The organism is Candidatus Roseilinea sp. NK_OTU-006 (genome assembly GCF_012931985.1).
Taxonomy (GTDB): Bacteria; Chloroflexota; Anaerolineae; order J036; family Brachytrichaceae; genus JAAFGM01.
This window is the reverse complement of the sequence record NZ_JAAFGM010000009.1, coordinates 1-107,500: the sequence shown is the minus strand read 5'-3', so window position 1 is coordinate 107,500 and position 107,500 is coordinate 1. Positions and strand designations below refer to the sequence as shown.

Sequence of the window (107,500 nt, the reverse complement as noted above, 5' to 3'; positions counted from 1 at the left end):
GTGTGGATTGGGCTGCACGGTGTGCAAGTGGAATTCGTTGCCGGCGTGATCCCAGATATCCAGGCCGAGTTCAATGTCGCCATCGGGCACACCGGCGGCGCACAGGTCCCAGTCATATTCGTAAGGCGCGCTGGTATCGCCATAGATCAACCGCCACTGGCCGCTCCATTTGGCGGTAAAGCGCACTTCTCGGACGCCGCTGCCACTGTCGCTGGCCCAGGCTGCCAGCCGCACCGTGCGCCCCACCGTCGCCCCGTTGCCCGGGCTGGTGTAATTGCCGCTGGGTGGGCTGGTGTCCGGCGCGTTGGCGGCGCAATTGGGCGTGCTGAAAATCTCGAACGACGAGACGCGATCGTTGACGCCTATCCCGTTGTCAAAGCTGTCGTTGGAGAAATCGTTGTCGCCGGGCGCGTTGTAGCACCTACGTCCCCCGCCACCCCCGCTGTGCTCGAACACGCGCACCGACCATCCGTTAGGGATGCGGATGGATGATGCCTGATCATTCATGCCGGCGGGCATGGTGTGCATGCCTGTGCTGCTGCGCAGCACATAGCCCTCGTTCTCGCCGCGCCCGCCGCAGTCGTAGTTGGCGTGGTAGTACAAGATGACGCCACCGCTTTGTGGGCACGATGGCGGCGGGCTGCTCTGCCGATGTGCATCCACCCAAGCCGAGGGATGAGTGTAGCCGAACCAGTCGGGATGAGCGCCGGTGTCGGCGTAGGCGGGTCCGGGGATACTGTCGTTTTTAAAACGATAACCGTTCACGTTGCCCGGCGCCTGGCGCATGTCCCAGTAGCGGCGCATCTCCCAGTGCAGGTGGTCGTCTTCCCAGTCGTACAGCACGCCGATTGGTTGGCCCTTTTGCACGTCTGCATTGACCTGAATGAGTCCATGAGCAGCCAGATGTCCGTACATCGAATAGATGAAGCGGTTGCCCCACGGCGTGCTCACGCCGGCCGGCAATTCGTGTTCGATGATGACGACGTAGCCGGGGTAGTAGGCGTTGCCCGACCAGACCACCCTGCCGTTGGCGACGGCATACACCGGGCTGCCGGCCGGGCGAAACCAGTCTTCGCCGGTGTGTTGCAACTGTGAAAGCGTCTTGCCATACCACCTAGACCAGCACCGGTCGTTGTTGTCGTTGTAGTCCACGCCATCGTTGTCGCAGTCGTGGAGGTAGGGATTTCGGACGTTATAGCCGGCATGGCTCGGCGCCCGATTGGCGCTGCCGTCGCGCGGTTCGACAGGAAAGTCGAACGCGGTAGCCGGGCTGGCGGCTATGGCTTGGGGCGTGAACGCAGGGGCTGTGTAAGCCGGCGCGTCGAGCAGGGTGAAGGCGCGCGCGATCTGCTCGAAGCGATCCAACGCGCCGGTGTCGGCCATGTCGGCGCTAAACTGCAAGCGGTAGTCGGCCTGGGGGGTGTGGACGAAATATTCCACGCTGCGCACTTGCCCTTGATCATCCGGCGGGGTGAAGGCAGTTTCATACCGCCATGCCGTCTGTCCGTCGCTCAGGGTAACTGGCGTCCAGCCTTTGGTCCAGCGGGTGAACGTCTCGTCGTCAAGCGGTGGGATGCGCGTCACGATCTGGATGTGCTCGCCCAGCCCCAAGGCGCTGACGATCTTACTCTGCGCTGCTTGCGCTGGATCGGCGCGCTCTGCGGGCGTCACGTCTGGAGGATGAAAGAGGACGTAGCCGGCTTGCGCGTTGCGGTAGGCCGGCCAGTCATCCGGCGGCAGCGTCGGGTCAACGTGCGCTTCGACTTGTGGCCTGGGCAGGTTGACCGGGATGCGGCCTGTGACCGGATGATCTGGCCCGGCTTGTTCCAATGCCGCGCGCAGGGCAGCCTCGGCAGCCTGGCGAAAAGCCTCATCTGTCGCCGCGGGCTGCGCACCGGATTCGATGAACGCCGACGCGGGGGCCCCCACGTCGGTCTTTGTGGGCGGCTGCTCTTGGGCCAGGGCAACTGGCCGGAGCGAAGCAAATGCCAGGCTGGCGATCAACACGCCGCCGCAGACGGCTCGTCCTGTGTTCAGGCGTTGCATGGCGCCCCCTCTTGTTCAATGCGCGCAGATGACAATCGCGTCGCTCACCGCGCGGCCGCTGCCGGGTGGGATGACGCGCCTCCACGCATCGCCGGTGCGATAGACCAGTTGCGTGCTCGATCCGCCGTCCAGCTTGATGGCTGTCCACACGCCGGCGCCGGCCGGCCCCAGCCATTGGGCGACGGTTTGCAGATTCTGCTTGGGCGCGACCAGCAGATACACCGTGCGCCCATCGCGGCTGACTGCTGCGACCGACTGGTTGTAGGTCTCCGTGCAATACCGCTCCGGCAACATTTGTTGCTTGCACACGTTCATCGGCAGCACCTGGCCGGCCTCGATAAAAATGGGGCCGGCGGTCACCGCTGCCCAGGCGTATGTGTCGCGCCACAAGTAGCGCCCGATCCGCGCAATGCCCCGATCGTCAATGACGAACGCAGGCCAATGTTGTGGGGTATAGCTTGGGTCAATCTGCACTTTGGCGCGCATGTCGCGCCGGGCCTGGCCGTTGACCACAGTCCATCCTTCGGAATTGTGATGCCCCGGCCCGAAGTAGCCGCCATTGATGCCGGCCACAATTGAACAGCCAAGCGTCTCCTGCCATGCCGGGATCATGTCTTGCACAGTCTGCGCACTGAAACGCTCAGGGTCAGTCCAGTTGTTCGCCGTGATGGCGTGTAGGCCTACCCACGGCCTGGACAGGTCGGCGACGATGGCAACGTATTCGTCAGCGTCGCAGCTCTGAACGCCATCGGCCAGCGCTGTGCACCTCGCGCCGGGAAGCGCTGGGCTGTGATTGCCCAGGCGCGGCATACTTGTCTGGACCTGGGCGATGGCTGTGCCGGCTGCCTGGCTGCCGCCCGCAGCCAGTGTAGCAACCAGATTTTCGCCGCCGGCGACGGCCGTTTCACTCAGGTGCGCCACTTCGGTGGCTGCTTGGTGTTTGGTGTCCTCTACCGCAGTTTCAACTGCGCTGGCCATGGCCGTGCCCAGCAGCGCTTCATCCTCTGGGGTACACCCTGACAGCACCGCACACGCCAGGCTCAGCGCCAGCCCGCAGCGCATCTTGTGAAAGCCCGACTGCATGGCGACCTGATCCAGATACGTTGCGCCGGCTGCTTGCCTGCCGCCGCGCCGGCGCCGGCCTTGCTGCTAGCTACCAGCCAGCGACCAGCCGGCGACTGCGTGACCGCCAGCAGCAAGGCTCCCCCCAACGGCATGACCGGCGCGGCCTTTGTTGCAAAGGGTATGCCTTGCCTGTGACCGGCGCAAGAGGGAAAACCCTCAACTTCCCCTGTTATCCCGCGCGCGCGTGTCACGCCGGCGCAGCGCACATTTCTGGCCAGACACACAGCGGGGGCCGTGGCCGGATCAGCGGAGCGACCGCGAGGACGAGGTGCGAGGAGTTAATCGTCAAGCCAGAGCAGGCCCGCTGCGTCAGCGATACTGTTTCTAGATTTAGGGACACAACCGCAAGACAGGTGAAGAACGCGGATTCGGCAGCGCCTGGTGAGGATGCGCGGGGGAACGCGCGTGGCAGGACCGGAGCGGGCGATGGGGTTGTCGTTCGTGCAACCGGCCTGGATACCGCCTCGCGCCCCTCAGGGAGGCGTTTGTTCAAACTCGCCTACATTGAAAGAGACGGTACGCTCAGGCGCACGAACGTTGACAGCTTCATTCGTTGACAGCTCATCGCAAACCCGTATAATTCCGGCCGGTTTTATAAACCGGAAGCAAATCAATTCGAGCGATAAAAGAAGGTGATTAAGTGGCTCGCGTAGTGGTCGAAGACGATGAGACGTTCGAGTCGGCACTCCGGCGCTTCAACAAGATCGTGCAATTCAACCGCATCCTGGTCGAGGTGCGCAACCGCCGCTATTTCGAGAAGCCGAGCGTGATCAACAAGCGCAAGCGCGCAGCAAAGTTGCGCAAGAGCCGACGGCAGAGCATGAAGTTTGCACAGCCGGAATAGGCTATTTCAAACCTAGCCAGCGATGACACGGGCGGGCGTGATGCCCGCCTTATCGTTTTAAATTGCGCGCCGCGGCCTCCTGTACAATTGCAGTGCGGATCGAGAAGCGAGCGCGGCATCGAACGGACATGCGGTTCTCGCCCGAGGCGCGAGCGAAAGACGTGACGTATGGAAGCGGTGCTCAAACAGCGAATTCAGGATGAGCTGAAAGCAGCGTTGCGCAGCGGCGATGAAGCTCGCAAAAACGTGCTGCGCCTGCTCGTCGCCCAAATCAAGAACGCTGAGGTCGAAGCGCGCACGGACGGCCGCGGCGGCGTGCTGAGCGATAGCGACATCCTGATGCTCGTGCGGCGCGAGATCAAGCAACACGAAGAATCGCTACTCGAGGCGCAAAGCGCCGGCCGCGCAGATCTGGTTGCTCAACAACGCGCCGAATTGGATGTGCTCAAAGAATTCCTTCCCAAACAACTGTCCCGGGAAGAAATCGTTGCACTGGCCAAACAGGTCATCCAAGAACTCCATGCCACTTCGCCCAAGCAACACGGCCAGGTCATGAAAGCACTGCAGCCCAAAGTCAAAGACATCGCCGACGGCAAACTGGTAAACGAAGTCGTGCGCGAACTGTTGGGGTGAACCACCGACGCGCGACGCCCCTTGCAATGCACGCCGATTTGGGAGCGCATCGCGCGTGATTCGGACGCGACCGAGGTGTGCCATCGGACGCGGCCGCAGGATGCTCATGAACCCAGACGCGACTTCCGGCGTTCGTCAGCAGCTTCAACAAACGCATCGGCGAAAGATCGCCCTCCTGGGCGCAATCGCCGTTGCGACGTTCGTCGGCGTCACTGCGGCGCAGCTATCCCGCTATGTGATCGGCGCCGGCGTGATCTACAACCTCGGCGAAGTCGTCACCTTTGACATCCGCGCGCCCTACCGGATGGTTTACGTGAGCGATGTCGAGACCAACCGACAGCGCGATCTGGCCGAAGCCAGCGTTGCGCCGATCTTCACCCCGCCCGACGTGCAAACCTCGCGCCGGCAGATGTCGCGGGCCTACGAAGCGCTCGATTACATCCAGCAAATCCGCAACGATCAGAACCTGAGCCCTGAGGAGCGCATCCGCAAGTTGACCGGCCTGGATGAGTTGGTCATCCGCGAATCCACCGCGCGCAGCATTCTGGCGCTCGAGGATAGCCAATGGAGCCGCATCTCGGCGCAAATCCTGGCCGTGTTGGACGTCGTGCTGCGTCGCCCGATCCATCCGGGCAATCTGGATGAAATCCGAGCGCTCCTGCCTCAGCTCATCAGCTTCAGCCTGCGCGCGGAAGAAGCCGACATTGTCAATCAACTGGCGAGCGCCCTGATCGTGCCGAACACCAACTACGACTCGGCCGCCACCGAAGCCGCGCGCCGTGCAGCGCGCGAGAACGTGAAACCGGTCGAGCGCAAATACGAAGCCAATCAGATCATCATTCGCAGCGGCCAGGTGATTGGCCCAAGCGAGATCGAGGCGCTGGAAAAGTTCAACCTGCGTCGCCCGACGCTGTCGTGGATGCGCGTCGTCAGCGCGTGCGTCTGGAGCGCGCTGGCGGTGACGGCACTGGGCATGGGCATGTTGCGCGCCCGCGAGAACGCCTTGAAGCGCCCGATCCGGCAGACGGCGCTGAGCGCTGCGCTGTTCGCGACAGTGTTGATGCTGGCGCGCTGGGTGCTGCCCGGACACGGCGTGCTGCCCTACTTAGCGCCTTTGGCAGCCGTCTCCATTGCGATCACGAGCTGGTCGGGCCTGTTGATCGGCGTCATCAGCGCCTTACTGATGGGCGTGCTGGTCGGCCAGGGGATGGAGAAGCAACTGGAGTTTGCCGCATGCATTGCGGCCGGCGGCATTGCGGCGTGCCTGACGCTCGGCCGCGCCGAGCGATTGAGCAGTTTCCTGCGCGCCGGCGCGCTGGCCGGCATCGCGCAGTCGTTGGTCGTGCTCGCTTTCAACCTGCCCGCCGCCCAACCCAACGACGCGCCGCTGCTCGCGGTTTACCTGATCGCCAGCCTGGGCGGCGGCGCATTATCGGCCGGGCTGGCATTGGCCATCCTCTACGTCAGCGGCGCCCTCTTCGACGTGACCACGGTGGTGCAACTCATCGAGCTGTCCCGCCTTTCACATCCGCTGTTGCAGCAGATGGTGACACAAGCGCCGGGCACCTACCACCATACGTTGATAGTCACTCATCTGGCGGAAAACGCCGCCGAACGTATCGGCGCCGATTCGCTCCTCACACGGGTCGGGGCGTACTTTCACGACGTTGGCAAGCTGGCCAACCCGCAATTCTTCATCGAGAACCAGCTTGAGGGTGTCAACCCACACGAGCAACTCGATCCGTTGACCAGCTCGACCATCCTGCGGAACCATGTCACGGACGGGCTGAAGCTGGCCGCGAAGCATCGGTTGCCGTCGCGCGTGCGGGCGTTCATCGCCGAACATCACGGCACAACGAAGACGGATTACCAATACGCGCGCGCCTGCGAGGAGCACGGCCGCAAAGTGGATGCCCAACTCTTCCGTTACCCTGGGCCGCGTCCGCAGAGCAAAGAAACGGCGTTGCTGATGCTGGCCGACGGCAGCGAAGCCGCAGTGCGCGCTAACCGCTGCACATCGGTAGAGGAGATGGACGAAGTGCTGCGCCGGCTGTTCGCCGACCGCCTCGCCGATCACCAGCTCGACGACAGCGGACTGACGCTGCGCGAGATGGAAGTGGCGCGGCAATCTTTCCTGGAGACGTTACGCGGCATGTACCACCCTCGCGTGAAGTATCCGGAGCGGATGTCACGGACCACCACCGCTCAGTCGCTCCCCCCTCATCCCAACCAGGAACTGGCCACACCATGACGCCGCGCGTGGACGTTCGTTCGACGAGGTCCAAACCGGCGCACGATGCCGACATCTACCTTTACACACGCGCCGCATATCGCGCGCGCGGTCAAACCGCGCTTGTGCGACGCGCCGCCCATGCCGCGCTGGCTCAGGGTCGCCATCTCCCGACACCTGTCGCACTGACCATTCGCCTCACCGATGATGCCGAGCTGCGCGCCCTCAACCGGCAATACCGCGTCACCGACGCGCCCACCGACGTGCTCTCGTTTGGTGGCGAGGGCTATCGGGACGGCCAACCAAGCGACGCGGATCATGCGCCGGCCTATCTGGGCGACATCGCCATCTCGATGGAACGCTGCGCAGCGCAGGCCAAGCGCTACGGCCATCCCGTCGAGGACGAATTGGCGTTGCTGGTGATCCACGGCGTGCTGCACCTGCTCGGCTACGACCATCACACACCGGCGCGCCGGCGACGGATGTGGCAGGCGCAAGACCGCGCCTTTGCCCTACTCGGCCGGCCCAACCCGCTCCAGCCCGATCAGTTTCACGACTAGGCGTCCTTCGCCCCAAACGCTCACTGCAATCCAGCGCCGAGGGGGAATTCGATCAACGAGCCGTCGCGCAGGTTGGTCACGAACAAAGTGTTGTTGTGCACTTTGATGCCGGTAGGCAAGTCGTCAACGTTGAAGGTGACGCCCGGAAGCTGAACCGGCGCGCCGGTCAGCGTATAGGCCAGCACTTGCGCCGTGCGCGGGCTGCTGACGAAGAGCGTGTCGCCGCTGATCGCCAGATAAGGCTTGTGATCAACAGCCTGCAATTCGGCCTCATCCATCTGCGATTCATCCCAGGCGGCCACGCGCCAGGCGCGCAGGAAGCGATAGTTCGGGTCGAACACTTGGATGCGGCGGTTCCACGTGTCGGCCACATAGATGTTGCCGCTCCCGTCCACGGCGATGCCGACCGGCTCGTTGAACTGTCCCTCGCCACTGCCCGGGCCGCCGAACTGCGTGATGAAGTTGCCGTCGCGATCGAACACCTGCACCCGCTTGTTGCCGGTGTCGGTGACCAACAAGCGACCATCGCGGTCGAAGGCGATGTCGCGCGGGCCAAAGAACTGCGTATCTGTGCCGAAGCCAGGTTGGTCCGTGGCGCCGGGCCGCCCCCAAGCCATCAGGAAGTTGCCGGCAGCGTCGAACTTTTGAATGCGATGGTTGAATGTGTCGGCCACGTAGATGTTCTGCGCGTCATCTACGGCGATGCCCCAGGCGTCGTTGAACTTGCCAGGCTGGTTGCCCGGGCCGCCAAAGCTGCGGATGAGCCGTCCGGCAGCATCTTGATGGAACACGCGGTTGGCCTTGCGATCCACGATGAAGCGTGTGCCGTCCGGGGCGAAGGCGATGCCGGCCGGATTCTGCAGGCTGGGGCCGAGCGCGCGCTGGCTTTGCCCGCCGGCCACGGCCCCCACGCGGTAATCCCACAGCCGGTCGGCGATGTCGTTGCGGATGAACAGCGAGAAGCGATGGCCGGGCGACCACGCCTCCGGCGTGAGCGACGTCTTGTTGAACAGCTTCGCGTATGGCTCAAAGTTGCGGTTGAAGGCGATCTCCCAGAGCGCCGCGCGCGCCTGGGGGTTGAAAAGTGAATAGCGGATGCGCTCCCAATTCAGGTCGTAGTAATCCTGCATTGGCCACCACACCAGCATGTAATCAAAGCGGACATAGCCTCCCGAAAGCGCGTCCACAAATTGCGCAAACTGCGCGTCCTGCTCGCTGGCGATGATGACGTCAAAGTCTTCGTAGTTGGAGGGCAATTGACTGCCGAGGAACTGCGCGCCTGGCCGGCGTTGCATGTACCACGACATCGGCCAGCTCGTCTCTTGCGTGTAGCCCACCTTCAACGGCGCGCGTCCCCCCACGCGCTTTTGCAGGTCGTCAATCTGGTTCAGCGCGATCTTCACGCCCGGCGCGCCGTGGGCATAGAACAGGAACTCCCGCGTGTAGTCGTAATTGATGTAAGTCACCATCACGGCGGTGCGTATGGTCAGCACGCTCAGCAGCGCAAAGCCGGCCAGCGCCACAGCCGGCAGCGCCGCGCTGTTCGCCACACGACCGAGCAGATAGCCGGCAATCGCCAGGGCGCTCGCGCCGATCATGAAACTCAGCGCCCACTGCAGCACATCGGCGGCTGGCTTCCCGGCCAAGTCCAGGCCGCCGATTAGTGAGAGCAAGCGCACGAACAGCAGCACGGCCAGGGCCGCCAAACCGGCCACCGCGAAGCCCTGAGCAGCGCGGCCGTAAGTCGGCGCCGGTTGCGCCCGAAGCTCGCTACTCAGTCTGACGACCACCTGCTGGATGAACCAGCCGGTCAGGAAAGCCATCGGCAGCGCGAAGTGCACCGTCAGCCAAGGCATTTTCTCGCCGGCGATGGTGTAGATGATCCACGTCGCAACCGTCCACCATGCCAGGAAGAGCGGGAAGCGATACCGGCGCAGGGTAGCGAAGAAGCGCACACGCGCGCGCAGCGCCGACAGCGTCCGCGCGGCGAGGGCCGCCATGGCGCCGAGCGCGCCGGCCAGCACGGCATACTCATACATCGGCACGAGCAAGAAGTAGTAATACCAGGGCTGATTGCCGCGCTGGACATCCTGCTGCGCCATCCAGTAGCCCAGTTGGCCGACGAAGCCTGTGCCGATGCCGGCCAGGTTGGTGAACACCGTGGTGAACAGCGTCACCGTGATGGCGAGAAAGACGATGACGATGGCCGGCCACAGTTGCCCGTGCCAGGCCATGCCGATGGCGATGGCGATGGCGATCAGCGCCAGCGACATGGCGAACATGGTGGTGATCACCTGCGGGTTCATCTGCAGGTTGCTCATGTTGCCCAGCGTGCTGATCGGCACCAACTCCTCGCCGCGGAAGGCCTGCCAGATGCGATTCTTGATTAACAGCATGGCCGGCGAACCCATGAACATGGTTGTGGTCACCAACACGATGATGACGTCGAAAGCCGGCGCATGGCGCGAGGCGACGCGCAACCACTGGCCGAACGTCATGCGATACAAGTAGGCCAGCCCGATGCACACCAGCGCCGCCAGCAATACCATGATGGTGCCATAGATCAACGTGTTCGTCTCCCCGCCGGGCGCGTTCGGCTGCGGCGCGACCACGCCTAACGCGCGCGTCAGAGCGCTGCTCCCAAGCTCGAAGAGGATGCTCAGGCCGACCATGAAGATGGCCGTGACCGCGCCAAAGCCCAGCAGCATGGCGGCATCCTGCCAACGTCGGCCTGGTGGGAACATGCGCCGCCCGCGATACAACTGCCACAGCGCCAACGCCGAGAGAAACACCATCAGCAACGCCACGGCCAGGAAAGACGTGGCCTTATCCGTCGCATGGAAGGCCAGCGCCGCCGCCAACCCGATCAGCCATCCCGGTCGCCGATCCTCTAAGTAGCGCCATATACACAGCACCGTCAGCGTCATCCACACCAGGATGAACGCTTCCTGGCGAATGTAGCGCGCGTGATACAAAATCGAGGGCGAGATGAGCAACATGAACGACGTCGCCAGCGCGCCGACGCGCCCCAGCCAACGTCGAAAGAAATAGGGCAAGACGACCAAGACGACGCCGAACGCCGCCGTAGGAATGCGCGAAGTGAAATCGTCCGCGCCGAACAAAAAGTAGCTCAGCGCGGTGACGTGAAACAGAAATGGCCCATGCATGAGCGGCGTATGTTGGAACCCCTTGCCGGTCGCCAGCAAATACGAGAAATAGGTATGCAGCGACTCGTCATGGCTCATCACGCGCGCGCCCATGTCATAGAATCGTGAGACAAGGGCAATGAGGAAGGACACGACATAGAGCGCCCTTTCCCACGTCACAGCGGCCAACAACGGCCGATCAAGCCAGGCATCGCGCAGCGCAGCCGGCTGCGCCATCGCTTCAAATTCGGTCAAGCGCTGTTCACCGATCATCCCCACATCCTCCCTCATCTCATCCCGCTCGCCCGCCTTGCCACATCATCGCGCAGCCATAACACCCAGAGGTTGGCATGCGTCGTCTCGGCGTCGCGAAAGGCCAGCCAGCGCGCCAGCGACCAACAATCGCCTCCCCCCCACGGCAACCCAACGCAACGCACCTCGTTCAACGGCGCTTGCGCCGTCACCGCGTATGCCGTCCCAATAAAGTTGCCGGCCACGCGCGGCTTCTCGGCTGCCGGCGTCAATACGACATCGGGCGCGCCCGCATCCTCCAGCGCATCGAATCTGCGCCGATCGCGCAACACCCACTGCAACGCCGCCGGTGCATCTTCGGCCAGATGCACGTCAAGCGCGTTCGGCTCGCCCGTTGCGCGGACGCTGATCAGGCGAATGTCCTCCTGGAGCGTCATCAAGTCCAAATCCGCGGCCTGGACGCGATATGGTTCGGCGGGGTTGTGTGGACGCGCATGATTCATCTGGATGCCGACGCCGAACGTGTATAACGATAGCGCAGCGACGCCGGCCAGCGCCACGCCGCGCAGGGGAGCGCCGTAGTCCATGGTCAAGCTGCCCGCCGCGACGAGCGCCGCGATCAACAGGGCGGCGACGACTGCAGAGGCCAGCCACGCGCTGCGCGCCTGTCCGGCATACTGCCACACCCCCAAGCTGGCGTAGATCAGCAGCACGAAGGCGATGGCCACGACAACACCTTCACGCCGCCAACTCCCCCAACGCTGCGCAGAGGCCAACAGCGCATCATAAGCTGCCGAGGCCAGACCCGCCATGCCGATCGTCAACGGCGCAAGCAGTGCAGCGCTGCGGCCGGCGCTGACGATGAGCACCCCCAAACCCGCCGCAATCCAGATCCACCAAGCCGATTCGGCGCGAAGCTGCGCGCGCATGCGGGCAAACGCCGCAAGCGCAAAGGCCGCGCCGAGCCATATCACCGGCTCGCTGATGACCAGGCCGAGCATCAACCGCCCAACGGAGATGGACGCATCCCCCCCTCGCGTCTGCGCCCACAACGCATAGCCGTTGAAGGCATCGCCCAGGCCGGTCGGACGCATGAGCAGCGCTGTGGCCGACAACACGAACGCCAGCAGCACAATCGCCACCGTGCGAGCCGACGGGCGGACGGCGTCGAGCGGCAGCGCAGCCGATGAGGCGAGGACGGTCACGATGAGCGGCGGAATCGCGTCCTGGCCGGTCGCCAGCAATGCGCCAAACGCTGCTGCGGCCAAAGCCGGACGGCGAGCGCGCCAGGCGCAATGCGCGGCGAAGGCCAACATCCATGCCAGGATGGCGCCGCCCATCTCGCGCGAGACGAACCACAGCGTCGGCGAAAAGGCAAGCAGCGCCGCAAAAATCAACGCGCGCGTTCGTCCAAGTTGAAGGCGCAACGCGACGGGCAACAGACACAACACAACACCGCTCAGCGCTGCAACCAGCCGCGCCGATACTTCGCTCGCCCCGAAGACGGTGAAGAGCAACGCCTGTAGCCAGCCGAACAACGGATTCGGAAAGAGGGCCGGCTCACCCCGCAGCACTGTGAGCGAGACCAGGGCTGTCGCCGCTTCGGGGTTCGTCAGCAGGAAGTCCAGTCGCGCTAGACGCGGCACACCTGCCAAGAAAGCGATGGCGCACCACAGCGCAACCTCGCGCGTCACTCGGTGCATCTTTGCTGGTGCAACTCAGTCCTCGGCTACCGGGTGAGCGATCACAATCACGCGGTGTGTGTTGCTCCACTCCGGCCAGCACGAGACCAGCGTCAGCCGGTCGTCGTTCATGGGCTGGATGTACTGCGCATTGGCAATGCGCACCGCGAGGGGCTGGTCGCGCTCGCGTAAGATCTTAACTTCTCGAACGCGATAGATCACTTGCCGGTCGCCTGCGCCGAGGCGAATCTCATCGCCGGGTTGCAACGTGTAGAGCTTGCGAAAGACTGAGCCATAGATGTTGTTGTGGCCGTTGAGGACGATGTTCTTGCCTTCTCCCAAGCGCCCGGAGTAGTCATGCCAGCCTACGTTCTGATTGTTTGGCGCTGTCCACTCGACGACGCCCACGCCGACGCGCTTGCCAGGGCCGACCGGCTGAATCCGTGCGTTGACTTTCAACTTGTCAATCCAGATGCGCTCCGGAACCGGATAGATCGCAGCCGCAGACGACAGCCCGGCGAACTCCTGCGAAACCTGGCTGCCTTGCGCCGGCAGGACGCGGCGGGATGCCGCTGCGGGCATGTCCGCTACGCCGGCAAAGATCGCAGCGCCGAGCGCGATGAGCGCTACGCTCGCGGACCAGGCAATCCCGCGTCGGACGTTCGGGCGAAGCATACTCGCATCCTAATCCGCAATGTTGAGCCGCGTCTTAACAATATCCTGGACTTGGGCGGCCACCCGGTCGGTCGTCGCCGACGCATCAATCACCCGCCAACGCTCCGGCTCCTGGGCGATCAATCGGTGATAACCCTCGCGCACCCGGTGATGGAATTCGATGGTCTCAACATCCATCCGATTGACCTCGGCGCCGCTGGCCATCCTGCGCTCAAGCGCGCGTTCCGGATCCACGTCGAAGTACAGCGTCAGGTCTGGTTTAATGCCCTGCGTCACGAAATCGAGCAGGCTGCGCAGAAAGTCCAGATCGAGGCCACGGCCATAGCCCTGATAGGCCAGTGTGCTGTCGGCGAAGCGGTCGCTCAGCACGATGCCGCCGCTGCGCAGATAGGGGCGAACCTGTTCGGCGACGAGCTGGGCGCGCGATGCGCAATACAACAGCAATTCGGCCCGGGAATCCATGTTCGAGTTGCTCCGGTCGTGCAGGATGGCGCGAATGGCGTCGCCGATTTTGGTGCCGCCGGGCTCGCGCAGCGTGAGCACATGCCGATGATGCGTGCGCAACCACACTGCCAGACGTTGGACCTGCGTCGTCTTGCCACTGCCGTCCAGGCCTTCAAACGAGATGAACATGGATAGAGCGAATAGAGAGAGAAGATTGCGCGGCGCGTGACGCAGATTGCTTATTCCCTAAAGATGCGCACGCGGCGCATGGGTTCTTTGCCATAAGAGTGCGAGACGAGGTTAGAAGCGCGCGCGAGCTGATGCTGCTGCCGGCGTACGAACGCATTTTGCGGAGAGAGGTCCACAACGCGCTCTCCGGCCAACACGCGCCGGATCGCCTCTTCAGCCTCCTCGATCGCGCTTTCATACGGGATGCGCTCGCCGTCGGTCAGGCCGAACAGGTCGGCCAGACAGCTTTCCATCTGCGACACCGAGTTCGAACGCAACACGTAGATGGGCACATTATCCTGCTCGGCCTCGACGATCGTGCGCGGACGCTGGCGATAATACGACTTGGCGGTGATGAGCACATCGGCATCGTCTAGGCTGTCCACGAACACCGCCGGGACGCCTAGCTGTCGGGCCGCCTGCTTCAGGCGATGCTTCGACACGCCAAAAGCGTATAGGCGCATCGCCTTGGCTTCGCTGGGCTGGGTTTCGAGCTTTTCTGTCGGCGCGGTTTGGTCCTCGCGCTCCTCCGGCTCGCCGGGCCGAACAATGACCGACTCGCCGGTTCTGTCGGTGCGCAGCACAGGCAGATCCTCACCGGCGTCGTACGCGCCATAGCCGTTGCGGCGGGGGCGCCGATCGCGGCGGTCGGACATCTCCGTTTCGCGCACGCGCCCGTCCTCCTGCGACAAGCGGACGCGCTCGCTGCGCATACGGCCTTCCTCGTCCCAGTACCGCAGTTCGGCCACCGGCATGCGGTTACGCAATAACGCATCGACCGCCTCGCTCACGTCGTGGTGCACCAACAGACGATGTCGGTCACGAATCTCGATCAACACGTCGAACGTGGGCGGCGCGCGGCGCTCCAGGACGGTCTTCTGCGTGCCGCGCCGGCGCGCCTCCTCATCTGAAAGTGTGACGCTCTCGATGCCGCCGATCAGATCGTTCAACGTGGGATTGACCATCAGGTTCTCAATGGTCTGACCGTGAGCCGTGCCGATCAGTTGCACGCCGCGCTCGGCGATCGTGCGCGCCGCTTCGGCCTCTTGTTGGCGGCCGATCTCATCTATCACGATGACCTGCGGGTTGTGGTTTTCGACGGCCTCAATCATCACCTCGTGTTGCATGCTGGGCGTGGAGACTTGCATGCGGCGCGCGCGGCCGACCGCCGGATGGGGGATGTCGCCATCGCCGCCGATCTCGTTCGACGTGTCTACGATCACCACGCGCTTGGTTTCGGCCAACACCCGCGCCGCTTCGCGCAGCATCGTCGTCTTGCCGACGCCGGGCTTGCCCAACAGCAAAATGCTCTTGCCGCTTTCGATGATGTCCTCGATGATCTTGAGCGTGCCATACACGGCGCGACCCACCCGGCACGTCAGGCCCACCACCGCGCCACGCCGATTGCGGATGCCCGAGATGCGATGGAGGGTGCGGGCAATGCCGGCGCGGTTGTCGTCATCGAATTCGCCAATGCGCTCGAGCACGTAGTTCAGGTCTTCCTGGGTGACCTCTGTCTCGCGCAGCACCCGCGTCTCCTCCCGCGCGGTGGAGCTGCCGGCGTCGCCGTTCGCTTCGGCACTCACGTAGCGCGACTCGGGCAACCGCCCCAAATCCATCACCACTTCGATGAGGTCGTTGAAGCGTCCGATTCGTCGGATCGCCTCCGCGATAGTGGGAGGCAGCACATTCAAGAGTGTGTCTAGGTCGTCAGTGATTCGCAGTTCTTGCATAGTCATGCGCGCTCGGGAGCGTGTCTTCGCCATGCGCGCCTTCGCCATCGCAGGACGAAGCGCGAGATTCAAGATGGATGGAGGCCGAGTGCGTGTTCTTGATCGCAGCGCTTTCGGCTGCCACCGGCGACCACACCGGCTGATGGACGCGCGCCGCCGTGTGACGCACCATCAACATCGTCGAGGTCATGTGCACGAAGCCAAGCTCGTCCAGGATCGGGAGCATCCAGCTCTGGTAATGCCGCACGGTGAGATAAACCGGACGCCAAGCGCGCCTCATCAGATGCGCCAGCGCCAAGCGGAGGGTGGGCAATGCGTCCTGCTCGGCGTCGGGCCGGAAGAGCGCTTGCATGCCATAGCCACGCTTGCCCTGACGCACCGAAACGTGCGCGACCAGCTCGTTGCCGCGCATTAACACAAAGCCGCGATCCATGCGATGCATCGAGCGCAGCAGATCGAACGACACTTCGGCCTGGTACGTCATCTTGGGCGCAGCGCGCAAGTGCAACGCTTTGATCAGCGGCTCGTCGTCTTTGGTCTGCTCGCGCAGCCCGTAGACTTCTGGCAACGACGCGAGGTCCGGCTGGTTGGCTAGCTTGAGGACATCCTGTTGGATGAGCGGGACGAAGCCGGCGGCTTGCAACGCTTCAGCCTCGCTGCCCATTTCAGGGGCTTCGGCAACGATATGATGCGCCCCGCGCTGAGCCGCTTCGACGGCAAATTCCTGCGCGAGATACATCCACGCCTCCATCAATTCATCCGATTGTGCGTGAGGTGCCATCAGCACAAGCGCAGCGCGCCGACCGCTCGCCGCGCTATCTTCGGCGCTGTTGCCGTTCGCACCCGGCAACACATACATTACGCCAAAGGCTTCAATATCATGGTCGGCGTCGCGTTCGACCAGCACCACGGCGTGATCGCGCCCGCCCCCCAAATACGAGCGAATCGCATCGCGCAGCGGATTTACCCCTTCAACCGCTACCAGTTCGCAGGCCAGCGGCCGAGCCAGCGCGGTCAGCCGCTGAACGACGCTTACATCACGGATGTCGAACGGACGAATCATCCTCGGATTACAACTCGCCAACGCCGAGCGCGGATGTGCGGCCGGTCGCCGGCCGCGCGCCCCGCCCGACGGAGTGAGATTCTACCCCAGCGCCTGCCATCAGGCGCGAGATTCGGGCCACCCTTTACAATCGCGCCGGTATGAACTATTTCCGAGAACAAATCCTGACCTTGCCTCAACTCATCACAGAGATATCGGAAGCCTTCCTCAACGAAGCTGCGCGCGCCCTCGACGACAATTTCTGTCACGCCTTGGAGCGGCTTTACGTCATCGGCTGTGGCGATAGCCACTTTGCTGCGCTGGCCACCGAGTTCGCATTCGAGTCCATCGCCGGCGTGGCCACCGAAGCACAGAATGCCATGACATTCTCACGCTACGGCGTGATCCAATTCGATGCGCCAGGGTTCGCGCCGCGCGCAAGCGCCAGCGCGGTGATCGGCGTCTCAGTCTCCGGCGGCGTCTCGCGCACCATCGAGGGCGTACTGCGCGCTCAAGCGCGCGGCCTGCGCACTTTTGCCGTGACCAACAGCGAACAGACGCCCATCGCCCAGGCCGCCGGCGCCGTGCTGACCACTCGCGCGCCCGACGTGCCCAACGCGGCCGGCGTACAAGTTCCCGGTGCGCGCTCGTACTTCGCATCAATGATTATGCTGTACTCCTGCGCGCTGCGCATAGCGGAAGCCCGCGAGCGTGACGTGCGCGTCTGGCGCGCCCACCTATCGGACATGGGCCGCCGGGCGCAACACACGATCGAGATGAGCGACGTGCCGGCGCGCGCGTTGGCCGCGCGCACCCTCGACGCAGGAGAGTTCGTGTTCTGCGGCAGCGGGCCGAACTTCGGCACGGCGCAGTTCTGCGCGGCGAAGGTGCTGGAAGCGAGCGGCGACTCGGCCATTGGCCAGGACGTGGAGGAGTGGGCGCATTTGCAGTATTTCGCCAAGGCGGTGGACACGCCGACGTTTCTCATCTCGGCAAACGAGCGCGACGCCAGCCGCGCCGCCGAGGTGAAGACGGCGATGCAGACCATCGGACGGCAGGTGATCGAGGTCTCTCCACAAGGCGCAGCGATTTCAGCCGACGGCTTTCATCTGCCCTATGCGCCATGCCCGGAAGTCTTCTCGCCACTGCTGGCATGTATCCCGGCAATGCTGTTTGCGGCCTACCGCGCAGAGTTGCTGGGCGAGCCATATTTCCGTGCTTTCGGCGGCGGACGCAGCATCGAAGGCGGCGGGGGCATCAGCCGGATTCGGACGAGCGCGCTGGTTGTTTGACGGTCACAGCCTGGGGATCACGCCGACAGCGGCGCACAGCTCACGATAGCCCTCCAGCCCAAGCGCCAGCGCGACTTCCTCGGCATAAATTTGAAAGACGTACTCCGGCTCACATGCGCACTCTTCGTAGCACCCCCCGCCGCGGTTGAAGAGATCGTTCTCATCGTCCAGCGTCAGGCGCCTCACCGGCAAGGGGCGGCCATCTGCATCCGCATACTCGTCCACCAGCGGAAAGAGGCAGCAGTAGTAGGGCTTCAGCTCCCACGAGGGGCGACCCTGGGCGACGCAGGCAGCTTGAATCGCGCAGTAGCGATCTTCGGGACGCAAAAACACGCACGTGGTGCCGCTGGGGTGAGTTGGATCTTCTACTGTAGTTGTGCCGGTGTACTGCCCCGATGGAAAGGCGGGATCATCGTCGTGCAGTTCGGCAAACCAGGCGCTTGGATCGCGTCGCGCCACCGGCATGAACGGTTGGATCCGCTCGGCCTGGGCGATGATGCGCTGGGCATGCGCGTAGTCCACCCACACCCCATCGGCGCAACAGCCGGCTTTACACCGGGCGACCTGGCAACGCCGGATCGCTTTCTTTTGCAGCAACTTGTCGTCTATCGCGTAGCCGTTGATGACGATGTCGGTCATGATCCGCTCGCTCACAGGCCGCGCAGCCGGTTGAGTCGCTCCTCCAGCTCGCGCTGACTTTGCTCAGCAGCGCGACGCCCTTCTTCCAGAATTTCATCCACCTCACGCTTGATGTCGTCGCGCAAGTCCTCACCGGATTGGGGCGCAAGTAACAAAGCCATGATCCCACCGCCAATCGCGCCGATGATCAAGCCGTTCAAAAAGCTGCCCCATTTACCCATAATGCGAGTTCCTCCTTGTTGGATTAACACTATACGCCAGGCCAAGTTATGCGGCGCCTGCGTTTTCGGGCTAATCGAACGGCGTGTGGATTTTGTGGGGTCGCTAAAATAGCCCACACCATGACCACCCAACGACTGAGTAGACTGAAGCAGGCGCAGCAGTTGGCTGATGTAGATTATGTCGCACTCGTGCCTGGCCCTAACTTGGTTTACTTCACCGGCCTGAACATGCACTTGAGCGAGCGGCCGATCGTAGCGTTGTTCCCCGCCGACGACACGCCGCCCGTTCTCATCGCGCCGTTCTTCGAGGTTGGCAAGGCGACCGGTGGGCCTGTCGCGCTGGATTGGCAGATATACAGCTACAAGGACGGCACACCCTACCAAGATGCCTTCCGCCAAGCAGCGCAAGCGCGCGACCTGCGCGGCAAGACCATCGCCATCGAGCCGTTGCAGATGCGCATGTTGGAGTGGACGCTCCTCAGCGAGGCTGCGCCCGGCATCCGGCCGGCGTCGGCCGCCGACCTGATTGCACCGCTGCGCATGGTGAAGGACGCCGATGAAGTCAACGCGATGCGTCGCGCGGTTGAGCTTGCCGAGGCGGCTTTGACGCAAGCGTTAGAGGAGATTCGCGAAGGCATGACCGAGCGCCAGGTGGCCAATCTGATGCTGCGCCACTTGCTGGCCGCCGGCGCGCAAGAGATGCTGTTCGAGCCGCTCGTGCAATCTGGGCCGAACGGGGCCAACCCACACGGCGTGTCCGGCGACCGGCCCTTGCGCCGGGGCGATATGGTGGTCATTGATTTTGGGCTGAAGGTAGACCACTACGGCAGCGACATCACGCGCACGCTTGCCATCGGCGAACCGGACGCGCAGATGCGCGATGCCTACGAGGTGGTGAAAGCCGCCAACGCGGCCGGGCGCGCCGCAGCCCGGCCAGGGGCGACAGGCGAGAGGGTGGACCGCGCCGCGCGCAGCGTGATCGAAGTAGCCGGCTACGGCGCATATTTCACCCATCGCACCGGCCACGGCTTGGGCCTGGAAGGGCACGAGCCGCCCTACATCGTCACGGGCGACACGACCGCACTGCAACCGGGCATGACCTTCACGGTCGAGCCGGGCATCTACATCCCCGGCAAAGGGGGGATACGCATCGAAGACGACGTGCTCATCACCGAAGATGGCAGCCAGAGCCTGACCTCGTTCACCCGCGACCTGATTCGTATCCCCCGTCCGTGATGGCCGGCACACCCAACCCGCGCTGCGTTTCTGATCTGCTGATTCTATGGGGCTGGGAATATGACGCCGATTTCGTCGCCATGCTGGCCCGCGCGTGCGCAATGCGCAATGTCAGCACGTGCGTCTGCGGCATAGACGAGCTGGCGCAACTGCCTGCATGGTTGGATTCGGGTGAGATCCGCGCGCGCGTCGGCCTGGACCGCGTGTGGGACTGGGGCGGGGAATATGAGCGACACATTGAGGCGATGCAACGCAACGTCCCATGGATGGTCAACGACTATGCCCGTGTGCGGCGCGCCTGGAACAAGCTGACGATGCACATGACGCTGATTGCGCATGGCATCTATGCGCCGCACCTGATCCTCCTGCCGTCATACGAAGAACAGCCCAACCTGCCGCGCGTGAACCTCTCGCCGCTCGGCGGCCGGTTTTCGGTGAAGAGCGTGCACAGCGGCGGCAGCGGCGTGTTAGCGCCGGTGACGCGCTGGGAGGATGTGCTCGCGCAGCGCCTTGAGTGGCCTGGCGAACAGACGATCTTGCAAGCCTGGGTCGAACCGAAGTTGCTCGGAAAGCGCCGGGCTTGGTTTCGCGTGTTCTACGCCTGCGGCAGCACCTTCCTGTGCTGGGCCGATGACCGCACCCATGTTCAGGAGCCGGTCTCGCCGGAGGACGAAAGTCGCTATCAACTGAGCATCCTGCGCGGCCTCGCCCAGCAAATCGCCGGATTGTGTGAGCTAAACCTGTTCTCAACTGAAATTGCGCTCGATCAACACAACCTGTGGCAGGTGTGCGACTATGTCAATGAACCCTGCGATTTTCGACTGAAGTCCACCGCCGTCAACGGCGTGCCCGATGAAGTCGTGGCGACAATCTGCGACCGCATCGCCGGCTGGGTCAAACGTCGGGCGCAAGCAGCCCATTGAACGACGCGACGGGAACCAACGGCTTGCCTGCAACGTCTCAACCGGCAATGACGATATACACAGCACAGGAGGAATCACGATGATAAGACAGTTGTTGACCCCTTTGGCTGCCGGCATGTTGAGCCTGGCCGTCCTGGCCGGATGGCCCGCCTACACAAACGCAACGCTTCAGCAAAACACTCAACCTTTTCGACGCACCGTGACCGTGGTGGGCGTCGGTCGGGCAACGGCCACGCCGAACATCGCCTATGTGACGCTGGGCGTAGACATCATCAACCCTCGGCTGAGCGCCGCGCTAACCGAAGCCAACCGCAAGGCAGCGGCGATCATGGCTGCGCTGGAGAAAGCGGGCGTGGCCAAGAAGGATATCCAAACGGCCGAGTTCAGCGTCTTCCCGCAGCAATCGTATGATCCCAACGGCCCCGGAGCGATCACCGGCTATCGCGTGATCAACGCGATGCGGCTGACGGTGCGCAACCTGGACAACGCGGGCGCATTGCTCGATGTTGCTACCAACGCCGGCGCAAACACGATTCATGGGCTGGTCTTCACGATCGAGGATCCCAGAGGCATAGAAGAAAAGGCGCGCAAAGAGGCGATGGCCGACGCCAAGGCGAAAGCCGCCGTCCTGGCCGGAGAGGCCGGTGCAAAGGTGAGGCAGGTGCTGACCATCTCGGAGGCCATATTGAGCGGCGGCCCGGTGCCGGTATTCGCCGCCGCTCAATCCGCCGAGGGGTTGGGCAAGGGCGCACCCATTTCACCCGGCGCGCAGGATGTCGTCATCCAAGTCCAGGTGACCTACGAGATCGAGTGAGCGCCTCAGGGGCGAGGCAGCTTCAAAGCGACCTCGCCCCTAAATCACCTCTAACCCGTCGCGAGCCGGCAACGCCGGGAAGGGCGCATGGGGTTCGGTCTGATACCAAAACGCCGTTGACGCGATGTCGTCTTGCAGCGGCAGATACCGTCCGTCACTGCGCCAGCCCAGCGCTTGGATCGTCACGCGCAGGTCGCGCTCGAAGCGAATTGGATCGGCGATGTGCCAGCGATACATGCCGAAACGCTGCTGGCTCTGATACAGCCCATCGGGTTTGATGACTTGCGGCAGGCCGCTGTAGGGCGTGCAGAACACGCCATACTCCCCTTTGGGGTGCTCGAAGTTCCACGCCCCGCCGAAGTAATCCTCCGTGCCGGTGCCACAGATGGTGGGCCATTCGTCGCCGTCCAGATAAAACTTGATCTCGCCCTCGCCCCACCAGCCGTTGTTGTTCACGCCCCAGGCCAGATAGGTGCCGACGTAGTGCCCTTTGCCTTGCACATTGTCCAGCAGCGTATGCACTGACTTATAGGGCAGCGGATTGCTGCGCCGCCATTGAGCGTGGAAGTAGGCTGCGTCTTCGGGAACGTGAGTCAGCGCGTAGGTGATCTGGTAGTAACAGACCAACGGGTCGTCGGCCAGGTTCTCCAAAGTGATGCGCGCGGACTTGCGGAAGGGCATCTCCCAGTAGGCATTGAAGCCACCGGCGGGGTTGACGCACACGGCCAACGAGGCGACGTTGCAACGCACACCCCAGCCACAGCAAAAGAAATCACCCACCGGCGTCTCGACCGAAGGCGTTGCCTCGCCGTCCCAATACATGCGCAGCACGGCGCGACGCCACTTATCAGGGAACATCGTCATCCAGATGTGCTGGATTGCGCCGCTGCCTTCGATCTGGGCCAGCGTGAACGTCGTGCGCGGCGCGATCGAGACCGAGGGTGAGACCTTCCAGCCCTGGCCAAGCTCGCGCGCAGCGTTCGCGCCTGTGCCTGCGATCGCCATACCGCCCTTGCCCTTCTCACCGGTGAAGTTCTCGGCGCTGATGGAGCGTGTCTGAGCGTTTGAGAGTCGCGACAGATTGCCCAGGTGCATGCCCAGGCCGTTGAAAGGATGCGCTTGTTGGCTCATCGTGCGACGGATTGTGCGATCACAGCGCCACTTGTGCAACTACTGCGAACAACGCCGGCGACCCTCGCTGAGCCGCCGGCCTTGTCACTCGCCACTGATCGCCCCGCGTCAAGGACACACCGTCTCAGGTTCGTACCGGCGCGCGGCTTTGGCGCGCCGACAACTGCGCGCCCGTCAAGACGCCCAAGTCGTGCGATAGCCCGTGCGCTTCGGCAACCGCCGGAGCGGTGAAGCAACGCTCGAGGTGGCGACGTCCTTCCGCAGGGCGCCGGGTGGCGCACAACAATATCTGGGCGCGACGCCAGACCTGGCCGTGCTGGGCAAAGCGTTCGGCCGGGGCAAGCCGATCAGTGCGCTGGTGGGGCGGCGGGAAGTGATGATGCACTTGAAGCCGGCCGGGCGCGCCGAGATGAGCGGCACCTACCTGGCGCATCTGACCGCCGTGCTGGCGGCCGGCGCTGCGCTGGACGAGTACGGCCGGCCGGGGTTCTATGAGCGCCTCGATGCGCTGGGCAGGTACTCCTACGGCGCCTTTCAGGAACTGATCGCGCGCAGCGGCGTGAAGGTGCGCTTGCAATACATCGGGCCGCGTTTCGGGCTGTATTTCGGCCTCGGCCCTGATCGGCCGGTGGTGAACTATCCGGTAGGCCGCCGCAACAGGACCACGAAGCGTTTTTAACCTTCGTGCGCGGAATGTATTCGGCGCGGCGCGCGTGTGCACGTCTCGGCGCACCACGGCTTCTCGGCAGCCCACACTGAAGCCGTGGTGTGCTGGAAGCCATCGCGGGCGCACTGGAGAATGTAAAGCACAATCGCAGGTGAAGCAGCGGCGTGCTTCCGTCTCCCTGGACGCGTCGCCGTCCGCACAGTAGTTTGTTCCGCTGGCGCAGCGCTCGGGCTTAGCCGAAGGCCGCATACTCAGGCCAGCGCCTCGAATTCCGCCCAGGCTTCCGCCAGCTCGCGTTCGGCTTGGCGGTAGGCCTCGCCCAGCGCTTGGGCGCGCGCGAAGTCGCTGCCGGCTTGCTGCATCGCGCCGGCGAGCGCGTCGAGGCGCGCTTCGAGCGCCTGGATGCGCTGCTCGATAGACGCGAGCTTCGCCTGGCGTTGCTGTTGAGCATTCTTCGACATCGCCGGAGGTGTCGCTGCGCGCGGGGCATGTCCCACACCATTCGTCTTCTCTTTAGGCGGCGGAGTCGAAGCTTGCGCGTCGCGCGCCTCGCGCCATTCATCATAAGGCCCGTTGAAAACGCTCATGCGCACCTTGCCATCGGCGCTTCGCTCGAGAATCCACAACTGCGTCGCCAAGGCGGTGATGAGGTAACGGTCATGCGAGACGAAGAGCAACGTGCCGTCGAAGTGTTGCAGGGCCTCGGTGAGCGCCTCTTGCGATGGAATGTCGAGGTGATTGGTCGGCTCATCGAGCAGCAGGAGGTTCGCGCCCTGCAAGGCGAGCTTGGCCAGCGCCACGCGCCCGCGTTCGCCGCCGCTAAGCGCGGCAATCGGCTTGTAGTGATCATCGCCGCTGAACAGAAACCGCCCGAGGATGTCGCGCGCCTCGCTCAGTTTCAAGTCGGGGCGCGCCGACATCAGCTCCTGCAGCACGGTGTGGTCAGGATTCAGCCCCTCGCCGGACTGCGCGAAATAGCCGATGCGCACACCGGCGCCGAGCTGCACAGCGCCGGCTAACGGCGTCAGCTCGCCGGTGATCGTCTTGAGAAAAGAGGTCTTGCCGGCGCCATTTGGGCCGATCAAGGCAGCTCGCTCGCCGCGCATCAACAGCAAGTCGGGCGCAGTGAACAGCGCGCAAGATGAGGTGCGATAGCCCACGGTCAATGCGCGCGTCTCCAGCACGCGGTCGCCGCTGCGTCCGCTGCTCTGCAAGCGCAACGCAAGCGCGCGCTGGTGTGCGGGTTTCTCCAGCCGTTCGAGGCGATTCAGCCGGCGCAGGCGGCCCTTGGCTTGCGCCGTGTTTTGGCCGGCGATGGTGCGCCGGATGTATTCCTCTTGCCGCTCGATGAACGCGCGCTGGGCTTCATATTCGGCGAGGGCGCGTTCGCGCCGTTCGGCGCGCTGCTGCACATATTCGGTGTAGCCGCCGCGATAGAACTCCAGATAAGCCTGCCCGTCGGCGCGCTTGCCCATCTCCCACACCCGGTCGCATACTTCGTCGAGAAAGTAGCGGTCGTGGGAGACGACGATCAACGTGCCTGCCCATTCTTGCAAATAGCCCTCGAGCCACTCCACGCCCTGCTGATCGAGGTGGTTGGTCGGCTCATCGAGCAGCAGCACGTCGGGCGCCTGTAGGAGCAGGCGCGCCAGATGAGCGCGCACACGCTGCCCGCCGCTCAACGCTGCGATTGGCTGGTGCCAGTCCGCTTCGACAAAGCCAAGGCCCAGCAGCACGCGTTTGATCTTCGACTCGACTGCATAGCCCCCCTTCAGCTCGAACGCTTGCTGCAACAAGCCGTAGGTCTCCAGCAATCGCTCCGACTGCGCGCCCGTCCCATCCGCTTGGGCCAGCGCGCGCTCGATCTGAGCTAGGCGCGTGTGCAGGGCGCTCAACTCGGCAAAGGCGGATTGCGCTAATTGCCACACGGTGCGCGGGTCGGACTCCTCGGCCGACTGCGCGAGGTAGCCGCGTGTGACGCCGCGCGCGACATGCACCTGACCGCCGGCATCGGATTCATCCTCGCCGGCAATGATGCGCAGCAGCGTGGTTTTGCCGCAACCGTTCGGGCCGACCAGCGCAATCTTGTCGCCGCGCGCGACGCTAAAGCTCAAGCCGCTGAACACGTCGAACGCGCCGAACGACTTGCTCACGTTCATGCCGCTGAGGATGGACATCGCTGCGGATTGTAGCGAAAGCGAGCAGGCGCTGAGAGCGTGCCAATAGCAAAGAGATGAAAAGTGAGTGGGAAGCGGCCTAACTCTGTAGGATGTCGGACAGGGCGCAGGCGAATCCCGGCAGCACTGCCTCGCCGCTCAGCACGCCGCCGGCCCGCACGACGCTCACCGAACCGTCGGCGCGGTAGATCGTGGCGCGGCGCGACTTCGGGCTGATCACCCAAACCAATTGCGCGCCATGCTTGAGATACAGTTCGACCTTGTCCTCGATGGTCGTCATGCTGTCGCTGGGCGAGATGATCTCGACGGCAAGGTCAGGGGCAAACCGGCCGAAGGTCTCTGGCGATCGCCCATCCGGCAAACGCTCCATGCGAACGAAGGACACATCAGGGGACAAGCGAATGTTCTCTGTGAGCTGATAGCCGACGCTCGACGTGAACAACCTGCCGAGCCGATTCGAACGCAGATAGATGCCAAGCAACACGATCAACTCGGCAGCGACTTCTTCGTTTTTCATGCCAGCCGGTGACACGATCAGTTCTCCTTCGACAAGTTCGTACTTCCGCCCGTCGCGCGGCACGTGATACATGTCGTCCACCGGCCGAACAGCCGGGAGCGCTGACTCCGAGGGTGCAGTCGTTGCCAAGACCTGCGCTTCAGCCATGCCAAGATTGTGATCCAGCGCCCTGCCTCAAATCTGCACCTGAAGCAAAGCCAGCAAAGCGTCCGGCTCGTCCACGCTCACCACGATCCGCTCGCCGTGGAAGTCCATCAGCACCAGCCGGTCGAGCCGCGTAGCAAACATCTTGAACTCGCCGAGCGTGGGGGACTGAAATGTGCCATACCAGCCGAACACGCCGCCAACCGACACCAGCCGGATCGAGGACTGCAATTCATGAATCGCGATGCGTCGGACGTTGGTGAGTGCAGCCAAGTGACGCGGCACGCTGCCCCAGCGGCGGCAAATGTAAACCACGTCCTCGCCAACTTCGACGCCGTTCGGCGACAAGGCAAACAGGAACGCGAAGAAGGCCGACAGCCCAACGCTGACCGTCGCGAAAAAGAGCGACCGGCCGGCTTGCGCAGCCACGCCGGTCAGCGCGATCACGACGGCTACGATCACCACGACGGCGATGCTGATCCCTCGGGTGCGCGCATCGAAAGAGGAGTGAAATCGCTTCACAGACGCGACCGATGATAACGGCGTCGTCGCGTCATTCCTGCGCGAACTCGTCAATCAGCGCGCCGATATAGCGCATGCCGTCATAGTAGTGCTGTAGGATGGCGTTCTCGTTGGGCGAGTGTACGCGGCTATCGGGGTGGCTGATGCCGGCGCATACCGTCGGCACGCCGCCGATGAACGATGAAAGGGAATACATCGGGCCGCTGCCCGGGCTGAGTAACACCTTGACCGGCGTCTGGTTATAGATGCGTTCGCAAGCGCGGGTCGCCGCGTGCACGATCGGCGCGTTCACGTCCGACAGTTCTGCACGATAGCCGCCCAGGAACTTGATCTCGATGTCGCTGAAGCCATGTTTGTCCAGGTGCCTGCGCAGGAGATCAAGCACGATCTCCGGCGTGAGGTTGGGCACCAGCCGAAAGTCCACCTTTGCGCTGGCGACGGCCGGCAGCACGGTCTTAATGCCCTGCCCTTGCCAGCCGCTGGTCAAGCCGCAGATTGTGGCGGTGGGCTGGAAGAACAGGCGTTTGACCGCGTCGAAGCCGGTGACGCCGGTGATGAATTCGGCGATGCCCCACTTGGCTTTGATCTCGTCCTCGTCGAAGGGCATTTGGCGCAGGAGGGCTTCCTCCGCCGGCGTGAGCGCGCGCACATGGTCGTAGTAGCCCTCGATCAGGATGCGTTCGCTTGCGTCCTTGATCGTGTTCAAGGCCCACACCAACCGCCAGGCGGCGTTCGGAGCGATCGCCGCATTCGACGAGTGCAAGTCATGGCTCACGCCCTGGACGTGCAACTCGACGTAGCAGATGCCCTTCACTCCCATCGTGAGCGTAAAGCGCCCCCGCTCGTCAAAGCCGCCGAACTCCCACAGGCAGCCGTCCATCGGCCGGCCATCCGGCTTGTGGAGCCAGCTCCGGTATCGCTCCACCCAGGCGTGTAGGTGCGGGCTGCCGACTTCCTCTTCGCCCTCGATCAGCCACTTGATCTTGAAGGGCAACCTGCCCTGCGTCGCCAACCAGGCTTCTAGGGCGTGAATGCGGGTCACCAGTTCGCCCTTGTCATCCGATGCGCCGCGGGCGAAGATCTTGCCGTCTCGGATGGTCGGCTCAAAGGGCGGCGACTCCCACAGCTCCAACGGCTCGGCAGGCTGCACGTCGTAGTGGTTGTAGATCAGCAACTCCTTGTCGCCTTCGCCGAGTTCGGCCCACACGACCGGCGGCGCGTCGCCTTCCGTCGGCACGACCTTGACTTCGGCGCCAAGCGCAGCCAAACGTCGCGCGACCAGGGCAGCCATTTCCGGGATGCCCTGGCCGGTGGCAGCGACGCTGGGTTGGCGCAGGAAGTCCTTGTAATCCTCGAGCAGGCGTTCGCGGTGCTCGCGGAGGTAAGCGTCGAACGATGCGGCGTTCATGTCGGCAATGGTAAATGCGGCGCCAGGCCCAGCGTCTGTGTGCAGACCCGCAAGACAAAGCGCGAGTGGGCGGGCAAAGACAGCGCCGTCGCCCACCCACGGGTTTTATAAATCAACGAATAGCTTGCCGCCCTCTTCGGTCACTGGAAAACTCTGAATCGGCGTTGGCTCTTTGCCCAGCGCAATGATCTTGCGCGACCACGCCGGCAGCTTTACGCCGGCCACGCCTTGCACCCAGTCCAGGTTCTTGCCTGTGCACAGGTCAAAGCGCGAGTTGTGGAACGGGCAGGTGATGACGCCGTTCTCCACCTTGCCGCCGGCTATTGGCAAGCCCAAGTGCGGGCACTTGTTGATGACGGCACAGTATCCACTCCCGACGCGCGCCACAACGATGCTCTTCCCTTCTACGTCGAAAGTCTTGGCGCCATGTGCCGGCACGTCTGCAGCGCTCCCGATCATCACACGCTTACTCATGGTTCACCTCGCACATGCGTAGTTCAACGGCAAATGCAATTGTATGCCAGTTGCAGAGCGATCCGCCGATGCGCGCGGTCACGTCGTGCCGGTCTCGGCGACGGCGGCAAAGACAAAACCGAGATACGCGCCGATCAACAGGTGCGTGTTGGCGACATACAACTTATCGAATAAGTGATGCACGGCCAGGTGCGTCCAGGCGCCGAGGATGCCGGCGCAGAGCGCGGATGAGAATGCGGAGAGGCTCCCTCGCCGTGCCGCCTGCCAAGTAACAGCGATGATCGTCGTCCAGAGCGCCAGGTAAGCGAGCAAGCCCACAGCGCCTGTCTCGGCGAAGATGTTGAGGTAGTAATTGTGCGCATGACCGAGCGCATTCTCCCAAGGCAGCAAGCGGAACGCCGGATACGCTGCCGCGTAGTTGCCGAAGCCCACACCCAGCCACGGGCTGGCCTCGATCATGCGCAGCGCAGCTTGCCAATGCGCTAACCGCTCGACCGTCGAGAAGGTGATTGGCGTGACATGCGCATTACGCACATCGAGGCCAAACGCGCTGCTTGGGTCGCTGAAGTACTGCAGTGTCGCTTCGAGCGATGTCGGAAGGTGGATTACATCGAAGGCGAACGCCGCTAGGGCCAACGCGAACGCCTCGCTCGCCCAGCGCCATGGTCGTTGCACCCATGCCAGGAACAATGCCGCACCGGCTGCTGCTGCGCCGACCAGCGCCCCACGTGAGCCGCTGGCGATGAGGGCGCGGACGCACAGCGCGGCAACGAATGCCGAAACTGTCAGGAGCAGGATGAGCCGACGCGCGCGGCCGGCGTGCATAGAACATCTCAGGACATCAGCGCGCCACCTCGACCAAACCTGAGCCGTCGCCCACAACGCCAGCGTGGCTGCGACCGGCCATGTCAGCCCCATGAACCCGCCAAATGGATTCGGCTGCTCGAATGTGCCGTAAGCGCGATAGGCATCCGTGCCACGAAGGCGAAACTCCGGCGGACCGAACCCGCGCACATCAGCCTGAATCAACCCAAAAGCGGCTTGACCGGCCGCAGCGATGAGAATCGCGCCGAGGACGATCCAGCGTTTGCGCGGATCTTGCTCGCCGGCCACGAGCAGTGCTACGGCGGCGATCTGCAGCCATTTGATGCACTCTGTGGCCCAGTCGCGGAAATCGCGCGCCGGGAAGAATGAGAGCAGGCAGACCGCGAGAAAAGCAGCGAACGCAACAGCAATCGCCGGTTGAGGCCGGATGACCGGGAAGCGGCGCGTGACAAGCCAGCGAAAGCTGTAGGCGATGAGCGTCAGAATCAGCACGAGCTGACCGCTGTCGAGCGGCAACTGCAACGTCACGCGCTCCAGCGGTTGAAACGGCCCGAAGACCAACGCCAGGGCGAGACCGAGGGTTGGTTCGGCGAAGATGGCTGCCACGGCCAATATGGCGGCAATGGCCGCGGCAAGGAGGAGGAGGTGGCGCTGCGGCAACAGCGCGACGACGCAACCGGCCAAGCAGGCAGTTGCGATTTGCAGCAAAGTCCTAAGCCCCGGCCGATTACGCCGAGCCAGTGTGTTCATCCGAACAGCTCGGCGAGCTCACCCTTCCACTCGATCAGGTGGATGTCCTGGACCGATTCGGCTTCGCGTTTGACCTGTGGGGTAATCCACCGACCGCCCAGGGCAGGATGAGCTCTCACGCCGGTCTTCGCCAGATACGCCGCACGTCTCATGGCGCGCTTCAAATCCGATTCGCCAACGCCCCAGGACACCTCGACGATCAGATAGACCGGCTGGCCATCGGTCTTCAAACGACCGGTGACAACTGCATCGGCGAGCGACAGATCGCGGAACTGTTCGTCGGTGAGTAAGCCATCTTCGAGCGCCGGCTCGACCAAGTCAACCAACTCTTCGTCGGTTAGAACATGTGGACGGTGCAAGATTTTGCCATACCAGGCCAGCGGGCGAGTGCGGAACGATTGCTCGATGGCGAAGCCTTGCAGTGTGCCTAGGTCTTCGCTCATCTGCCGCTGGGATATGACCAGCTCAGCGACTACCCCTTCCGTGCGCTTCTGCGCCTCCACCAGCTCGGCGATCGTCTTGTCCGTGCGCTTCTGCGCCTCCACCAGCTCGGCGATTTGTTGATCCACACGGTCAAGACGCGCCTCTGCACGCTTCTGCGCCTCCACCAGCTCGGCGATTTGTTGATCCACACGGTCAAGACGCGCCTCTGCACGCTTCTGCGCCTCCACCAGCTCGGCGATTTGTTGATCCACACGGTCAAGACGGGCCTCTGCACGCTTCTGCGCCTCCACCAGCTCGGCGATCGTCTTGTCCGTGCGCTTCTGCGCCTCCACCAGCTCGGCGATGCGATCGCCCAGCTCCCTAACGATCCGCGGCAGGTCTAATAACTCATCGGTCAGCACGAGGCGTCGCAGTTCCTGCCGCCATTGAGGGTGTTGCTCAAGCAGCTCGACAAGATCGTGAAAGTCGCTGACCGTGAATGCCATGTTGCAGAATTTTACGCTGCTTTTGGTTTACCCTTCACAAGCAGTGTCCATGTGCCGCGCTGCACCACGCTGCCATCTTGCTTTTTCACACTGACCTTAAAAGTCACCTTGCCGTTGCCCAGTCGTGGGAAGGCTTTGACTTCGGCGACTTCGGCTTCCAGGTGGATCGTATCGCCGATGAAGATGGGCGCAGTGAACTCCCACTCGATGCCGCGAAAGACTTCCACTGTGCCGAGCAGGAAACCCATTTGGAAGGCCAATCCGCTGGCGATGCTCAGGCCAAGCAAGCCGTGCGCGATGCGCCGGCCGAACAGATGGCCCTGGGAGAAGGTTTCGCTGGTGTGAATTTCATTGTAGTCGCCGCTCAAGCCGGCGAACATGACGATGTCGGCCTCGGTGATGGTGCGGCTGGGCGATGTGGCTTTGTCGCCAACGACGAAGTCCTCGAAGTACAAACCTTGCGGTGTAGTGAGCGCCATGAGGCTGATTGTATAAGGGCGAGGCGGTCGGGGCCGACGCGTGCGCTGCTGTGCGCTACTTGGTCAGCACAACGATCATGCGCCCGGAATCGTTATCCAGCGGCGGCGGCGGGATCAGCATATCGCCATACCAATGCACGGCCGAGAACGCCTCCGCGAGATCAATCAGCGCCTGTAGTTCCTGCGTCTGATACCAGCGATGGGGCTGCCGGTGTTCGACGACGCGTTCTGGCCGGCCGGCCTCGCGTATCGTCAGCCGAGCGGTCACCAGCCATTGTTGGGTGATCCAGTCATACGGATCATCGGCCGCGCCGAACAGCACGTCTACTTCGGTGTAAGGCTCATCGGCGAAGTAGGGCACATCGGTGGAGCGAGACAGCCACGTGTTGGGCAGGCTATCGCGCCAGATCGTGGATGGATGCGCCATCTCAATCACGAAGACGCCGCCGCGCAGCAGACTGCGCGATACCGATTTGAGATGCGAGACGACCTGCGCGTTCGTCACTAGATGCGATAGACTTTCCATGAGGTTCGCGGCTAACGCCACCGGCGGATCGAGCGTGAAATCGGCCATGTCGGCGGCCACGGTCTCCAGAACGACGCCATCGCGCTTCGCGCCCTCGCGCGCGTAATCGAGCATATCGGGTGAAAGATCAAGCGCCACCGCGCGCCAACCGCGCCTGGCAAATTCGCGCGCATGACGCGCCGGGCCGCAGGCCAGTTCGAGGAAAGCGGGAGCAACACCCTCGGCGACGCAGCCATGCGTCCGCAGACACCATTCGAGGAAGTTGCACTCATCCACAAAGTCCCGATCGCTGAAAGCGATGTCGTAGGCGCGCGCGTTGGCGTAGAACTCCGGCGATGTCACGGGGTCGAATTCTATGCCCCTCTACAATTCAATCAAGAGGCAGCCCGTCAGAATCCATGAAAGTCATCACGCTCGAAGCGCCGGGGCAATTCGCCCTTGGGGCAGCGCCCTCGCCTGGTGCGCCTGGCCCCGGTGAAGCCCTGGTGCGCGTGCATCGCGTCGGCATCTGTGGCACCGATGTGCATGCTTACCGCGGTCGGATGCCCTACCTTGCCTACCCACGCATCCTCGGCCACGAACTCGGCGTCGAAGTGATCGCCGTGGGCGACGGCGTAACGAACGTGCGAGCCGGCGACCGCTGCGCTGTTGAACCTTATCTGAACTGCGGGCGCTGCATCGCCTGCCGCGCCGGCAAGACGAACTGCTGCGCCAGCTTGCAAGTATTGGGGGTGCATACCGACGGCGGCATGCGCGACCAGATCATCGTGCCGGCGCACAAGCTGCATCCGGCGAACGACTTGAGCTACGAACAACTTGCCCTGGTCGAAACCCTGGGCATCGGGGCGCATGCCGTGGCGCGCGGCCACGTGCAACCCGACGAATGGACGCTGATCATCGGCGCCGGGCCAATCGGCCTGACGATCATCCAGTTTGCCCAACTCATCACGTCCAGGATGATCGTGATAGACGTGAATCCGCTGCGGCTGGACTTCGTGAGCGCGCATTTCATGGTCACCCATGCGCTGCGCGCCGATGACGAGCCACTATCGAAGATCGAAGCGATCACCCATGGCGATCTGCCCACGGTCGTCTTTGACGCAACGGGCAATCTGGAGAGTATGGTCGGCGCCTTTCGCTACGTCGCACATGGCGGCCGGCTGATCTTCGCCGGGCTGGTCAACGCCGACATCACCTTCAGCGACCCCTTCTTCCATCGCCGCGAGATCACGCTGCTGGCCACGCGCAACAGCACCGCACGCGACTTTCAGCGCATCCTCAGGCTCATCCGCGAGGGCCGGGTGGACACACGGCATTGGGTGACGCATCGCGCGCCAGCCGAGGCCATGATCGGGATATTTGAGAGCTGGTTGAGACCGGAGAACGGCGTGATCAAGGCGATGGTGGAATTCTGAGGTATAGTTGCGACAGTATGCGAAGGACGCTGCGCACCCATAACGACGATGATAACGATGCCTTCTCCCAAGCAGGCGTCGCCTGAGTCGTTGCGCGCAGAACGGAGCTTGAGACTGAGGGTCGCCTGATATGGGCGGCCTTTTTTGTCAGTTCGTGGCGTGCGACGCCAGCAACATCTGTAACCTTCATCCGAGGTTGGCAATCATGTTAAAGACGAAGACCTGTGGTGAATTACGCAAAGAGCATGTGGGGCAACATGTCACGCTCGCCGGATGGGTGCATCGCCGGCGCGATCACGGCGGGGTGATCTTCATTGACCTGCGCGACCGCTTCGGTCTGACGCAGATCGTCATCAATCCCGTGCACGTGAGCAGCCCGGAAATCTTCAAGCTGGCCGAGTCGCTGCGCAACGAATATGTGATTCAGGTTGAGGGCCAGGTCACCCTGCGGCCAGCGGGCATGGCGAACCCCAAAATGTCAACCGGCGAGGTTGAGGTGATGGTCTCGCAGTTGGTGCTGCTTAACCCGGCCAAGACGCCGCCGTTCGTCATTGACGACGAGGGCCGCGACGTGGACGAGAACCTGCGCCTCAAATATCGCTATCTGGATCTGCGGCGCGAACGCATGGCGCGCAACCTGACGATCCGCCATACGTTCGTCAAGTTCATCCGGGACTATCTGGACGCACGCGGTTTCATCGAAGTCGAGACGCCGATCCTGTTCAAGACCACGCCGGAAGGCGCGCGCGACTACCTGGTGCCCAGCCGCGTGCATCCCGGCTGCTTCTATGCGCTGCCGCAAAGCCCACAGCAATTGAAGCAGTTGCTCATGGTCGCTGGCGTCGAGCGCTACTTCCAGATCGCCCGCTGCTTCCGCGACGAGGACCAACGCGCCGACCGGCAACCCGAATTTACCCAGCTTGACCTGGAGATGAGCTTCGTGGATCGCGAGGACGTGCTCAACCTGGTCGAAGGGCTGCTGACCGAATTCACCGAGCGCTATGCGCACCTACACGGCAAGCGGCTGCTGTTTAAGCCCTTCCTGCGTCTGTCCTACGAAGCGGTCATGGAACGCTTTGGGCGCGACAAGCCCGACCTACGCTTTGGCATGGAGCTGTTCGACGCGACCGACATCACGCGCGGTTCGGAGTTTCTGCCATTTCGTGCGGCGCACGTCAAGGGTCTCTGCGCGCCCGGCTGCGCCAGCTACACGCGCAAGCAGACCGACGAGTTGACCGAGTTCGCCAAGAATAACGGCGCCAAGGGCCTTGTCGTGCTGTGGCACGACCCGGATGGCATCCGCAACAGCGGCGCCGGCGCTAAGCTCAGCCAGGCCGAGAAAGACGCCATCATCGCACGAGCCGGCTCGAAGCCCGGCGACCTGATCCTGTTGGTCGCCGACGACAGCCGCAAAGCAGTCAACGAAGCGCTGGGCGAGCTGCGCCACGAGCTGGGCATGCGGCTCAAACTGGCCGACGAGAGCGTGATGGCTTATTTGTGGGTGGTGGACTACCCGCTGTTCGAGTGGAACGAAGCGGAGCAGCGCTGGGACCCATCGCACCACATGTTTACCGCGCCCCAAGATGAACATCTCGCCTTGCTGGAATCCGATCCAGGCCAGGTGCGCAGCAAACAATATGACTTGGTGTGCAACGGCTATGAGGTTGGCGGCGGCAGCATCCGAATCCACCGCCGCGAGGTGCAGGAGACCGTGATGCGGCTCATCGGCCTGGAGATGGAAGAGGCGCGGCGCAAATTCGGGCACATCCTCGAGGCGTTTGAATACGGCGCCCCGCCGCACGGCGGCATCGCGCCCGGCGTTGATCGGCTGACCATGCTGTATTGCAGCGAGCCGAACATCCGTGAGGTGATGGCGTTCCCCAAGAACCAGCAGGCCATGGATGTGATGGCCGGCGCGCCGTCGCCGGTATATGAGCAGCAACTGAAGGAACTGCACATCCGCCTGGCGCTCCCGTAAGTCCCGAAGCGTCAAAGAGCGACAGCGCAGCCATAGCGGGCTGCGCTGTCGCGTTGTGACCAGCGTTCGCCTAAAGCTTCTTCTCTGAGCTGTGGCCCGGGAAGGCTTTGGCGCCGGGATGCAGATACTGGTAGGCAAAGTTCACCGCGCGCGTCGCCTGGGCAAAGCCCTCGACGATGAGGTTGAGCGGCTCTTCGCCGGGCAACGCGGCGATGTCGCCGGCGGCATAGACGCCAGGGATGTTGGTCTCCTGTTTGGTATTGACACGGATGTAGCGCGTGCCTTCCATCTCCAATCCCCAGTTTTTGATCGGGCCGAGGTCAACGCTATACCCCAGCGTGAGGATCACAGCATCCACCGGCAGCGTCATTTCCTCCTTAGTGCGGTTGTCGAAGATGACCGCATACTCCACCTTGCCGTTGCCGCCGACCGTCTTGAGTTCGTAGAACAGTTTGACCTCCACCGAGGAATTCAACAACTCAGTCACCGATGCGCCATGGGCGCGGAACTGATCGCGCCGGTGAATCAGCGTAACATGCTTGGCGTAGTCTTTGAGGTTGAGCGCCCAGTCCACCGCTGAATCCCCGCCGCCCACGATCAAGATGCGCTTGCCGCGGAAGGCGGCCTTCTCCTTCACGGTGTAATACAGGCCATGCCCTTCGTAAGGGACCAGTTCCGGATTGGGCAGCTTCTTGGGCTGAAAGGCGCCCACACCCCCGCAAATCACCACGACGCGGGTGTAATGCTCGCCTTTGTGCGTCACGAGCTTGAACGTGCCGTCCGGCTGCCGCTCTAATTGCTCTACCCGCTCGCCCAGCACGATAGTCGGCTTGAACATTTTCGCCTGCTCAGCCAGGTGCTTGACCAAATCCATCGCCAGGATTTTGGGATAGCCCGGGGTGTCGTAGATGAACTTTTCGGGGTATAGCGCCGTCAACTGCCCGCCGAGGTCATCGAGGGCGTCAATCACTTTCACCTTCATCTCGCGCAGACCGGCATAGAAGGCGCCGAACAAGCCCGATGGGCCGGCGCCGATGATCGTCACATCATATAGGTCGCGCGTGCCATTACTACCATTCGTGTTCACAGTCATAGCATCGCTCTCCTAAAAACCGTGCCGATTGTAACATCGGCACCGGCTGTTCCCCTCACAATTTGCTGCGATAATTGATAGAGTTCGAGCCTGCTGGGCGGTCGCGTCCCGCAAGGCGGGATGAGGAAAGTCCGGACTCCACAGGGCACGGTGCTGGCTAACGGCCAGGCGGGGTGACCCGACGGAAAGTGCAACAGAAAACATACCGCCCGCAAGGGTAAGGGTGAAATGGTGCGGTAAGAGCGCACCGGCGTCGCAGCGATGCGACGGCCTGGCAAACCCCACCGGGAGCAACGCCAAGACGCGCAGATGAGGCGGCCCGCTGATGCGCAGGTAGGCGGCTGGAGGCGCGCAGTAATGCGCGTCCTAGAGGGATGATCGCCTCGGGCCTTGGGGCCTAGACAGAATCCGGCTTATAGGCAGGCTCGAGCAGCCTACAGACGCATGAAAACACACGATGGCCGTAACCCTGGCATCCCGCTCGACTTAAGCTGGGTGGAAGCTGCGCGCGTGAACCGCAGCGCTGTAGAGCGCCGGAGCGCAACATTGCCGGCGCGACGTTCGGTCAAGCAAGCCTGGCAGGCCGCCTGGCTGCTCCGCGCCATTACACTCATGGACTTGACGACGCTTCAGGGGGATGACACGCCCGGCAACGTGCAGCGCCTGTGCGCTAAGGCGCGCCGGCCCGTGCGCAGCGACCTGCTCGTGGCGCTCGGCGCGCGCGAGTTGCCGATCTGCGTGGCCGCTGTGTGCGTCTATCACGAGATGGTGCCCGTCGCCGTGAAAGCGCTCGCCGGCTCCAACATCCCCGTTGCGGCCGTCTCCACTGGCTTCCCCGCCGGCATGACTCCGCTCGACCTGCGCGTGAAAGAAATCGAATACGCCATCGAGATGGGCGCTCAAGAGATAGACATCGTGATCTCCAGGCGGCACGTGCTCACCGGAAACTGGGCCGCGCTCTACGACGAAGTCCGCGCCTTCCGAGCGGCATGCGGCCATGCCCCCATGAAGACGATCCTGGAGGCCGGCGAACTGGCCACGCTGCGTCAGGTGTATCAGGCCAGCCTGGTGTGCATGATGGCCGGTGCCGACTTTATCAAGACCTCGACCGGGAAGGCAGCGGTCAACGCAACGCTGCCGATTGGCCTGGTGATGTGCCGAGCGATTCGCGACTACGCCGCGCGCACAGACTACCCCGTGGGGTTCAAGCCGGCCGGCGGCATTCGCACCGCCAAGCAAGCGCTTGACTGGATGATCCTCATTAAGGAGGAGTTGGGCGATGAATGGCTGCGGCCGAGCCTCTTTCGTTTCGGCGCCAGTGCGCTGTTGGCCGACATCGAACGGCAGCTCGAACATCACGTCACCGGCGCCTATTCGGCGTCGTTCAGACACCCCATGGTCTAAACGTGGTCAATATTGCGCGCAGGGGTCAGGTTCTCGTCTGATGAAGCGCTCGTAAGTGGCCCAGGTCGAACTCGGTTTCTACATCGTCCTCGGTCATAAAAGACTGCAACGTGCTGGTAGGGCGACATCGTGCCTTCAGCATGCGGCCGATAGCAGCCGCCGTCACCCCTTTGCCCACCGAGCTGACGCCGCCTGTGCAAAAAAAAGAATTTGGGTAGGCTGCTCTCCTCGAATAGTTCCTGAACCGACTGATTTGACTTTTCTGCCGCTCGTCTCTCGCGCATAGCCGCAGGATGGAAAGCACAATAGGGAGCACGTCCTTGCTCCCTAAAACCGATCGTAGGCTTAGGTTACATGGCGCGCACAAAAGGCGCTGACCAAGAGATTTTGCGGCGCGTCGCATTATGGCGCCGACAGATGAACCGATTTGCAAAAACCTCTCGCACTTGACAAAGGATACCACCTTGAGTAGATTATTGTCCGCGTTGCTCGGCCAGCCCACATTGGGCGCTCATAAGGCTACTCACGCGTAACCATGTCAACCTCGTTCGCCCTTGTGTTCTGGATTAGTTAGAGTCAACCAAATCTTTCAAAGGAGTGAGAAAGAGCCATGAGATATCAATCCGGTAAATGGTTGCTTACCACGTTCTTGATCGGTGCGCTCGCTGCATGCGCACCGGCCGCACCGGCCGCTCCCACGGCTGCGCCGGCCGCTCCTACAGCCGCGCCAGAACCCACGGCCGCGCCTACAGCCGCGCCGGCTGAACCCACGGCGACGATGGCCCCCGCCGCGCCGGCCATGAGCGGCAAGATCAAGATCGCTACGCAAAGCCCACTCTCCGGCCCACAGGCTGCGCTCGGCACCGGCATCCGCAACGGCGCCGATCTCGGCCTGCAGGATATGGGCAAGATGCTGACCGACATGGGCTTTGAAGTCGAGCTGGCGCCGTTCGACGACCAGGCCAAGCCGGAAGTCGGCGCTGCGAACGCTAAGAACATCGCCTCCGACCCCGATATTCTCTGCATCGTCGGTCACCTGAACTCCGGTGTCGCGCTGGCTTCGCTGCCGACCTACAAGGACAACAGCCTCGCGATGGTCTCGCCGGCCAACACCAACCCGAAGATCACGGAGAGCGGATATCAAAACGCCTTCCGTGTGGTGGGTCGCGATGACGTTCAGGGCGCCGTGGGTGAGGAGTTCGCTCGCACCGAGATGCAAATCAAGAGCGTCTACATCATCCACGACAAGACCGACTACGGCCAGGGCGTCGCCGAGTTCTTCCGCCAGCAAGCCGAGAAGAACGGCATCCAGGTCTTGGGCTTCGAGGGCACGGAGGAGAAGTCGAACTTCGAGTCCATCCTGACGCCGATTCAGGCCGCCAACCCGGATCTGATCTACTTCGGCGGCATCTATGACCAAGCCGGCCCGTTGTTCCGCCAGGCACGCGACCGCGGCATCACGGCCAAGTTCCTCGGTCCCGACGGCTTGGACTCGCCCGAGCTGCTGAAGCTGGCCGGCGACGCGGTGAAGGGCATGTACTACACGTCGGTGGCCGCACCCGTCAGCCAGTTCCCCGATGCCGCCAAGTTCGCCGAAGACTACAAGGCCAAGTTCAACGAGGATGCGCCGCCGTTCTCCGCGCAAGCCTATGACGCGATGGGCATCTGCATCCGCGCGATCGCGCAGGCGGCCGAGAAAGCCGGCGGCAAGCCCTCCCGCGAGCAGGTCGTCCAGGCCATTCGCGATGCGGGCGAATACAAGGGCATCACCGGTGCCTACACCTTCAACGCCAAGGGCGATCCCGTCACCTCCACCTACTTCGTATTGCAGGTGAGCGATAAAGACGGCGAACCCGGCGAGGTGTGGAATGCAAACGCCGTGGTCAAGAAGTTGGACATCCCGGCGCCGTAAAGCCCATCCGATCACCGCTGCCGCATGAAACGGGCGGGGGAGTTTCTACCCACCCCCGCCCGTTTTGTATTAGACTGTGCGGCCAAGCAGCGCAGACGCGCCTGCGCGGTCGAAGATCGAAAGAGCTGAAACCAAAGCTGATCAGTCTACCTCCCTATGGCGATTGCAGCAGATGCTCTTCCCGCCCCTGCCAGCCGCCGCACGCTGCGCATGACCCTGGCCGGCGTGTTCGGACCGCTGGGACAAGTGTTCATCTTCGTCGTCGGCAGCGCCATCGTGCTCAGTGTGATTACGGTGCTGGTCGCCTTTCTGTTGCGCGGCACGCGCACCAACGTAGACCTCGTCCAGGCGACGCTCACCATCCTGCCGCAGGTGATCGTTGACGGATTGGTGCGCGGTTTCCTGTTTGCCACGATCGCGCTTGGCTACACCATGGTGTACGGCGTGCTGGAATTCATCAACTTCGCGCACGGCGAAATCTTCATGGTCGGCGCGTTCTCCGGCGCCGCGCTAGGCACAGTATTCGCCGCATCGGGAATACTGAATGCCCTCCCGCCTTTGTTGTTCGTCCTGATCGCGGTGATCGTGGGCATGGTGATCAGCGGCACGCTGGCCGTCACGATCGAACGCATCGCCTATCGTCCACTGCGCAACGCGCCTCGCCTGGTGCCGCTGATCTCAGCCATCGGCGTTTCGTTGTTGCTGCAAGATGGCATGCGCCTGATCGCGAACGTGACCGGCCTGGGCTTCAACGCACGCTTCCCGACGCCGAACTTCGGCCCACCGTTGCAACTGGCGCAGATCCCCGCGGCCGATGGGCGCACCATCCCGCTCATCCTCGACGTGCGCGCGCTGATCTTCATCGTTGCCGCCACGCTGATGTTGATCGGGTTGAACTATCTGGTAAACGCCACCAAGCTGGGCACGGCCATCCGCGCTGTGGCGCAAGACCGCCCGACGGCCAGCCTGATGGGGATCAACGTCAACCAGATCATCGCGCTCACCTTCCTGATCGGCGGCGCGCTGGGTGGCGCGGCCGGCGTGCTCTTCGGCATCCGCGTGGGCACGGTCAACCCCTACATCGGCTTTCTCCCCGGCCTGAAAGCGTTTACCGCGGCGGTGCTGGGCGGCATCGGCAACATTCCGGGCGCGATGGTCGGCGGGATCGTCTTGGGTTTCCTGGAGGCGTTCGTGGCCTCTTATCTGTCGCTGCTCACCGGCGGCGCATTCTCCGGCGCCAGTTACGCCGACATCGTGGCGTTCGCCATCTTGATCCTGATTTTGATCTTCCGCCCATCCGGCCTGCTGGGCGAAGCCGTCGCGCAAAAGGTGTAACCCATGGGCACGACTTCCCTGCCGAACTCTCCGTTCGCTGCGCTGAATCGCGGGCTACTGGCTTACGTCGCACTCACGGCCTACATCGTCGTGACCAGCGCCCTGATGCTGATGAACACGCGCACCAGCCTCGGCACAGATGTGTTGTTCATCTTGTTCCTGTTGAGCTTCTTGTTGCTTTACCGCGCCAAGGTATCGAACGGCTATAAGCTGGCGCTCGGCGCGATCATGCTGATTGGCGTCGTGCCCTACTTCGGCACGATGAACGCCTACTACATCGAGTTGGCCATCCAGGCCGGCATCTTCGTCGCGTTGGCGCTCGGGCTGAACGTGGTGGTGGGCTTCGCCGGCTTGCTCGACCTCGGCTATGTGGCCTTCTTCGCCGTCGGCGCGTATCTCTGGGGCATTTTCAGCACGGATCAGATCGGACTGATCTCGCCGGGCGCCTCCCCGGTCTCGTCACAGTTGTTCTATCTGTTCATGGCGCTGGGGCTATTCTTGGGCGCGTTCTTCGGCGTCTTGCTCGGCCTGCCGGTGCTGCGCTTGCGCGGCGACTACCTGGCCATCGTCACGCTCGGCCTGGGCGAGGTGATCCGCGTGCTGGCGGTGAACCTGGATCGGCCGATCAACATCACCAACGGCTCGCAGGGCATCAAGTCCATCGCCCGGCCCCCGTTGCCCGACTTCTTGCGCGCGCTCTTCCCGGGGCTAAACGATCCCCAACTCTACCAACTCTTCATCTATGCGCTGGCGCTGCTGGTGGTGGGCCTGACCGTGCTGACCGTCTTCCGGCTGAAGAACTCGCGCATCGGCCGCGCCTGGGAGGCGATCCGCGAGGATGAGACGGCGGCCGTCGCCATGGGCATCCCGCTGGTGCGGATGAAGCTGATGGCTTTCGCCGTGGGCGCGTCGTTCGCCGGCGTGATGGGCGTGTTGTTCGCAGCCAAACAACAGTTCATCAATCCGCCGACCTTCGACCTGATTCGCTCCATCGGTATCTTGGCCATGGTGATCCTCGGCGGCATGGGCAGCATTCCCGGCGTGATCCTCGGCGGCGTGCTCGTTACGCTGCTCGACTTGCAGATCCTGCCACGCATCGCCACCGAGCTGAGCGCGCTCAAGCGGCAGGGGGTCGTCATCCCGGACTGGTTCGATCCGGCGCAATATCAGCGCGCGCTGTTCGGATTGCTGCTGATCATCATGATGATCTTCCGGCCGGAGGGCATCTTGCCCGACCAGCGCCGGCGTGAAGAAGCACACGCGACTGAGGAGCAGGAGGCATTGGTCGAAGTCGAAACCGGCGAAGCCAAACCGGCATAGAGGACAATCATGGCGCTACTCGAAGCACAAAACGTCACCAAGTCCTTTGGCGGTCTGACCGCGGTGAACAATGTGTCGCTCACCGTCGAACGCGGCAGCATCGTCAGCGTGATCGGCCCCAACGGCGCCGGCAAGACCACGTTCTTCAACGTACTGACAGGCATCTACAAGCCCGATCACGGTAGCATCATCTTCGACGGCGCATCCATTGCCGGCCAGCGCCCCGACCAGATCACCCGGCAGGGCATCGCCCGCACCTTCCAGAACATCCGGCTGTTCAACAACATGACCGCCATCGAAAATGTGCTGGTGGGGATGCACGCGCGCTTAAGCGCCAAGATGTGGCAGATCATCTTCCAAAGCCCAAGCGTGCGCGCCGAGGAGCCGCGCGCCCGCGCCCGCGCTCGCGAGCTGCTGAAATTCGTCGGCCTGGAAGGCCGGTATGACGAGCTGGCCAAGAACCTGCCCTACGGCGACCAGCGCCGGTTGGAGATCGCGCGCGCGCTAGCCACCGAGCCGAAGCTGATCTTGTTGGACGAGCCGACCGCCGGCATGAATCCCCAAGAGACGCTCGAAGCGACGCGGCTGATCCAGCGCCTGCGCGACGAATTGGGGCTGACGGTGATCCTGATCGAGCACGATATGCGCGTGGTCATGACCATCTCCGAGCGCATCTCGGTGCTAGACTACGGCGAGAAGATCGCCGAGGGCAAGCCGGAGGAGATTCGCGCCAACGCACGCGTCGTGGAGGCTTATCTGGGACGCGGCGCGACGGCCGGCGATTAAAGGACACAGGAGTTCATCGAGCGCAGCATGACACTACTCGAGCTGAAAGACGTCCACACCTACTACGGCAATATCCACGCCCTCAAAGGCATCTCGCTATCGGTCGAGAAAGGCGAGATCGTCACGTTGATCGGGTCGAACGGCGCCGGAAAGAGCACCACGCTGCGGACGATCTCCGGACTGCTGACGCCGCGCCACGGCGAAATCTTGCTGGAGGGGCAGCGGATTGACCACCTGCCGGCGCACGAGATCGTCGCCCGCGGCGTGTTGCAATCCCCCGAAGGGCGGCGCATCTTTCCCCGGCTGACGGTGCGCGAGAACCTGGAGATGGGCGCCTATCAGCGTCGCGACGCCGACGGCGTCCGACAGGATATGGAGCGCGTGTTCACACTCTTCCCGCGCTTGCGCGAACGCATCAACCAGCGCGGCGGCACGCTCTCCGGCGGCGAGCAACAGATGCTCGCCATCGGCCGAGCGCTCATGGGCCGGCCGCGCGTGTTGTTATTGGATGAACCTTCAATGGGCTTGGCGCCGGTGCTCGTCGAGCAAATCTTCAACATCATCCAGGAGATCAACCAGCAGGGGACGACCATCCTGCTGGTGGAGCAGAACGCGCGCCTGGCGCTGGGCATCGCCCACCGCGGCTACGTGTTGGAAACCGGCCGGATCACGCTCACCGGCGAGGGTAGGTGCCTGCTCGACGATCCGCGGGTGAGAGCTGCCTACCTGGGCGAATCGGAACACTGACGTGAGCGACTACCGAAGGTCGCACCGCTATGCAAGCGCTTGCGCCAGATCGGCGATGATGTCATCGGCGCCCTCGCAGCCGACCGGCAGCCGGATCAGCCCGGGTGCGATGCCGGCTTGAGCATGCGCTCGTCGGTCTGCTGCGTCTCTACACCGCCCAGGCTAATGGCGAGGATACAGAGCTTCGTCCGCCCGATGACGCGATAGGCCGCATCGTAGCCGCCCTTTACCCCGCAGGCGATCATCCCGCCGAAGCCGCCGGGCATTTGCCGCTTCGCCAGCGCCCTGCGGACGCCACCTGAGGCCGGAGTGATACACCTTGCTCACCGCGGGGTGCACTTCGAGGAATCGCCCCACGGCCAGGGCATTGGCATTGTGCCGCGCCATGCGCAGCCCGTAGGTCAGCAGGCCGCGCCGCAAACGGCCGCATCCGCATTGCCAATGGTCAGGCCACATCATCCTGCCACGCAGTCCAGGACTCGCCGCCGTGCGCATCTTTACGCGCTATGAACAGCGCGTAATCCTCCAGCCGGCGTCTGCTCTGCAGAATTCCCCTTGGATGAAGCAGAATGCCGCTCGGCTTTCCTATAGCGCATTCCTCGCGATGACGTGCGATGTTATGGTAACCCAAACGCACGGTTCCGGCTGCCCTCTGCCTCTAGAGCTTTAACCAACTTTTTAAAACCTGTTTACGCCGGCCTCACCACTTCCTCCCCACCTTCCGTTATCTTCATTTGGCTTAACCAACATTACACTGATGGAGGATAACAGATGAATCGCTTTATCAAAGCATGTGTCGCCGGTATCGCGGCTTTCGCGCTAGCACTGATCGCCTTGCAACCGGCTTTCGCCAAGCCCAATGACGGCAACTTCAAGTTCTACGGCACCGTGCAGAGCCTGCCGGCCGGCCTATACGGCGCATGGGTAGTGGATGGCCGCACCGTCAACGTCGGCCCCGGCGCCGCGATCAAGCAGAAGTACGGCCCCATAGGGGTAGGGTCCTACGTAGGAGTGAAAGGCTGGTTACAGCCAGACGGCTCAGTGAACGCCACAAAGATTGACGGCAAGCGCGGCAACGGCGGCGGGCCTGGCTACTATGTGAAGTTCTACGGCGTAGTGCAGAATTTGCCTGCCGGCCTATACGGCGCATGGGTGGTAGATGGCCGCACCGTCAACGTCGGCCCCGGCACCATGATCAAGCAGAAGTACGGCCCCATCAGCGTCGGCTCCATCGTCGAAGTGAAGGGCTACCAGCAAGCCGACGGTTCGGTGAACGCCACAAAGATTGACGGCAAGCGATAAGCAATATTCCCAGCGAGATCACCCAGCAGAGTGGGTAGCCCGATCAGGCTACCCACTCTGCTTGCATGAGACACTCGATGAACATCGCAGCCTCCGATCGAGTGCGGCACAGGCCTGACGCTGTTGCATCGCGGCCAGATGTAGGATTCTGACCATGACACCCGAACATGGTGCATCCGAAAGATACACGCAACTGCGCTCGCCGCTGTTGCAGATCATCGAGGACGACCCCACGATTGCCGAGCCGCTTATGTTTGGCCTAGCGAAAGAAGGCTTTCAAGTCATGCACGCCAGTAATGGAGCAGAGGGGTTGGAGCAAATCGGCCAACAGCGCCCCGACCTGGTGTTGCTGGACATCATGCTGCCCGACATGGACGGCTATGAAATCTGCCGCAGGCTGCGCGCGCGCGACCCCGCCCTACCCATCATCATGTTGACGGCGCGCGGGCAAGAGATGGAACGCGTGATGGGCCTGGAGATCGGCGCCGACGATTACATCGTTAAACCGTTCAGCTTCCGCGAGCTGGTGGCGCGCATCCAGGTACAGCTTCGGCGCATCGGCAGGCAACCAACCGAGACGCCGTCGGTGCTCTCCATCGGCGACATCACCCTAGACATCCAGGCCCGCCAAGCATCACTGCGCGGACAACCGGTCAAACTCAGTCAGCGCGAATTCGACCTGTTGCTGGCGCTCATGCAACATGCCGGCCAGGCGCTCTCGCGCCAAGAACTACTGGACCGGGTGTGGGGTGAGACGTGGGTGGGCAATCCGCGCGTGCTCGATGTCTATATCCGCTGGTTGCGCGAAAAGTTCGAGGCTGATCCAGCCAACCCGTGCTATCTGGAGACCGTCTATGGCTACGGCTACCGCTTCAAGCGCCCAAGCGATCGCTAAACCCAGCAAGCGACGTTTGACGCTGCGCGCCCAACTCATCCTCACCCATTGGCTCATCGTGTTCTTTGGACTGGGCGGGTTGGTGATCTGGTCGGCGTATCGCAGTCAGGTTGAAATTATCGAAAGCACCGAGCATGACCTGGAGATACAGAACCACCTGCTGGCCATCGTGCTCCATGATCAAATCGAGGCGACGCTGAACGGCTATCTTTCGTCTGAAATGCTGCGCGAGGAGTTGGTTCTGCACCGCGAGAACCCAGAGACGCGGATCACCGTGCTGGACGATGAGCTATTCGTGCTGGCGAGCACCGATCCGAAAGTGCCGATCGGCAAAGAGGATCAGCACATCGAACTCGTAGCCGCTCGCAACCGCCGCGAGGAACATGACATTCGCTGGGACTCTATCAGCAACGCCGAACGCGTATTCACAGCAGCGCCGGTGCTGGACGCTAACAAAGAGTCGATTGCTTACATCCAACTTTCGGCGCCCATGCAACCCGTGCGCGAGCGGATCTATGCGTCTTGGAGCATGTTGGGCGGTGTGTGGCTGCTTATCACGTTGATCGCCGGCGGGATCGCCGTCATCACTGCCCGGCGCATGGCGCAGCCACTGACCGACTTGACTCGAGCAGCGCAGTCCATGGCGCACGGCGAATTGCACCAACAGGCTGCCATCAGCGGGCCGCAGGAAGTCGCCAAGCTCGTCGAGGTCTTCAACAGCATGTCCGAGCGACTGGAACGGATGATCAACCGGCAAAAGCAGTTCGTCGCCAACGCCGCCCACGAATTGCGCTCGCCGCTCGCCGCAATGCGCCTGCGGCTGGAGATGATGCAAGCGCAGCGCTTAACGCCGGACGAGACGCCGCAATTTCTGGATGCAGTGTTGCGCTCGCTTGATCAACTGCACCGCACGATTGATCAATTGTTGATGCTCTCTGCATTGGACGAGGGCAATCATCCGCCGCTGGCGCCGCTAGACCTTGCGCCCATGCTCTATGATTTGGCCGAACAGGTGCAACCCCTGGCGCACACGGCCAACGTCACGGTCGAGGTAGACGTGCCCCCGCACCTTCCGCCGGTGCTGGCCAACGCCGAGCAGATGCGCGTGATGGTGTGGAACTTATTGGACAACGCCTGTAAATACACGCCGGCCGGCCGACGCATTGGCGTGCGGGCCGAGGCCAAAGACGGCCAGGTGTGCGTGCAGGTGTGGGACAACGGCCCCAGCTTGCCGCCCGACGTGCAGGCACGCCTGTTCGAGCGCTTTCAACGCGGCGCACGCGATCGCCACCGGCGCGCCGGCAGCGGGTTGGGCTTGGCGCTGGTGCATGAACTGGCGCAGGTCAACCGCGTCCGAATCAACGTGGAAAGCCGGCCCGATCGCGGCACGACGTTCACCCTGTGCTGCGACGTTCATCGCACGGATGCGCCTCGGCCAGGTTCACCCCAGCCCACCAGCGCACCGCGAGGATAATCCATGATTGCGATGGGAAAAGCCCAGTTCCATCCTCTTTCTGCCGGCCCAGGTCCGGCGCAACCAAGCGCTGTGGCGCGACCTCCTCGAGTTGTTATTGATTGCAGCCGGCAGAGGGGTATGGCTCTATCACCGCTTCTTTGTTGCTGCGCCCAGCGCAACTAACCCGAGGCGCATCACCTTTCATCGCATGATCGGCCTACCCGGCGATGTGCTCGACTTCCGCGGAGCGCAGGTAACCATTAACGGCCGGCTGCTGGTCGAGCCTGACCTGCCTGAGGGGCGTGAGCGCATGAACCTTGAGGTCACGACCGTCGCCCAATGTCGCGTCGGCCCGGATCGCTCCTCGCCGACAACCGAGCGCTGGGCGAATTCACGCGCGCCCAGCTGATGGGCCGCACTTGGATCATCTATTGGCCGCCACAATCTGCCGCCGCTATAGCGCACGCCCAGCCCACCTGTAGTGAACCGTCGCACGCCACACCAAGCACGCCTACAGTGGATGCATCGTATGCGCGTGCGCGCCAGGACGCAATTCCGATGGCCCCACCCGACCGGACAACCGCGCTGAGTAAGATCAGCGCCCTGTGCCGCGCCATCTACGGCGATGTGCTTGGTGCAGCAGCATACGCGCGCCTCCAGCAGGTCATCGCTGCGCATCCCCCGCTGACGCCAAAACATTCTGCTGAACTCACACAGCGCGACGCCATGCTGATCACCTATGGGGATCAAGTGCGCGCGCCGGGCCAGCCTCCGCTTCAGACGCTGGCCGACTTTTGCGCGCGTCACCTCACTGGCGCGATCAGCACCATTCATCTCCTGCCGTTTTATCCCTACACCTCGGATGACGGATTCGCCGTGGTGGACTATCGCGCGGTCAATCCCGCGCTGGGGAGCTGGGCGGACATCGCGCGCCTGGGCGAGTCGTTCCGCTTGATGTTTGATGCCGTCATCAACCACGTCTCAGCGCAGAGCGCTTGGTTTCAGGGCTACCTGCGTGGTGAGGCCCAATACCAGGACTACTTCATCACCGTCACGGATCGCCCCGACTTGTCGAGCGTGGTGCGTCCACGCGCCTTGCCGCTATTAACCCCCTTTGATGCCCTGCACGGGCGGCGCACTGTGTGGACTACGTTCAGCGCTGACCAAATAGACCTAAACTACGCCAACCCGCATGTGTTGGCCGAAATGGTGGACGTGCTGTTGTTCTACGCCGCGCGCGGTGCAGATTTCATCCGCCTCGATGCTGTCGCCTATCTGTGGAAGGAGATCGGCACACCTTGCATCTACCTGCCGAACACCCACCGCGTGATACAAATTTTCCGCGCTGCGCTGGATGCTGTGGCACCACATGTCCGGCTTGTCACCGAGACCAACGTGCCGCACCACGACAACATCACCTATTTCGGCGACGGCTTCAATGAGGCGCAGCTCGTCTACAACTTTGCTCTGCCACCGTTAGTGCTGCACACCTTACAAACCGGAGATGCCCGCGCGCTGACGCAGTGGGCAAGCGCGTTGTCCTTGCCGTCCAAACACGTCACCTTCCTCAACTTCCTGGCCTCCCACGACGGCATTGGGCTGAACCCGGTGCGCGGCATCCTCAGCGGCCGTGAGATCCATGCCTTGGTGACGCGCACCCTGGACGTGGGCGGGTTGATCAGCGAAAGTCACACCCCCGACGGCGCCCACCGCCCCTACGAGATGAATGTGAATTACTTTGATGCGCTCAGCTTCGGGGCGCGCAGCGAGGCAGAGACGATGGACCGCTTTATTGCTGCCCATGCTATCCTGATGGCCATGCAAGGGATGCCGGCGCTTTACTTCCACAGCTTGTTTGGGTCACGCGGCTGGCCGGAAGGAGTACGGCAGCTCGGCCATCGCCGCGCCATCAACCGACAAAAGCTCGATCGTGCTGAATTGGAACACGCCCTGGCCGAGCCGACATCACGCCGCACGCGCCTCTTCACCCGCCTGACCCATCTGTTGCGCGCGCGCGCCGGCCACCCGGCCTTTCACCCCTGCGGGGAACAACGCATCGTCTCATGCGTGCCATCCGTATTCGCCCTGTTGCGCATCGCACCCGACGACCGGGCCCGGGCGCTATGTCTGGTCAATGTGTCGGCGGAAGATCAACTCGTTCAACTTCCGTGGCGGGCGCTGCTGGGCACCAACAACGCCGTGCGCGATCTCTTGAGCGGCGCACGGCTAAACGTGCACGGCCCATCCCTTGAGCTTGAACCGTATGAGGCGCGCTGGTTGTCTGTCCCTTGAAGCGCCTTGCCTATCCCACGCACAAAGCAGCCATGTCTTCCGCCCGCGCATATCGCATTGGCTTCATCTCCACACGTTTCGCCGGCACCGACGGCGTCTCGCTGGAAACGAGCAAGTGGGCCCACGTGCTGGAAGCGATGGGCCACACGTGTTACTACTTTGCCGGCCAATGCGATCGGCCCGCCGCGCGTAGCCACATCGTGCCTGAGGCGTTTTACCGCCACCCCATCATTGACGAGATCAACCACGTCGCGTTTCAAAGCGATTGGGCAAGCCAATCCAGGGAAGAGATCGGTCCGTTGTTCCAGGACCACTTCTCCATTTATACGCGCCCGCCCGCCCTGTCGCGGCGCATTCAGGAATTGAAGGAGTATTTCAAGCAACGGCTTTACCACTTTGTGCGGGACTTCGCGCTGGAGTTGCTCATCGTCGAGAATGCTCTCACCATCCCGCTGAATGTGCCGCTGGGCCTGGCGATCACCGAGCTGATCGCTGAGACCGGCTTCCCCACCATTGCCCACCATCACGACTTTGCCTGGGAACGCCAGCGCTTCATGGTGAACTGCGTGCAGGACTATATCGCAGCTGCCTTTCCGCCTCGCCTCCCCTCCATCCGTCATGTGGTGATCAACTCGATCCAAGCCGGCGAGCTGGCCCGGCGCGTGGGCGTGACCGCTCGCATTGTCCCCAACGTGATGGACTTTGACCATCCACCGGCCCCCACGGACGGCTACACCAGCACGCTGCGAGCCGATCTGGGCCTGTGCGACGCTGAATACTTTTTCTTACAACCCACCCGCGTAATCCAGCGCAAAGGCATCGAACATGCCATCGAGCTGACGCGACGGCTGGGTCTGCCGGCCAAGCTGGTGATCTCGCATGCCGCCGGCGACGAAGGCACGGAATACGAGCGACGCGTGCGAGAGTATGCCAATCTGCTAGGCGTATCCGTTTGCTTCGAGGCCGACATCATCGCCGAACATCGCGGCACCACCCCCGACGGCCGCAAAATCTACGCCTTGGCCGACCTGTACCCTCAGGCCGACTTGGTCACCTACCCATCCACCTTTGAGGGATTCGGAAACGCCTTCCTGGAAGCACTGTACTACCGCCGCCCCGTCGTCGTGAACAACTACTCCATCTACGAAGTGGACATCAAGCCGAAAGGGTTCAAGGTGATCGAATTCGACGGCTTCATCTCCGAAGCCACGCTGCATCAGGTGCGCCAGGTGCTGTTCGATGACGCGCTGGTCGAATCCTGGGCCGAGCACAACTACCGGCTAGGACAGCGCTACTTCTCATTCTCAGTGCTACGCCTGCGCTTGGCGGCGCTGTTGGCCGACTGCTTCGGCTATCAGTCCTGAGCAGCGAGTCACATGGCGCTACCGCGCATTGACGCACGCGCAGAGCGCTTCCCTTCGGCGCATGTAACCATGCTAACATTGCCAAACGGCTTTCGCGCTCCATATGCCTGTTTCCCGACGCATTGCCCTGTTGCATTACACCGCGCCACCCGTGGTAGGCGGCGTGGAAAGCGTGATCGCGCACCAAGCGCGCTGCCTGGGCGCCCTCGGGCATGCGGTGCGCATCATCGCCGCGCGCGGCGCACAAACCGATCCCCAGGTGTGCTTCGTCCCCTTCCCGCTGGCCGATTCGCGCCACCCTCAGGTGCTTCACGTGAAAGCACAATTGGACTGCGGCCAGGTGACCGAGGCGTTTGAGAGGCTGCGCCTCACCATCAAGGAGGCGCTGGCGCGCGTCTTGGCTGATCTGGACGTAGTCATCGCCCATAACGTTGGTTCGCTCCACAAAAACCTCGCCCTCACCGCTGCGCTGCACGACCTTTTCGCGTCTGATGATGCCCTGGCCCGCCCACGCCTGATCCTATGGCATCACGACCTCGCCTGGGCCACGCCGCGCTATCGTGCAGAACTACACGATGGCTATCCCTGGAACCTGCTGCGGACTGCCTGGCGCAACGTCCGACACGTGGCGATCTCAGAGCTGCGGCGCAAGGAGCTGGCCAGCTTAACGGGAATTGCCGCAGCGACGGTCAGCGTGATCCCGAACGGCCTCGACCTCGCGCGCTTCCACAAACTGGAAGCGCGCACGCGCGTCCTTGCGGAGCGCATACGACTCACCCAAGCCGATCTCATCCTCCTGCTACCGGTGCGGGTGACGCCGCGTAAGAACATCGAATTGGCGCTAGAGGTGTTGGCCGAGCTGAGGCGCTCCTTCCGCCGTCCCATCCTCATCATCACCGGCCCACTCGGCCCGCACAACGCCAAGAACGCCGACTACTTTGCCCTGCTCAAACAACGCCGCGCTGCGCTGGCACTTGAGGACAATGCTTATTTCCTGGCCGAAATGTACGATCACTTTTTACCGGACGAGCTCATCACCGACCTCTACCGGCTGGCCGATGCGCTGTTCTTGCCCAGTCGCGAAGAGGGATTCGGGCTACCCATGTTGGAAGCAGCGATCAGTCGTTTGCCGATCTTCTGCAGTGATCTCGCTCCACTGCGCGACCTGGGGGGCGACTACGCTTACTACTTCTCGCCCGACGCCGCCCCCGGTCTACTTGCCGACGCAATCACCGAACGACTGCGCAACGATGCTGCCTTCCAACATGCCAGCCGCACACGCCGTCAGTTTACATGGGCGCATGTGTGCGCCGAGCACATTGCCCCGCTGATAGAAGCTGTCTGCGCTGACGAATGAACAGAAAATCGCTCTTTGCCTCGCTCCGCCGCATCCTCGTGCCGGTGATTCACGGCTGCGACGACAGCGCCGCCTTTGCCCTCGCCCAGGCACTCGCCCCAGAAGTGGTGCTGGTGGGCATCGTCCATCTGCCCGACACAGAAGCCCTGAGCGCCGGTGCCGGTAAAGCCCAGGCATTGCGCAAACGCCTGCGCCAACTTGGCCGCGGCAAACAAGTGCGCGCCCGGTCTCAGGTGATCGTGAGCCGCGATCCCTGGCCGGAGCTTCAGCGCGTCATTCAGTCTGAAGGGCCTGACCTGATGCTGCTGGATTACCCCACGCAACTGGTCCGGCTCGGAGTGTCGGCCGATGCAGTGCTCAACCACTCACCCTGCGACATCGGCCTGGTGCGCGGGCCGCTGAGGTCACATGCGCATGTGTTGGTGCCGGTGCGCGGCGGTCCTTCCGCCGAGCTGGCCCTGCGCATTGGCCTCAATCTCTCCCCTAACGAACTGAACGCGCTACACATCCAACTGCGGGGGAGCAGCGAAGCCAACGCCCCCTTCCGCGCCCTCGAACGCGTGCTTCAGCACATGCCGGAAGTCAAGCTTCACGCAGCGCTCACCGACGACACCATCAAGACCATCGTGGACCATGCCCAGCAAACCCAGGCGGACCTGATTATCCTCGGGGCGTCCGCACGTGCTGCGCATGCCGGCCCAGGGTTAGGCCCGGTGGCCGAACAGGTGTTAGCGCACGCCCAAGCCGCGGTTTTGGTCGTTAAGGCGCGCCGTCCCACGCCGGCGTCGTTTGCCGATGAGCGGGTGGGCGCCGGGGCTATCTCGTTGCTGGTGGATAAATGGTTCGCCCAAAACACCTTCCAGGCCGACGAATTTGCCGACCTCGACCAACTGATGGAGCTGAAGCAGGCTCAGGGCGTCACCATCAGCCTCGCCCTGCCCGCCTTAAACGAAGAAGCTACGGTCGGACACATCATCCACACCATCAAACAGGCATTGGTGGATCGCACGCCGCTGCTGGATGAGATCGTGCTGATTGACTCCAACTCCACCGATCGCACGCGTCAGATCGCTCACCAAGCCGGCATCCCCGTCTATGTGCATCAGGAACTGCTGCCGGCATACGGCGCACGCCCCGGCAAGGGGGAGGCGCTGTGGAAGAGCCTGTTCGTCACGCGCGGCGACCTGCTCATCTGGATTGACACAGACATCGCCAACATCCACCCACGCTTTGTGTATGGCATCATCGGGCCGATGCTCCTCAACCGCGACATCCAATTCGTCAAAGGCTTTTACCGTCGGCCGCTCCGCGTGGGCGACAAGCTCCAGGCCAGCGGCGGCGGACGCGTGACTGAGCTGACTGCCCGCCCGCTCCTCAATCTGTTCTATCCCGAGCTCTCCGGGGTGATCCAGCCCCTGTCAGGCGAATATGGCGGCCGACGCAGCGCTCTTGAACGATGCACGTTCACCTCCGGCTACGGCGTAGAAACCAGCCTGCTGATTGAGATTTACGAGTTGTTCGGACTGTCCGCCATCGCCCAGGTGGACCTGCTCGAGCGCATCCACCACAACCAGACGCTTGAAGCGCTCAGCAAGATGTCATTCGCCATCATCCAAACAGTCATGCGCAAGCTGGAACGACACTACGAGCGGTCCTTCATCGCGGACGTCAACAAAACGATGAAGCTGATCCGCTATGGGCCAGGAGGATATTATCTTGACATCGAAGAGATCGCCGAACTGGAACGCCCACCGATGATCGAGATTCCCGAATATCGAGCCCGCCGCGATGGCCAGACACCTTCCCCCTCCAACACGGGCTATCGCGCCGAAGCCCCATGACCGCAGCACACCTCTGGCTCATCCGCCACGGCCAAACCGATTGGAACCTGCAAGGACGCTGGCAAGGCCAGACGCCCCATGCGCCGCCACTCAACACAACCGGCCTCGCTCAGGCACACGCCTTGGCTACAACACTTGCCCAGCAAGCCGCACATACCCCCTTCCGGGCCATTTACAGCAGCGACCTCGCCCGCGCCCATCAAACGGCGGCCATCCTCGCCGCCCGGTTGGGGTTAGGCGTGCGATGCGACCCCCGCCTGCGCGAAGTCAACCTCGGCGCCTGGGAAGGGATGCTCGGCGAAGATGTGGCACGGCTCTACCCAGAGATGTTGGACGAGCGCAGGCGAAACCCGGCCCACGCCCGACCACCATGTGGAGAAACTGTGCTTGAGCTGGCCACCCGCATGAGTCAGGCGCTGACCGACATCGCAAACGCCCACCCGGACGAAAACGTGATCATCGTCTCACACGGTCTAGCCATCGCTGCTGCGCGATGTATCACCCATGGCATCCCCCTAGCGCAGATCTTTGACCATCTGCCCGACCACGCCATCCCGCACTGCGTCACGTGGCGTTGCCAATGTAGGCACGCGTGCATCGCGTGACGTTATTGCCGAGCGACCGGTGGCCACGGGCCAACATATCACCCTCACCATTACCCCGACCCTCCGACGCGTCGTGCAAGACCTATCGGGCAATCGGCGCGGGGCCGTCGTGGTGCTGCGCGCCGACGACGCGGCTGTGCTCGCTATGGCCAGCGCCCCCTCTTCTCATCCACCCAACTTGCCGAGCAGATCATTCAAAGCGGCACCTTGCTCAATTGCGTCACACAGGGCCAATACCCGCCTGGCTCGACCTTCAAGATGGCAACATTAGCCGCCAGCGTAGAGGAAGGCAAGACCACCCTTGCCGAGATCTTCCGCGCTCCGGGCTTCTGGGATGGATATGGCACAGAATATCGCAAGCTGTGCTAGTTGCGCAGCGGCCACGGACGGATCGGCTTAACGGGCGGCCTCACTGCGTCCTGCAGCGTGGTGTTTTATGAGCTTGGCAAGCGACTCCACGCCATTCTCCCAACGACGCACTCCCCCGCTTGTTGCCGTTCTCCGTCGCGACCTTGCAGGCGATGCCGAAAACAAAGCGAGGCGCTTCTCCGATGAAGCGCCTCGCCGGGGAAGACGAACACAGTGGATGTAGCTCGCGCCTGATCAGCGTCGTACGATAGGCAGATAGACGAGGCCCACCGGCACGACTTCTGTTGTAAGCGCATAGCCGCCGGGGTTCACCGCCTCGTCGCCTAGGAAGAGCGACGCCGTCGCAGTGATCACGCCGCTGATGATGGTGGGCTTGACCGTGTATTGCACGGTGTGCGATGTGCCGGCCGTCAAGTTGCCGTTCCAGACGATGGTGTTGGCCTCGGCAGCGTCAACCGCGACGGGCCCAAATCTGGGCGCGCTGCTTGGCGACAAAGCGGAGAAGGGCGTGGCGAGCGGCGTGCCGCCGATGGCGCTGCCACCCACATATGCGCTGTTAGCCGGAATCGGCAGCACGAGCAAAATCCCCGTGGCGTTGCCTGGCCCGGCGTTCGAGACAGTGAACGTGTAGGTGATCAGGCCGTTGGCGCTCACCACGTTAGAGGAGTGGACGAACGCGCTGAGGTTCAGGCCGGTGGTGGTGACATTTTGCGTAAACGTCACGAGCCGAGACGTGGACAGCGGGCCGGCCAGCGCAAATACCGTGCCGTTGCCTGCGGTGAGCGGTGCCGTGAGTGTGGTGGTCACGCCGCCGCTGGCGTCGGTCGTGCCGCTGTTGCTGCCCAGCGTGCCGGCGCTGGCCAGCAGCGTCACGCCGAGGCCGCTGAACGGCGCGCCGTATTGGTCGAACACCCGTGCGACGACTTGGGCGCTGGCGCTGCCGTCGGCCGGCAGTGTCGTCGGCGACACGCTCAGCGTAAGCTGCACCGGCGTGGGCAGTACGTTCACCGTCGCCGGTGCATTAGCAGTTGCGGTGAAAACGCTGGAGGCCGTCCAGAAAGCCAGGTTGGTGACGGTCTGGGTGGCCACTTGGCTGATGGTGAGGCCCGCCGCGACGGTGTTGATGCTTGCGCCGGGTGTGAGCGTGTAGGTGAAACTGTTCAAGATCACCCCGAGCACCGTGTCGGTCAGTGTGTGATGGGTGAACGTGAGGTCGCCGGTGTTTTGGATGCTGTAGCAGTAGTACACCGGGGTGCCATAGGTGACGGTGATTGCCGACGTGGTGGCGCACACGCCCGGCGTCGTGCCGACCGTCTTCGTGATCAGAATGGACGGCGAGGAGACGTTCACCCGCGCCAGGCTGGCACTAAAGGCGGGGTAATCCGTGCCCGGGTCTGCGTCTGCGTAGGCAGTCCATTCGGCAGTATTCACTACTGTTTGGGTGGCCACTTGGCTGATGGTGAGGCCCGCCGCGACGGTGTTGATGCTTGCGCCGGGTGTGAGCGTGTAGGTGAACGAGGCCAGGATTGTGCCCAGCACGTCGTCTGTCAGATAGTGATCGGTCAAGGTGATGTTGCCGGTGTTTTGCACGGTGTAGCAGTAATACACCGTCGTGCCATAGGTGACGGTGATTGCCGACGTGGTGGCGCACACGCCCGGCGTCGTGCCGACCGTCTTCGTAATTATGATGCTGGGTAGTCCAAGCGTGATGACGTCGGCCTCGCGCCCCCATTGCGCGTCGCGGTACAGCAACAGAATGCCGAGCTGCGACGGCGAATCGAGATCATTGAAGGGGAGTGGCGTGATGGTCAGCGTGCTGCTGCTGCCTATTGGCACCGGATTGGGGGCAAGACCGGTTGATGTCGCGCGCGGGAAGGCCGGGTTCACCCGCATAACGCTCGTGGAAAAGTCAGTCAGGTCGCCGGTGAAGTAGTTGTCGAAGGCGAGCACGTAGAAGTCGAAAGGCGTCCACGCGCTCGGGTTGGCGGCATTTAGCCCGATCGCGCTGGCCGGGATGGTCATGATCACGTTGCCGGAGTTGAAGTCGGCGTCGGTGTAGAAGAAGCCTTGGAATGGGCCGCTCGGCAACGGGCCAACGTAGGTGAGGTTCAGGCCGGTTGCCCCGAAGCCGTTCTGCTCCGCGTTGAAGATCACGTAATCATCCTCGCCGTCGAGGTCGGCGTCAATGTAGATATCGAACTCGGCGGGGTAGTTGGGGTGCGCGCGCGGCTGCCACGTGTTGATGGCGAACTGCACGCCAAATTGCCCACTGCCGATGCTTACGGCGCGCACGCCGATATAACGCAGGTCTATGACTGCTTGGTTGTCGCCGCGGCCGGGCAATGCGCTATCCGGATAGTCCTTGGGGTTGATGTCGGTGAGGATGAAGGGATTGACGCGGCCGCTGCGCGCGCCTTGGGGATTTGCCAGCGTCGCAACGATATCCGCTGTCGTTGTCACTATGGCCGAGGTGATGGTCGGCGTCACGACGCCGGCAGCGCGGTGCGGCAGAATATGCCAGGGCAGGCTCACGGTGTCGGTCACATCGCCGACCAGCACGTAGCCGTCAAATTCAACGTTGCGCAGCAGCGCACCGTCGCCCAGGCCGCTAGGTGGGAAGTTCCAGATCGGCAGCGCTCCGGCGTTCACCGTCCAGGTGATATCGAAGGTGGCGCTGCTATTGGCCGACACACTGATAGTTGGCTGGACGGAAGGAGTGATGGCGCCGCTCAGTGTGTCGCTCAGGTAGCGGAATGTAGGCGTGATGACATACTCGCGGTCAACGCTGCTGTAATTCCGCACGAGCACGGTGCGGCTGAAGGTGTATGTGCCGGTCAGTAAGCGGTGATAGCCCAGCGATAGGCTGACGCCGTCGGTGTAGCGCTCGCTGCTGAGGATTTGCGGATTGGCGGCCCAGAGCGCCGTGGTGCTGCTTAGGGCGCGATCGGCGCGCACTTCGCCGCCGCCGATGCGCGTGATCTCGGCCAGCAAGCCGGGCTGAGAGACAGGATTAATGTAAACCTCGCGCTCGGCGTTGTTCATCAGCCGCGCTTTCACTTCTGCAGGCGTCAAGCCAGGCTCGGCCGAAAGCAACAGCGCGGCAGCGCCGGCCACCATCGGCGCGGCACCCGATGTGCCGCCGAACGCCTCCGTGCCGGTACCGCTGCCGGCGACCGCCGAGACCGAAGCGCCCGGCGCGCCGATGTCAGGCTTGATCCCGCTGAAACTATAGTTTGGCCCGCGCGAGGACGAGGCCACCATGCTGCCGACGAGCGGAATGCTGATCAACGGCGAGACGGTCACGTTGACGGTCGTGGTGGGCAACTGGCTTTTCATCAAATCGCCCTCGTTCTTGCGGATGATGAGCGTCTCGGTCATGTTGCTGCCGCCGCCAAACGAGAAGGTGGGCGGGTCGCCGGAGACACTGTTCGCTATCAACACGCCGATGGCGCCGGAGATCACTGCGCGATCCACCTTCAGGCTGACGGCGCACAGGCCGCGATCAATCAACGCGACCTTGCCGGCCGGATTGTCCAGATAGGGATCGGCCGGCCCCCAACTGCCCGCCGGGCAGCCGCGACCGACGTAGGCCACATCGCCGGTGAAGCCGTTGACAATGGGCGCCCAGCTCACCGTCGCCGTGTTTGAGTATGAGCCGGCGATGGTGATCGGCGAGTTGATCACCAGCGGGAAGGTCCGCGCGCTGGGCACCTGCGTCTGGGCCACCGCGATCACCTCTGGCGTAGAGGACGGCGAGCCGACGATGTAAGGGCGGTCAGCGCTGTTGCCGGCGGAGGCAACCACAACTACCCCGGCGCGCGTGGCGTTGGCGGCCGCCTCGCTCAGGTCATCCTCCTTCTGGCCATAGGATGCGCCCAGGGACATGTTGATGATGTCAACCGCATCGTCGGTGCTGGGATTGCCATCGGGGTCCAGCGCGAAGTCCATGCCCTGCAACAGGGCGATGCCGTTGCAAGACGAGGCCACAGCGCTGCACACCTTGACGGCATACAGCTTGGCGCCGGGCGCTACGCCGCGATGGGTGTCGCTGATGTTTTGGCCGGCGATGATGTCGGCCACGTGTGTGCCGTGCCCCCCATAGTCAATAGGGTTGGGGTCTGGCGCCAGCGCCGTGGCGTAGGTCGGCCATAGTTCGCCGACGAAGTCGTAGCCGCCGATCACCTTCTCGGTCGGGAAGCCGGTTTGAGCCGTGACTGTAGTGTTGCGCGTGTCAGTGATGCTCGTGCCCCAGGCGTTTGTGTAAGCTGCTGCTGTGCCGGGGCCGCCCAGATTGGCATGGGTGTAGTCAATGCCGCTGTCGAGCACGGCGATGGTCACACCGGTGCCGGTGACGTTAAGCGTGTTGTGCACAAAGCCGGCGCCGATATACGGCACGGTCTCACTGAGGTCGAGTTCGTAGTTGCGCACCGGCCGCACGGATTTCACACCCGGCAGCTTCGCCAGCTCGCGCGCCTGGGCTGGGTCAATCTTGACCACCACGGCGTTGAGCGCACGGCTGAGGCGCGCCAGCTCAACGGCGCCGAGCTTAGATGCCTCGCGCATGAAGGCGAGCTGGGCGCTGCGCAACTGGCGCGCGTAGTTGGCGCGCTCGTCCGCATTCGGCTTGAGCCCACGCGGGCCAAGCGGGGTAACCGCATACACCGCCAGGGGCGGGGCGGCGAGTTGCACGACAAATTCGCCGGTGCTGGGGCGCGCCGGCTGTCCGCTGGCCGAGATAGGGCCGCGCTCGGCCGGCGCTCCGGCATCCGGCAGCGTGAGGCTTTGTGCGTCTGCCTCGACCGATGCTGCCGTGCGTTGCGCCGGCGGCCTCGAGCGTTCAGGCTGGCCGATAGTCTGCGCGATCACGCCGCGTTGAAGCGCAGCGGAAGTCGCGTCCGGCGCTGCCGACTTGGCGGACGCGCTCGGCGTTGTAAGGGGGGTCGCGAGCACCAACGCAATGAGTGCGCTACGCAGCCGATGGAGAGAACGACAAGTTCGGCTTGAAGGGGGCACGTTTATTCTCCTACCTGCTAGAGTTGCTTGCGCGCGATTCTACTGCAAAGCGCCTGGCTGCGCCGACAGCCGCCAGGGCAGTTCAGCGACCTGACCGACTCCATCATCGCCATGTCAAACCGCGTGTTCATCCCAATTGCGCAGTCGGCGCCGTGGGGAGGCGATCAGGCGCTTGTGTTGTCGCGCCCCAGGGGGCTAAGGCGCGCGTGGCTGGCCTCGATGCGCGTCATGCCGTTGGCCTCAGCAGCGATTGATACACAGCCTGCGTCGCCTGCGCCGTCACGGCCCAGGTGAACTTCGCGGCTTGCTTCGGCCCGCGCGCTTGCAAATCGCGGCGCAACGCTTCGTCGGTCAAGATGTGCTGCAGCGCGCGTGCCCACTCGGCGACATCCAGCGGTGGGATGAGCACCGCAGCATCGCCGCAAATCTCCGGCAGCGAAGCGGCGTTCGACGAGACGACGGGCGCGCCGCAGGCCATCGCCTCCAACGGCGGGAAGCCGAAGCCTTCGTAAACCGAAGGGAAGGCCATCACCCGCGCCAGCGAGTAGATCGCAACTAAGTCATCGTCCTCGACGGTGGTCAAGAAGCGCACCCGGCCGGTCAGCCCCAGCGAGTGCACGGCGCGGTAGGTGGACTCGTGCAGCCAGCCCTGCTTGCCCACCACGATCACCTCCTCGGCCAGGCCGTCGTCCTGCTCGCGCAGCGCCTTGAAGGCCTCGAACAGCGTGACCAGGTTCTTGCGCGGCTCGACCGTGCCGACGGCCAGGATGAACTTGTCCCCCAGGCGATACCGCTCCCTGACCGCTTGCAATGTCTTCGCATCTGTCACGCGCCGGAAGCGCGGATGCACCCCCTCGTAGATCACGTGCATCTTCTCCTCCGGCGCGCCGTAGACCTGCATCGCGTCGCGCCGGGTGTGCTCGCTGACGCAGATGATCGCGTCGGCCCGCTTGAGGAACAGCGGCATGGCCAGGGTGAGAAATATCCGGTTGCGCGGCAGGTGGTAATGGGGGAAGAACTTGAAGATCAGGTCGTGCAGCGTGAAGACGGTCTTGATGCGCTTGAAGCGCGGCAGCAGGTGTTCGGTGGCATGGAAGAGCGCCGGCGGCGGCAATCGCTCGCGCGTGTTGGCGATCGTCCGCGCAAACAGGTTGTCCTGTGAGAGGTTGAACATTTGCGCAATCAATGCGCGCAGTCGCCACGGGTATGGCCGCTGTGGCGTGGCGATGCAAGTGAGGGACTGGATCAACTTGCTTGGCGCGGCGTTGCGCGCGTCGTGATAGAAGGCAACGTATTCGTCGCTCGGCTGCTTGATGCCCGGCGGCAGCGCCAGCGCCGCGATCAACTCTTCGGCATAGCGGCCCAATCCGGCTTTGTGATGCACGGCAGGCGATGCGTCTATGACGATCATGTGCGCGGACTATACCCGCGATCACGTGGCTTGCTCAGTTTGTCGTAAGATGCACAGCATGGCATCCTCGATTCGTCTCATCGCCGCGTTGAGCATGGCGGCGATGCTTACGGCATGCGGCGCGCCGGCGCCGTCGCAATCCGATGTGCCCACCCCAACGATTCGACCGACGCCGCTGCCAGCCGATTCCCCCAAGCCCTTGCGCGACGACATCCGCATCCGCAAAGTCGCCGAAGTCGGCCCAGGCATGATCCGGCTGGTCAGAGATCCCGGCTCGAACGACCTGTACTACCTCAGCCCGCAGGGCGATGTGTTCTATCTCTCGCCTCAGCCCGATCGCGAGACGCGCGGCGCGCTGGCCTACAGCCGCAGCGAGATCGGCGGCGCACCATACGCATTGGGGCTGGCGTTCGGGCCGGACCGCACGCTCTACGTGGTCGGCAACGAAGGCGAAGGCCCACGCAACCGATGCATTGTCCGCAAAGGGGTCATCAGCGGCAGCGGGCGCACATGGTCCACGCTCGTCCGAACCGAGTGGTACGAGAAGAGCAACACCCAGTACGACCATCTGTGCAACGGGATCGTGGTCAGCCCGGACGGCAAATCTGTGTATTTCAACAGCGGCTCGCGCACCGACCACGGCGAGGTGCAGACGGCCGAGGGCGCCTTCCCCGGCCTGCGCGAGGTTCCGCTGACCGCAGCGGTCTTCCGCGTGCCGACAAACGCGCAAGACCTGGTGCTGCCGAACGACCAAGCCAAGCTGAAAGCGGGCGGGTATCTGTTCGCCGACGGCCTGCGCAACGCCTTCGACCTGGCCTTCAACGCGGCCGGCGACCTGATCGCCGTGGACAACGGGCCGGACGCAAATTACCCCGACGAGCTGAACTGGCTGCGCCAAGGCCGGCATTACGGCTTTCCCTGGCGATTCGGCGCCGAGGACAATCCACAGCAGTTCGCCGACTACGACCCAACCGAAGACAAGCGGCTGAGCTGGGACTTCGTCGCCGTGCAGACGAAGCTGTATCAGAACGACCCGACCTTCCCCAAGCCGCCGGCGCCGTTCACCGACCCAATCCTCAACTTCGGGCCGGACGCCGACCAGTTCCAGGATGCCGACGGCGAGGTGCGCGACGCGAGCGACCTCGGCAGGCCGCTGGCCGGCTTGACCATGCACCGCTCGCCGCTGGGGCTGACATTCGACGTCGAGAACCGGCTGAGCGGCGATTTCAAAGGCGCCGGCTTTTTGCTGAGCTGGGGGGCAGCCGGCGGCCCGCAGACCGACCGCGGCCAGGACCTGCTCCTGATCCGGCTGACCAAGACCGGCGACGCCTATCGCATGAGCGCGACGCAGATCGTCACCGGTTTTCAAAACCCGATAGACAGCGCGCTGATCGGCAACACGCTCTACGTGCTCGACTACGGCGGCCAAGGCGCGATCTGGGAGATCGGCCTGCCGTGAGCGTCACCGATCTGCCAGCGTCGCGACCATCACCGCCTTGATCGTGTGCATGCGATTCTCGGCCTGGTCGAAGACGATGGAACGCTCGGACTCGAACACCTCCTCGGTCACCTCCATGCCGTCGTGGCCAAAGCCGAATTTCTCGGCTACCTGGCGGCCGATCTTCGTCTCGGCGTTGTGGAAGGCCGGCAGGCAGTGCATGAACTTGGCGTCGGGGTTGCCGGTCATCTGCATGACGGCGGCGTTGACCTGATAGGGCTTGAGCAGCGCGATGCGCTCGGCCCAGGCGGCGTCCGGCTCGCCCATCGAGACCCACACGTCGGTGTGCACAAAGTCAACACCGCGCACGCCCTCGGCCACATCTTCGGTCAGCGTAAGGCGCGCGCCGGTCTGCGCAGCGATGGCGCGGCAGCGCTCGACCAGCCGCGCGTCCGGCCAGAGCGACTGCGGTGCGCAGATGCGCACGTCCATGCCCATCAGGCAACCGCCGGCCATCAGCGAGTTGCCCATGTTGTAACGTGCGTCGCCCAAGTAGCAATACGCCACCTCGCCCAGCGGCTTATCGCAATGCTCCATCATCGTGAGCATGTCGGCCAGCAGTTGGGTGGGGTGGCACGCGTTGGTCAAGCCGTTGTAGACCGGCACGCCGGCGTAGGTTGCCAGCGTCTCGATGACTTCTTGGCCAAAGCCGCGATACGCAATCGCATCGTACATGCGGCCCAGCACGCGCGCCGTGTCCTTAATGGATTCCTTATGGCCGATCTGCGAGCCGGTTGGCCCAAGGTAGGTTGTGTGGGCGCCCTGGTCGTAGGCGGCCACCTCGAACGCGCAGCGCGTGCGCGTGGAGTCCTTCTCGAAAATCAAGGCGATGTTCTTGCCGACCAGGCGCTGTTGTTCGCGACCGGCGCGCTTGGCTGCCTTCAGCTCGCGCGAGAGGTCGAGCAGATAATGCAGCTCTTCGGGGGTGAAATCCAGCTCTTTGAGGAAGGATCGGTTGTGCAGGTTGACGGTCATCGCTGTCCTCTATCCCAGCGTTCATAATTATGTTCGACCTTAGAGAAAGGGGAATGCGCCAAGATAGTTCTAACCTTTAAGTGTAGAGTTTAGGTCTATGGCAGACCAACTCGAACTGTTTGAAAAGCCGCAAGCCGACGAAGTATATATGATCGCCGGCTGGCGACAGTGGGCCGATGCCGGCAATGTGTCGTCGGGCCTGCCACAATATCTCATCACGAAGCTCGGCGCGCGGAAAATCGGCAGGATCAAGCCCGACGGCTTTTATCTCTTCCAGACGCCCGTCTCGCAGTTCCTTTTCCGGCCCCACTTCAAGTTCGAAGAAGGCTATCGCAAGGAGGTCATCTTCCACCGCAACGAAGCCTTCTACTGGGAAAGCGGATGGGAGGGCGGACGGCGCGGCCTGGTGATCTTCCTGGGCGATGAGCCGCACATGAACGTTGAGCGCTACGCCGAGGCGTTCTTCGACCTAGCCAGCGCATTTAACGTCCGGCGCATCGCTGCCGTTGGCGGCGTATATGCTCTGGTGCCATTCAACAAGCATCGCACCTTCTCCGTCACCTATGCCTTGCCGCGCATGAAAGAAGAGCTGGCCGAGTATGCCGTCAGCTTCTCGAACTACGAAGGCGGCGTGAGCATCGGCTCGTACCTGGAGGACCACGCGGAGCGCGTGGGTCAGGAATACTTCGCCATGTATGCCCTCGTGCCCGCCTACGACTTCTCCCAGTTCACGTATCGCGAGCCAACGCCGCCGTTCACCGTTGAGAACGATTACCAAGCCTGGCACGACGCGATGATCCGGCTGAACTCCATGTTCAAGCTGGGCATAGATCTGACCGAGCTGGCGGAGAAGAGCGCGGAGGCCACCGCGCAGATGCGCGAGGCAATCGAGAAGCTGGCGCGCCAACTTCCCCATGCGCCGATCAAAGAATGGCTGGCTAAGCTGGAGGCCGACTTTGTCGAGATGCCCTTCACGAAGCTGGCCGACGTGTGGGAGGATGCGTTGGGCGACATCTTCAAGGACAACGATTAAAGCCCGCCCGTCGCCGGGCCGATTATCGGCGACGGTGTCTTCGGTCGCGCATCGCGTTGGCGGTTTGCCACTTAGTTCGCAGGAGGACAAATTCCCAACCTTAAATCCCGCGCCGGCATGTCCACTGTGCAGTCCGGCCGGCGCACGACATTCCGCTGGGATGTCGCGCGCAGCGCCGGCTGTCTTAATCTGAACGTCAGCAACGGCGATGAAGGGGGCTGCCGGCTGGGGGGAAGCGTCGGGTGTTCTCGGCCACCACACCCCGGCACCACGAAGGCAGCCGAGAGGCGCGCCGGCGGTCGGCGTTACCCTACACCCGCAGTCGCTACGGCCTCGGCGTGGCCAGCGCCGCTTCGATGGCCTGCACCAGCTCCTCGGCGTCGGGGCCGGTGCGCGGCTTGAAGCGCGCCAGCACCCGGCCGTCCCGCCCCACGAGGAACTTCTCGAAGTTCCAGGCGATGTTCTCCGGCGGGATGGCCTGCGTGAGCTTCTCATACAATGGTGCACGATTCGGACCGTTCACCTCGATCTTGTTGAAGACGGGGAAGCTCACGTTGTAGCGCGTGCTGCAGAAGGTTAGGATTTCCTCCATCGTTCCCGGCTCCTGGCCGCCGAACTGGTTGCACGGGAAGGCCAGCACGGTGAAGCCGCGATCGCGGTATTTCTCGTATAACGCTTGCAGGCCGGCGTATTGGGGCGTGTAACCGCACTGGCTGGCCACGTTCACGATCAGCAACACGTCACCGGCAAAATCGCGCAGCGACTTGACCGTGTTCTCCGGCGTGACGACGGTTTCATCCAGGATGTTGGCTGCTTGGGTGCTCATCGGGCGGAATTATCGCTCAGCGCTGCGCAACGGGGTCATCGCTCACGCTTCATGCGTTCGATCTCCTCATGGCTGAGCATCGGCGCCTCACGCCCTTCGATGCCCAATGCCCGGCGCTGCGCTTCGCGCCAGCGCGCCAGCCGCTCGGCGACGATGCGCTCGTAGCCCTGATCGCTCGGTGTGTAGAACGTCAGTCCGGCGATCTCGCGCGGCAGGTAGTTCTGCGGCGTCCAGTGCCCTTCGAACTCATGCGGGTAGAGATAGCCCCGGCCGTGCCCCAGACCGCGCGCGTCGCGGTTGGCGTCCTTCAGGTGATCGGGCACCTCGCCGGCGCCTTCGGCCTCAATCTGCGCGCGGGCGCGGAAGTAATGCGTGGCGGTGTTGCTCTTCGGCGCGGTGGCCAGGTACAACGTCGCCTCAACCAGCGGATACATGCCCTCCGGCATGCCCACGTAGTCCAGCGACTGCGCTGCCGCAGCCGCCACGACCAAACCCATCGGGTCCGCCAGGCCGACGTCCTCGCTGGCCAGGATCAGCAGCCGGCGCATGACGAAGCGCGGGTCTTCGCCCGCGTAGAGCATCTTGGCCAGCCAGTACAGTGCGGCGTCTGGGTCGCTGCCGCGCACGCTCTTGATGAACGCGCTGATGGTGTCGTAGTGCGCGTCGCCTTCCTTGTCGTAGAGCACGGCGCGCCGTTGGATGCTCTCCTGCGCCACGGCCAGGTCAATGTGAATCACGCCTGCAGCGTCGGGCGGCGTGGACTCGACCGCCAACTCCAGCGCGTTCAGCGCATTACGCGCGTCGCCGCCGGCCACGCGAGCGAGATGGCGCAGTGCATCCTCGTCCACGCATACCTGAGGCCGGCCGTCCGGCGTGCGGCGATTGCCGTAGCCGCGCTCGGGGTCACTCAGCGCCGTGCGCAGAATAGTGATGATTTGCGCCTCGGTCAGCGGGCGAAGCATGAACAGGCGCGAGCGCGAGATCAGTGCGCTGTTCACCTCGAAGTAGGGGTTCTCGGTCGTCGCGCCGATCAGCACGATCGTGCCGTCCTCCACGTGGGGCAGCAGCGCGTCCTGTTGGCTCTTGTTGAAGCGATGGATCTCGTCCACCAGCAGGATGGTGCGCTGGCGGTGTAGCTTGCGACGCTCCTTAGCGTCCTGCACCACGCGGCGGATGTCGGCCACGCCGGCCATCACCGCGTTCAGCGTCTCGAAGTGCGAGCGCGTGCGGTTGGCGATGATGCGCGCGAGCGTGGTCTTGCCAGTGCCGGGCGGTCCCCACAAGATGATCGAGCTGAACAACCGGTCGGCCTCGATTGCGCGGCGCAGCAGCTTGCCCGGCCCGACGATCTCCTCCTGACCGACGAACTCATCCAGCGCGCGCGGCCGCATGCGCGCCGCCAGCGGCGCTTCCACCTTGTCGAACTCGGCCTGGGCATAGTCGAAAAGGTCGGGCATGCCGAGCATCATAACAGCTTGGGTTGATTTTGCGCCGTCGGTCAATCGGCGCTATCTTCCCCACATGCCGAACTTCCCAATCGTTGACACTCACGTGCATCTGTGGAACCCGCGCCGCTTCCGTATGGATTGGCTGGCGGGGATGGACTTGCTCGCCCGAACCTACGGGTTGGAGGAATACGCCGAGCATACCCAGGGCATCGAGATCGAAGCAATGGTCTACCTCGAAGTGGACGTCGCGCCGAGCTACCGATTGCTCGAGGCGCAATGGGTGAGCGCGCTGGCCGAACGCGAGCCGCGGCTGCGCGGGATCGTGGCCAGCGCGCCGGTGGAAGATGGCGACTGCGTCCGCAGCTACCTTGACGCGCTGAAGGCGCTCGGCCCGCGCGTCAAGGGCGTGCGCCGGCTGTTGCAGGCCGAACGCGATGACGCTTTCGCGCTGCGCCCCGACTTCGTGCGCGGCGTTCAGGCGTTGGCCGATTACGGCTTCTCGTTCGACATTTGCATCGTGCATCGCCAACTGCCGGCGGCCATCGGCCTAGTGGAACGCTGTCCCAACGTCCGCTTCATCCTCGATCACATCGCCAAGCCGGACATCAAGGCCGGCCTGCGCGATCCTTGGCAGGCGCACATCCGGGCGCTGGCAGCGCTGCCCAATGTCGTCTGCAAGATCAGCGGGATGGTCACCGAGGCCGACCACGCGCGCTGGACGACCGATGACCTGCGGCCGTATTTCGAGGCGGTCTTCGACGCCTTCGGCGAGGACCGCGTGATGTTCGGCGGCGATTGGCCGGTGGTGCTGCTGGCGTCGAGCTACGCGCGGTGGGTGCAGACCGTGGATGAGCTGACATCCGGTCTCAGCGAGGCGGCCAAACGCAAGCTGTGGGCCGAAAATGCCAAGCGCGTCTACCGGCTGTGAAGCCTTGAAGGCCAGACCCGGCCAGCGGGTAGACGAAGGCATTGCCTTTGGCTACCCGCTCACTTCACATACAGATACAGCTCGCCGGGCTGCAGGACGTGCATCTTCTGGCGCGGGTTGAAGCGGCGAATAGCGTCGGGCAACTCGCCCGCGCCGATGCAGTTGCCGATGAACAGGTCATTGTGGCCGGCGATCAGCACGTCCCAGCCCAGCTCGCGCGCCAGCCAGGCCGCCTCCAGCGGCAGCAGGTTACCGACGATGCCAAGCGAGTCGCGATAGGCGTCGCGCCCGTTCACCGGCACGATGGCGACGTCGGCGCGCGGCTGCGCCTTGAGCGTCTCCAGATAGCCGGGGTAGATCACCGTGTCGCCGCTGTGGTATAGCGTCACGCCGTTCCACTCGATGACGAAGCCGAGCCAGCGATGCCCCTTCGTCGAGTCTTCTTCTACCTGGTAGTGCGCCGAGGGGAGCGCCGTGATGCGCACGTCGCCGATGACGAAGGGTTGTCCAACGGCGGGCGTGATGCGTCGCTCCGGCGCGATGCCCGCTCGGTCGGCGATGGGGTGTGCCCAGCCGGTGATGACGAAGGTCGCTTGCGGCGAGGCTTGGGCGATCGGGCCGATCGTGCCGGCGTCGGTGTGGTCGAGATGCTCATGCGAGCACAGCACGGCACGTGCGTTGGTCACTTCGCCCGGCGCGACCGGCGGGGGAAATTCGCGGTAGAAGATCTCGCCCGGCGCGGCCTCCTCCTTCGACTTGCCGGTCAGGTAGGGGTCAACGTAGATCACGGTGTCGCCGCTGCCCTTGAGCGCGAAGCCCATCTGGCCCAGCGCCCAAATCGCCAGCGCGCCTGGCGGCACGCGCAGCGCGTCCATCTGTGCGACCAGGTCTTTGCCGTGTCGTGTAGCCATCGTGTGTGAGATTAGCAATTAGAGATTTAGAGACTGGAGGATAGGAGATTCGGCGGCGCGGGGCATCGCCCCACCATTCACCGCGCTTGAGCGTCGGGAAGGGGTCGAAGACGCGACTGAGCGCGTCCACTCATTCAGGAATGAAATAGCCGCGTAGGTCAAAGGGATAACCGTCAAGCAGCGTGAGCTGTCTGGGTTGCATGCGCAGGATTGTATAGCGCATCCTCATTCGTGCGCACCGTTCCCTGCATGCTCCACGGCCCGGCCCAAGTGATCGTCACGTTGGCCAGCTTGCCGCGCCAGTCGTTGCTCGCGTCCTCGAAGAACACCAGTTTGTTCTGCGGTGTGCGCCCGCGCCACTTGCCCTTGTGCTGGTCTTCCACCAGCACCTCCACCGTCTGGCCGAGGTAACGCTGGTTGATCTCGCCGCTGATGCGCTCGTGCTGTGCTTCGAGGAAGCGGAAGCGGCGTTCCTTCTCCTCCTCCGGCACATCGTCGGCGAACTCGCGCGCCGCGACGGTGTGCGGGCGCGGTGAGTATTTCGCTAGGTGCACGACGTCGAGCCGTAGCTCCTCGAGCAATTCGTAGGTGCGCATGAACTGAGCCTCGGTCTCGCCGCAGAAGCCGACGATGATATCGGTGGCAATGGCGGCATCCGGCACCTTTGCGCGAATGCGTTCGATCAGCCGGCGGTAGTCGTCGCGAGTGTAGCCGCGTCGCATGCGCTTCAGCACGTCGTCGTCGCCGGCCTGCACCGGCACCTCGATGTGCGACATCACCTTCGGCAACTCGTTTACTGCGTCGAGCAGCTCGTCGGTCATCCAGTTCGGATGCGAGGTGAGGAAGCGCACGCGCTCCAGACCCTCGATGTCGTTGACCGCGCGCAGCAGATCCACCAGCGGCGTGCGCAGCGGAATGTTTTGGGAGGGGATGCCCGAGGCTGCGCCGGGGTTGTAGCGCTTGATGGCGTAGTCGTCGCCGAGCAGGTCGTAGCCGTAGCGATCCACGATTTGGCCGAGGAGCGTCACCTCCTTCACCCCTTGCGCGACGAGCGATTCGACTTCGCGCACGATCTCGGCGACCGGACGGCTGCGCTCCGGGCCGCGCCGGAACGGGATGATGCAAAAGGTGCAGGCGTGCGAGCAGCCATACACGACGGGCACGTTGGCCGTCACGCGCTTGCCGACTTCATGGGCCGGCAGCCGCAGCGCCAGGTCAGGCTGCGCTGCCGGAAAGTCGCCATCTTGCAATGCGAAGCGCGCCTGCGTCTCGGCCTCGGCCAGGCGTTTGCCCTCGCGCTGCAACAGGAAGTCCACCATCGGCCCCGGCTCACTGGGCGCCATGAACACATCCACCCAGGGAAAGGCCTGCTTCAGCGGCGTATTGCCGCGCACGCCTACCAGGCAGCCCATCACGCCGACCACCACATTCGGGTTGCGCTGCTTGATCGGCTTGATCATGTGCAGGTAGCTCAGCGCCTTGTCCTCTGCGCCTTGGCGCACCACGCATGTGTTCAGCACCAAGACGTCCGCGGCGAAGCGGTCGTCGGTGGCGCGCAGGCCGAGCTTCTCCAACTCGGACGCCAGCCGTTGCGAGTCGGCCTCGTTCATCTGGCAGCCGAAGGTGGCGACGTGGTATTTCATGGAGAGTGAATTGTACTCAGCGCGCCGGCGATCGTCCCCATATCGTCATGGCGTTCGTCCGCGCGTGAGTTGCAAAGAAGGCGCCGTCGGCGCTGATTGCGCCGACGTAGGGCAGGTCTTGCGTCTGGATGCGCCGCAGCAGCTCGCCGGTCTGCGCGTCCCACAGGCGCAGCTCGCCCGAGGCGAAGACGCGCCGATCCAGCGGCTGCTCGGCCGTTTCCGAAGTGGGGATCATCAGGGCTGTGATGACCAGCCGTGAGTCGCGCGGGAAGAGCGCGGTTGCGCTGCTGCCTTTCGGCAAATCCAGCGATACGACCTTGCCGGAGGCGACATCCAGCACATCGACATCGTCCCCAAAGTTGATGATGAACCGGTCGCCGCGTGGGCTGAACAAGCCGGCCAGGGGGGCGCGCCGCAACTGCGCAGTCTGGAGGGCTTCCTGCGCTTGCACATCCCAGATGGTCAACTGTGTCGGGGAGAGCACGGCCAGCCTGCGCCCATCCTCGCTCAGATAGAGCGCGCCGGCTTCCTCCACGCCGCTCAGGGCGTCCATCGTCGCGACGACACGGCCCTCCAGGTCGAACACGCGGATGTCCTGCTCGCCTGCCGCGGCGAGGACCGCCGCCTCGTTATTGCACCCGCTGATGGAGCGCGGCGCAAACGGCAGCTCGAAGTCGCCTGTCGCTCGGTCGGCGGCGATGTCGTACGCGACGATGCGCCGGCCGTCCAGATAGATCAGGCTGCGATCGTCGGGGGCAAAGCACAGCAGCGCGCGCGCCGTGTCGGTAACCGGCGCAGCGATGCTCGCCAATCGTCGGCCATCGCGCACACGCCACACAAATATGCCGAAGTCGAGCGTGACCGTGGCCACGTAGGCGTTTGCCCGATCCGGCTCCACCTGAATAACGGGCATGTGGTGCAGCAGTCGGTCGCGCACGGCCCATGTCTGCGCATCAAAGATGGCGACATCGCCAGACGGGTAGGCCGTGCTCCACGTGAACAAGGCCTTGCCGTCGGCGGAGAAGACGCTGCGCGTAATGGGCGGGCGGCTGGCCGATTGCAGCGCGCGGCGCGTAGCGATGTCGAAGCTGGCCAGCTCACCCGACCCGGCCACAAACAGGCGCTCGCCTGTCGGATCAAAGTTCACCGACCACACCGGCAGGTTGCCGGCCAAGCGGAACTGCGCCCTCGGCTCGTCGTCCTGCAGGTCATAGAGCAGCACGCTAGGGCTGATCAAAACGGCCATGAAGCGGCCGGTGCGGTCGAAGATGGGCTCAACAGCGCCGCCCAGATCGGTGAAGGTTTTTTGCAGCACCGGCTGGTCGCCCGATAAGTCCCAAACGGCGAGCGACTCGCCGCCCGAAGCGCCGAACTTCGCGCCGTTCGGGCTGAAGCTCAGATGCTCGACGGCGGTGTTGGTGAATACGCCGGTCAGCGTTATCGGCGGCGCGCTGCCGACGGCGCTGACGATGACGATGTCGCCGGTCGGTTGCACTGCGGCTACGCGCGACGCATCCTCGGCGAAGCGGATCGCCTGCGTCAACGGTGGCAGAGTCTGGCCTCCGCTTACCACCTGGGCATCGTCCAAGCGAATGCGCCGCAGTTCGCCTCGGGAGACTACAGCCAGCTCGCTGCCGTCTTCGTTCAGGGCGATGTCGGAAGCGATCTCCGCTGAAGGTCGCGGCACGGTGAGGGTCTTCACGATTTGCGAGGTGTCGAGGTCGTAGATATCCACTGTGCCATCGGGTTGCATGATGGCCCCCACTTTGCCGTTCGGCGAGGCGGCGTACCAGAAGATCGGTGCAGCCTCGTCGTTGAGCTGCACCGGCGTGCGGGTTTGCACATCGAGCGTATCTGCGACGATGACCTCAAAGCTGCGCGAGGTGAAGACAACCAGTCGATCGTTCGCCGCCGAGTAGATATGCCGCGGCGGCGGCTCGTCCAACTGGAAGACGCGCGCGAGTCGGTCGGCGTTCTCCAGCGTCAGGCCGGTGAGCGGTTCCGGCGTCACGGTCGGCGTCAGTCGCGGCAGCTCGCCGAGTGACGTGGCCGTCACCCTGGGACGCGGGGCGAGCGTGCGCGTCGGCACCAGTTGCGTCTCCAGCTCGCGGGACTGTTGGCTGCACGCCGCAAGTGCGAATGCAACGAGGGTCAGGCGAAGGACGCGCGATGTTGAAGAAACTACTCGTCTCATCGTCACCTTCATCTCTGCTCGACGCTCGGACTTGGGCCGGCCATCAAGCAGCTCAACCAAGCCAAACTATAACCCGGCCCGCCCGATCCGGCGCTCATCTACGCGATAGCTGGCCGCAGCGTCGGGGTGCCGGTTAGCCTGTTCGTCAGCAACAGCGTGAACGCCCTCACTCTCGCCATCGCTGTGATCGCAGCCGTGCTGGCGTTCGACGCCGCGTGCCGACCTGAGTGCTGCTGACAAGCGCGGCTGTTGTAGGAGCCTGACGGCTGCGGTGACGATGCCGGTCGTTCGTGTATCATGCCCATCAATCCATGAGCCGAGTGAGTGATAAGGTTGAAGCGCAGATCGGAGGCCGGCAATGAAGATGATCATGGCGGTCGTTCAGGCCGACGACGCCAACAAGGTGATGCAGGCGCTGAACGACGCTGGCTATCGCGCCACGCGCATGGCGACGCAGGGCGGATGGCTGCGCCGCGAGAACGTGACCCTGCTGGTCGGCGTGGAAGACGCGCGCGTCAACGACGCGCTGCGCATCTTGCACAAAACGGCCCAGCGGCGCATGGCCTATGTCCATGTTCCCGGCGAGGCGATGGGTGCCTATAACCCCCAACCCCTCGAAGTCGAGGTGGGTGGCGCCACCGTGTTCGTGCTGAACGTCGAGCGATTCGAGCGGCTGGCCGACGCGGCAGACGGGTAACCGGCGTTTGCCGCAGTCGGATCATTCCCGCTGGGCTTCCGTCTGGCTTAGCCTCGCGCGCGCTACCTTCACCGCCTCTTCGCTGGCATCAATGCCGATCCATCGTCGGCCGAGCTTTTGCGCAGCAACCAACGTGGTGCCGCTGCCGCAGTACGGGTCGAGCACCACATCGCCGGCGTTCGACGACGCGGCTACGATGCGCTCCAACAACGCCAGGGGCTTCTGCGTCGGGTAGCCAGTGCGCTCCGCCGACACGTTGATCACCGCCGGGATCTCCCACACGTCGCGCAGCAACACATCGGCGTAGTAGCCGTGCGCGTCGCGCTGCACGCCGAAGAAGCGCTTGCGGTAGCGCACGCGCTCGCGCTGCGGGTGAAAGGTGTAATCGTCCGACGCGGTGTAGAACAGGATGGCATCGTGTTTGCGGGCGAAGTGGCGCTTGCCGGCGCCGCCGGTGCGATAGGCCCACACGATCTCGTTGCGGCAACGCTCGCGACCGAACAGCGCATCGAGCATCAGGCGCAGGCAGTGGCTCATGCGCGCGTCGCAGTGCAGATACAGGCTGCCGCTCGCCTTCAAAACGCGGCGCAGCTCGCCCAGGCACGGCGCAAGCGCAGCGCAATAGGCGAGCGTGCTGCTTTCGCCCAGGATGAGGCGCAGCGCCTCTAACGCCCTGCCCAGCGACGCCGGCGACTCGGCCAGCGCGCGCCGATAGGCCGCGTCGTCCCAGCGCCAGCGATCGCGGAAGCGCGGCCCTTCGCACCGCCTGCCGGTGGCGTAATAGGCATGGCCGGAGTTGAACGGCGGGTCGGCGTAGATCAGGTTGACCGAACGATCGGGGATGTGTCGCCGGAGGACGGCGACGTTATCACCGCAGTAGATCGTTCCCCATGAAGTCTGGAAGGCGGGAGCGCCCATCTCCCCGCGCTAGTCGCTACTCCCCACAATCTTTTCGAAGATCGCCTCGAGCTCTTCGTCTGAGTAGAACTCGATGACGATCCGCCCCCCCTTGCGCCCACGCACCAACGACACCTTTGTGCCCAACACGTCGCGCAGGCGAGATTCATATTCTTTCGCCCCTTGCCATTCCCGGTCGCGCGCCGCTTTCTTCGATGTGGTCTTCGGGCTGTTCATCCGGCGGATCAGCTCCTCGGTTTGACGGACGTTCAGGCCGTGCTTCTTGATCTCGTCGAGCGCGATCAGTTGATCCACCGCCGAGCTGAGCCCCAGCAAGGCGCGCGCGTGGCCTTCGGTGATGTCGCCCTGCATCAACGCGGCCTGAGCCTGGCCGGGCAGCTTGAGCAAGCGCAGGGTGTTGTAAATGGCGACGCGGCTCTTGCCGACGCGCTCGGCCACCATATCGGGCGTCAGGCCGAATTCGTTGATGAGCTGCTGGAAGGCGGCTGCCTCTTCGAGCGGGCTGAGGTCGTTGCGCTGGATATTCTCGATCAGCGCAATTTCCAGCATCTCCTGAGGCGTGGCATCTTTGAGGACGACCGGGACATGGGTGAGCCCGGCGAGCTGCGCCGCGCGCCAGCGCCGCTCGCCGGCAATCAGCGTATAGGGCGCGCCGGGACCTTGCGTGCGCGTGACGATGAGCGGCTGGATCACCCCATGCTCGCGGATGCTGGCGGCCAACTCCTCAAGCTGTAGCGCCTCTTGTCCGCGCACCATGCGCGGCTGGCGTGGATTAGCGCGAATTTCGGTGACAGCGATTTCGATAACCCCGCTGCGTCCGGCTTCAGCCTCACTCGCGCCGGGGATCAGCGCATCGAGCCCGCGTCCCAGTCCGGTTTTAGGTGCCATGAGCGATCGAGCATTTAGGGGGTGTTGGCTGTCTGGAGCGCGGCTGCGCCGTCCGGCGACGATTGCGACGCCGGCGCATCGGCCGCGTGGGGCGGCGGCACATTCGCCGTCGCCGCTTCGTCCTGCGCCATCAACTCTTCGGCCAGGCCCTTATAGGCCTGACCACCGGGCGACGACGGCGCATAGGTCATGATGGGCTGGCCGTGGCTGGGCGCTTCGCTCAGGCGCACATTGCGCGGAATGCGCGCGCGAAACACCTTGCCGGCGAAGAACTTCTCCACCTCGGCCACTACCTGCTGCGAAAGCGCCGTGCGCGCATCGTACATCGTCATGATCAACCCGCGAATTTCGAGTTGAGGGTTCAGCCGCTGGCGCACCAGTTGCACGGTGCGCATCAGTTGCGATAACCCTTCCAGGGCGAGGTATTCGCACTGCACCGGGATCAGCACACCATCCGCTGCGGTGAGCGCATTCACGGTGAGCAAGCCGAGCGAGGGCGGGCAGTCAATCAACACGTAGTCGTACTTGCTGGCCTCGGCAGCGAGCGCCTGCCGCAGCCGATATTCGCGCGCCAGTTCCCCCACCAGCTCAATCTCCGCCGCCGCCAGCGCCGGCGAGGCCGGTATGACCGATAGGTTCAGCCGCGCATTCTTCAGCGTGGCCTTTGCTGGCGTGACGTTGCCCAGCAACACCTCGTAAGAAGAGGCGGTCACCTTGTTCTTATCCAGGCCCAGGCTGCTGCCGGCGTTGCATTGTGGGTCCAGATCCACCAGCAAGATGCGCCGGCCGGCCAGCGCGAGATAAGCGCTGAGGTTAACCGCTGTCGTGGTCTTGCCCACGCCGCCTTTCTGGTTGGCGATCGCGTAAATGCGAGTCATGATGAAACGCGGTGCGCGTTGGGTCGTCCTGAGCCGACCGCACTACGCTTTACGCTGGGTGATTGTACTGCAAAGCTCGAGGTCTTCGGGAGTGGGCAGGCCGGCCAGTCGCTTGCGCGTGACGGATTGAGCGGCGACGCAGTTGGCGAACGCGGCCGCTTCAAGCGGGTCTTGCCCGCGTTGCAACGAGATGAACAGCGTCGCTGCGAAGATGTCCCCTGCGCCCGTGGGGTCCACTTCCTCAACTTGGGGGGCCGGAATGTGGTGCGGTCGGCCTTCGAGGAACACCAGGCATCCCTCTGCGCTCAGGGTAACGACGAAGAGCCGGGCTTGGGCGGCCCAGGTGAGCGCCAGCCGCCAATCGCCGGCCACGTCGTCAATGCTGATCACCGCGGCGTCGGCGCGCGCCAGGACGTGCGGCGCAGCGTCCCAGGGTTTCGTGTAGACGCGGCCGGTCTCGTCCCAGCGGCGCAACCAGCCCTGCGGCGTCACGCCGACGAACACATCGGCGGGCGCCTCGGCTGTGAATGCCGGACTGACTTCGTCGCACACCGGCGCGAGATGCATGATTTTTGCGCGCCGCAGCGCATCGGTGAGGTGAGCCGGCTCCAGCCGCACCGGGCTGGGGCGCACATATTGGATTCGCCCGTGCGGGGTGTAGATGTTCTCGAACTGCGTCGTGGTCGGCGATGGGACGCGATGTACGTGGATGCCCGGCAGGAACTTTTCGGCGTCGTAGTGCTCTGCTGCTGCGGTCAGCACGCTCACGCGATCCACAATGCGCCGGGCGGCCAGTGAGGCAAACCAGGCTGTGCCGCCGGGGGTGATGCTGCCATCGCGCCAGACATCTTCGGTGACGTGTCCGATGGCGAGATAGTCGGGCGGCATGAGGAACAAACCCGCGAATGGCCGACGCAGTGCTTGCGCGCTGCGCCTCACCGCTTCGGTTTGATCTGCACCTTGCGCGAAGTCCCTTCGCCGAAGCTCTCGGTCAATACGCCGGGGCGGTCGCGCAGTGCCATGTGCACGATGCGCCGCTCGTTGGCCGGCATCGGCTCGAGCGTGATGGGCTTGCCGCTGGCCACGACCTTGTCGGCCAGGCGCCTGGCCATGTTGATCAATTGCCGCTCACGTCGCCGGCGGTAGCCGTTGACGTCCACGTTCACACGCAGACTGCTTCGGGTCTGGTGAGACCACATCGTCTGCACGACGGTCTGCAGGGCGTTCAAGCCTTCGCGCTGATGGCTGAGCATCATCTCCTCGTCGTGGCGGTTGCCCAGCGTGACATCTATCCAAATCGAAGGTTCTTCGTCGCCGTTGGTCGGGACGACGCTGTGCGCTTTCACGTCATAGCGCTTCATCCCCATGCGCCGCAAGATGTCGCGCACCAACGTGAGCGCAAGTTCCTCGCCCTCGATTTTTGGCGCAACGGCTTCCTCAGGCAGAGGCAGTGCAACGGCCGACGACTCGATCGTCTGCGGCGCAGCGGGAGGCGACCCTTCCGCCGCAACGGCAGGGGGCACCGCATCAGCGACAGGCGGGGGGGCGGCTGCCGGCGTCGCCGTTTGCTGCATTTCGAGCTCTGCAAACGGCGTCAAACGCACGCGGGCCGGCTTCGCGCCGATCCCCAGCACGCCACGGTTGCCTTCGTCAAGCACTTCGATCTTGACCTCGGCGCGGATGAGGTTGAGCTGCTGCAAACCTTGCGCGATTGCGCTCTCGACGTCGGGGGCTGAAACTTCAATTGCGGGCATCTTTCGGCGGGCTTGATGTAGCAAGATTAGGGTTGCCGCGACGTGGTCGTCGCCTTGTTGACTTTGTTGTTGTCACCCTTGGCGCTGCCCTTCAAGGCCGAAGCGGAGCGATTCACGCGACCGGTAGATTTGGCCTTCACTTTGGACTTGGGCGGCTCAAAGAGCGGCTTTTCGGCGGCCCCTGCCTTGGCGGCTGACGCTGCGTTGACGGCGACGCCGACAGCCGGTGCGGCATGCAGCGCGCGGGCGCGGTCGAGGGTCGGCTTAGTGACATAGTATTGCACAATGCCGATCAGGTTCGAGACGATCCAATACACCCCCAAACCCACCGGGGTGCTGAGCATGAAGAAGCCGAACATCAGCGGCATCATCAACTGCATCATCTGGTTGGTTTGCCGCATCGTCGGGTCAGTCGTGGGCGGCGTCATCACCTTGTTGGCGAAGTAGGTGCTCACCACAACCAGAATCGGAATGACGAAGAGCGGGTCGGGCTGACCCAAATCCCATAGCAAGAAACGCGACTCTATCGGCACTAACGTGGAGAGGCCAGGCAAGAAGCCGTAGAGATGTTTGCCCAACTCCAAAGTGCTGAGCGGCGTCACCGTCAGCGTGCGGATGATGGCTTGATAAAGTGCGATCAGGATGGGGAACTGGATGAGCAGCGGCAGGCATCCACTGAGCGGGTTGAAGCCCAACTTGCGCATTTCAATCTGTAGCCGTTGCGGGTCGCTTTTGTACTTCTCCTGCAACGCCTTGATCTGCGGCTGCAGCGCCTGCATTTTGAAGGCTGAGATCTGCTGCTTGAGGGTGAGCGGCAGGGTGACCAGGCGGATGATCAACGTCAACGCGACGATGGCCAGCACATACTGGTTGAAGAGCAACCCATACAGCAGCATGAGCGCGTTCGTCATTGGATTGACGAACAGGAAGTCGAAGAGATCACCCATGTGGATTCAATAGTCCGCACTTTACCAGACCGGCGCGCCTTATTCGCGGCTGCCTTTGTCGGCATCGGCCTGCGCCGGCTTCTCCGGCCCGGGAGCAGAGGGCTGGGCTGCGCCAGGCGCGGGGGCCGGCTTGGCTGCCGCCGCAGCGCCGCCCGCGGGTTTGGCGGCTTCGGCCTTGGCTTTGGCTTCGGCGGCTGCCTTCTTCTTCGCCTCTTCGGCGGCGCGATCCGCCAACTCCCGATGCCAATCGGTCGGGTGGATCGAAGCGTGGTAGGTATCCGGTTTGGTCAGGCGCGACTTATCATGCACGAGACGGGCGTGTGGCTCCTGCGTGGGATAGTAGCTCAGCTCGTAGTCATGATCCATCTTGATCGCGTCGAACGGGCAGAACTCCGCACAGTAGCCGCAGTTCATGCAGATGGTGGTGTCAATGTAGAACTCTTTGGGCTGCGGCACGGGGCGCTTGGTGATTGGGTCTTCCGTTCGCACGATCCAAATGCACTGCGGCGGGCACACCTTGGCGCAGATGCCGCACGAGGTGCACTTATCGTCTTGCTTCTCGGTGTCGTAGACCAGAAAGGGCACATACCGGAAGTTCTCCGGCAGCGGCAGGCGCTCGCGCGGATATTCGACCGTGACCAGCCCTCTGTTCTTGGGGCTTTGCCGGCGCAGCGGACGCGGCTGTTGTACGCCGCTCTTGTTCAGGATGTACTTTAGGTCTTCGGCGTAGGTATCAATGAAATGCCTGAGGGTCACACCGAGACCCTTCAGGATGCCAGTTCCCATCAAACCCATTGCTCACCTCGGTGTTGCGTTTGGGTTCTTCGTCGCGGTGGGCGACTAAGAACCTCGACGCGGCACGCAGCATTTACCGGTCGACTTCTCCCAAAACGATATCCAACGAGCCAAGGATCACGACGGCATCGGCGACCTTATGGCCGACGGTCATCTCCTTCAACGCGTTTAGGTTGATGAACGAGCTTGAGCGCACGTGGTAGCGATAGGGGTTCTGCCCCCCGTCGCTCACCAGGTAGAAGCCCAGCTCTCCCTTCGGCGTCTCCACGCGGCCGTAAGCCTCGCCGGCCGGCACGCGATGGTTGTAGGCTTTCTTACCGGCCTGAATGTCGCCAGGCTTGGTTTGGTCAATTTGGTTGAGCGCCTGCTGCACGATGCGCAGCGACTGGCGCATCTCGGCCACGCGCACGCGGTAGCGGTCATACACATCGGCGCCGTAGAACACCGGAATCTCAAAGTCGAAGCGGTCATAGATGCTGTAGGGGTCCGCGCGGCGGATGTCGTAGGGCACGCCGGCAGCGCGCAGGCACGGCCCGGTCAAGCTATAGTTGATGCTCCGCTCGGCCGGCAGGTAGCCCACGCCGATTGTGCGCGCTTTGATGATCTCGTTTTCAGTGAGCAACTGTTCCAGCTCGTCTATCTTGCGCGGGATACGGTCGAAGGCCAGTTCGCGGGCGTGCGCGAGTTGATCCTCGGTAAAATCGCGGCTGACGCCGCCGAAGCGCATGTAGTTGCACATCAGCCGGCTGCCGGTCACCGACTCGAACAGGTCGAGGATCAGGTCGCGCTCGGTGATGAAGTAGAGCGCCGGCGTGTAGAACGCGCCCAGGTCGTTGAGCAAGAAGCCGATCGCCCAGAAGTGCGACTCGATGCGCGTTAGCTCGGCCATGATCACGCGCAGGTACTCGGCGCGCTCGGTCGGCTTGATGCCCATCATCTTCTCGACCGTGATCACATAGCCCAGCTCGTTGGCGAGGCCGCAGATGTAATCCAGCCGGTCTGTATAGGGGATGTTGTGCAACCAGGTGTTGCGCTCGCCGATCTTCTCGTGATTGCGATGCAGGTAACCCAGCGCGAGTTTCAGATCGGTGACCGTCTCGCCATCGAGCTTGACCACCATGCGCAACACGCCGTGCGTGGACGGGTGCTGCGGGCCCATGTTGACGATGATCTGATCCGTCTGCAGCTCTTCTTCGTCAGCCAGGGTGTTGTAGTTGCGGTCGTATACCGACACCGCTGCGCCAACGCCCTGGGGCTGCGGCGCTTGCTGCGCGTGGCCGTTCGGCCCAATCGGGGCATTGGGCACGCCGCTCAGCATCGAGTCGTATAGACCGGCGTCGGGATCGCTGTTGAAGTTCAAGGGATCGAAGCCAGGCGGATAGTTGACATTGTCGCCCCAGGGCACGCGCTCTTCGGCCAATTCGTGGTGGCCGCCTGGCCAGCGTGAATCGAACGGTTTGGTGTCCCCCTCGTAGTACGGCTCGTGCCAGTCCTTGCGCAGCGGCCATCCGTAGAAGCCCTCCCAGGTCAGGATGCGGCGCAGGTCGGGATGGCCTTCGAAGCGCACGCCGTACATGTCGTAGATTTCGCGCTCCTGGAATTCCGCGCCGGCGTAGATCGGCGTGAGCGAGGGCACGGCGACTTCTGTGGGCGCGACCGGGTCGCTCCCGCGCGGCACGCGCACCTTGATGGTGATTGGCTGGCCGCCCTTTGACCGCTGGGGATGATAGACCACCTGAAGGTAGCCTTCCTTGATGTAGTCCACGGCGGTCACGTTGGCGAGCATGTCGAAGCCCAACTGATCGCGCACGTAAGTCATCACATCGCGCAGCTTGCTCAGGTCGTTCACCAACACGCCCACGTAGGGGGCAGGCGTAATGATGCTCTCGCCGAAGTGTTGCTGGAGTTGAGCCAATTCCGGCGTCAGCGTAGCGAGCGGCGGGCCTTTGGGCGCGGCATGGCCGGCGGGCTTAGCGGCTGCCGGTTTGGCCGCTGCGGGAGATGTGGGCTTAGCCGCGGGCGCAGCCTTCGCAGCCGTCGCAGGTTCCGCGGGGGTGGGGTTGGTCGTCTCCTCAGCCATGGGTCTCCTGAATCAAGCAGTCGGCTGTTCCAGCGCGGGAGCGGCTTGTGCAGCTTTCTCCTTAATCTCTTGCGCGCGGCGCATATCCACCAAGTCCGGGCCGAGCGCCGGGACGGGCACCACGTCTTCTTCGCCTTGGCGATACCAGGGCACGTTGCGAAGCGACTGCTTCTCGATTTTCTCCTGTAGCTTGATGAAGCTGTGCAGCAAGGCTTCGGGTCGCGGCGGGCAGCCGGTGATGTAGACATCCACCGGGATGAACTTATCTACGCCGCTGACCACGTTGTAGCCTTCTTTGAAAGGGCCGCCGGCCGTAGCGCACGCGCCCATCGCGATCACGTAGCGCGGCTCCGGCATCTGGTTGTATAGGCGCACGATCTGTGGGATCATCTTCTTGGTCACCGTGCCGGAGACGATCATCAAGTCGGCTTGGCGCGGGCTGGCGCGCATCAGCTCCCAGCCAAAACGCGCGAGATCGTGCCGGCTGGCAGCCGTGGCGATCATCTCGATGGCGCAGCAAGCCAGGCCAAACAACATCGGCCACATGCTGCGCTTGCGTCCCCAGTTGTACAGCTTGTCCAGCGAGGTGATGAAGACGTTGTTCCTCAACTCGTCTGGCACCCGCGGGTCGTTCTGAAACTCTTCGGACACGTTCGCATTTGTCGGTTCAGCCATATCCACGCTCTCCATCTCGTCTCGTCGGTCGCACAACAGCCCGGCCGCACGGCGACGCGGCAATACGACGACCAAGCAATTGGTTACAACAGTTCCGCCCACTCTATTTGAATGCGTTCCAACCATTCGACCGGCCGCGCCTCGCAGTCGTCGCTGAATCCATCGAGTTGGATAACCCATTCGTGCAGCAAGCCCAAGTCCAGCGTCGTCGGGTCGGCCACATTCGGGTGCGCAGCGCGCAGCGACAGGGCGATCGGGTAGGCGTCATCCCAATAGAGCGGGTCAGCCATCTTGCAAAACCCGGCGCGATTATACCTATCCGGCTTATTTCCCGATGAGTGTATCGGGCGCAATGTTCATATCCCAATCCCATTCGCCACGTCGCCCATGCTACAATCCCGCCTTAGGGCGCGCTGCTCCGCACCATGGATGCGCGCCCCAAAGCGGATAAGCGTCCGATCCTGGTCGGTATCTGAAATGAGAAGGAGGGTAACACACGAGATGGCAACTGCTCGTTTGGTCGAAACAAAGGCCCAGCTTGAGACGGCGGAGCCGCCGGCGATGACGCTCAGCCCGGCTGCCGAAGCTAAGCTGCGTGAACTCTTGCACCAGCGCAACATCCCCAACTATGGCCTACGCGTATTCGTCGCCGGCGGGGGCTGCTCTGGACTGCAGTATGGCATGGCCTTCGAGGCTCAGCCCCGCGAATTTGATACCGTCGTCAATCAGAACGGCGTCCAACTCTTCATTGACCCAACCAGCCTGATGTACCTGAGGGGCGCCTCGATTGACTTCGTGGATAGCTTGATGGGCGGCGGCTTCAAGATTGACAACCCGAACGCTGTTTCTTCATGCGGCTGTGGCCACTCGTTCCGCACAAAAGACAGCGCCTCGACCGCTGAGGGCGAAAGCTGCGGTTCGGGCTGCGGTTGCCACTCATAACCAATGCCGAAGACGAGTTCCGGACGCTGGCGTGGCAGCGCTTCGCCGCGCAGCCATGCAACGTCTGGAACTCGGCGCTTTTCCCCGCGGGCACACATCGGCGTTGCACTGCGTCAATTCCCCAGGCGGGGATTGGGTGCGAATATACGAGTGAAGTTCGTAGAGCGATGTTCAGGAACCTTTTCAATCCAAAAGTAAAGCCGGAGGACAAAGAACCTAAACGCCTGTGGCTGGACCTGGGCGACCTGGGCGACTTGGTGAACCCCGCCGGCCCACATGAACAATGGCAGGACCATGGCATGGGCCTGCTGCGCACGATCCTCCATCAGAACGGCGTGATGACCGATATGTTCAGCACGCGCCAATGCACGAGCTGGGAGGAAGTGGAGAAGCGCATGAAGGGTTACGACATGCTCATCATGAACGTGCGCAGCTACACCTTCCCGATCGCCTATCGTTCGGCGCAGATCTTCAAGAAGCTCAATCCCAAAGGGATCGTGCTCACTGGCGGCATGCACGCGACCGTCGCGTTGGACGAGATGCTGGCCGTGCCCGAATTCGACAAGATCTGTCAGGGGCCAGGCGAGAATGTCATCGTCAACCTGGTGACCCATCCTGACGCCTTCCCGCGCGTGATCCTGGGCGTGGGCGCCAAGAGCATGGCCGAGTGGCCGATGATTGACCGCACGCTGTGGCCCGAGCCGGCCAGCAAAAAGCTGGCGGCCAAGTTCAACTGGCCGCTGGAACCGGAGTGCGGCTGGGGGCCGCCGCCCGTGGCGACCATCCTCACCAGCCGGGTGTGCCCCTGGCAGTGCGCCTTCTGTAACGAGAACAGCTATATCCCCAACATGGGCCGCCGGCCGGTGGACATGGTGATCGAAGAGCTAAACTACCTGGACGAGACCTACGGCCCAATCGGTTCGGTCGTCATCCACGACTCGATGTTCTTCCAGAACCCCTCCTGGCTGGAGGAATGGCTGGACAAGTACCCCAGGTACGCTAACAAGACGTGGCCGTACTGGGCCGCCGCGCGCGCCGACACCGTCCGCCAATGGCCGGACCTGTTCGAGGCGCTCGTGCGCAAGACGAACTGGAGCACAGTGTCCATCGGCTTCGAGAGCGGCAGCGACCGCGTGCTGAAGATCCTCAACAAAGAGTGCACCGAGGAAGACAACTACTTTGCCATTGACCTGCTCACCCGCATCGGCGATGACATGGAAGCCAAGGGCCTGAAGCCGCCGGTGTTCTGGAGCAACATCATGCTCGGCATCCCCGGCGAAACGCGCGAAGACGCCTTCAAGACCATGCGCATGATCAAATACACCAAGCGGATGATGCCTTCCATCTCGTTCTACGCGCCCTATCCCGGCTCGGCGCTCGGCCACCAGATCATCGCCGAAGGCAAGAGCCTGATGTCGAAGGAGAACTATCATCGTTACCCCGACGACGAGAAGGTGAAAGGGATTGACTACCAGTTCTATCGCGACTTGCTAAGCGGCAAGTACGACGACGAGATCAACCGTGGGCTGGCCACCATCCGGCAACAGCGCACGAATTACTGGGACGCACTGGCAAAAGCTTAGCGTTGGGCGTCGGCAGCATGGCGCACTCGCGCTGCCGACGCCTCCGGATCCCCGCAGATCCCCCATCCGCTATGAGCAGCTTCTCCAACCCGCACTACATGTATCTGTTCGACATGAAGAACGGCAAGAAGAAGCTGGCCTACGGTCAATCACCGGAGGACGCGCTCCAGATCCTGGCGTTTCGTCTGACCGAAGAGGAGATGGCGCAGATCATCCCCGACAAATACATCAAGATCAACCAGCGCCAGCTTCAAGCCTACGTGGACGAGCTCGGCTGACGGCCGGCGCGCCGAATGCGGCGCGGTCAGCACGGTTGCAACTTCCGAGACGGCGATGCAACTGACCGAATCGCAGCAGCGCATCATGCTCGCGATGGCGCGCGGCCTGCGGCTGAAAGACCACCGCGACATCGAGGGGCATAAGACCTACGCACTGCACTACCCCGACGACCACAGCGAACCGGTGAACCCCGATGACGTCGCAGCGCTGGTCGAGCGGGGCCTGATCAGCAGCAACAAGAAGTTCCCCTCCGCCACCTATTGGCTGACGGAGGCCGGCAGCGCCGCCGTCGCGGCGATGCAAACCGAACCCTCACGGGAATCCGACTGAACTTGCCGACCTTCACACACATATAATGTTCGTCGCACACGAAGGGAAGGCAACATGCGAGGCATCACCGTCTTCAGCGGCAGCGCGCATCGCGAGCTGGCGGAGGAAATCTGCCAGCACCTCGGCCTGCCGCTCTCCCCTGTGGACATCCGGCGCTTTAGCAACGACTGCATTCAGGTTCAGCTTTTGACCAGTTGCCGAGAGGCGGACGTTTTCTTCATCCAGCCGATCTGCCCACCCGTGCAGGAGAACCTGATGGAACTGCTCCAGATGCTGGATGCCGCCAAGGGCTCGGCCGCGGCGCGGCTGACCGCCGTCATTCCCCATTACGCCTATGCGCGATCGGATAAGAAGGATGCGCCGCGCATCTCCATCGCCGGGCGGTTGGTAGCCGACCTGCTGAAGACCGCCGGCGCCGATCGCGTGATCGCCATGACGCTGCATTCGCCGCAGGTGCACGGCTTCTTCAGCATACCGGTGGACCACCTCAATGCGTTGACCACGCTGGCGCGTTACTACAAAGGACGCGGCGATTTGGACAACACGGTGGTGGTCTCGCCCGACCTGGGCAACGCCAAGTCGGCCGCGAAATTCGCGCGCATGTTGCGGCTGCCGGTGGCAGCGGGCAGCAAGCAGCGCCTCTCGGATGATCATGTGGTGATCGAGGACATCGTGGGCGATGTGGACGGCAAAGATGCCATCGTGCTCGATGACGAGATCGCCAACGCCGGCACGATCATCGAGACGCTCGAATGCCTGCGCCGGCGAAACGCGCGTCGCTTGTCCGTCGCCTGTACGCACGGGTTGTTCACCGGCAAGGCCATCGAGCGCCTGCGCGCGCAGGCGGATGTGGACGAGATCGTCGCCACCAACACGGTGCCGATCCCGCCGGAGAAGCGCCTGCCGAACATGCACGTGATTTCGATCGCGCCGCTGCTGGCCGAGGCCATCCGCCGCACGCACAACGGCGAATCCATCAGCAGTATGTTTGAGGAAGAGCTGTGAGCGGTGAGTGGTGAGCTATGCGCTTTGAACTTTAATCTCAAATCTTAATTCTCAAATCTCAATTCTCAACTTCCAGCTCCAGCCACTGCGCTTCCGGCACATCCACGTAGGCGAACGCGTACTGCCCATCGCGTGCGGCGACGGCGCGGTAATTGTCCACCCAGGCGACGAAGCCCAGCGGGCCGCGCGGCGACGGCGCGCGCAACACCTCTGCCCCATCCACGCGAAAGACCGCAACATCGGGCAGCCAGTCCAGCTCGTAGCAATGCCACTCAGTCATGTCCAGGTCCAGCAGTGCTTCGCGCGCCCGAACGACCAAGCGCGCCGCAGCCATCGCCAACGCCGAGACGCCGGGTAATCGGAGCGCCAGGTTCCCGGCCGCCATCATCGCCCGCGCCAGGCCGCCCGATGCGCCTTGCCGTTCCACGGACGGCAGCGGGGTGCGCAGCGACGCCGCCTTGAAGCCGTGGCCGGGGGCGCCAGGGGCGATCTGGATATCCGACTCCGGCGAACTGTAGAAGAACCAGACGTTGCACGGCGGCTCGAGCACGGCGCCATCGCGGGTAAAGGGATGGTTCCAAAAGCCAAAGCCAGCCGTGCCCTTCAGCGCGCCGGCCGGGTGGGAGAATCGCGCGTGCAGGCGCAGCCGTTGCGGCGGACGGTTGGCGAACCGGCGCGGCAGGGCGTGCTCATAGTCGTCGAGCTGCGCGTCGGTATAAGCCGCGCGCGTGGTCGGCGGAATGGTCAGGCGAAGCACATCCCCCGCGCGCTCCACCCGCCCCCCGTTGACCAGATGCTCCTTGAGCGATGGGATGGGGGATGCGCGACTTAGAGTTTGCGCCTTGCGTCTAGCCATTCTTCCGCTTGTCGAATCTGCTCCTGCGTGGCGCGCGGGGCCGCGCCGCCCGCCACATCGCGCGATGCCACCGACCGCGCGAAGTTGAACACCTGCGCGATGTCGTCGTCGAAGCGCGGCGAAATGGCCTGCCAGTCGCTCATCGCCAGTTGGCTCAGGGCGATGCCCTTTGATTCGGCCAGCGCCACCGCGCGTCCGGCGAGATGATGCGCCTCGCGGAAAGGCACGCCTCTGCGCACCAGATACTCGGCGACGTCGGTCGCCAGCATGGCCGGATCCAGCGCCGCGCGCATGCGCGCGGCGTTGACCTTCAGCGAGCGGATCGCGCCGGCGGCCACCGGCAGCGCCAACGCCAGCGTGTCGAGGGAATCGAACAGCGGCTCCTTGTCCTCCTGCAGGTCTTTGTTGTAGCTCATCGGCAGCCCTTTGAGCATCGTCAGGATGGCCGTCAGGTTCCCGATCAGCCGGCCGGCCTTGCCGCGCGCCAGCTCCATCGCGTCGGGGTTCTTCTTCTGCGGCATCAGGCTGGAGCCGGTGGCGTAGGCATCGTCGAAGGTCACGAAGCCGAACTCGGCGGTGGAATAGACGATCAGGTCTTCGGCGAGGCGGCTGAGGTGGACGCCGATCAAGGCGCAGCAAAACAGCAACTCGGCCACAAAGTCGCGGTCGCTTACCGCGTCCAGGCTGTTCTGGGTGATCCTGGCGACGCCGCGCAGCGAAAAGCCGAGTTCCGCTGCGAGGGCGGCGCGATCGATCGGGAATGGGCTGCCGGCCAATGCGCCGGAGCCCAGCGGCAGCACAGCCGTGCGCTGCGCGCAATCGTCCAGCCGTTCCACATCGCGGGCGAATGGCCAGAAGTAACTCAAGCACCAGTGCGCAAAGGTGATCGGCTGTGCCCGTTGCAGATGGGTGTAACCCGGCATCAACGCGCCGATGTGCGATTGCGCCTGCGCCAGCAGCGCGGATTGCGCGTCAAGCAGGGCGCGCTGCGTGGCGCGTATCGCATCCAGGCAGAACAGGCGCAGGTCGGTCGCCACTTGATCATTGCGGCTGCGGCCCGTGTGCAACTTGCCGGCCACCTCGCCGACGATCTCCTTCAGCCGGCGCTCGACCGCTGTGTGGATATCCTCATCGTCCGGCTTGACCTCGAAGCGCCCCTCGGCGAACTCCGCATGCACCGCGCGCAAGCCGCGCGTCAACGCGGCCGCCTCGTCTGCGGTGATCACCCCGGCGCGGGCCAGCGCGCCCGCATAGGCTATGCTGCCGCGAATATCGGCGTCCCACAGCCGGAGGTCGAACCCAATCGAATCGTTGAAGCGCCTCATCAGGGCGTCGGTCTGGCCGATGAAGCGCCCGCCCCACAGGCGGCTGGCAGGGTGGGGGGCGTTGTGCTGTTCCGTCATCTTTGCGCGCTCATCGCTTTTCGCTCAGCGGACGGCGGCGGTAATCCGGCGCCGCGTTTTCGATCACCAGGCTGAGTTCGGTGTCCTGCATGCGCGACGCGATGCGATAGTCGAAGTCGTCCGGGTTGACGTTGGTTGCGATCATCGTGGCCAGCCGGTTGCGATAGCGGTAGTCGAGGATCTCGAACAGCACGCTGTCCGACCACGGCGAGGACGGCTCCGCGCCCAGGTCGTCAATGATCAGCACGGTCGCCGTTTTGAAGATATTCATCCGGCCGGTGAAGCTCTCCTGTTCGGTATTCGATTGTAGGTCAATCGCTTCGCGCAGCGAGGCGAGCAAGTCAGGCATGGTGATGAACAGCGACGGGATGCCGGCCTGAGTCAGGTGATTGTCCACGGCGGCGCACAAGTGCGATTTGCCGCTGCCGCGTTCGCCCCAGATCACCAACCAGCGCCCGAACGGATTGTTGGCGAACGCCTCGGCGCTTTCCAGGCAATCCACCAGCGTTTCGTCCTCAACGCCGTTGAAGCGCGTCTTGAAGTTGAGGAAGGTCTGCCTGGACGACAGGGCGCTGCGCGACGAAAAGGGCGCCAAGGCGGCCAGCTTCCAGCGCTGCGCGGTATCGCATTGGGGGCAGGGTTTCAGCTCGCCGCGGGCATCCAGCACAAAGCGCTTGTTGCCGCAGTATGCGCAGTCCACGTCGCCTTGCGCGTCCACCGGCGCGTCGGGGTCGCTCCGGCGCGGTTCCGGCGCAGCGTGCGCGTCAAGGGCGGTCCTCCTGTTGCTGGCGGCGGCCGGCAATGCGCTGTCGAGCGCGTTCGCGAGCCGCTTCACGGTCGGCTTCGGTGTATTCGACTTGCGGCCGGCTGTAGGTGCGTCCCTTCCGTTGCGTGGTTTCTCCTGGTCTGCCATTTCTTCTATTCGTCCCTCCCCGCTTCTCCTGCGGCGAAGCGGTCAGCACTTTGCGAATATAGTCCCAGCGCAGCGCGTTCGCTTCGGCCGCCTTGTCGAAGGCTGCCACCCAACGCGCCACGTCGGTGATCTGCGTCGCCAGCGCGTTGATGTCGGCAGCGATGTGACCATCGAGCGTCCGGTTGACGCGCTTCTTATATTCCGCGAAGGCAAACTGCGCGGTCTCGTTGACGGGCAGCGGGGTGAACACATCCGGCGATGGCTGTTGCAGCAGCTTTTTCACGTAAAACCAATTGCGCTTGTTCTGGCCGGCGGCGTAGGCGAAGACGCTGCGCCACAGCGACAGGTCGCTCACCTCCTCCCAGAGCAGCCGCATCTCTTCGGCCACGGTCGCCGTAGGGGGCAAGCCGAAGGCCGACTCGTACAGCGCAACCAGCTCGCGCAGGTGAGCCTCGGTGCGCGCATCGGCGCGTTGCAGCGCCAGGATGGCCTCTTCGCGTTCGGCCAGCAGCGGGATCAGTGCGTTTACATCCACCACGTAGCCGTCGCGCGTCACGCGCTTCAGCCCGTCGAGCACGGCGCGTAGGCCGAACATGCCGGTGGCCGTGCGCACCAGATCATACTCGCGGCCGGTCGGCTCGCGCCCCAAGCGCTCGCGCAAATTCACAATCTCCTCGGGCGGCGGCGCGGCCTTGGCCACGATCACCTGGTAATACTCCGACGGCGCCGCCGGCGGCTGCGCATCCAGGACGGCCAGGCATGCGCGCAGCGTGCGCGGTGGCGTATGTCTCGGCCGCGGCGCGCGCAGCGCCACACGCAAGGCGGCGATGATTTCCGCTTCGGTGTAGCCGCGCGCTAGGCGCTCTTCGAGCGCGGATAGATCTTCCGGTGTCATCGCGTATGCCTCGATCACCTCCAGGCGCTCGATCTCAAAGGCGAGGCGGGCGAGCAGTTCGGCGCTCCGCGACGTGCTGCGCGCTGGCTGTGCTTGGGCCGCCTGGATTGCCTCAACGGCGCGGCGACCGGCTTCATCATTGACGAAGTAATAGCACAGTTCCCCTTCGCCGACGCTCGCGCACAGCAGCGTCCCGCGCGCCACGGCGCGTTGCAGCGCCGGGCGCAAGGTGATCGTCGGGAAGCTCAGCCCATGGCGGATGGCCGGATGGTTCAGCAGCTCGCCCTCGGTGACGAACGGCGTGGCCGCGAGTTTGGCTTCCAGCAGGCTCAGCGCAACCAGGCTGACCTTCAGCTCGGCCAGGTCGTCCACCTGCGCCAGCGTATTCGCGATGAAGTCGTCCAGCATGGCCAGGAATCAGACGTCAGAAGTCAAAAATCTCTAATCTCTAATCTCTAATCTCTAATCTCTAATCTCAACGCTCACAGTTCAATCCGCTCCTTCGCCAGGTTCTTGAACGAGGTGAGCCGCTTGTCGAAGAACAGCATCGCCTTGCCGGTCGGGCCGTTGCGGTTTTTCGCCACGTGAATCTCGGCGATGTTCTTGAACTCGGTATCCGGGTTGTATAACTCATCGCGATAAATGAATAGAACGATGTCGGCGTCCTGCTCGATGCTGCCGCTCTCACGCAGGTCGCTCAGCATCGGGTGTTTGTCGCTGCGCTGTTCGACCAGGCGGGAGAGCTGGCTGCCGGCGATCAGCGGCACTTTCAACTCGCGCGCGATGGCCTTCAACGAGCGCGAGATGTAGGAAATCTCTTGCACGCGGTTGTCGCTGCGCGCGCCGGTCTCGCCCGACATGAGCTGCAAGTAATCCACGATGATCAGGTCAAGGCCGTATTCCTGGTAGATGCGCCGCGCCTTCACCCGCAGCTCGAGCGGGCTGAGCGACGGCGTGTCATCCAAGAAGATCATCTGATCGGCCATCTGCATCGAGATGCGCGTGAGGGCGCCCCATTCGTCATCCTTCAGGTCGGCGATGCGCAGGCGCTGCGAATCTATGCCGGTCTCGGCGGCGATGAAGCGCTGCACCAGTTGCTCGTTGCTCATCTCCAGGCTGAAGATGGCGACGCGCTGACGGTGTTTGAGCGCTGCATGATAGCCGATGTTGAGCATCAACGACGTCTTGCCCACGCCGGGCCGCGCCGCGACGATGATGAGGTCGCCTTTCTGCAAGCCGCCGGTCATGCGGTCCAGGTCGTGGTAGCCGGTCGGGATGCCCAACGGTTCGTCGCGGTGCTCGTGCAGGTACTCCAGGCGCTCGAAGAAGTCGCTCACGGCTTTGCGGATAGGCACCATGTGCCCCTCGCCGTGGCCTTCGGTGACGCCGAACAGGATCGCTTCGCTCTTCTCGATGACCTGTTGGATGGGCAACGATTGGTCGTAGGCGATGCGCGCGATCTCACTGGCGGCGTTGATCATGCGCCGGCGCACGGCCGACGCTTCGACCGCGCGGGCGTAAGCCTCCACATTCAGCGCCGTGGGCACAGCATTGGTGAGCTGGGCGATGTATGGCTCGCCGCCGACCTCGTCGAGCCGGTTGTTGTGCGCCAGCTCCGACGACACCGTGAGCAGGTCGATCGGCTCGCGCCGGTCGTGCAGGCGCAGCATCGCTTCGTAGATCCACTGATGCTTCACCACGTAGAAGTGATCCGGCGCGAGGAAGCTGGCAACGCGCGCGACGGCCTCGGGGTCAATCAGCAACGACCCCAGGACGGCCTCTTCAGCTTCGACGCTGTGCGGGGGGAGGATGAACGCATCCGCCATGGATGGGGGATTTTAGCCGGGTCACCGGTCGCTTTCATCCTCAGCTCAGCGTCCTCTGTCAACATCGAGGGGATAAACAGACTTCGTTGATCAACAGACATTCACAATGACACTCATAGACGCATGGTGGCTCCTTGTCGCCGGCGGCCTGCTCGTCGGCAGCGTTCATTTGCTCGTCAACCTGGCCTTCTCCGGATGGGCGGCGCGGCGGGCGAAGCCGCTCGGCGCAGATGCGCCAATGGTCTCGGTGCTGGTGCCGGCGCGCAACGAGGCGCACAACATCGAGGCGTGCATCCGCTCGCTGCTGGCGCAAGACTACCCGAACTACGAAGTGATCGCCCTGGACGACGACTCAACTGATGCAACCGGCAGGATCCTCGACCGGCTGGCCGAGCAGGATGCGCGGCTGCGCGTCATCCACCATCGCCAGCCGTTGCCGCCGGGCGTGAATGGCAAAAGCCGCGCCTGCCAATGCCTGGCTGAACAGGCGCGCGGCGAGTGGCTGCTGTTCGTGGATGCCGACACCGTGCATCGCGCCGATTCGATTCGCGCCGGCGTCGCGCGCGCGCTGGGCCTGAACGTCGCGCTGTTCTCGGTCATCCCGCGACAAGTGATGAAAAGCTGGGGCGAGCGGCTGTTCACGCCGGCCGGCTTCGCGCTCATCTACAACTTCGTCTCGCTTTGGCGCATCTACCTGGAACGCCAACCGCGCCCCTTCAACGCCGCAGCCATCGGCCAATACCTGCTGGCGCGTCGCGACGCCTACGTCGCGAGCGGCGGCCACGGTGCCATCCGCGACCAAATCCTGGACGACGTCGCGCTGGGCAAGCTGTTCAAGCAGCGCGGGCAGCGCATCGCGCTGGGCGACGGCGACTGGGTGAGCTGCCGGATGTACCGCGGCTTCCGCGAAATGGTTGCGGGCTTCTCGAAGAACGCCTTTTCGATCTTGGGCGGCTCGTTGGCGATGAGCGCCGTCTTCGTCGCCGCAAGCGTCGCGCTTTTCCTGCTGCCGTTGGCTGCCCTGATCGGCGGCGCGCTGACCGGCGAAGCGAACGGGGGAGCGGCGGCGACCGTCGTGCTGACGGCAGCGAACCTCGCGCTGGTCAACCGGCGCATCGGCCAGCCGCTGTGGGTTGCGCTGCTTTATCCGCTTCAGATCGTCGTCGGCCTCGGCGTGCTGCTCAACTCGATCCGCTGGCGCTACACCGGCCGCACGCAATGGAAGGGGCGGCTGCTCAACAGCGCGGCGCTGCGCTAATCCGTCGTCCGGCGGCGCTGACGGCGTGCTTCGCGCTGGCAGCGTTCGCTGCAATAGACTACGCTTTCCCAGTCGCGCGCCCACTTTTTGCGCCAAACGAACGGCCGGCCGCAGATCGGGCAGACCTTGGTCGGGAGGAGGGACTTCTTGGGATGAGGGGGCCGGGCCATGGGGATCACTCGACCCAGTCGGCGGCGACGACGTCAAAGCGCAGGATGTTTGCGCCATCGCTGAGAGTCAGCCGACCCTCTTCGGCATGGGTGATCCGCAGCGCGCCCGTCGGCATCGGCGCGGCCAACACGCGCGGCGGAAAGACGTATTCGCCCGCCTCGGTGAGTCGAAACACGGCGACGCCGCCCGTGTCTTCGCCGCTGCCGCCCGCAGCCGGATCGCGCGCCCGTCCGGCGAACACGATGATCCCCGGCGCTTCCCAGGCGTTCTCGGCGAGGAAGGTCATCGCGCTGAGTGGCGGCAACACATCCGCCACGATGCGCCCTTCGCCGGCCGACGCCAGCGGGCTAGCGGCCGGCGCGTTGGCGCTGACCGCGTTTTGCCAAGTGATGTCGCTCGGCGGCGGCAGCGGCATGGCCGTGCGAGGATCGGCGTTCAGCGCGTCCTGAAGTTGCTGCCATCCCTGCTGCGGGGTGTTGTCGGTCAGCCCGCCGCACGAGCGGCGATCCTGGCAGGCTTGCCATTGGGTGAGCAGGCCGCCAAAATCGAGCTTGGCCCCTTTATTCAACGCGGCGTATAAGCTCATGCGATACCACTGGTCGGCGTTGATGCCGCTGCGCAGATAGATTTCGGGGAAGGGAATGGCATATGGCGGCCGGTTCACCTGCCACACATCGTCCACCGTCCAGCCGTTGTTGGGCGATTGGGCGGGATTGCCGCTGGTGGGGCAGCCGTCGCAGGTGCCGAAGTTGACGAACGGGCGCGCGGTGGCCGAGGCGTAGCCATTCACCCAGGCTTTGGTCAGCGCCGGCGTGTTCCAGCTCATCTCGATATCGTTGCCGCCGAACACGGCGAGGCGCTCGGCGACGCCGGCGGGAGCGTGCTCTTGAAGCCAAGCGTGCACTTGTTGGATCATCTGTCCCCACGCCTGGCCGTGGGCGAAGCTGGTGTCGGCCTGTAGGGTGGCGCCGCGGTAGTTGTTGGTGCCGATGGCCAGACTTAATCGGGCAAACGCCGGCGCGCATTCCCAGTAACCGCGCAGGAACGCCTGGCTCGCTTCGGCCACTGCGGCGGTCGAAGCGAACGGATAGCCCGGCCGCCGATAGTAGATCACCCCATACTGGCCGCTATCGCTGCGCCAGGGCTGCCCAAAGGCGAGGATGACCATCCCCTGCTCGCCAGCGTTGCCGGCAGCGCAGCCCATCGCGTAGTGCAGCGCCGGGTCTAGCGTGGAGATGTAGCGGGAAGTCGTCGCCCTTACCCCCGGCGCGGGGTGGCTGAGGACCAGCGGGAGATAGGCGTTTGCTGTGGCGCTGATCGGCGGTGTTGCGCTCGCCTGCGGCACGAAGGCAACTGCGTCGAAGGCCACCTTCCGCGCGCCTGCCGGCTCACCCGTCACGTCCGTCAACTGCACGTAGTTCGGCCCAGACGCGGCGAAGTAGTGCATCCCCAGGCTGACCCATTCGGCGTAGTAGCGGTTTTGGCTAATGGCGACTGTGGTCGTCACGCTGCCGGCGACGATCTCATAGCGCGCGTTGGCCGTGCTGCTGTGGTAGCGCGGGATGAAGGCGAACACCTCGTAGGTCATTGGCCGGGTCGCCGTGATCGGCAGCATCCAACGCGCATAGTTCACGCGCGTGGCAGGCTCGCTGTAGGTGTAATACATCGCCCCGCCATAGAAGTTAAACGTCGTGCCGGTCACAGCATACCACCACTGCGGCGGGCCGAACCTCTGAAAGTCGGCATCGGTCTCGTCCACGATGATCGCCGTCGGCGGCAACGACGCCTGGCCGACCACGGGCGCCCGCAGCAGCGCCAGGCCCGCTAGGGCCGCCCCCAGGCCGGCCAGCAGCCAGCCCCATCGTCGGGCCGTCCGGCCGCGCGCCGAGGTCATGGCGTGAGCGTTCGAGGCCAACATACCCACTGATTCTAGCTGTAGTCACACCGTTCGGTGGGGCCAACGCGCGCGAGCCTGGGCGAGCGGGCAGGCGCCGCGGCTGGTGTGCAACGTTCGTCGCCGAGCCTGATGCGGGTGACAACCCGCTCGTGCGTCATGGCCCACTATGCATTGTCAAATCCCACGGGTTGGCAACGCCGTTCATCACCGGCCTTTGCGATACAGCACGATCATCGCTGCAAGCAACAGCAGCGCGCCCAGCCAGCCGGTTGGCCCGAGTTGCTCATCGAAGAGCAGCCATGCCAGAAAAGTTGAGGTGAGTGGCTCGACCAGCGTAGCGATAGTAGCGACGGTCGCCGGCGTGGTGCGCATTCCGGCCAGGAAGGCGAAATAGCCAAACGCCGTCGGCACCAGGCCGAGATAGAGCAGGCGCAGCCAGCCGGCGGTGGGGTAGCTTGCCACCAGCCCGCCCGGCGATGCCATGGCGAACGCGCCCAGCGCCAGCGCGCCCAGCGTGAAGCCGATCGCGATCGGCTGCAACGGATGGTAGCGATTAGCTAACTGCCGACTGCACAGCGTCAGCACGGCATATGCCGTGGCCGAGCCGAGCGCGAGCAGCACACCGGCCGGCGCGTCTGCCGGCAACGGACCTGCGCCAGGCGCAATGCCGACCAGCAACGTCGTGCCGGCTAACGCGCAAATCATCGCCGCGCTGATGGTGCGCGTGAGCCGCTCGCGCATGAACAACGCCGATAGCGCCGCGACGATCACCGGTGCAGTGCATAGCGTGATCAGCGTCGCTATCGCCACGCCCACGCGCGGGATGGCGGCAAAGTAGCACGCCTGATACAGCGCCATCATCGCGCCGATCATGACCACGGCGCCAACATCGCGCCGGGCGATGGCGAATGTGCGCGCGCCAATTGCCAGCCAGCACGCCGCCAGCAACGCCGGAGCCGACAGCGCCAAACGGAAAAAACCGACCGACAGTGGATTAGTTACGGATAAGACGTAGAGCGATTTCGTTGTGACGCCGACCGTGCCCCAGAGCGCGGCAGCAAGCATCACTAGAAGCAACCCGCCGCGTGACTCGGTGAAGACGGCCATGAACGAAGCCCCGGCGAGCTTCTTTGAACGGACGTCCGATAGAGGTTGACCTTGATTCATGCTGTGACGCATATTTTTGTATGGTCTGCGCTCCAGCAGGATACCCTTGCGTACGATGGCGATGACCCGTTCGGATGACGATGCCCATGAATGAAGGGCGCCCGACGGGGCATCCGATCATGATGTCATGAACGCCGCTACGCGCTCAGCGCTGAGGCCTTCCAGAAAGGGTGTGGGCAATCTGAGCGCCTGTCAAAATCGGGCGCGCGTCGCGTCCTCCAGGCCGCGGCTCAGCTCATGTGTGGTCCTGTGACAAGGGCACAATTGTGCCGGGCGACCTCGTGGTTTTGCCGGCGCCGAGGATGGCGACGAATTCACCGGGCGCGACCTTCAGCGAAACATCGCGCAGCATCGGGCGCACGCCGTAGCGCTTGCCGAGGTGAGGAGCGGAGAGCAAAGGCGATGCCTTTGGGCCGATGGCTGCGATTGTAAAAGCGCCGGCGGCGGCCAGCATCATCCCTTGATGGCGCCGCCGCCGAGACCTCGAACCAGGTACTTCTGCACGAAGAAAGAGGCAACAACCATCGGAATCACCGCGAGGATGATCGCCGCGGACATGCGCCCCATCTCGATGCCGCGGAAAGTCCAAAAACCGGCAATGCCCACCGGCAGGGTGGCGCTGTTCTTGCCGCTGAGCAACAACGCATAGAACAGATCGTTCCACGAGAGCACAAAGCCGAACAACGCCGCAGCGGTCATGCCGGGGCGGATGGTTGGCAACACCACTTTGTAGAACGCCTGCCATGGCGTGCATCCATCCACCATCGCCTGTTCCTCCAGGTCGCGCGGCACGTCGTCGAAGAAGCCGATCAGGAACCAGGTCGTCAAAGGCAGGATGAAGGTGAGGTGCGCCGCGACAATGGCCAGCAGGCTATCCAACAACTGAAGCGAATACATGATCAGGAATAGGGGGACGATGAGCGTCGCCGGCGGGAGCATCTGGGCGGCGAGCATGGTGAAGCGCAGACCGGGGCCACCGACATTAAACCGCGCAAACGCGTAGGCGGCCGGCGCGCCGATGAGGAGCGCCACCCCAACGGTCAGCGCGCCGACCAGCAAGCTGTTGCGCGCTTGGAGCGGGACGCTCGATTCCATCAACACCGCGCGCCAATGGGCAAAAGTGGGGGTGAAGCCCAGGGCAAGCGGTCGGTTGATGGCTGCCTCTGTCTTGAACGAGGCGAGCAGCGTCCAAAGGTAGGGAAAGAGCATCACGCCCAGGGCAAACGACAAGATGAGCAGAATGGGAGCTTCACGCTGAAGGCGTTTCATCGCTGGCTCAGTGATTCGCGCCGCAGGGCGTAAAACAGCAGGACGACAAGCATCAGGATCACGGCGATCAGGATGTAGGACATCGCCGAGGCCTCGCCAAGTCGAAAGTATAGAAAGCCCACGCGGTAAATGTGATACTGGATGGTCTCGGTGCTCTCCCCTGGGCCGCCACGGGTGATTGCATAGACATATTCATACACCTTGAACGCATCCAACATGCGGATGACGACCGCAGCCAGGATGGTGGGCCGCAACATGGGCAGGGTGAGATGCCAGAAGATTTGAAGAGACGAAGCGCCATCCACCCGCGCAGCCTCAAAGGGTTCTTCGGGGAGTGACTCTAGGCCGGCCAGCAACAGCAACAACATGAACGGCGTCCACTGCCACACGTCTATGAGGGCCAAGGTGATCAGCGCCTGTTGTGCGCTGAACCAGTCTATCGTGATGCCCAGCGCGCGCAGCACGCTGGGCACAACGCCGAGCTGTGAGTTCAACAAAAATCGAAACATCAACCCCACGGCGATGGGGGTGACGAACATCGGCACCAGCAACACAGCGCGAAAGAAATGACGAAACGGCGTGGCCTTGCGATGCAGGAGCAAGGCGAGCAACAGCCCAAACACCAACTCCAAGCTGACTGCCATGCCGACAAAGCGCAAGGTGTTGGCCAGCGCGTTCCAGAAGGAGGCGTTCTGGGTGAGGATGGTGAAGTATTGCGCCCAGCCGACCCAGCGGGCTTGTTCGATTGCGGTCAGCCGGTAGTCATGGAGGGAGATCCACAACGAGAAGGCCAGCGGATACCCCAGGATGAGCACCAAAGACAGCAGCAGCGGCAGCACTAGGCGATGCTTGAACGTGAGGGGCGGCTTAAGCATAGGCGAGTCTTTCAGCGTCGGTGCGCGCGGCGTGGCGTCGGCGCGCAAGGCGCTAGGGTGGTTTGCCTACAGCGCGCCGACGCCATCGGAAAGCCTTAAGGGCGCGCGAGGATGGCGCGCGTCTTTTGCGCAGCAGCGGCAAGGGCCGCCGCCACGTCCTTCTCGCCAGCCACAGCGCTGTTCAGCTCTGTGCCGACCTCGTTGATGATCTCCTCGGCGCGCGCGCCGCGGGCGAGGGGTTCGGCATCCTCCAGGATTTTCAGCACGGTCTCGTAGTATTGCTGTCCGAAGCCCTTCTCCCACACCTCGCGATCCTGCATTACGCTGACGCGCGTCGGCGCGCCGCCGGCGATCACCCGCTGTTTGTCTATCGCCTTCGAGGTGATCCAGGCGATGTAGGTCCAGGCAGCATCCGCGCTGGCCGTGTTCTTCGGGATCGCCCAATGCCACGCCCCCAACACCGCCTTGCCGCCGGGGACTTCGTGCAAGGCAAACTTGCCGGCCAACTCGCCGGCCGGGCCGTCAGACTTGTTCAGCGTGGGCAACATCCAGTTATACGAGAGCATCGTGGCCGACTCGCCGCTGGACATGGAGCGCAGGGCTTCATCGAAGCCCCAGTTCACCGAGTTGGGCGGAGCGGCGTTCTTGTACATGTCAATGTACATCTCCAAGGCCTGTTGTGCGGCGGCATTGTCTATGATGACGTTGCCCGCAGCATCGAGGAGATTGCCGCCGGCTGCGTATAGCCAGTTCTTCCACTCCTCGAAGATTTTGTAGCCGCGTTGGGGTTGCATGGCCGCCCCGAAGATGCCTTGCGACTTGAAGAACTTGCCGACCGCGACGTAGTCCTCTAGGGTAGTAGGGACTTGAAGCGGTTTGCCGAACGCCTGTTGGAACTTCGCCTGATAGTCGGGGTTATCGAACAGGTCTTGGCGGACGATCAGGCCAAGTGCGTAGTTGTAGTACGGCACGCCGTAGACCTTGCCGTCCACCACGCCGATGTCGCGCAGCGGCCCGACAAAATCGTTGAAATCGTAGTCCGGCGCCCGCGCGATGTAATCATCGAGCGGGAGCAAGAAGCCCGCGCGGGCAAACTCATCCATCCACGGATTGTCCACGATGATCACATCGTAGCTTGCCGAAGGCGCCAAGGCGGAGGTCAGAATCTTATCCCGCATGGCGTCATAGGGCATGGCATCGAACGTGATCTTGATGTTGGGGTGCTCTGCCTCGAACTGGCGGGTCAGCGATGCGACGATGTCGTAATCGGGCACCTGCTCCATGATGATGCTGAGCGTGACCGGCGCTGCAGCAGCCTCAGATGGGCGCGTGGGAACGGTCGTGGCGGCGGGGGCTGAAGGCGCTGCGCAAGCAGCCAACAATGCCGCCGCACCGAGAAGGAAAGAGAAGCGATGGCCTTTCATCAGTTGAACACCTCACTCGTTATTGGTGGTCAAACGAAACAAGAGTTTTGGGCGAACGATCAGGTCGTGAAAGAGTGTTGAGTCAATCCATCCATGCACCTCCGTTCACGTTGATGGCCTCACCGGTGATGAAGTTGGCATCATCCGACGCCAGGAAACACACCACGCGCGCGACATCCTCCGGCGTTTCCAAGCGGCCCAACGGCGTGTCGGCAATGTAAAGCTGGCGCACGGCTTCCGGCGTGGCACCGCGCAGATGGGCTTCCCACTCCAGTTCGCGCGCTTGCATGGAAGTTTGCACGTAGCCGGGGCAGACGGCGTTCACCAAGATGCCTTGAGGCGCCAACTCGCCGGCCATGGCTTGGGTGAGGCCGACGACGGCGAACTTGGAAGCGACGTAGTGGGCGAGGAAAGGCGCGTTGCCGCGCTTGCCGGCCATGCTGGCGATGTTGATGATGCGACCACGCAAGCCGGCTGCGTCGGGCGGCTGCGTCAGCATTTGTCGCGCGGCGTGCTGTGCGCACAAGAAGGTCCCTTTGGCGTTGACGTTCATGTTGAAGTCCCAGTCGTGCTCGGTAAGCTCCACGAATCGGTTCATGGTGCTCACGCCGGCGTTGTTCACCCACACGTCGAGCCGCGCGCGTCGCGCGAGGACAAAGGCGATCGCCTGAGCGATGGCGGGGGGATTCGTGACGTCCAATGCCACGGCCTCAGCCTGGCCGCCGTGCTGTCGGATGGACTCAGCCGCCTGATGGGCGCCGGCTTCATCCCGGTCGGTGACCGCGACCCAGGCGCCTTCGGCGGCCAAGCGCGTCGCGATGGCGCGCCCGATGCCGGTTGCGGCGCCGGTCACTACAATGGTTTTGTCGGTGAGTTTCATCGTCCTTACTCCAGTTGATCTGCGTTCACGTCTGCGCCGGCGCGTCTTCGTCGGCAAGCGACAGGCGGACGAACAAGGGGCGCAACCGTTCGTACGCCTGGCGATAAACCTCAAAGTGATCGCGGTAGCGCCGATGACGCTCCGCGGCCGGATGAATGACCGAGGTGATGGTGATGAAACGCTCGATCTCATCCCATCCGGCGAAGCTCCCTATCCCTTTACCCGCGACAAAGGCCGCGCCCAGCGACGAGCCGGGATGATGCGCGATCTGCTCCAAGGGATGGTTCAACACGTCGGCCACGATCTGCTTCCAGAGCGCCGACCGCGCCCCGCCATTCGTCACGCGCACGCGCGATATGCTCAGCCCACGCTCCGCCAATACCTGCACGTGGTGATAAAACCCCATGGCGATGCCCTCGAGGATGGCGCGGTACAGGTGTGCGCGGCGATGCGACAAGGTGAGGCCCAAGAACAGGCCGCGGGCAAGGGGATCATGGATGGGGGTCTTCTCGCCGAGGAAATACGGCAACATCACCAGCCCCTCTGCGCCGGCAGGGACTTGCGACGCCTCGGCGTCCAAATCTGCATACGACATCTGCGGCGCGAACTCCTGGCGAAACCATTTGATGATGCTGCCGCTGGCAGCCATGCAGCCGTTGATGAGGAATTTGCCGGGGATGAGGTGGTAGTCCAGGAACAAGCGCGGGTCAATCTCCAGCCGGTCGAGGCAGTAAAGGATGTCCCCCGCGCCGCCCAATTTCACCAGCAGGTCGCCCGGCGCCCGTATGCCTGCCGAGAACGCCGAAGCAATATGATCGGCGCTGCCCGCGACGACGGGCGTGCCCGCCTTCAGGCCGGTGAACGCCGCCGCTTCGCGCGTGACCGCGCCCACGACGTCGGCTGGCCAGCGCACTTCACCCAGCCACGCCCGCTCTGCGCCGGCTAAGGTCAAAATCGCCTCATCCCAATCCTCGCGCTGCAGGTCGAACAGGCCACTCTCCAAGGCCCAGTTGCGCTCGAGCGAGGCAACGCCGGTCAGGCGATACACGATGAAGTCATAGGAACCCATCACACGGCGCACACGGCGCATCACCTCGGGTTCATGCCGGCGCAGCCAGAGCAGTTTCGGACCAATGCTTTGCTGCGTGATGGCGCTGCCGGTGCGGCGCAACACCTCCCCCTCGTCGCACGCTGCCTTGAAGTCCTCAATTTCACGATGAGCGCGCGCGTCATTTTGTTGGATCGAAGGGCGCAGGGGGCGCCCGGCGTCGTCCGTGAGGATGAGCGTGGGCACCATGCCGCTCACTCCTACTGCCGCGATGTCCGACGCCTGCGCTGCCGACTGCTGGAGACAAGCATGAATGACGATGGGCAGGTTGCGCCACCACGCCTCGGCGTCTTCTTCGGCCCACCCTGGGCGCGGCGCACACAGGGCGGCTGCAGCCTCGGCCTCCGCCACGATGCGCCCCTCCGGCTCACAGAGGATGGCTTTGGTGGCGGTGGTGCCGATGTCAATGCCGAGCAACAGTTGTCGCGCCATGATTACGCGTGTTTGCGCGCTTCGCGCACGGCGTCCATGAAGGCCCGCACCCGATCCGGGTCCACCGGATTCCAGGTGTAGCCGTCCACCTTCAAGCCCGATCCCACGATCACCCCATCCGCAACGGACAGGAACTGTTGAATGTTCTCCACCCGTGCGCCCGTGTTGAGAAGCACCGGCACGCGCCCGCCGGTGGCCTCCTTGGCCTCGCGCAAGTGCTCAAGGTCCGGTTCAGCGCCGGCCATCGGCCCGGAGACGAGCAACGCATCGGCCAGCGAGGAGACAACCGCGCTGCGAGCCACCTGCCCTACCGAGCGACGCCCCAAGGGCGAGGCGAACTCCGGCGTGATGTTGTAGAAGACCTTCACGTGGCCGGCGCCGATGTGGCGACGGTAACGCAGCACCGCAGCCGGGTTGGTATTCCACAAGCCCATGTCGCTCTCGTAGACGCCGGTGAATACTTCGCGCACGAACGCCGCGCCGGTGGCCAGCGCAAGCGCAATCGGCGCCCGCGCATCCCAGAGGAAGTCCACGCCGAAGGGGCGGTCGCGCGGGGCAGTCTCGGTGATCACGCGCGCCATGACGGCGACAGCCTCAAAATCCGCCTGCAAGGCGTACGGGCGGTCGCCTTCATTACAAAACAACAGGCCGTCCACGCCGCCGTCCAGGAGCACGCGCACGTCGCGGCGCACGCTTTCTAGGATGCCTATCACCCCCTGCGACTCATCATAAAGCGGCGTCCCGGGCAACGGCGGGAAATGCACCATCGCGATGACGGGCTTGGGATTTTCAAAGAGCGCTTTCAGCACGTGACTCATGTTCAATGACCCCTTTCGGATTAAGCGTTATGCAAGCATCACGCGAACTCCGGCTTCCTCGATCTGTCGCACAACCTGGGCATCGGCATCGGCATCGGTCACCAGGGTGTTGATGCCGGTGAGCGGGCCGATGAAAGCGAACGCAACGCGCTCCAGCTTGCTGGCGTCGGCAACCACAATGCGCTCTTTGGCCGATTGCAACATCGCCTGCTTGACGAGCGCGTCTTCCAGGTTGAACTCGGTCAGCCCTGCCTTGAGGCTCAGCCCGCCCACGCCAAGGAAGAGCTTATCCACGTAGAACTCGCGATAGGCCCGCTCGGCGAGATGGCCGATCAACGAAAGCTCACCCGAGCGCAACACCCCGCCGACCACAATGACGCGAATGAGCGGATGATTGGCCAGCACCTGCGCGATGGGCAGGCTGTGCGTCACCACGGTCAGATTGTGCTTATCGCGTAGTGCGCGCGCCACCTCCAACGTGGTCGTGCCGACATCCAGCGCCACGCTGTCGCCGTCTTGCACTAAGGACGCAGCCATCTGGCCAATGCGTTGCTTCTGCGCTTGGTTTGTGGCCACGCGCGCAGGGAAGGGCGGCTCGAAGCTGCGCCCGCGCGCGCTCACCGCCCCGCCATATGTGCGGCGGATCAACCCGGCCTGTTCCAACTCTTGCAGGTCGCGCCGCACGGTCATGTCGGAGACGCCAAAGCGTTCGCATAGCTCAGCAACGCGCACCACACTCTGCCTTTCCAGGAGTTGCAGAATCACCTGCTGCCGGGCATTCGCGTGTATGTTTGATTCGTACACATCTGACATTATAAACGTCTGATCAAACAAAGTCAAACAGCCAGATCGGTGCTTATGCACAACCTATCACGAGTTATGCCAAATTACGGGAGTGGATGCCGGCTTGAGATGAGTTGACGTTTTGCGCAGCCTGTGGGATACATGTAGCGCAGATTGGCCACCATACGCCGCAGTCCGTCGGGCTGGGACTGACATGCCACAAGCGATGGCCTCACAAACATTCGAAGACCTATTCACCAAACACGGCTCGGCATCGTTCGATAAGCAAATCTACCTCGATGCCATGCTGGGCAAGTGCGGCTGGGCGTTCGACCTGAATAGCGGCGTGCTCGCCTTCCGCCGGCCTCATGCAGAAGACCTCCAGTTGAACGTACAAGTGCTAGGCACCGAGTCGGAAGATAGCCGAACGTGGCTATGGGGTTGGGCCAACCCGAGCAACATTCCGGCCGCGCTGCTGAAGTCGGCGAACGAGTTAAGGGCATTCGGCGCAGCCGACGACGTGCCCGAACTCACCACGCCCGAGTTACCGATTACGCCGGAGGTGAACCCGCAGCACATCGCGATGGTCGCTTGCGGTGTGCAGCGCGCCGGTTGTTTCTTCCGTGCGCCCTACCCGCGCGGCGCGCTCTACTTGCTGATCAAAGACCCGCGCTATAAGCGCTCGGTCGCCCGGCCGATCCCGCGCATCGTGCGCATCTTCCCTGCCTTCCTATCTCGATACCCGGTGCACCACCCGCGCGCGGCGTTGCTCAGCTACTTACAGTTCTATCGGCTGGATGTGCGCGAGGAAGGCCGGCACATCATCGCAACGACGAAGGCGGCGCCCCGCTCCCTGCTCGGCGCCGGCGCGCCGCAGCAACTGGTGGCTGAATTTGATGATCAAGATCGGCTCATCGCGCTCCGCTGATGCCTGACCCGCGCTCACACCTCAGCGACTTTGGCCATCGCCTCCCAGAAATGCCACTCGCTCTCAAGCAGCAGCCGCGTGGACTCGCGGATCTGCTGAGCCGTCACGCCCCGGTCGAGGGCCGCCTGCAAGTTTAGTGTGTCCGGCTTACATCCCGGGCAATCCCCCAATGCCGCCCCTCGCTCCAGCGCGCTCTGAATGTAGGGCAACACCTCTTCGTCTTTGGGCTGATAGTTGGCGTACATTTCGAAGAAGCGCACGGCCTCGCGGCTGAGGCCGTAGTGCATTTGCAACGCGCGGCTGACACGCATGGCATTCGCGATCCATACCTTTGCGTCGAAGTAAAACGCAGTGATCAGGTCTGCATCGCTGCCGTACAGGCACATGAACGTCTCGTAGTAGCTGAACATCATGGCCTCGAGCAGCATCGGCCCGGCCTGTAGATCCACCTCGCTCAAGCCGAGCGCCTCGGCAAAGGTGAGCACTGCTTCGCAGACGGCGAACTCAGCTTGTAGGAACTCGTTGAGCTTCTTGCGACTGGGTTGATGGCCATAGCGAGCTAGCAACAGCGCGATGTTTTGCAAACCGTGGGACACGATGTGGTACTGCTGAGTGGCCAGAGTCTTCAATGCTTCTCGAGGCACACGCCCTTCCTCTAGGGCTTGCACGTAACGGTGTGTCACGATGCGCTGCAGAAGGGGCTGCAGTTCGCGATTCAAGTCTTGTAGCAGTCTGGCTGAATCTTGGATAACAAGTTGTTCGGTCATAGCTAGCGTAACCTCCAAACAAAAACACCCTCTGCTGTGCAGAGGGTGTTTTAGATGTAACCGCTCACCACATTCCTGCGCCAGCATTATCTGGATCAGGTTCAACGGGTCGAGAGCTAACAGCTCTCCTCTCAGCCTGGTTGCACCAAGCTCCCCGTGTGATTGTTTAATTGATTAAGAGCCTATCTCTAAACCTCGCATTTGCGCCAACAGATGATGGCGCAGGCGAAAAACAGCAGGGACAGATAATTGCTCGCCTTCTTCTCCCAGCGAATCAGCAACCGACGAAAGCGATTGAGCCATGAATGAGTCACTTCGACCACCCAGCGGCGCGACTTGCGTCGGCCCGGCTTGCGTTGGCGTTTTTTTGGGCGTTCTCCTTGTCCGGCACATG

General features: G+C 63.4%; 97 protein-coding genes, 1 other RNA gene, 2 pseudogenes and 1 riboswitch (1 of these 101 cut by a window edge). Of the genes and pseudogenes, 39 read left to right on the top strand and 61 right to left on the bottom strand.

What is annotated here, in order from left to right:
- On the bottom strand, positions 1–2,046 hold the start of the coding sequence (locus GXH28_RS07395; RefSeq protein WP_169238375.1) for a PA14 domain-containing protein. It extends 2,169 nt beyond the left edge of the window; the window shows 2,046 of its 4,215 coding nt (coding positions 1–2,046); it begins with the start codon at positions 2,044–2,046; the stop codon falls past the left edge of the window.
- Between the two features lie 15 nt (positions 2,047–2,061).
- Positions 2,062–3,129, bottom strand: a complete 1,068-nt coding sequence (locus tag GXH28_RS07390) for a phosphodiester glycosidase family protein (RefSeq protein WP_169238374.1) — start codon at positions 3,127–3,129, stop codon at positions 2,062–2,064.
- A 682-nt stretch (positions 3,130–3,811) separates the two neighbouring features.
- On the opposite strand from GXH28_RS07390, the gene rpsU reads away from it, so the two are divergent.
- The 4 genes from rpsU to ybeY all read left to right on the top strand — a co-directional run bounded on the left by rpsU (position 3,812) and on the right by ybeY (position 7,438).
- The gene (gene rpsU / locus GXH28_RS07385; protein ID WP_169238373.1) at positions 3,812–4,015 is read left to right on the top strand and encodes a 30S ribosomal protein S21; all 204 of its coding nucleotides are present in this window, start codon (positions 3,812–3,814) and stop codon (positions 4,013–4,015) included.
- Between the two features lie 168 nt (positions 4,016–4,183).
- Positions 4,184–4,648: a GatB/YqeY domain-containing protein gene (locus GXH28_RS07380; RefSeq protein ID WP_169238372.1), complete on the top strand. Its 465-nt coding sequence runs from the start codon at positions 4,184–4,186 to the stop codon at positions 4,646–4,648.
- A 106-nt stretch (positions 4,649–4,754) separates the two neighbouring features.
- The gene (locus GXH28_RS07375) at positions 4,755–6,899 is read left to right on the top strand and encodes an HD family phosphohydrolase (RefSeq protein ID WP_169238371.1); all 2,145 of its coding nucleotides are present in this window, start codon (positions 4,755–4,757) and stop codon (positions 6,897–6,899) included.
- An 8-nt stretch (positions 6,900–6,907) separates the two neighbouring features.
- Complete coding sequence (ybeY, locus tag GXH28_RS07370) at positions 6,908–7,438, top strand: rRNA maturation RNase YbeY (RefSeq protein ID WP_320447930.1); 531 nt, start codon at positions 6,908–6,910, stop codon at positions 7,436–7,438.
- Positions 7,439–7,458: 20 nt separating this feature from the next.
- Here the strand turns inward: ybeY and GXH28_RS07365 are convergent, their stop codons facing one another.
- From GXH28_RS07365 to GXH28_RS07340, 6 genes are read right to left on the bottom strand one after another with little or no spacing between them, the layout of a single operon-like run.
- A complete protein-coding gene (locus tag GXH28_RS07365) occupies positions 7,459–10,857 on the bottom strand; it encodes a flippase activity-associated protein Agl23 (protein WP_169238369.1) in 3,399 nt (1,132 codons plus the stop codon).
- A gap of 14 nt (positions 10,858–10,871) precedes the next feature.
- Positions 10,872–12,530, bottom strand: a complete 1,659-nt coding sequence (locus GXH28_RS07360; protein ID WP_169238368.1) for a glycosyltransferase family 39 protein — start codon at positions 12,528–12,530, stop codon at positions 10,872–10,874.
- A 24-nt stretch (positions 12,531–12,554) separates the two neighbouring features.
- Entirely contained in the window at positions 12,555–13,193 is a 639-nt protein-coding gene (locus tag GXH28_RS07355; protein WP_169238367.1) for a sortase, read from the bottom strand.
- A 9-nt stretch (positions 13,194–13,202) separates the two neighbouring features.
- Complete coding sequence (gene tmk / locus GXH28_RS07350; RefSeq protein WP_169238366.1) at positions 13,203–13,826, bottom strand: dTMP kinase; 624 nt, start codon at positions 13,824–13,826, stop codon at positions 13,203–13,205.
- A 50-nt stretch (positions 13,827–13,876) separates the two neighbouring features.
- Entirely contained in the window at positions 13,877–15,598 is a 1,722-nt protein-coding gene (locus GXH28_RS07345) for a R3H domain-containing nucleic acid-binding protein (RefSeq protein ID WP_206156756.1), read from the bottom strand.
- Positions 15,576–16,661, bottom strand: coding sequence for a hypothetical protein (locus GXH28_RS07340; RefSeq protein WP_169238365.1), 1,086 nt, complete (start codon positions 16,659–16,661; stop codon positions 15,576–15,578). Before GXH28_RS07340 ends, GXH28_RS07345 begins: the two co-directional genes overlap by 23 nt.
- Before the next feature lie 140 nt (positions 16,662–16,801).
- Here GXH28_RS07340 and GXH28_RS07335 point away from each other — a divergent pair, with 140 nt between their 5' ends.
- On the top strand, positions 16,802–17,932 hold the full coding sequence (locus GXH28_RS07335; RefSeq protein WP_169238364.1) for an SIS domain-containing protein: 1,131 nt from the start codon (positions 16,802–16,804) through the stop codon (positions 17,930–17,932).
- A 3-nt stretch (positions 17,933–17,935) separates the two neighbouring features.
- On the opposite strand, the gene GXH28_RS07330 is transcribed toward GXH28_RS07335, so the two are convergent.
- Both GXH28_RS07330 and GXH28_RS07325 read right to left on the bottom strand, forming a co-directional pair.
- The gene (locus GXH28_RS07330) at positions 17,936–18,571 is read right to left on the bottom strand and encodes a hypothetical protein (protein ID WP_169238363.1); all 636 of its coding nucleotides are present in this window, start codon (positions 18,569–18,571) and stop codon (positions 17,936–17,938) included.
- A gap of 11 nt (positions 18,572–18,582) precedes the next feature.
- A complete protein-coding gene (locus GXH28_RS07325) occupies positions 18,583–18,792 on the bottom strand; it encodes a YtxH domain-containing protein (protein ID WP_169238362.1) in 210 nt (69 codons plus the stop codon).
- A 120-nt stretch (positions 18,793–18,912) separates the two neighbouring features.
- Between GXH28_RS07325 and GXH28_RS07320 the strand changes: the two genes are divergently transcribed.
- From GXH28_RS07320 to GXH28_RS07310, 3 genes are all read left to right on the top strand, one after another.
- Positions 18,913–20,028: a M24 family metallopeptidase gene (locus GXH28_RS07320; RefSeq protein WP_169238361.1), complete on the top strand. Its 1,116-nt coding sequence runs from the start codon at positions 18,913–18,915 to the stop codon at positions 20,026–20,028.
- On the top strand, positions 20,028–20,951 hold the full coding sequence (locus tag GXH28_RS07315; RefSeq protein ID WP_169238360.1) for a hypothetical protein: 924 nt from the start codon (positions 20,028–20,030) through the stop codon (positions 20,949–20,951). Before GXH28_RS07320 ends, GXH28_RS07315 begins: the two co-directional genes overlap by 1 nt.
- 79 nt (positions 20,952–21,030) lie before the next feature.
- A complete protein-coding gene (locus GXH28_RS07310) occupies positions 21,031–21,765 on the top strand; it encodes an SIMPL domain-containing protein (RefSeq protein WP_169238359.1) in 735 nt (244 codons plus the stop codon).
- A 39-nt stretch (positions 21,766–21,804) separates the two neighbouring features.
- Here the strand turns inward: GXH28_RS07310 and GXH28_RS07305 are convergent, their stop codons facing one another.
- Positions 21,805–22,896 (bottom strand): glycoside hydrolase family 172 protein, encoded by a 1,092-nt coding sequence (locus GXH28_RS07305; protein ID WP_169238358.1) that lies wholly within the window; start codon positions 22,894–22,896, stop codon positions 21,805–21,807.
- Positions 22,897–23,140: 244 nt separating this feature from the next.
- On the opposite strand from GXH28_RS07305, the gene GXH28_RS07300 reads away from it, so the two are divergent.
- A complete protein-coding gene (locus GXH28_RS07300) occupies positions 23,141–23,575 on the top strand; it encodes an aminotransferase class III-fold pyridoxal phosphate-dependent enzyme (RefSeq protein ID WP_206156754.1) in 435 nt (144 codons plus the stop codon).
- 239 nt (positions 23,576–23,814) lie between these two features.
- On the opposite strand, the gene abc-f is transcribed toward GXH28_RS07300, so the two are convergent.
- The 9 genes from abc-f to GXH28_RS07255 form a co-directional block, all read right to left on the bottom strand.
- The gene (abc-f, locus tag GXH28_RS07295; protein ID WP_169238356.1) at positions 23,815–25,740 is read right to left on the bottom strand and encodes a ribosomal protection-like ABC-F family protein; all 1,926 of its coding nucleotides are present in this window, start codon (positions 25,738–25,740) and stop codon (positions 23,815–23,817) included.
- A 79-nt stretch (positions 25,741–25,819) separates the two neighbouring features.
- Positions 25,820–26,404, bottom strand: a complete 585-nt coding sequence (locus tag GXH28_RS07290) for a Uma2 family endonuclease (protein ID WP_169238355.1) — start codon at positions 26,402–26,404, stop codon at positions 25,820–25,822.
- A 27-nt stretch (positions 26,405–26,431) separates the two neighbouring features.
- Positions 26,432–26,923, bottom strand: a complete 492-nt coding sequence (locus GXH28_RS16815) for a PH domain-containing protein (RefSeq protein WP_169238354.1) — start codon at positions 26,921–26,923, stop codon at positions 26,432–26,434.
- A gap of 31 nt (positions 26,924–26,954) precedes the next feature.
- Complete coding sequence (locus tag GXH28_RS07280) at positions 26,955–28,331, bottom strand: M20/M25/M40 family metallo-hydrolase (RefSeq protein ID WP_169238353.1); 1,377 nt, start codon at positions 28,329–28,331, stop codon at positions 26,955–26,957.
- Between the two features lie 105 nt (positions 28,332–28,436).
- Entirely contained in the window at positions 28,437–28,805 is a 369-nt protein-coding gene (locus GXH28_RS07275) for a Rieske (2Fe-2S) protein (RefSeq protein WP_240550257.1), read from the bottom strand.
- 78 nt (positions 28,806–28,883) lie between these two features.
- A complete protein-coding gene (locus GXH28_RS07270; RefSeq protein WP_169238352.1) occupies positions 28,884–30,338 on the bottom strand; it encodes an O-antigen ligase family protein in 1,455 nt (484 codons plus the stop codon).
- Positions 30,339–30,376: 38 nt separating this feature from the next.
- Complete coding sequence (locus GXH28_RS07265) at positions 30,377–31,309, bottom strand: hypothetical protein (RefSeq protein ID WP_169238351.1); 933 nt, start codon at positions 31,307–31,309, stop codon at positions 30,377–30,379.
- An 11-nt stretch (positions 31,310–31,320) separates the two neighbouring features.
- The gene (locus tag GXH28_RS07260; protein ID WP_169238350.1) at positions 31,321–31,788 is read right to left on the bottom strand and encodes a MaoC/PaaZ C-terminal domain-containing protein; all 468 of its coding nucleotides are present in this window, start codon (positions 31,786–31,788) and stop codon (positions 31,321–31,323) included.
- Positions 31,789–31,843: 55 nt separating this feature from the next.
- Positions 31,844–32,656, bottom strand: coding sequence for a methyltransferase domain-containing protein (locus tag GXH28_RS07255; RefSeq protein ID WP_169238349.1), 813 nt, complete (start codon positions 32,654–32,656; stop codon positions 31,844–31,846).
- 56 nt (positions 32,657–32,712) lie between these two features.
- Between GXH28_RS07255 and GXH28_RS07250 the strand changes: the two genes are divergently transcribed.
- Both GXH28_RS07250 and aspS read left to right on the top strand, forming a co-directional pair.
- Entirely contained in the window at positions 32,713–33,729 is a 1,017-nt protein-coding gene (locus GXH28_RS07250; protein WP_169238348.1) for a zinc-binding alcohol dehydrogenase family protein, read from the top strand.
- Between the two features lie 205 nt (positions 33,730–33,934).
- Positions 33,935–35,707: an aspartate--tRNA ligase gene (gene aspS / locus GXH28_RS07245; RefSeq protein ID WP_169238347.1), complete on the top strand. Its 1,773-nt coding sequence runs from the start codon at positions 33,935–33,937 to the stop codon at positions 35,705–35,707.
- A gap of 70 nt (positions 35,708–35,777) precedes the next feature.
- Here aspS and GXH28_RS07240 read toward each other — a convergent pair whose 3' ends face one another.
- Complete coding sequence (locus GXH28_RS07240; RefSeq protein WP_169238346.1) at positions 35,778–36,800, bottom strand: NAD(P)/FAD-dependent oxidoreductase; 1,023 nt, start codon at positions 36,798–36,800, stop codon at positions 35,778–35,780.
- Between the two features lie 85 nt (positions 36,801–36,885).
- Here GXH28_RS07240 and rnpB point away from each other — a divergent pair.
- From rnpB to GXH28_RS07205, 7 genes are all read left to right on the top strand, one after another.
- Positions 36,886–37,232, top strand: an RNA gene (gene rnpB, locus GXH28_RS07235) — RNase P RNA component class A.
- A 12-nt stretch (positions 37,233–37,244) separates the two neighbouring features.
- Positions 37,245–38,204 (top strand): deoxyribose-phosphate aldolase, encoded by a 960-nt coding sequence (gene deoC / locus GXH28_RS07230; protein WP_169238345.1) that lies wholly within the window; start codon positions 37,245–37,247, stop codon positions 38,202–38,204.
- A gap of 610 nt (positions 38,205–38,814) precedes the next feature.
- A complete protein-coding gene (locus GXH28_RS07225) occupies positions 38,815–40,116 on the top strand; it encodes a branched-chain amino acid ABC transporter substrate-binding protein (RefSeq protein ID WP_169238344.1) in 1,302 nt (433 codons plus the stop codon).
- Positions 40,117–40,272: 156 nt separating this feature from the next.
- Positions 40,273–41,451, top strand: a complete 1,179-nt coding sequence (locus GXH28_RS07220; protein WP_206156752.1) for a branched-chain amino acid ABC transporter permease — start codon at positions 40,273–40,275, stop codon at positions 41,449–41,451.
- Positions 41,452–41,454: 3 nt separating this feature from the next.
- Positions 41,455–42,771 carry a branched-chain amino acid ABC transporter permease gene (locus GXH28_RS07215; RefSeq protein WP_169238343.1) on the top strand — a complete coding sequence of 439 codons (1,317 nt, stop codon included), beginning with the start codon at positions 41,455–41,457 and terminating at the stop codon, positions 42,769–42,771.
- 9 nt (positions 42,772–42,780) lie between these two features.
- A complete protein-coding gene (locus tag GXH28_RS07210; RefSeq protein WP_169238342.1) occupies positions 42,781–43,557 on the top strand; it encodes an ABC transporter ATP-binding protein in 777 nt (258 codons plus the stop codon).
- A gap of 27 nt (positions 43,558–43,584) precedes the next feature.
- Entirely contained in the window at positions 43,585–44,304 is a 720-nt protein-coding gene (locus GXH28_RS07205) for an ABC transporter ATP-binding protein (protein ID WP_169238341.1), read from the top strand.
- Positions 44,305–44,331: 27 nt separating this feature from the next.
- Here the strand turns inward: GXH28_RS07205 and GXH28_RS16285 are convergent, their stop codons facing one another.
- The 3 genes and pseudogenes from GXH28_RS16285 to GXH28_RS16955 all read right to left on the bottom strand — a co-directional run.
- Complete coding sequence (locus tag GXH28_RS16285) at positions 44,332–44,394, bottom strand: hypothetical protein (protein ID WP_240550263.1); 63 nt, start codon at positions 44,392–44,394, stop codon at positions 44,332–44,334.
- 5 nt (positions 44,395–44,399) lie between these two features.
- A complete protein-coding gene (locus GXH28_RS07200; protein WP_240550256.1) occupies positions 44,400–44,570 on the bottom strand; it encodes a hypothetical protein in 171 nt (56 codons plus the stop codon).
- 31 nt (positions 44,571–44,601) lie between these two features.
- Positions 44,602–44,760 (bottom strand): annotated as a pseudogene (locus GXH28_RS16955) (PLP-dependent transferase); the annotation flags it as partial.
- A 315-nt stretch (positions 44,761–45,075) separates the two neighbouring features.
- Between GXH28_RS16955 and GXH28_RS07190 the strand changes: the two are divergent.
- The 10 genes from GXH28_RS07190 (at position 45,076) to GXH28_RS16065 (ending at position 55,785) form a co-directional block, all read left to right on the top strand.
- Positions 45,076–45,606 (top strand): DUF5666 domain-containing protein, encoded by a 531-nt coding sequence (locus GXH28_RS07190; protein ID WP_169238339.1) that lies wholly within the window; start codon positions 45,076–45,078, stop codon positions 45,604–45,606.
- 154 nt (positions 45,607–45,760) lie between these two features.
- On the top strand, positions 45,761–46,501 hold the full coding sequence (locus GXH28_RS07185) for a response regulator transcription factor (RefSeq protein WP_169238338.1): 741 nt from the start codon (positions 45,761–45,763) through the stop codon (positions 46,499–46,501).
- The gene (locus GXH28_RS07180) at positions 46,461–47,975 is read left to right on the top strand and encodes a sensor histidine kinase (protein WP_169238337.1); all 1,515 of its coding nucleotides are present in this window, start codon (positions 46,461–46,463) and stop codon (positions 47,973–47,975) included. Before GXH28_RS07185 ends, GXH28_RS07180 begins: the two co-directional genes overlap by 41 nt.
- Positions 47,976–47,982: 7 nt before the next feature.
- Positions 47,983–48,366 (top strand): S26 family signal peptidase, encoded by a 384-nt coding sequence (locus GXH28_RS07175; protein ID WP_169238336.1) that lies wholly within the window; start codon positions 47,983–47,985, stop codon positions 48,364–48,366.
- A 149-nt stretch (positions 48,367–48,515) separates the two neighbouring features.
- Positions 48,516–50,249 (top strand): alpha-amylase family glycosyl hydrolase, encoded by a 1,734-nt coding sequence (locus GXH28_RS07170; RefSeq protein WP_169238335.1) that lies wholly within the window; start codon positions 48,516–48,518, stop codon positions 50,247–50,249.
- Positions 50,250–50,281: 32 nt separating this feature from the next.
- Positions 50,282–51,613 carry a glycosyltransferase family 4 protein gene (locus tag GXH28_RS07165; protein ID WP_169238334.1) on the top strand — a complete coding sequence of 444 codons (1,332 nt, stop codon included), beginning with the start codon at positions 50,282–50,284 and terminating at the stop codon, positions 51,611–51,613.
- Between the two features lie 103 nt (positions 51,614–51,716).
- Positions 51,717–52,970 (top strand): glycosyltransferase, encoded by a 1,254-nt coding sequence (locus GXH28_RS07160; protein ID WP_169238333.1) that lies wholly within the window; start codon positions 51,717–51,719, stop codon positions 52,968–52,970.
- A complete protein-coding gene (locus GXH28_RS07155) occupies positions 52,967–54,811 on the top strand; it encodes a glucosyl-3-phosphoglycerate synthase (RefSeq protein ID WP_169238332.1) in 1,845 nt (614 codons plus the stop codon). Before GXH28_RS07160 ends, GXH28_RS07155 begins: the two co-directional genes overlap by 4 nt.
- The gene (locus tag GXH28_RS07150) at positions 54,808–55,416 is read left to right on the top strand and encodes a histidine phosphatase family protein (protein WP_169238331.1); all 609 of its coding nucleotides are present in this window, start codon (positions 54,808–54,810) and stop codon (positions 55,414–55,416) included. Before GXH28_RS07155 ends, GXH28_RS07150 begins: the two co-directional genes overlap by 4 nt.
- 84 nt (positions 55,417–55,500) lie before the next feature.
- On the top strand, positions 55,501–55,785 hold the full coding sequence (locus GXH28_RS16065) for a penicillin-binding transpeptidase domain-containing protein (RefSeq protein ID WP_169238385.1): 285 nt from the start codon (positions 55,501–55,503) through the stop codon (positions 55,783–55,785).
- A 234-nt stretch (positions 55,786–56,019) separates the two neighbouring features.
- On the opposite strand, the gene GXH28_RS07140 is transcribed toward GXH28_RS16065, so the two are convergent.
- Together GXH28_RS07140 and GXH28_RS07135 are read right to left on the bottom strand one after the other, a co-directional pair.
- A complete protein-coding gene (locus GXH28_RS07140; RefSeq protein ID WP_169238330.1) occupies positions 56,020–60,735 on the bottom strand; it encodes a S8 family serine peptidase in 4,716 nt (1,571 codons plus the stop codon).
- A gap of 289 nt (positions 60,736–61,024) precedes the next feature.
- Positions 61,025–62,209 carry a glycosyltransferase family 4 protein gene (locus tag GXH28_RS07135; RefSeq protein ID WP_169238329.1) on the bottom strand — a complete coding sequence of 395 codons (1,185 nt, stop codon included), beginning with the start codon at positions 62,207–62,209 and terminating at the stop codon, positions 61,025–61,027.
- A gap of 58 nt (positions 62,210–62,267) precedes the next feature.
- Here GXH28_RS07135 and GXH28_RS07130 point away from each other — a divergent pair, with 58 nt between their 5' ends.
- A complete protein-coding gene (locus GXH28_RS07130; protein WP_169238328.1) occupies positions 62,268–63,668 on the top strand; it encodes a PQQ-dependent sugar dehydrogenase in 1,401 nt (466 codons plus the stop codon).
- 3 nt (positions 63,669–63,671) lie between these two features.
- Here the strand turns inward: GXH28_RS07130 and GXH28_RS07125 are convergent, their stop codons facing one another.
- Positions 63,672–64,682: an ornithine carbamoyltransferase gene (locus GXH28_RS07125; protein WP_169238327.1), complete on the bottom strand. Its 1,011-nt coding sequence runs from the start codon at positions 64,680–64,682 to the stop codon at positions 63,672–63,674.
- A 97-nt stretch (positions 64,683–64,779) separates the two neighbouring features.
- On the opposite strand from GXH28_RS07125, the gene GXH28_RS07120 reads away from it, so the two are divergent.
- Positions 64,780–65,715, top strand: coding sequence for a PAC2 family protein (locus GXH28_RS07120; protein WP_169238326.1), 936 nt, complete (start codon positions 64,780–64,782; stop codon positions 65,713–65,715).
- A gap of 325 nt (positions 65,716–66,040) precedes the next feature.
- Here the strand turns inward: GXH28_RS07120 and GXH28_RS07115 are convergent, their stop codons facing one another.
- Together GXH28_RS07115 and GXH28_RS07110 are read right to left on the bottom strand one after the other, a co-directional pair.
- The gene (locus tag GXH28_RS07115) at positions 66,041–66,541 is read right to left on the bottom strand and encodes a glutathione peroxidase (protein ID WP_169238325.1); all 501 of its coding nucleotides are present in this window, start codon (positions 66,539–66,541) and stop codon (positions 66,041–66,043) included.
- Positions 66,542–66,576: 35 nt separating this feature from the next.
- Positions 66,577–67,998 (bottom strand): AAA family ATPase, encoded by a 1,422-nt coding sequence (locus GXH28_RS07110; RefSeq protein WP_169238324.1) that lies wholly within the window; start codon positions 67,996–67,998, stop codon positions 66,577–66,579.
- Here GXH28_RS07110 and GXH28_RS07105 point away from each other — a divergent pair.
- Positions 67,997–68,917 (top strand): amidohydrolase family protein, encoded by a 921-nt coding sequence (locus GXH28_RS07105; protein ID WP_240550255.1) that lies wholly within the window; start codon positions 67,997–67,999, stop codon positions 68,915–68,917. The genes GXH28_RS07110 and GXH28_RS07105 overlap by 2 nt on opposite strands.
- Before the next feature lie 59 nt (positions 68,918–68,976).
- Here the strand turns inward: GXH28_RS07105 and GXH28_RS07100 are convergent, their stop codons facing one another.
- From GXH28_RS07100 to GXH28_RS07090, 3 genes are all read right to left on the bottom strand, one after another.
- Positions 68,977–69,828: an MBL fold metallo-hydrolase gene (locus tag GXH28_RS07100; RefSeq protein WP_169238323.1), complete on the bottom strand. Its 852-nt coding sequence runs from the start codon at positions 69,826–69,828 to the stop codon at positions 68,977–68,979.
- A gap of 173 nt (positions 69,829–70,001) precedes the next feature.
- Positions 70,002–71,471 carry a MiaB/RimO family radical SAM methylthiotransferase gene (locus GXH28_RS07095; RefSeq protein ID WP_169238322.1) on the bottom strand — a complete coding sequence of 490 codons (1,470 nt, stop codon included), beginning with the start codon at positions 71,469–71,471 and terminating at the stop codon, positions 70,002–70,004.
- Between the two features lie 16 nt (positions 71,472–71,487).
- Positions 71,488–73,665 (bottom strand): WD40 repeat domain-containing protein, encoded by a 2,178-nt coding sequence (locus GXH28_RS07090; protein WP_169238321.1) that lies wholly within the window; start codon positions 73,663–73,665, stop codon positions 71,488–71,490.
- A gap of 370 nt (positions 73,666–74,035) precedes the next feature.
- Between GXH28_RS07090 and GXH28_RS07085 the strand changes: the two genes are divergently transcribed.
- Positions 74,036–74,362, top strand: a complete 327-nt coding sequence (locus tag GXH28_RS07085) for a cyclic-di-AMP receptor (protein WP_240550254.1) — start codon at positions 74,036–74,038, stop codon at positions 74,360–74,362.
- Positions 74,363–74,383: 21 nt separating this feature from the next.
- On the opposite strand, the gene GXH28_RS07080 is transcribed toward GXH28_RS07085, so the two are convergent.
- The 11 genes and pseudogenes from GXH28_RS07080 to iscX all read right to left on the bottom strand — a co-directional run bounded on the left by GXH28_RS07080 (position 74,384) and on the right by iscX (position 83,587).
- Positions 74,384–75,280 (bottom strand): DNA-methyltransferase, encoded by an 897-nt coding sequence (locus tag GXH28_RS07080; protein WP_169238319.1) that lies wholly within the window; start codon positions 75,278–75,280, stop codon positions 74,384–74,386.
- 9 nt (positions 75,281–75,289) lie between these two features.
- Positions 75,290–76,168 (bottom strand): ParB/RepB/Spo0J family partition protein, encoded by an 879-nt coding sequence (locus tag GXH28_RS07075; RefSeq protein ID WP_169238318.1) that lies wholly within the window; start codon positions 76,166–76,168, stop codon positions 75,290–75,292.
- A gap of 14 nt (positions 76,169–76,182) precedes the next feature.
- A complete protein-coding gene (locus GXH28_RS07070; RefSeq protein ID WP_169238317.1) occupies positions 76,183–77,046 on the bottom strand; it encodes a ParA family protein in 864 nt (287 codons plus the stop codon).
- Positions 77,047–77,088: 42 nt separating this feature from the next.
- Positions 77,089–77,934: a PfkB family carbohydrate kinase gene (locus GXH28_RS07065; protein ID WP_169238316.1), complete on the bottom strand. Its 846-nt coding sequence runs from the start codon at positions 77,932–77,934 to the stop codon at positions 77,089–77,091.
- A gap of 47 nt (positions 77,935–77,981) precedes the next feature.
- Positions 77,982–78,800 (bottom strand): RNA-binding cell elongation regulator Jag/EloR, encoded by an 819-nt coding sequence (gene jag / locus GXH28_RS07060; protein ID WP_169238315.1) that lies wholly within the window; start codon positions 78,798–78,800, stop codon positions 77,982–77,984.
- Positions 78,801–78,826: 26 nt separating this feature from the next.
- Positions 78,827–79,747 (bottom strand): YidC/Oxa1 family membrane protein insertase, encoded by a 921-nt coding sequence (locus GXH28_RS07055; RefSeq protein WP_169238314.1) that lies wholly within the window; start codon positions 79,745–79,747, stop codon positions 78,827–78,829.
- A 39-nt stretch (positions 79,748–79,786) separates the two neighbouring features.
- Positions 79,787–80,533 (bottom strand): 4Fe-4S binding protein, encoded by a 747-nt coding sequence (locus GXH28_RS07050; protein WP_169238313.1) that lies wholly within the window; start codon positions 80,531–80,533, stop codon positions 79,787–79,789.
- Positions 80,534–80,615: 82 nt separating this feature from the next.
- Entirely contained in the window at positions 80,616–81,701 is a 1,086-nt protein-coding gene (locus GXH28_RS16280) for an NADH-quinone oxidoreductase subunit D (protein ID WP_240550261.1), read from the bottom strand.
- 336 nt (positions 81,702–82,037) lie between these two features.
- Positions 82,038–82,622, bottom strand: a pseudogene (locus tag GXH28_RS16660) (NADH-quinone oxidoreductase subunit C); the annotation flags it as partial.
- 12 nt (positions 82,623–82,634) lie between these two features.
- Positions 82,635–83,297, bottom strand: a complete 663-nt coding sequence (locus GXH28_RS07040) for an NADH-quinone oxidoreductase subunit B (RefSeq protein WP_206156748.1) — start codon at positions 83,295–83,297, stop codon at positions 82,635–82,637.
- Between the two features lie 83 nt (positions 83,298–83,380).
- Positions 83,381–83,587, bottom strand: a complete 207-nt coding sequence (iscX, locus tag GXH28_RS07035) for a Fe-S cluster assembly protein IscX (protein WP_169238311.1) — start codon at positions 83,585–83,587, stop codon at positions 83,381–83,383.
- Between the two features lie 211 nt (positions 83,588–83,798).
- On the opposite strand from iscX, the gene erpA reads away from it, so the two are divergent.
- The 5 genes from erpA (at position 83,799) to GXH28_RS07010 (ending at position 87,436) form a co-directional block, all read left to right on the top strand.
- The gene (gene erpA, locus GXH28_RS07030; protein ID WP_169238310.1) at positions 83,799–84,239 is read left to right on the top strand and encodes an iron-sulfur cluster insertion protein ErpA; all 441 of its coding nucleotides are present in this window, start codon (positions 83,799–83,801) and stop codon (positions 84,237–84,239) included.
- A 167-nt stretch (positions 84,240–84,406) separates the two neighbouring features.
- The gene (locus GXH28_RS07025; RefSeq protein WP_240550253.1) at positions 84,407–85,822 is read left to right on the top strand and encodes a B12-binding domain-containing radical SAM protein; all 1,416 of its coding nucleotides are present in this window, start codon (positions 84,407–84,409) and stop codon (positions 85,820–85,822) included.
- Between the two features lie 71 nt (positions 85,823–85,893).
- Entirely contained in the window at positions 85,894–86,100 is a 207-nt protein-coding gene (locus GXH28_RS07020) for a hypothetical protein (RefSeq protein ID WP_240550252.1), read from the top strand.
- 55 nt (positions 86,101–86,155) lie between these two features.
- Complete coding sequence (locus GXH28_RS07015; RefSeq protein ID WP_169238309.1) at positions 86,156–86,431, top strand: hypothetical protein; 276 nt, start codon at positions 86,156–86,158, stop codon at positions 86,429–86,431.
- Between the two features lie 54 nt (positions 86,432–86,485).
- A complete protein-coding gene (locus GXH28_RS07010; protein ID WP_169238308.1) occupies positions 86,486–87,436 on the top strand; it encodes a ribose-phosphate diphosphokinase in 951 nt (316 codons plus the stop codon).
- Positions 87,437–87,494: 58 nt separating this feature from the next.
- On the opposite strand, the gene GXH28_RS07005 is transcribed toward GXH28_RS07010, so the two are convergent.
- The 5 genes from GXH28_RS07005 to dnaB form a co-directional block, all read right to left on the bottom strand.
- Positions 87,495–88,292, bottom strand: coding sequence for a hypothetical protein (locus GXH28_RS07005; protein ID WP_169238307.1), 798 nt, complete (start codon positions 88,290–88,292; stop codon positions 87,495–87,497).
- Positions 88,265–89,695: an argininosuccinate lyase gene (gene argH / locus GXH28_RS07000; RefSeq protein WP_169238306.1), complete on the bottom strand. Its 1,431-nt coding sequence runs from the start codon at positions 89,693–89,695 to the stop codon at positions 88,265–88,267. Before argH ends, GXH28_RS07005 begins: the two co-directional genes overlap by 28 nt.
- A gap of 10 nt (positions 89,696–89,705) precedes the next feature.
- Entirely contained in the window at positions 89,706–90,530 is an 825-nt protein-coding gene (locus tag GXH28_RS06995; protein WP_169238305.1) for an ATP-binding protein, read from the bottom strand.
- The gene (locus tag GXH28_RS06990; protein ID WP_169238304.1) at positions 90,460–91,911 is read right to left on the bottom strand and encodes a hypothetical protein; all 1,452 of its coding nucleotides are present in this window, start codon (positions 91,909–91,911) and stop codon (positions 90,460–90,462) included. Before GXH28_RS06990 ends, GXH28_RS06995 begins: the two co-directional genes overlap by 71 nt.
- Positions 91,912–91,985: 74 nt before the next feature.
- A complete protein-coding gene (dnaB, locus tag GXH28_RS06985; RefSeq protein WP_169238303.1) occupies positions 91,986–93,329 on the bottom strand; it encodes a replicative DNA helicase in 1,344 nt (447 codons plus the stop codon).
- Positions 93,330–93,435: 106 nt separating this feature from the next.
- Between dnaB and GXH28_RS06980 the strand changes: the two genes are divergently transcribed.
- On the top strand, positions 93,436–94,587 hold the full coding sequence (locus GXH28_RS06980) for a glycosyltransferase (RefSeq protein WP_169238302.1): 1,152 nt from the start codon (positions 93,436–93,438) through the stop codon (positions 94,585–94,587).
- Here the strand turns inward: GXH28_RS06980 and GXH28_RS06975 are convergent.
- The 11 genes from GXH28_RS06975 to GXH28_RS06925 form a co-directional block, all read right to left on the bottom strand.
- Positions 94,584–94,757, bottom strand: coding sequence for a DUF2256 domain-containing protein (locus GXH28_RS06975; RefSeq protein ID WP_169238301.1), 174 nt, complete (start codon positions 94,755–94,757; stop codon positions 94,584–94,586). The genes GXH28_RS06980 and GXH28_RS06975 overlap by 4 nt on opposite strands.
- 5 nt (positions 94,758–94,762) lie before the next feature.
- Positions 94,763–96,676 carry a golvesin C-terminal-like domain-containing protein gene (locus GXH28_RS06970; protein WP_169238300.1) on the bottom strand — a complete coding sequence of 638 codons (1,914 nt, stop codon included), beginning with the start codon at positions 96,674–96,676 and terminating at the stop codon, positions 94,763–94,765.
- A gap of 183 nt (positions 96,677–96,859) precedes the next feature.
- Positions 96,860–97,822, bottom strand: coding sequence for a DMT family transporter (locus GXH28_RS06965; protein ID WP_240550251.1), 963 nt, complete (start codon positions 97,820–97,822; stop codon positions 96,860–96,862).
- A 235-nt stretch (positions 97,823–98,057) separates the two neighbouring features.
- Positions 98,058–98,279, bottom strand: a complete 222-nt coding sequence (locus GXH28_RS16060) for a hypothetical protein (protein ID WP_206156745.1) — start codon at positions 98,277–98,279, stop codon at positions 98,058–98,060.
- Positions 98,276–99,091, bottom strand: coding sequence for a carbohydrate ABC transporter permease (locus GXH28_RS06955; RefSeq protein ID WP_169238299.1), 816 nt, complete (start codon positions 99,089–99,091; stop codon positions 98,276–98,278). The genes GXH28_RS16060 and GXH28_RS06955 overlap by 4 nt, the downstream gene beginning before the upstream one ends.
- Positions 99,088–99,966, bottom strand: a complete 879-nt coding sequence (locus GXH28_RS06950) for a carbohydrate ABC transporter permease (protein WP_169238298.1) — start codon at positions 99,964–99,966, stop codon at positions 99,088–99,090. Before GXH28_RS06950 ends, GXH28_RS06955 begins: the two co-directional genes overlap by 4 nt.
- Before the next feature lie 95 nt (positions 99,967–100,061).
- Positions 100,062–101,390: an ABC transporter substrate-binding protein gene (locus GXH28_RS06945; RefSeq protein ID WP_169238297.1), complete on the bottom strand. Its 1,329-nt coding sequence runs from the start codon at positions 101,388–101,390 to the stop codon at positions 100,062–100,064.
- An 82-nt stretch (positions 101,391–101,472) separates the two neighbouring features.
- Entirely contained in the window at positions 101,473–102,270 is a 798-nt protein-coding gene (locus tag GXH28_RS06940) for an SDR family NAD(P)-dependent oxidoreductase (protein WP_169238296.1), read from the bottom strand.
- 25 nt (positions 102,271–102,295) lie between these two features.
- Positions 102,296–103,810 carry an FGGY-family carbohydrate kinase gene (locus GXH28_RS06935; RefSeq protein WP_169238295.1) on the bottom strand — a complete coding sequence of 505 codons (1,515 nt, stop codon included), beginning with the start codon at positions 103,808–103,810 and terminating at the stop codon, positions 102,296–102,298.
- Between the two features lie 2 nt (positions 103,811–103,812).
- Complete coding sequence (locus GXH28_RS06930; protein ID WP_169238294.1) at positions 103,813–104,628, bottom strand: BtpA/SgcQ family protein; 816 nt, start codon at positions 104,626–104,628, stop codon at positions 103,813–103,815.
- 27 nt (positions 104,629–104,655) lie between these two features.
- Positions 104,656–105,432 (bottom strand): DeoR/GlpR family DNA-binding transcription regulator, encoded by a 777-nt coding sequence (locus tag GXH28_RS06925; protein WP_320447929.1) that lies wholly within the window; start codon positions 105,430–105,432, stop codon positions 104,656–104,658.
- A 205-nt stretch (positions 105,433–105,637) separates the two neighbouring features.
- Between GXH28_RS06925 and GXH28_RS06920 the strand changes: the two genes are divergently transcribed.
- Positions 105,638–106,339, top strand: coding sequence for a DUF6882 domain-containing protein (locus GXH28_RS06920; protein WP_169238292.1), 702 nt, complete (start codon positions 105,638–105,640; stop codon positions 106,337–106,339).
- A 14-nt stretch (positions 106,340–106,353) separates the two neighbouring features.
- On the opposite strand, the gene GXH28_RS06915 is transcribed toward GXH28_RS06920, so the two are convergent.
- Both GXH28_RS06915 and GXH28_RS06910 read right to left on the bottom strand, forming a co-directional pair.
- Positions 106,354–107,058, bottom strand: coding sequence for a hypothetical protein (locus tag GXH28_RS06915; protein ID WP_169238291.1), 705 nt, complete (start codon positions 107,056–107,058; stop codon positions 106,354–106,356).
- 103 nt (positions 107,059–107,161) lie between these two features.
- Positions 107,162–107,273: riboswitch (TPP riboswitch) on the bottom strand.
- Positions 107,274–107,294: 21 nt separating this feature from the next.
- Positions 107,295–107,500, bottom strand: a 206-nt coding sequence (locus GXH28_RS06910; RefSeq protein WP_169237924.1) for a transposase, incomplete at its 5' end; no start/stop codon positions are given.

Excerpts from the sequence above, each read along its gene's own strand:
- GXH28_RS07390 (WP_169238374.1), bottom strand. The coding sequence starts at position 3,129 with ATGCAGTCGGGCTTTCACAAGATGCGCTGCGGGCTGGCGCTGAGCCTG.
- GXH28_RS07380 (WP_169238372.1), top strand. The coding sequence starts at position 4,184 with ATGGAAGCGGTGCTCAAACAGCGAATTCAGGATGAGCTGAAAGCAGCG.
- GXH28_RS07375 (WP_169238371.1), top strand. The coding sequence starts at position 4,755 with ATGAACCCAGACGCGACTTCCGGCGTTCGTCAGCAGCTTCAACAAACG.
- GXH28_RS07365 (WP_169238369.1), bottom strand. The coding sequence starts at position 10,857 with ATGATCGGTGAACAGCGCTTGACCGAATTTGAAGCGATGGCGCAGCCG.
- GXH28_RS07355 (WP_169238367.1), bottom strand. The coding sequence starts at position 13,193 with ATGCTTCGCCCGAACGTCCGACGCGGGATTGCCTGGTCCGCGAGCGTA.
- tmk (WP_169238366.1), bottom strand. The coding sequence starts at position 13,826 with ATGTTCATCTCGTTTGAAGGCCTGGACGGCAGTGGCAAGACGACGCAG.
- GXH28_RS07345 (WP_206156756.1), bottom strand. The coding sequence starts at position 15,598 with ATGCAAGAACTGCGAATCACTGACGACCTAGACACACTCTTGAATGTG.
- GXH28_RS07340 (WP_169238365.1), bottom strand. The coding sequence starts at position 16,661 with ATGATTCGTCCGTTCGACATCCGTGATGTAAGCGTCGTTCAGCGGCTG.
- GXH28_RS07335 (WP_169238364.1), top strand. The coding sequence starts at position 16,802 with ATGAACTATTTCCGAGAACAAATCCTGACCTTGCCTCAACTCATCACA.
- GXH28_RS07330 (WP_169238363.1), bottom strand. The coding sequence starts at position 18,571 with ATGACCGACATCGTCATCAACGGCTACGCGATAGACGACAAGTTGCTG.
- GXH28_RS07325 (WP_169238362.1), bottom strand. The coding sequence starts at position 18,792 with ATGGGTAAATGGGGCAGCTTTTTGAACGGCTTGATCATCGGCGCGATT.
- GXH28_RS07320 (WP_169238361.1), top strand. The coding sequence starts at position 18,913 with ATGACCACCCAACGACTGAGTAGACTGAAGCAGGCGCAGCAGTTGGCT.
- GXH28_RS07315 (WP_169238360.1), top strand. The coding sequence starts at position 20,028 with ATGGCCGGCACACCCAACCCGCGCTGCGTTTCTGATCTGCTGATTCTA.
- GXH28_RS07310 (WP_169238359.1), top strand. The coding sequence starts at position 21,031 with ATGATAAGACAGTTGTTGACCCCTTTGGCTGCCGGCATGTTGAGCCTG.
- GXH28_RS07305 (WP_169238358.1), bottom strand. The coding sequence starts at position 22,896 with ATGAGCCAACAAGCGCATCCTTTCAACGGCCTGGGCATGCACCTGGGC.
- abc-f (WP_169238356.1), bottom strand. The coding sequence starts at position 25,740 with ATGTCCATCCTCAGCGGCATGAACGTGAGCAAGTCGTTCGGCGCGTTC.
- GXH28_RS07290 (WP_169238355.1), bottom strand. The coding sequence starts at position 26,404 with ATGGCTGAAGCGCAGGTCTTGGCAACGACTGCACCCTCGGAGTCAGCG.
- GXH28_RS07280 (WP_169238353.1), bottom strand. The coding sequence starts at position 28,331 with ATGAACGCCGCATCGTTCGACGCTTACCTCCGCGAGCACCGCGAACGC.
- GXH28_RS07275 (WP_240550257.1), bottom strand. The coding sequence starts at position 28,805 with ATGAGTAAGCGTGTGATGATCGGGAGCGCTGCAGACGTGCCGGCACAT.
- GXH28_RS07265 (WP_169238351.1), bottom strand. The coding sequence starts at position 31,309 with ATGGCATTCACGGTCAGCGACTTTCACGATCTTGTCGAGCTGCTTGAG.
- GXH28_RS07260 (WP_169238350.1), bottom strand. The coding sequence starts at position 31,788 with ATGGCGCTCACTACACCGCAAGGTTTGTACTTCGAGGACTTCGTCGTT.
- GXH28_RS07250 (WP_169238348.1), top strand. The coding sequence starts at position 32,713 with ATGAAAGTCATCACGCTCGAAGCGCCGGGGCAATTCGCCCTTGGGGCA.
- aspS (WP_169238347.1), top strand. The coding sequence starts at position 33,935 with ATGTTAAAGACGAAGACCTGTGGTGAATTACGCAAAGAGCATGTGGGG.
- GXH28_RS07240 (WP_169238346.1), bottom strand. The coding sequence starts at position 36,800 with ATGACTGTGAACACGAATGGTAGTAATGGCACGCGCGACCTATATGAT.
- deoC (WP_169238345.1), top strand. The coding sequence starts at position 37,245 with ATGAAAACACACGATGGCCGTAACCCTGGCATCCCGCTCGACTTAAGC.
- GXH28_RS07225 (WP_169238344.1), top strand. The coding sequence starts at position 38,815 with ATGAGATATCAATCCGGTAAATGGTTGCTTACCACGTTCTTGATCGGT.
- GXH28_RS07220 (WP_206156752.1), top strand. The coding sequence starts at position 40,273 with ATGGCGATTGCAGCAGATGCTCTTCCCGCCCCTGCCAGCCGCCGCACG.
- GXH28_RS07215 (WP_169238343.1), top strand. The coding sequence starts at position 41,455 with ATGGGCACGACTTCCCTGCCGAACTCTCCGTTCGCTGCGCTGAATCGC.
- GXH28_RS07210 (WP_169238342.1), top strand. The coding sequence starts at position 42,781 with ATGGCGCTACTCGAAGCACAAAACGTCACCAAGTCCTTTGGCGGTCTG.
- GXH28_RS07205 (WP_169238341.1), top strand. The coding sequence starts at position 43,585 with ATGACACTACTCGAGCTGAAAGACGTCCACACCTACTACGGCAATATC.
- GXH28_RS07200 (WP_240550256.1), bottom strand. The coding sequence starts at position 44,570 with ATGCCCGGCGGCTTCGGCGGGATGATCGCCTGCGGGGTAAAGGGCGGC.
- GXH28_RS07190 (WP_169238339.1), top strand. The coding sequence starts at position 45,076 with ATGAATCGCTTTATCAAAGCATGTGTCGCCGGTATCGCGGCTTTCGCG.
- GXH28_RS07185 (WP_169238338.1), top strand. The coding sequence starts at position 45,761 with ATGACACCCGAACATGGTGCATCCGAAAGATACACGCAACTGCGCTCG.
- GXH28_RS07180 (WP_169238337.1), top strand. The coding sequence starts at position 46,461 with ATGGCTACGGCTACCGCTTCAAGCGCCCAAGCGATCGCTAAACCCAGC.
- GXH28_RS07170 (WP_169238335.1), top strand. The coding sequence starts at position 48,516 with ATGGCCCCACCCGACCGGACAACCGCGCTGAGTAAGATCAGCGCCCTG.
- GXH28_RS07165 (WP_169238334.1), top strand. The coding sequence starts at position 50,282 with ATGTCTTCCGCCCGCGCATATCGCATTGGCTTCATCTCCACACGTTTC.
- GXH28_RS07160 (WP_169238333.1), top strand. The coding sequence starts at position 51,717 with ATGCCTGTTTCCCGACGCATTGCCCTGTTGCATTACACCGCGCCACCC.
- GXH28_RS07155 (WP_169238332.1), top strand. The coding sequence starts at position 52,967 with ATGAACAGAAAATCGCTCTTTGCCTCGCTCCGCCGCATCCTCGTGCCG.
- GXH28_RS07150 (WP_169238331.1), top strand. The coding sequence starts at position 54,808 with ATGACCGCAGCACACCTCTGGCTCATCCGCCACGGCCAAACCGATTGG.
- GXH28_RS07135 (WP_169238329.1), bottom strand. The coding sequence starts at position 62,209 with ATGATCGTCATAGACGCATCGCCTGCCGTGCATCACAAAGCCGGATTG.
- GXH28_RS07130 (WP_169238328.1), top strand. The coding sequence starts at position 62,268 with ATGGCATCCTCGATTCGTCTCATCGCCGCGTTGAGCATGGCGGCGATG.
- GXH28_RS07125 (WP_169238327.1), bottom strand. The coding sequence starts at position 64,682 with ATGACCGTCAACCTGCACAACCGATCCTTCCTCAAAGAGCTGGATTTC.
- GXH28_RS07120 (WP_169238326.1), top strand. The coding sequence starts at position 64,780 with ATGGCAGACCAACTCGAACTGTTTGAAAAGCCGCAAGCCGACGAAGTA.
- GXH28_RS07115 (WP_169238325.1), bottom strand. The coding sequence starts at position 66,541 with ATGAGCACCCAAGCAGCCAACATCCTGGATGAAACCGTCGTCACGCCG.
- GXH28_RS07105 (WP_240550255.1), top strand. The coding sequence starts at position 67,997 with ATGCCGAGCATCATAACAGCTTGGGTTGATTTTGCGCCGTCGGTCAAT.
- GXH28_RS07110 (WP_169238324.1), bottom strand. The coding sequence starts at position 67,998 with ATGCCCGACCTTTTCGACTATGCCCAGGCCGAGTTCGACAAGGTGGAA.
- GXH28_RS07100 (WP_169238323.1), bottom strand. The coding sequence starts at position 69,828 with ATGGCTACACGACACGGCAAAGACCTGGTCGCACAGATGGACGCGCTG.
- GXH28_RS07095 (WP_169238322.1), bottom strand. The coding sequence starts at position 71,471 with ATGAAATACCACGTCGCCACCTTCGGCTGCCAGATGAACGAGGCCGAC.
- GXH28_RS07090 (WP_169238321.1), bottom strand. The coding sequence starts at position 73,665 with ATGAGACGAGTAGTTTCTTCAACATCGCGCGTCCTTCGCCTGACCCTC.
- GXH28_RS07085 (WP_240550254.1), top strand. The coding sequence starts at position 74,036 with ATGGCGGTCGTTCAGGCCGACGACGCCAACAAGGTGATGCAGGCGCTG.
- GXH28_RS07080 (WP_169238319.1), bottom strand. The coding sequence starts at position 75,280 with ATGGGCGCTCCCGCCTTCCAGACTTCATGGGGAACGATCTACTGCGGT.
- GXH28_RS07075 (WP_169238318.1), bottom strand. The coding sequence starts at position 76,168 with ATGGCACCTAAAACCGGACTGGGACGCGGGCTCGATGCGCTGATCCCC.
- GXH28_RS07070 (WP_169238317.1), bottom strand. The coding sequence starts at position 77,046 with ATGACTCGCATTTACGCGATCGCCAACCAGAAAGGCGGCGTGGGCAAG.
- GXH28_RS07065 (WP_169238316.1), bottom strand. The coding sequence starts at position 77,934 with ATGCCGCCCGACTATCTCGCCATCGGACACGTCACCGAAGATGTCTGG.
- jag (WP_169238315.1), bottom strand. The coding sequence starts at position 78,800 with ATGCCCGCAATTGAAGTTTCAGCCCCCGACGTCGAGAGCGCAATCGCG.
- GXH28_RS07055 (WP_169238314.1), bottom strand. The coding sequence starts at position 79,747 with ATGGGTGATCTCTTCGACTTCCTGTTCGTCAATCCAATGACGAACGCG.
- GXH28_RS07050 (WP_169238313.1), bottom strand. The coding sequence starts at position 80,533 with ATGGGAACTGGCATCCTGAAGGGTCTCGGTGTGACCCTCAGGCATTTC.
- GXH28_RS16280 (WP_240550261.1), bottom strand. The coding sequence starts at position 81,701 with ATGGGCCCGCAGCACCCGTCCACGCACGGCGTGTTGCGCATGGTGGTC.
- GXH28_RS07040 (WP_206156748.1), bottom strand. The coding sequence starts at position 83,297 with ATGGCTGAACCGACAAATGCGAACGTGTCCGAAGAGTTTCAGAACGAC.
- iscX (WP_169238311.1), bottom strand. The coding sequence starts at position 83,587 with ATGGCTGACCCGCTCTATTGGGATGACGCCTACCCGATCGCCCTGTCG.
- erpA (WP_169238310.1), top strand. The coding sequence starts at position 83,799 with ATGGCAACTGCTCGTTTGGTCGAAACAAAGGCCCAGCTTGAGACGGCG.
- GXH28_RS07025 (WP_240550253.1), top strand. The coding sequence starts at position 84,407 with ATGTTCAGGAACCTTTTCAATCCAAAAGTAAAGCCGGAGGACAAAGAA.
- GXH28_RS07020 (WP_240550252.1), top strand. The coding sequence starts at position 85,894 with ATGAGCAGCTTCTCCAACCCGCACTACATGTATCTGTTCGACATGAAG.
- GXH28_RS07015 (WP_169238309.1), top strand. The coding sequence starts at position 86,156 with ATGCAACTGACCGAATCGCAGCAGCGCATCATGCTCGCGATGGCGCGC.
- GXH28_RS07010 (WP_169238308.1), top strand. The coding sequence starts at position 86,486 with ATGCGAGGCATCACCGTCTTCAGCGGCAGCGCGCATCGCGAGCTGGCG.
- GXH28_RS07005 (WP_169238307.1), bottom strand. The coding sequence starts at position 88,292 with ATGGCTAGACGCAAGGCGCAAACTCTAAGTCGCGCATCCCCCATCCCA.
- argH (WP_169238306.1), bottom strand. The coding sequence starts at position 89,695 with ATGACGGAACAGCACAACGCCCCCCACCCTGCCAGCCGCCTGTGGGGC.
- GXH28_RS06990 (WP_169238304.1), bottom strand. The coding sequence starts at position 91,911 with ATGCTGGACGACTTCATCGCGAATACGCTGGCGCAGGTGGACGACCTG.
- dnaB (WP_169238303.1), bottom strand. The coding sequence starts at position 93,329 with ATGGCGGATGCGTTCATCCTCCCCCCGCACAGCGTCGAAGCTGAAGAG.
- GXH28_RS06980 (WP_169238302.1), top strand. The coding sequence starts at position 93,436 with ATGACACTCATAGACGCATGGTGGCTCCTTGTCGCCGGCGGCCTGCTC.
- GXH28_RS06975 (WP_169238301.1), bottom strand. The coding sequence starts at position 94,757 with ATGGCCCGGCCCCCTCATCCCAAGAAGTCCCTCCTCCCGACCAAGGTC.
- GXH28_RS06970 (WP_169238300.1), bottom strand. The coding sequence starts at position 96,676 with ATGTTGGCCTCGAACGCTCACGCCATGACCTCGGCGCGCGGCCGGACG.
- GXH28_RS06965 (WP_240550251.1), bottom strand. The coding sequence starts at position 97,822 with ATGAATCAAGGTCAACCTCTATCGGACGTCCGTTCAAAGAAGCTCGCC.
- GXH28_RS16060 (WP_206156745.1), bottom strand. The coding sequence starts at position 98,279 with ATGATGCTGGCCGCCGCCGGCGCTTTTACAATCGCAGCCATCGGCCCA.
- GXH28_RS06955 (WP_169238299.1), bottom strand. The coding sequence starts at position 99,091 with ATGAAACGCCTTCAGCGTGAAGCTCCCATTCTGCTCATCTTGTCGTTT.
- GXH28_RS06950 (WP_169238298.1), bottom strand. The coding sequence starts at position 99,966 with ATGCTTAAGCCGCCCCTCACGTTCAAGCATCGCCTAGTGCTGCCGCTG.
- GXH28_RS06945 (WP_169238297.1), bottom strand. The coding sequence starts at position 101,390 with ATGAAAGGCCATCGCTTCTCTTTCCTTCTCGGTGCGGCGGCATTGTTG.
- GXH28_RS06940 (WP_169238296.1), bottom strand. The coding sequence starts at position 102,270 with ATGAAACTCACCGACAAAACCATTGTAGTGACCGGCGCCGCAACCGGC.
- GXH28_RS06935 (WP_169238295.1), bottom strand. The coding sequence starts at position 103,810 with ATGGCGCGACAACTGTTGCTCGGCATTGACATCGGCACCACCGCCACC.
- GXH28_RS06930 (WP_169238294.1), bottom strand. The coding sequence starts at position 104,628 with ATGAGTCACGTGCTGAAAGCGCTCTTTGAAAATCCCAAGCCCGTCATC.
- GXH28_RS06920 (WP_169238292.1), top strand. The coding sequence starts at position 105,638 with ATGGCCTCACAAACATTCGAAGACCTATTCACCAAACACGGCTCGGCA.